This window comes from Proteus genomosp. 4 str. ATCC 51469, from assembly GCF_003144375.1.
Lineage (GTDB): Bacteria > Pseudomonadota > Gammaproteobacteria > Enterobacterales > Enterobacteriaceae > Proteus.
Map to the genome: position 1 here is coordinate 115343 of NZ_PENV01000002.1, position 115343 is coordinate 230685.

Below are 115343 nucleotides of genomic sequence, written 5' to 3' on the forward strand. Positions count from 1 at the left end.
GCGACAACAAAACTCGGTATTACAACCCCCGTCATGGCAAAAGTCATGACGGTATAATCCCATTTGGTGTTCTGATTCAGTGCCGCTATCACGCCTGCCCCCACACCTAAAATTACGGCAAAAATAAATGCCGACAGCCCTAATTTAGCTGAAACAGGGAATGCTTTACCGACTAAGGTGTTTACACTGTAGTCTTTATATTTAAAAGAAGGCCCTAAATCCCCTTTCGATAACTGAATTAAATAATCGAAATATTGCTTATAAATGGGATCGTTTAAATGGTATTTCGCTTCAATATTTGCCATTACCTCAGGCGGGAGTTTTCTTTCACCCGTAAAAGGGCTACCCGGCGCTAAGCGCATCATAAAGAACGAAATCGTTATTAGAATAAATAGAGTCGGTATCGCTTCCAGAAAGCGACGAAAAATAAATTTGAGCATTGCCCGTTCCTATAACACAAACCTATTCAGGCGTGACGATAAAAAGACCTTGCCTTAAAAAGACAAGGCCTCGCCCGATTACTTAGCAATAATATACAAGTCTTTAGTATGTAAATTATCTAATGGATCTTTACCTGAATAACCCCCAACATAAGGTTTCACTAAGCGGGTGTTTACATAGTAGTAAAGTGGAACGATAGCCGAATCTTTATCTAATACACCTTCAGCTTTTTGATAAATAGCGGCACGTTCATCATCAGATTTCACGCGTAAAGACTCTTTGATCAATGCGTCAAACTCTGTGTTTTTATAGTGAACAGTGTTGTTACTGCTGTAAGACAGCATCATGTTCAGGAATGAAGAAGGTTCATTATAATCTGCACACCAACCGGCACGAGCAACATCATAAGTTCCTTGGTGACGAGTATCTAAGAACGTCTTCCACTCTTGGTTTTCAAGAGAAACATCAGCACCTAAGTTTTTCTTCCAAATTGAAGAGGCAGCAATGGCCACTTTTTTGTGAAGATCAGAAGTGTTGTACAGCAGTTTAAATTTCAGTGGATTGGCTTTGTTATAGCCCGCCTCTTCTAACAATTGGCGTGCTTTTTCATTACGTTGTTCTTGAGTCCAAGTCGCAAACCACTCTGGTTTACTCTCTTTAATGCCGTCAGTGAATGGAGGGGTAAAGCCGTAAGCCGGAATATCACCTTGGTTTTTCACTTTATAAGTGATGATATCTCTATCCATTGAAAGCTTAAGTGCTTCACGAACACGCGGATCGTTAAACGGTGCTTTCTCATTATTAATTTCATAATAATAAGTACATAAATATGGACTTATGCGCAATTCATCTGGGATCTCTTTTTTCAGTTTTTGGAAAAGTTCGATCGGTAAATTGCTATATGTCATGTCGATTTCACCCGCACGATAGCGGTTTACGTCGGTGACTTCTGATGAGATAGGTAGGAACGTAACTTTATCAATAACGGTACTTTTGTTATCCCAATAAGTTGGGCTACGCTCTAAAACAATACGCTCGTTGACTGTCCAGTCTTTCAAATTATAAGCGCCGTTGCCGACGAAGTTAGCTGGTTGTGTCCATTTTTCGCCAAATTTTTCAATCACTTTTTGGTTAACTGGCGACATGGAGGAGTGAGCTAATAATTTTGGTAGATAAGGCACTGCTTCAGATAAAGTAATTTCTAATGTGTTGTTATCTAATGCCTTAACACCTAATTCTGTGGCTTTTTTCTTACCCGCAATAATATCGTCGATATTCACGATATGTGCATATTGTAGATAGCTCTCATAAGGAGATGCAGTATTAGGATCAGCTAAACGTTGCCAGCTATAAACGAAATCTTGTGCTGTAACAGGCTCACCATTTGACCATTTAGCGCCTTCACGAATTTTGAATGTCCAAACGGTGAAGTCTTTATTTTCCCAGCTAGTTGCTGAACCTGGTAAAATTTCGCCATCTGGGCCAACTATTGTCACACCTTCGAAAAGATCACGAGCTAATGCAGATTCAGGCACACCTTCAATTTTATGAGGATCAAGCGATTGTGGTTCAGAACCATTATTACGTACAAGCACTTGTTTTTCAGCTAATTTCACCCCATCTGGAACAACTGCAGCGTTAGCTGTTAGCGCTGACAATCCAAAGATTGCGCTTATTGCAATCGCCAACGCACTCTTTTTAGTTAAATTACTCATCTTATAAAATACTCCCAGTTAGTGAGTTGGTTGTTAGACAACCATTCTGTGATGTTTAGTTGTGTTTTAGAACGGTTTACACAACTTATTGTTTTTACAAAAAATAAATCAAACTTGCTTAATTGCCATCAGTACTTAATTGCCTGATAACATTATAATTTTTTTATGCCGTTATCTTTTTTTGTGTAGCTTTTTTATTTTTTACTACAGTTAATGTCACTTTTAATCATTTAAATCGTACATAACTATAGAATACCGATAATTTACCAGTTTTAGTTATCTACCTTTATAAAATAGCGCTTTAAGTCCGTATAATCAAAGGGGTCTTTACCTGTAAATCCACCTACTTTTGGACTGACTAATCTAACACTGACGCGATAATAAACAGGTACTATCGCTGAATCCTTATCTAGCAAGGCTTCAGCACGTTGATAGAGTTGATGACGAGCACCATTATCGAGTGCAAGTAGTGCATTATTTAATGTGTCGTCATAGGTTTTATTTTCATAAAAGACCGTATTTAGGCTACTTTTAGAAAGAAATGAGTTTAAAAATGAAGTTGGTTCATTGTAATCTGCACACCATGTTGCTCTCGCAACTTGGTAATTGCCCTGATTACGATTTTCTAGCGCCGTTTTCCATTCTTGATTTTGTAACGTGACATTAGCGCCAATACTTTTCTTCCACATTGATGCGGCTGCAATAGCTTGCTGTTTATTTTGATCTGATGTGTTGTAAAGCAATGTAAAAGTCAGCGGATTTTTACTATCAAACCCGGCTTCTTTTAATAACTCTCGCGCCCTTTCATTACGTTGTTGTTGTGTCCAATATGCCCATTTAGGTGGCTTAAAATTACCATTACCAATAAAAGAGGGTGTAAAAGAATAAGCAGGGATTTGCCCTTGCCCCATTATTTTTTCGGCAATTACTTGCCTATCAAGTGTTAATTTCACAGCTTCCCGAACGCGGGCGTCATCAAAAGGTGCTTTTTTATTATTGAGTTCATAATAAAAGGTACATAGATAAGGTGTAACGTGTAAATTATCAGACTGTTCTTGCTTCATTTTTTTATAAAGAACTGGAGGAATAGCGCTGTTAGTAATATCAATTTCACCACTACGATAACGGTTAATATCGCTGGCTTCTGAGCTAATTGGCAAAAATGTGGCTTGCTCTATAATGGTATTTTTATTATCCCAATAAAGTGGATTACGCTTTAAAGTCACTTTTTCATTCACAACCCAATTTTCAATAACATAAGCACCATTGCCAACAAAGTTTTCTGGGCGAGTCCAATTCACGCCATATTTTTCAACAATCTCTTTTTTAACGGGTTTCAACGGTGTGTGACTGACCATATCGATTAAATAAGGAATTGGTTTGGTTAAGTTGACTTGCAAAGTGTGAGGATCTATCGCTTTCACACCTAATGTTTCAGGGGATTTTTTGCCACTAAGAATATCTGTAATATTTTCAACATAAGCATATTCGAGATAACTGGCATAAGGTGAACCGGTTTTAGGATCTACGACTCGACGCCAGCTATAAACAAAATCTTCAGCAGTAACTGGAGAACCATCACTCCATTTTGCATCTTCTCGCAAATAGAATGTCCACACCTTGTTATCATCTGTTTCCCAGCGTTGTGCAACGCCTGGCATACTTTCACCATTCGGTCCAACATAAGTCAGCCCTTCTAATAAATTTAAAATAATATTAGTTTCTGGTGCGCCTTCTACTTTATGCGGATCAAGAGATGAAACTTCAGTTCCGTTATTAATTACAATATTCTGTTGCTTTGCCAGAATAGTGCCTTCAGGAAGAGTGACGGCATGAGAAAAAAAGGAGGTTAAGACAAGTGACATAATACTGAGTGGAAACACTGTTTTTAACGTAACTTTATTTTTCATGGGTACCTCTCCTAATAAACAATAATTTATAGCGGGGTCGCTCAATTAACGTTAGGTATCGTTGTTAAATTTTGATTGTAATATTTGTGGCTCTTAGATATTTGCTGATATTAACGAGATAAAAAATGATAACAACACCTTTCTTTTTTACACTTATCGTAAATTTTGTCAATTAATGCGGTATTCTTATCACTTAACTTTATTGAGCCCTCTAGCGTTCTATCTTGAGAAAATAAAAAATACATATCGAGAAAGGCAAAACAACAAATAAACATTAAATTAACATCATGCAAGTTTTATAGATAGAAAACCTACTTAGCTCACAAAATTAATATAATTAGGATGGGTTTTAACCGACTTGCAGAACTTTATGGCGCTTCGTTTGTAAAGAGTTTCTCTTTAAAATTAATTATAAATAACAATAAATTCATCTTTAGACTGAATAATAATTCTAATTTAAAAATATTTATAGATTATTAAACATTCACTTTTATTGTTTATTTTTAAAATTTAATCTAAATTTTTAATTGAAATAAAAATAAAAAATTTTTCATTTATATTTCTATGAGTTAGATAAAAAAATCTCTTTAATATACATCTCGAATATTAAAGAGGTTTTTTATTTTTAAATAATAACTTCAATTTTTTTCAGCTAGTTAGCCGATTTTGATTGAAACCATTGTAGCTTCTCATTCAATTTGACGACTTCTCCCACAATAATCAGCGCTGGACTTTCCATTGTTTCTGCCATCTGTGCAAGTTGATGTAATTGCCCAATAATCACTTTTTGTGCTGTTAATGTTCCTTTTTCGATAATAGCAACAGGCATTGTCGCACACATGTTTTGACTGAGTAGCATTTGCTGAATGTAATGAGCTTTACTCAATCCCATGTAAAAAACCAATGTTTGATTCTTTTGCGCAATACATTGCCACTGAGCTTCATTTAACCCTTTACCATGTCCTGTAATAAAACGGACGCTTTGCGCATAATCTCGATGCGTTAAAGGAATACCCGCATAAGTTGTACAGCCTGATGCTGCCGTAATACCGGGGATCACTGAGAATGGAATACGGTGTTCAATTAAAGCTTCTAACTCTTCACTGCCTCGACCAAAAATAAAGGGATCACCTCCTTTTAATCTCACTACTCGTTTTCCTGCGGTAGCTTCTTTGATTAAAATTTGGTTGATCTCATCTTGAGGAACACAGTGAAAACCTGCTTGCTTACCAACATAAATACGTTGTGCATCTCTACGAACAAGAGCCATAATCTCATCAGACACTAATCTATCGTAAACTATGACATCAGCTTGCTGACACTGCTGTAAACCTTTAATCGTCATTAGCCCAGCATCACCCGGCCCTGCGCCGACTAAAACAACACTGCCTTGAGGTTGCTGATTTTCAGATAACAGTGCGCCAATACATTGCTGGATACCGTCGTCTCTTTGCGCTTCTATTTCGGCTTGTAATGATTTATCTGCAAAAAATTGCTCCCAAAAATAACGTCTGGCATTCATCGATGAAAAACGCTGTTTTATTTGCTCACGTAATTTTCCGGCAAGTTGTGCTAACGCACCTAAATAATTAGGGAGAAGTTGCTCAATTTTTTCTCGCAAAATACGAGCGAGTACAGGTGCTTTTCCGCCCGATGAAATTGCCACCATAATAGGAGAGCGATCTATGACAGATGGCATAATAAAGCTGGCTTGCTCTGGTGAATCAACCACATTACAAAATATCTGTTTTTCTGTTGCTATTTGGAAAACCTGTTGATTCACTTGCTCGCTATTTGTCGCTGCAATAATAAGCCATTTACCAGACAGATGATCAGCCGTAAATAGCCCTGTGACACAGTTTAGTTTTTGCTCGGTGTGCCATTGCATAAACTGACTTGTAAACGAAGGAGCGATGACAGAAAGATCAGCGCCTGCCTCCATAAGCAATCTGGCTTTACGTTCAGCAATCTCACCGCCTCCCACTAATAAACAAGGTTTATCTTTAAGCTGACAGAATATTGGAAAGTAATCCATATTCATTCCCCTATTTATTGAGATGATCTATTACGGCTGCGTACGCTAACGGTGTTACCTTCAACCTTGACATCAAAATGAGTGATCGAGAAATTCTTATCTTCAAGGCAAAAACCATCCGTTAAACGAAAATGCTGTTTTTTTAGTGGACTAACGATATACAACTCGTTTTCATGTTCAGCAATTAATCCTCGAGATAGAACACTGGAATGTGCAAAGGGATCGATATTGCTTAACGCATATAAACGCGCATCAGAATAAGGGCGAAAAATGGCAACGTGATCTTGCTCCACCAGCGCACAAACACCCGTTCCCGGTGTAATATCATCTATTTGGCAAACCGCTATCCATTGGCTCATGATTGCGCCTCCTCAGTGACCAATTTGATATCAATACGTTCATGTAAACGAGCTGGACGATGTTGAAATCGTTCTTTTACCGTTTGCACTGTCGGATCAGGCATTGAATTATTAATAAAGTGGGCAAAACGTTTTAATGCTTTTGGAGAATCAACCGTTTCTTTCCATTCACAAGCAACCCGTTCTTGTAAGGCTTTCAGCTCTTTTTCTAACTGTGTGTTTAAGCCTAATTTGTCGTGAATAATGACATCACGTAAATATTCAATACCCCCTTCTAAATTATCTAGCCATACTGACGTTCGTTGTAACTTATCTGCCGTGCGAATATAAAACATCATAAAGCGGTCGATATAATGTACTAAGGTTTCTTCATCAAGATCCGATGCAAAGAGATCTCCGTGGCGTGGTTTCATGCCACCGTTTCCACCGAAATAGAGGTTCCAGCCTTTGTCGGTGGCGATAATACCGACATCTTTGCCTTGTGCTTCAGAACATTCACGGGTACAGCCTGAGACACCAAATTTCATCTTATGAGGTGTTCTAATACCTTTATAACGATGCTCTAACGCAACCCCCAAACCAACACTGTCACCAACACCAAAACGACACCAACTGCTACCTACACACGTTTTTACCATACGCAATGCTTTCGCGTAGGCATGGCCTGTCTCAAAACCGGCTGCAATTAATTTTTCCCAAATGGCAGGTAAATCCTGTTTGTGCGCACCGAACATTGCCATTCGTTGCGAGCCAGTAATTTTGGTATACAAATTGTATTCTTGAGCGATTTGCCCAATAGCGATAATACCAGCGGGGGGAATTTCACCACCAGGAGAGCGAGGAATAATGGAATAAGTCCCATCTTTTTGCATATTCGCGAGAAAGTTATCGTTAGTATCTTGCAAAGAAACTAAATCATCACGCAAGATATACTCATTCCAACATGAGGCAAGCAATGAACCCACTGTAGGTTTACACACTTCACAACCATAACCTTGGCCATGTTTTTTCAGTAGCTCATCAAAACTTTTCAGTCCTTCTACACGAATAAGATGATAAAGCTCTTGGCGAGAATAGTGGAAATGTTCACAAAGATGGTGGTTAACTTCAATACCTTGTTTGGCTAATTCTGCATTTAAGACTTGAGTCACAAGAGGAATACAACCACCACACCCTGTACCTGCTTTAGTTTCCGCTTTAATGGCAGCAACTGTATGACAACCTCGTTCAATTGCTTGAATAATGTCGCCTTTTGTAACGTCAAAACAAGAGCAGATTTGCGCTGTTTCAGGTAAGGAATCAACTCCGATTGCAGGTTTACTTCCTGCATGTGCTGGTAAAATTAAGCTATCTGGGTGTTCTGGTAATTCAATAGTATTGAGTGACAACTGTAGAAGATTGCCATAATCTTCAGTATCTCCCACTAATACCGCCCCTAATAAGTATTTATTATCTTCACTCACGATCAGGCGTTTATAAATTTCTTTGCCTTCGTCCAAATAAATATAGCTACGACACCCTGCTTGTTGCCCATGAGCATCACCAATACCGCCAACATCGACACCGAGAAGTTTTAATTTTGCACTTAAATCGGCTCCTTGAAAGACAGAGTGATGACCTAATAAATTATCAACGGCAACTTGTGCCATTTTGTAGCCCGGCGCTACTAAACCGAAGGTTTTATTTTGCCAAGATGCACATTCACCAATGGCATAAATATCAGGATCTGTTGTTTGGCAGTAATCATTAATAACAATGCCTCCTCTTGGGGCAATGTCTAAATCACATTGACGAGCCAGTTTATCTTTCGGACGAATACCTGTGGAAAACACAATAAAATCAACTTCAAGAGAAGTACCATCTGCAAATTGCAGTGTTTTTCGTGCATTTTCGCCTGTCGATAATATTTCTTGTGTGTTTTTAGAGGTATGCACTTTAACACCCATACGCTCTATTTTTCGCTTAAGTTGCTCTCCACCTAATGTATCAAGTTGTTCCGCCATTAAGGTTGGTGCAAATTCAATAACATGAGTTTCGATACCTAAACTTTTTAGCGCACCAGCGGCTTCTAACCCTAAAAGTCCACCACCAATTACCGCGCCTTTACGACTAATACGAGCACAAGATTCGATAGCATTTAAATCTTCAATAGTTCGATAAACAAAGCAATCTGATGAATTATTTCCCTTTATAGGTGGTATCCACGGATAAGAGCCAGTTGCCATCACTAACTTATCGTAACTAACACAACGCCCTGTATTGGTGTGTACCACTTTTTCTTCACGATTGATGGTTATTACTCGTTCACCAATTAATACTTCTATTTGATGTTTCTCATAATATCCTTGTTTAACTAAAGAGAGTTCTTCAGCAGTGTGATGGGAAAAATAAGAGGAGAGATGGACTCTATCATATGCAACGCGAGGTTCTTCACAAAAGACGACAATATCAAATTCTTCATTGCCACCTTTATCAATCAGCTCTTCGATATAACGGTGTCCCACCATACCATTACCGATGATTGCGAGTGTTTTCTTGCTCATTTTTGCCTCAGATTTAAAGATTTCTAAGGCTAAAATACGAAACTACTCATAAGGAATATTGATGAATATCAAACATAGCTTAATCAATTCAGCTACTACAACTTAATAGTCAATGAGTTACTACTAAAGGAGTATTTAATTCTCATCTTCTTGCGGTTAATTATTCTTCTACCATAATTAATTTTGGTTGCTTATAACCAAACGTTATATGTAAGCGTAATTAAAACTTTGCGCATCGGTCACGTTTTGCCTAAGTTAATTTCACAAAGTAATAATAATTAGAGCGTGTTAACCTTTTTTGCTTATTTTTACAGCAAGAAAACCGAGTAAAGCAAACGACTCAACGAGTATGGACATTGATTGCCATTAACAATGTCCACTTAAGATAAAAACAAGTGTTGAAAGCTGCCTTACAGGTTCGATTAAAAGACGTTTTACTCATTTTATTCTGCGTTGATAAACACTAGCTTAGTTCACTAGGCTAGTGTTTATCGCCTTGCCTAAAATGCTTTTAATTCGAATAAAAATTGACCATAAAAGGCTAACACGCTCTAATAAGTTATTGACATAACGACTTTAGCTACACCGTTTCAGGGAGCGTCTCATGAAAGCAAAATTATTATCATTATTCGTTGTGGGTGCCCTTTCCGTACCAGCATTTGCAGCAACACCCGCGAATACATTAATTGTGGTACAAGGGCTTGATGATATTGTCAGCCTTGATCCCGCCGAAAGTAATGAACTGTCTAGTATTCAAACTGTACCTAGCTTATATCAGCGTATTGTTCAACCTAATCGTGATAATCCTGAGATTAATGAACCGATTTTAGTTGAAAGCTGGCAAGCCAATCCTGAACAAAAATCTATCGTATTTAAAATTAAACCTGATGCAAAATTTGCATCTGGTAACACCGTTCGCCCTGAAGATATTATCTTCTCTTATCAGCGTGCGATCACCATGAATAAATCACCTGCCTTTATTTTAAATGTCTTAGGTTGGAAAACAGATAACATTAATTCACTGCTGAAAAAAGTCAGTGATAATGAATTAGAAGTGCGTTGGACCGCCGATGTTAGCCCTGATGTTGTGCTAAATATCCTCTCAACCCCGATTGCTTCTATCGTTGATGAAAAGCTGGTTTCTGCTCATATTAAAAATAATGACTTTGGAAATAGCTGGCTGAAAATGAACTCAGCAGGAAGTGGCGCATACAAAATGCGTGCTTATCAACCTCGTCAAGCGATTGTGTTAGAAGCCAACCCTCTCTCACCAACTGGCGCGCCTAAAATGGCGAATATCATTATTAAAAACGTACCTGATCCAGCATCACGTCGTTTACTGATTGAGAAAGGTGATGCAGATATCGCACGCGAACTGGGTACTGACCAAACCGCGGCACTGGCTGGTAAAGCCGGTATTCAAATCTTAAATATTCCTTCCGCAGAACAAGTTTATATGGCTTTTAATACCGCCAGCGGAAACCCTGCACTTAGTAACCCCGCATTTTGGGAAGCGTCTCGTTATTTAGTTGACTACAAAGGCATTACTGAAGATCTAATGCGTGGTCAGTATTTTATTCACCAAAGCTTTTTGCCAGTAGGTTTACCGGGTGCATTAAAAGATAATCCATTCACCTTTGATCCCGAAAAAGCGAAGGCAATTTTAGCCAAAGCAGGCATTACCAATGCTCGCTTTACATTGGATGTTGAGAACAAAGTACCTTACATTACGGTGGCGCAATCCATTCAGGCAAGCTTTGCTCAAGCAGGTGTACAAGTTGATTTATTACCAGCAGCAGGTAGCCAAGTGTATAGCCGCGTACGCGCTAAACAACACCAAGCTGCGATCCGTTTTTGGATCCCAGACTATTTTGATGCGCATTCAAATGCGAGTGCCTTTGCTTATAACGATGGACAATCCAATACTGTTGCTTGGTTAAATGGTTGGAAAATCCCTGAACTAAGCCAACAAACATTGACTGCACTAAATGAAGCAGACAAAACAAAACGTCAATCACTCTATACTGAAATGCAAAAAGAGTTACAACGTAGTTCACCTTATGTGTTTATCGACCAAGGTAAAAACCAAATCGTTATGCGCGATAATGTTAAAGGTTATGCCCAAGGCCTAAATGCAGATATGGTTTATTATGACAAAGTAACTAAGTAATATTTTTCCTGAAACCATCCACAGTCATGCTATTGTGGATGGTCTATTTTTTGCCATTTTACTAGGCTATTGCTGTATGAATACTGCTATGACGTTACCTATTCGTCTAAAAGGTCAGTTAATTACTTTTGCTCAAGGAATATTGACATTAGTACTCACGATTTTTGGACTTCTTGTAATTACTTTCACGCTTTCTGCTCTTTCCCCTGTTGATCCTGTTCTGCAAATTGTTGGTGATCATGCGAGCCTCGAAACCTATAACCAAGTCAAACATGAATTGGGGCTGGATTTACCTCTCTATATGCAGTTTTTTCACTATGTAGAAGCGTTATTACAAGGGCATTTGGGAACAGCGACATCAACGGGTCAACCCGTTCTTGATGATTTATTGTCGACTTTCCCCGCCACTTTAGAGTTAGCAACAGTTGCATTGATTATTGGTACCAGTTTAGGCATTTTATTTGGTGTATTATGTGCTCGTTTTGTCGGTACACCTCTCGATTTTGTTTTACGCATTTTGACGCTATTAGGTAGCTCTGTTCCTATTTTCTGGCTAGGTTTAATTTTGTTATTAATTTTCTATGCCACACTGCAATGGACAGCAGGCCCTGGACGATTAGACGATATTTATCAATTTACGATTGAACCTGTAACAGGCTTTGCGTTAATCGATACCTTATTAGCGGGTGATAAAGATGCCTTTTTTAACGCGCTATCACACCTTATTTTGCCCGTTTCTCTGTTAGCTTATTTTGCCCTTGCCTCTATTACTCGTTTAACTCGTTCTGCCTGTTTAAACGAAATGAATAAAGAGTACGTCACCTTAGCAAGAGCAAAAGGTATTGGTGAGTTACGTATTCTTTTTTATCACGTATTACCTAATATTCGTGGTGTATTACTGACCATAATCGCCCTGTCTTATACTGGTATGTTAGAAGGTGCGGTATTAACAGAAACGGTCTTTTCTTGGCCGGGAATTGGTCGATATCTTACAACTGCACTTTTTGCGGGTGATACCACAGCCATTATGGGCGGTACTTTAATTATCGGTTTATGCTTTGTCTTTATTAATAATATGACCGATATCGTTATTCGTTTGACTGATCCGAGGCTCCGCTAATGTCACCTTCATTTTTAAGAAAAATAGCGCGTTCGCCTTCCGCATTTATCGGTTTATCGTTGCTTATTTTACTGTTGATTATTGCTATTTTTGCACCTTGGTTAGCCCCTTACGATCCAAATTGGCAACATGCAGCCCAACGCTTATTAGCACCCAACGCTGAACACTGGTTAGGTACAGATAATTATGGGCGAGATATCCTTTCCCGTATTATTTATGGCACACGCCCAATGCTAGGTTTGGTGGGATTGGTGGCTATTATCACCTTACCATTAGGGTTGTTGATCGGGATTTTATCGGGTTATTACGGTGGATGGACTGAACGTATTTTAATGCGATTCACTGACGTTGTGATGTCAATGCCTTCATTGATCCTAGCTTTTGCCTTTGTTGCAATGTTAGGCCCTGGTCTTCTTAATGGAGCATTAGCACTGGCTTTAACAGCATGGCCTGCTTATGCACGACAATCTCGCAGTGAAATTCAGCATTTACGCAATAGTGATTACCTTGCAGCGGCTGAAATGATGGGTATAAAAGGTGTTCGACTTTTATGGGGACATATTTTACCTCTATGCTTACCATCAGCCATTGTGCGTTTAGCCCTTAATTTGGCAGTGATTATTCTTGCTGCCGCAGGTCTAGGTTTTCTTGGATTAGGTGCTCGCCCTCCTATGGCTGAATGGGGAGCAATGATAGCAGAAGGTATGCCCGTTATTTTTGACCAATGGTGGGTAGCCGCTATTCCGGGTACAGCAATTTTGATCAGTAGTCTCGCCTTTAATTTATTAGGTGATGGGCTTCGAGATATATTGGGAGATACCCATGAATAAAACACCTTTAATTGAAGTAAAAAAACTCTGCATTGATTATCCAACGGCAAGAGTGGTTAATAACGTCTCTTTCACTTTAGGCCAAGAGCGTTTGGCCGTGGTGGGTGAATCAGGCTCTGGAAAATCAATGACAGCCCGCGCATTAATGGGACTTGTACGTCAACCAGGAAAAGTTAGCGCAGTGCAACTCAATTTAATGGGAAATAATCTATTGAATTTTTCATCGCGCCAATGGAATAACACTCGAGGTAATACTATTTCGATGGTATTGCAAGATCCCCGTTACGCATTAAATCCAGTAAAAACCATTTATCAGCAAGTGGAAGAAACAGTAAAACGCCATCAAACACTTTCACGCCAAGATAGGCGTCAATTGATTATCGAAATGCTGTTGTCTGTTGGCTTTCCTGAGCAGAGTATTTACCGCTATCCCGGTGAATTGTCAGGAGGAATGGGACAACGGGCAATGATTGCTATTGCACTAATTAATAACCCAACAATTTTAATTGCCGATGAACCAACATCAGCCCTTGATGCCCAATTACGCCATCAAATTCTTGAACTGATTACCACTCAATGTGAGCAGCGTAAGATGGGTCTACTACTCATTAGCCATGATTTGCCTCTCGTTGCTGAATATTGTGAACGTGTCATGGTGATGTACCAAGGCGAACAAGTGGATGAACTCAATGCGAAAGCATTACCGACAGCCACACATCCTTATACGCGTACACTTTGGACATGTAGACCTAATGCAAGCACTTATGGCACACAATTGCCAGTATTAGATAGGACGCTTAATTTCAAGGGGCAGCATCATGCTAATTAATATTCATGATTTACATGTTCAATTTGAACAAGGCAAACAAGCAAAGCATGTTGTAAAAGGGATCAACTTACATGTCCAACAAGGTGAAACCTTTAGCTTGATAGGTCGTTCTGGTTGTGGAAAATCGACTGTTTTACGTGTCATTGCTGGATTATTGCCCCATTGGCAAGGTGACATGTCACTTTTAGGGCAAACCATTAAACCACAACAACGTTTTCAAGGCGCATTGCGCCGTAATGTGCAGATGGTATTTCAAGATCCCTATGCCTCTTTACATCCCCAACACCGTATTGAACGTGCTTTTTCTGAGCCTTTAAAAATTCATCAAATTTCTTTTGATAACAGCACAATTGAACAGGCATTAGCTCAAGTCGGTTTATCTGCAGATGTGGCAAGTCGTTATCCTCATCAACTCTCTGGCGGGCAACGCCAACGAGTTGCCATTGCAAGAGCCCTTTTGCTACAACCTCAATTGTTATTATTAGATGAACCAACTTCAGCATTGGATATGTCAGTACAAGCCGAGATCTTAAATCTGCTTAATACTCTAAAAAAACAGCATAATATGACTTATTTATTAGTGAGTCATGATGCCGATGTGATTGCTCATATGTCTGATAGAGCCGCATTAATGGAAAATGGCGAATTGACCCAACACTATGATAGAGATGCGTTATCAAAAGGAATTCATCGTCTTGATTAACATAGAAGAGGTGATGCAATAAAAAATCGCAGTATTCAAAGAAATACTGCGATTTTTAAAAATGCGACTGTGTTGACGATATTTAAACTAATAAGCCCGGAAAAATAGAACGCAAACCGGTCACAATAAACTCAATACCTAAGGACATTAATAATAATCCCATTATACGGGTTACCACGTTAATTCCCGTTTGTCCTAAGTATTTCACTAATAGTGTTGCACTACGAAAAAGCAACCAACAGCAAAATGCAAAAAAGATACTGGTTGCAGCTAATCCTAAAAAGTTAGTAAAACCTTCCCAGCGAGAACTCCACACAATACAAGAACTAATTGCCCCAGGCCCTGCCATTAATGGTAACGCAAGAGGCACAACAGCAACACTATTACGTACGGCAGATTCGTTTCGTTCTTGATTATTTTGTTTATCTTCCCCTAAACGCCCATTTATCATGGTCATGGCAATTGTAACAATCAGCATCCCTCCTGCTATACGAAACGAGTCGATAGAAATACCGAAAATACTCAGTATAGAATCACCGATTAACAGAGATGAAACCAAAATAATTGCAACGGAGCCATTTGCAATTAAGTTTGTTCTGTTTCGCCCCGCATCCGTTTGATAACTCGTCATACTAATAAAAACAGGCAAAATACCAATTGGGTTTACAATCGCAAAAAGACCCACAAAAAACTTAATATAACCGGATAAATCCAGCAGTGACCCCATGAAAAGCCCCTTCTTGGCTAATAAACATGCGAATTATTCTATAAAAGATAGAGTAACTCTAAAAAATCCGCGTTACTTTAAATCAATAAACCAGTTAATTCTATTAGTTAACAAGTTTTTACCTAAAATATTCTCTTGCAAACTGATAAAAACCTAGTGGTTTAATTTTATATCGAAATATTGGGTACGACAAAAAAATCGTTGATGATTTTTTACATATGATTCTTATTCTCATTTAATACCTTGCTGAAAGGTGTCAGCTTATCAATTTTGTGATATAAATCACGTTAATTAATTAGAAAGATGGTAAGCTGTTATCATTCGAAAAAAGAGAGTAACAATAAAAATATATTTATGTTTATTGTTGTTTTTTTTAAGTTTTTTAAGCAAATTAGGGCCTCTAATTATTATTACTGAAATAAGTACGATGTCATCTATCTAGACTATTCTTATTAATGATGATCAAAACGGCTAATTTGCTTAAAAAATTTAACATTTTATCAGGAGTCTCTTTATGTCTGTAACTAACGTTACTGAACTCAATGATTTGGTTGCTCGTGTAAAAAAAGCTCAACGTGAATTTGCTAACTTCTCTCAAGAACAAGTTGATGCAATTTTCCGCGCTGCTGCATTAGCTGCCGCTGACGCCCGTATTCCTCTGGCAAAATTGGCTGTGAAAGAATCTGGCATGGGTATCGTTGAAGATAAAGTAATTAAAAACCACTTTGCTTCCGAATATATCTACAATGCATATAAAGATGAAAAAACCTGTGGGATCTTATCTGAAGATCTGACTTACGGCACAATGACTATCGCTGAACCGATTGGTATCATTTGCGGTATCGTACCGACCACTAACCCAACTTCTACTGCGATTTTTAAAGCATTAATTAGCTTAAAAACACGTAACGGTATTATTTTCTCGCCACACCCACGCGCTAAAGAAGCAACAAATCGCGCTGCAGAAATCGTTTTAAATGCAGCTATCGCTGCGGGTGCGCCAAAAGACATTATTGGTTGGATTGATGAGCCATCAGTCGCCCTCTCTAACGCATTAATGCACCATGAAGATATCAACCTGATCTTAGCAACAGGTGGTCCAGGCATGGTTAAAGCAGCATATAGTTCAGGTAAACCTGCTATCGGTGTCGGTGCGGGTAATACACCAGTTGTTATTGATGACTCAGCAGATATCAAACGTGCTGTAGCATCAATCTTAATGTCTAAAACCTTCGATAACGGCGTAATTTGTGCGTCAGAACAATCTGTTATCGTTGTTGATAGCATCTATAAACAAGTTCGTGAGCGTTTCTCAACTCACGGCGGTTATATGCTAACAGGCAAAGAATTAAAAGCTGTTCAAGATATCATCTTAAAAGACGGTAACTTAAATGCGGCTATCGTAGGTCAGCCAGCAACAAAAATTGCTGAAATGGCTGGCATTGAAGTGCCTGTAAACACCAAAATTTTAATTGGTGAAGTAAAAGAAACAACTGAAGCAGAACCATTTGCTCACGAGAAATTATCTCCACTATTAGCAATGTACCACGCTCAAACTTTTGAAGATGCGGTACATAAAGCAGAAAAATTAGTTGAAATGGGTGGTATCGGTCATACATCTTGCTTATATACAGACCAAGATAATTGCCCTGAACATGTTGCCTATTTTGGCGATAAAATGAAAACATCTCGTATCTTAATCAATACTCCAGCATCTCAAGGTGGTATTGGTGACTTATACAACTTTAAACTTGCTCCTTCTCTAACCTTAGGTTGTGGTTCATGGGGTGGTAACTCCATTTCAGAAAACGTAGGGCCAAAACACCTTATCAACACTAAAACCGTGGCGAAAAGAGCAGAAAATATGTTGTGGCATAAACTTCCTAAATCTATTTACTTCCGCCGTGGCTGTTTACCTATCGCACTGGAAGAAATTGCGAGTGACGGTAAAAAACGCGCCTTTATCGTAACCGACGGTTTCTTATTCAATAACGGTTATGTCGATGAAGTAACTCGTGTACTGAAAAAATTTGGTGTTGAAACAGAAGTCTTCTTTGAAGTTGAAGCCGATCCAACATTGAGTGTTGTGCGTAAAGGCGCAGAACAAATGAACAGCTTTAAACCTGACGTGATCATCGCATTAGGTGGTGGTTCACCAATGGATGCTGCAAAAATCATGTGGGTTATGTATGAGCACCCAGAAACTCATTTCGAAGAATTAGCACTACGCTTTATGGATATCCGTAAACGTATTTACAAATTCCCAAAAATGGGTGTGAAAGCACAAATGGTTGCTATCACCACAACATCGGGTACTGGCTCTGAAGTAACACCTTTTGCGGTAGTAACTGATGACGAAACTGGTCAAAAATACCCATTAGCAGACTATGCATTAACACCTGATATGGCTATTGTTGATGCAAACCTTGTTATGAATATGCCTAAATCACTGTGTGCATTTGGTGGTTTAGACGCCGTGACTCACGCATTAGAAGCTTATGTTTCTGTATTAGCGAACGAATATTCTGATGGGCAAGCACTGCAAGCATTGAAACTGCTGAAAGAATATCTGCCAGCAAGTTATCATGAAGGTGCTAAAAACCCAGTTGCTCGTGAACGTGTTCATAATGCGGCAACTATTGCTGGTATTGCTTTTGCAAACGCATTCTTGGGTGTTTGTCACTCAATGGCGCATAAATTAGGCTCTGAATTCCATATTCCTCATGGTTTAGCTAATGCGTTATTAATTTCAAACGTTATTCGTTATAACGCAAATGACAACCCAACAAAACAGACTGCATTTAGCCAATACGACCGCCCTCAAGCTCGTCGTCGCTATGCAGAAATTGCTGACCACTTAGAGCTTTCAGCACCGGGTGATCGTACTGCAGCTAAGATTGAAAAATTATTAGCATGGTTAGAAGAAATGAAATCTTCATTAGGTATTCCATCTTCTATTCGTGAAGCAGGCGTCCAAGAAAGTGATTTCTTAGCAAGAATTGATAAGTTATCTGAAGATGCATTTGATGATCAGTGTACTGGTGCTAACCCACGTTACCCACTGATCTCTGAACTGAAACAACTATTATTAGATTCTTACTACGGTCGTGAATTTAATGAACATCCTGTTGTGGAAGTAAAGGAAGAATCAAAACCAGCTAAAAAAAGCAGTAAAAAATAATCGAAACACTCTGTGTTAGTCAGATCCTCAAATTCGATTATTTATTGTTAATAAAAATCTGCTAATGAAGTGCCCTTATAAATTTGGGCACTTTTAATAAAACGGCTTGTAGGGCCTGATTTCGATATTCAATCGGGATCAGGCCTTTTAATTTTGTTTCACCACTGATCGTGGCTTAGCGATTTTTTAACCACAAAATATAAGTAGTTACCCTTACCCAACATCTATTATTTTTTTATTAAGAATGAGGTTTTGAATGTTTAAGCCTATATGGCTTTAAATGAAGTGCTAAGCCATTTTCTTTTTCATCCACCCCTTTGCATTAGCCATCCGAAAAAAAGCCGCCTGTGTAGATTACAGCGCTTGTCTAACTCCTCACCTTCTCCATTAGTTAGCATAATAATTTTATTTTAAACTAATTATCTTTATCGGATGGATCTAAAAAGATATTTTAAAACCAAGACCACCATTTTTTCGTCTACTGTGAGTTTTATTCTCATTAGACAAAAGAAGAAAGATGAACATTTCGATCCATTTAGCTTTTAAATAACGTTCAAAATATATTGATATAAAATATTCCCACATCAACGTTATTAATAACATTCACTTTATAAAGCACATAATTTCAATAAAATATTATCAAAATACTGTATGCGTATTGATAAAGTAATAACCTGACAAAAGGTCGCTATTTGTACACTTAACGGTTTGACTTACTCCTTTAGGAGTATAAAAAATGCAGTTCCTTTCTTGTATTAAAATCCATAGAGTGAGATCTTTTATTTATTAGATAATGATTCAGATGAACCAATAAGTGCCATCAATGAGATTCGATATAAATGTTTCATTATGTTAGGTATAGATAATAGAAATAGATTTATAGCCCATTATGACTAACTTTATTCAATTTTATTAAACTATGAATAATATTAGTATATCAAATGTTTTTACGTCTTATCATTTGTAAAAAACAATGTCAGCATCACAAAATAGACACCCTACGTATATTTGATTATGTTTTTTTTGATTAATGATAATGAAATCTATGAAATGAATAAATTTTCTCTTAAAAAAAGAATGTTTCTTTACATAAGGACACCAGAATGGCCAATTTTTGATATAAAAAAAGCCAATAAATTGGCTAAATTTAAAAAATAGATAAACATTTTTTAGTATTAAGTAATATAAGCTTTTATTTGGATACTTATTTTAATCCCTCTTTCATCATTATAAATACGCAAAAGAGGGAAAAGAAAAAGGTTACTCTTGTTCGATACTCCCTTTTAGCGTTGCCTGAGTATAATGCTTACGGCAAACTGAAACATATTTTTCATTTCCGCCAATTTCAACTTGAGCACCATCGCTCAGCACATTTCCTTTATCATCTAAGCGTAATACTTTATTTGCTTTTCTACCGCAGTAACACACTGTTTTAAGCTCTACTAACTTATCTGCCCACGCTAATAAATAAGCACTACCTGTAAATAACTCACCTCTAAAATCTGTTCTTAAACCATAAGTAAGAACTGGAATATCATAGGTGTCCGTTATTTCGCAAAGTTGTTCTACATGAGCCTTACTTAAAAATTGGCATTCATCAATTAATACACAATGAATAGGTTGTTTGTTATGCTCAGCAACAATAACATCACGAATATTCATATCATCACTGAAGAGCAATGCATCAGCACTTAAGCCAATTCTTGAACTAATTTTTCCCTTTGCAAAGCGTGTATCAATAGCCGCTGTAAAAATCAATGTACGCATTCCTCGCTCATTATAGTTATAAGAGGATTGCAATAAAGATGTTGATTTTCCAGCATTCATAGCTGAATAATAAAAGTAAAGCTGAGCCATCAGCTCTCTCCTTAAATAGTGTTTATTTTCACGGGCGACAGTCTAACATAAACAGTCTGCAAGTTATCAATAACAAGTATTTATTACCTTTATTTCTATTCTAGATATACCATTCAAAGATGAGAGTCATTGTTAATGCTAATTTTTGCCTAAAAAATAAATAGCTTTAATAAGTACTTAACAAATTAAAACACGCCTTGATATACGTTTATTAAAGTATGAAAGTTAACCCCAACTCATTTTTAGAAAAAAGTCCGTTATTATAAAAAAATGAACAAAGCTTTCTATTCTTTTACATTAGCGCTATCATCAGTTAAAAGATGCATTTCCTTACTCATATTTCCTTTATTGACTAAAGATACCTCAACATTTATTATTTTTTTCGTTGAGATAATAGTTTAAAAAAAAGAAATTTTACGTAAGGTTTGTATTTAGGTATTGCAGAAATTTAAATAGCAATCTATTATTAGTATTACATCAGCCAACAACATTTATTTGAGACCAGGAAAATGAGCGAATCTTTAAAAATATTAAATAACATCCGTACTCTCCGCGCACAAGCAAGAGAAACTTCTTTAGAAACTTTAGAAGAAATGCTGGAAAAGCTCGAAGTTGTCGTTAATGAGCGTCGTGAAGAATTCTCATTAGAAAAAGCAGCTGAAGAAGAGCGTGTTCAGAAATTACAAAAATACCGTGAAATGTTAGAAGAAGCCGGTATTGACCCAACAGACTTACTTGAAGCAAGTGCTGTTAATAAAACTGGCCGTGCTAAACGTGCAGCTCGCCCAGCTAAATATTCTTACGTTGATGAAAATGGTGAAACTAAAACTTGGACAGGCCAAGGTCGTACACCAGCTGTAATCAAACGTGCAATTGACGAAGAAGGCAAATCATTAGAAGATTTCCTTATCTAATTTAAGTCAATATTCTATTTGAAATACCCTTTTAATTATTTAAAAGGGTATTTTCTTGTTTACCCCTGATATTAAACAAGCGTTTAATTTTAATATGTGCTGATGTTGTTTGTATATAAGGTTGGGAAACAAAAATAGAGAATGTGAAAATCACATTATTGACTTTTATTTATAATAGAAAAGGAGCTTTTATAGCTCCTTTTTTTATTCGTTTCTATTAGGCCAACAACTTTAGTTTTTATAATAACTTAAATACCAATCAACAAACTGTTTTACACCGTATTCTACATTTGTATTTGGTGAGAAGCCGGTAGTCTGAGATAAATCTTGGCAATCGGCGCAGGTAGAAAGGACATCACCATCTTGCATCGGCATTAAATTTAGTTTCGCTTTAATATTTAATGATTTTTCAATTGCTTTAATAAAATCCATTAGTTTTGTTGGTTGCCCATTACCTACATTATAGATTTTATAAGGTGCAGAACTAGACGATGTCTCGCCCTTTTCTACTGTCCAGCTTTCATCCGCTTTAGGAACAATATCAATTAAACGAACAACTGACTCTACGATATCAGCGACATAAGTGAAATCGCGTGTCATATTTCCGCCGTTATAAACATCAATAGGTTCACCAGCAAGCATTGCTTTTGTGAATTTAAATAATGCCATATCTGGGCGACCCCAAGGACCATATACAGTAAAGAATCGTAATCCAGTTGTGGGTAATTGATATAAATGCGAATAACTATGAGACATTAGCTCATTGGCTTTTTTAGTTGCTGCATATAATGAAACTGGATGATCAACACTATCTTCCGTTGAGAACGGTTGCTTTTGATTTAAACCATATACAGAGCTTGAAGAGGAATAGATAAGATGCCCTACTTTATTGTGGCGACATCCTTCTAATATATTAATATGACCGACAATATTTGCATCAATATAGGCCATTGGATTTTCAATTGAATAGCGTACTCCAGGCTGAGCCGCTAGATGAATAACACGATCAAACTGATGAGTTACAAATAATTGAGCCACTTTTGCTGAATCAACGATATCAACTTTCTCAAATTGAAACTTTTCTAACTGTTGTAATTTAGCTAATCGAGCTTCTTTTAAGCGTACATCATAATAATCATTAAGATTATCTATTCCAACAACATGATAGCCCATTTCAATTAAACGCTGACTTAAATGAGAGCCAATAAACCCCGCAGCACCTGTTACTAATATTTTCATATTATCACTCAAATAACCCAATTAATTATTATTCACGTCAACGTTATCATGCTTAATATCACCTTGATTAAACATCATAACGCTTAACATTATCATACTTTACAAAAATCAGTATGGCTCAATACATGATTGCATTGAGCCATACCTTAATCTCTTGTGATCACTTTATCTAGCATTTCTCACAAAATCATCTGTCTATAAAATACAATGTATTCGCAAGAACCATACAATAAAAGCTACCATACAAAATGATTATCATTCAGAGTCATTTCACTCTACTTTTAATGATTTTAACCATTGTGCGAAATCTTCACCAAACTCTTCGTGCTGTATACCATATTCTACGAATGCTTTCATATACCCTAATTTATTACCACAATCGTGGCTTTTCCCTTGTAGGTGATAAGCCTCAACGGCTTCTTTTTCAATCAGCATCGCAATCGCATCAGTTAACTGAATTTCATCACCCGCACCTGGCGCTGTTTTTGCCAATAATGGCCAAATACTTTCAGATAACACATAACGGCCCACGATAGATAAATTTGAAGGTGCTTCTTCTTTCTTCGGTTTTTCGACAACACGAGTAATTGGTTTGCTATCACCTGGGCATAATTGTTCTCCCATGCAATCAACAATACCATAGTTAGAAACTTCATCTTCGGGTACTGGTTCAACTAAAATTTGGCTTGCCCCAGAGCGCTCAAAATGGGAAAGCATCTCTTTCAGGTTAACTTTGGTTAAATCTGCGCTGTATCTATCTAAAATAACATCGGGCAAAATAACAGCAAAAGGCTCATCACCAATTAAAGGTTTTGCACATAAAATAGCGTGACCTAATCCTTTTGCGATCCCTTGACGAGTTTGCATGATAGTGACATGGCTTGGGCAAATACCTTGTACTTCTTCTAATAGCTGACGTTTAACTCGTTTTTCTAAAATAGCTTCTAATTCAAAGCTGGTATCAAAATGGTTTTCAATGGAGTTTTTAGAAGAATGTGTGACAAGGACAATTTCATTAATACCTGCTGCAATACATTCATTAACCACATATTGAATAAGTGGTTTATCAACCACAGGCAACATCTCTTTCGGAATTGCCTTAGTTGCAGGTAACATTCTTGTACCTAATCCAGCAACAGGGATCACCGCTTTTCTAACTTTACGCACTGCTGATGACATTATACTTCTCCTGCAATTCGTACCGTTCTATTTTCAAATATGAATGGGTACATAAAAAAATAATCGCCAGAGTATACCAGCTAATATCTAAGGATAAACAGAGCCCTACCGCTTAATTGAGATAGTTCTTCATTTATGTTTAATATATGCACGATATTCTGTATTTATTTAATCTAAATTTAACTTTTATAGATAGGGGAAAACATTAATTTAATCTGATTCGTATTATCCCAAATTTTACATTGCCAATTTGTTCCTTCACATTTTATTTGGTTAATATATAAAAGTTGCAAAGTACCTAAAGGAACACCGCTATTCAATTCGAATTTTTTACTCTCTGTTTTTATTTCAGCTCGTAATCCAGCTGATGCCAATAATATATTTTTTTTCTGTGTATGATAATACCCTAAAGTGATAGGAAACTGCCCTTTTACACCTATTTCATTTAGCATTTTATTAAGTTTATTCAACATGTTATACATGCTTGGAAGGGAGCGATTTTTTTCTGACGATTTTAATACATCATTAAATACAACTCGTAAGAGTAAAGCGACCAAAAGCCCATTTTCGTCATCCCGTGATATATCAACACAATAAAAAATAATTTGATCTTCTGATAAGGCGGCAATATCAAATAACAATCCCATTTTAGCAATATCATTTAACTGACGATAATTAACACAATATCCCGCTACAACTTGTTTAACCTGAGGTTGCATCTGTTTTATGAACGACTGAATATAATGAGTATCTTTTCGCAAGCTATTCCAAAGAGGTTCTAAATGTATACCTTCTATTAATACTGATTCAAAAAAACCTGGGCATAATACTTCAATAACTTTTTGTTTTAATTTATCGAGATGTGTTATTGGCTTAAGAAAAATTTCTTGTGCCCCTAAGCGCAACATATCATCTACTTCAGACATATTATCTGTACATGAAATAGCAATAACAGGAATAGCAAGTTTACGTTGTTCAAGGTGACATAAAAACGTAGGGCCATTCATAACCGGCATACGAATATCACATAAAATAAGATCTGGTAATAATCCCTTATCTAATAAAGATAATGCTTGGCTACCATTATCGGTTGTATAGACACACGCTTTTTCATGTGAGAAATATTCCGTCAGCATAGTGCGAAAAACAACCTCATCATCAATTATCAAGATTTTTTTACCCACTAAGGCTTTATTCATTGGTTACTCCAGTAACTATCGTTTCACATGCTGATAAATTAGCGATACATTACTAGTTTAGTTCAACATTGACGTTAATTATTCTCAATCATTACTTTTTTCAATCTATGGGAAATCGTCATACTAATAACGTGAGTTAGGACATTATTTTGTCGAATTTATGCCCCTGTAATAGCCAATTATTCTACTCTGATTGCTGTGAGCCTTACCATTCGGGGCAAAAAAACGCCCCAACAGCAGAAGCATTAATGCGTTCGCGTTATAGCGCGTTCGTTAAACATAATGCTGATTACTTAATAAAGACGTGGCACCCCTCTTGCCGTGTTGCATCCTTGCACGATGAATTAACTTCAGGCTTTCCAAATACGCAATGGCTTGGACTCAATATTATCTCATTGCAAGCGAGCACAAATAAAAATGAGGCATACGTTGAATTCTCGGCTTGCTTTATTGAAAGAAATGCCGATGATAAACAGTACTTACATGAACGCTCTCGTTTTCTAAAAATAGATGGCTGTTGGTTTTATATTGACGGTGTGAAACCGAAAGTGGGACGAAACGATCCCTGCCCTTGTGGTTCAGGGCGTAAATACAAAAAATGTTGTGAAAATAACATCAAATAATTGCAAACACAGAAGTAAAAGAAAGGATTTATCCATACATGCAACACCAAAATACTCAAAAAAAAATACTGCGTACTATTTGCCCTGATGCAAAAGGACTTATCGCTAAAATCACCAATATTTGCTACAAGCATCAATTAAATATTGTTCAAAATAGTGAATTTGTTGATCATCGTACTGGTCGCTTTTTTATGCGTACTGAGCTTGAAGGTATCTTTAATGATGAAACTTTTCTTGCTGATTTAGATGATGCATTACCGCAAGGTTCTCAACGTGAATTGAATACCGCAGGTCGTCGTCGCATTGTGGTTATGGTGACCAAAGAAGCACATTGCCTTGGCGATTTATTAATGAAGAGCGCATTTGGCGATCTGGATGTGGAAATTGCCGCTGTTATTGGTAATCATGACACGTTAAAACATTTAGTAGAGCAATTTGATATTCCTTTCCATCTTGTTAGTCATGAAGGATTAACCCGTGATCAACATGATGAAAAGTTAATTGCACAAATTAATCAATACAAACCTGATTATGTTGTACTCGCAAAATACATGCGTGTATTAACACCTGCATTTGTACAAAACTTCCCAAATCAAATTATCAATATTCACCACTCCTTCTTGCCAGCCTTTATTGGTGCTCGCCCATACCATCAGGCATACGAGCGCGGAGTCAAGATCATTGGTGCTACAGCTCACTACGTAAATGATAACTTAGATGAAGGCCCAATCATCACACAGAACGTAATTAACGTTGACCACACATTTTCTGCAGAAGATATGATGAGAGCTGGTCGTGATGTTGAGAAAAATGTACTTAGCCATGCTTTATATTGGGTACTTTCACAACGTGTCTTCGTTTATGGTAACAGAACAATTATTTTATAAGTTCTCAAACCATGAATATTGAATACATTGTAGTTATCTAAAAATAAACCGCGATACAAAACATATCGCGGTTTATTTTATCTTCTATTAATTTTCACGTTTTTGCTTAAAATCAATACGATAGAGCGCAAAAGCTGAACAATACGCACATTTTTACAGCAAACGATCTACTTTTAGTAAAATAGCGCTTTACAGATCTTCGGTATTTGGTATTATTGCGCCCGCTGTCACGGACAGCAGAACAATTTAATGTTGGTGGGATACCCAAGCGGCCAAAGGGAGCAGACTGTAAATCTGCCGTCACAGACTTCGAAGGTTCGAATCCTTCTCCCACCACCATATCTTCTTAGCTTCATCCTAATAAACTTCTTTATCCCATTTTTCCAATCAAATCAATAAAACGATTCAACACGCTTGAATGATACTTAGATTTATAAATATAACAGTTGTACAGTATTGTAGGTTGAGTTAAAGGAATAAAACAGAGCTCTCCGTCATACTCATCTTTCAATGGGTTTTCATCTGTAAATAAAAGAGAATGGTGCGTTTGAATAAAACGTAAACAACAATTAAGATCATCCATCATTCTAACGCAAACAGATTTTCCCCCATCTCTTATTTCATTCTCTAATTTTTTTATTTTAGCTGTTTTGTATAATGCGGGATCACATAACCAAATATTTTCACTTAAGAGTTTATCAATATTCTTATTAGCACTATTAGCAATTTCTTTCTGACAACAAATCCCCAGATATTTATTGTCTATTTTATGAATAAGACTAAATCTTTCACTAATAATTTTCTCTGAACTTAATATTAATGTATTTCCATCATAGTCGGGTATTTCATCAAAGTTTTCTTTTGAGAATCGCATTATATTTATATGAGAATAATTTTTATTAGCCGCCTGATAAAACTGCGTTAAATACTGGCTTTTCCCCCAATCATAATAAACATGAATACTATTATTAATAATACCTGTGGTATGTTTTTTTGTTATCTCTTTTTCCTGAAGATAAAGTGATTTTAAATCATTATAAAGCTCAAGCCCTTCTTGCGTTAAGCTCATACCAAACTTCTCTCGCTTAAATAGACGCTTTCCCAATACTGCCTCAAAGTCCTTTATAGACTTAGCAACTGGAGGTGTCGTTCGATTCATGACACGAGCAGCTTTACTTAATGAACCATTTTCAACTACGGCCATAAAGGCTTCTAATTTACGAGAAAAAAACATAATTCACCATTCCTTTGCTGTGTTGAACAAATAATTTCATTAATTCATTTAATGTAAATATAGATTAATTAATTTAAAAACTAATTTTATATAAATATAGTTTTATATAAATATTTCCTTACCTCCTTTTAATGAATACAATTTATAACCGCAATGCTATTTTTATTATGTCATTATTCTTTACATATAAAGAATAATAATACTTATATTCTTCTATCAAAGATTAGTTTATGTTTCTACTTTGTTTAATTAATAATTTTTATTATGCAATTAACTATTTTTATTAATTTATCGTACTTTCTTTGATTGCTCTTTATTTTATCTGATTTTATCTGATTTTATTTTCCTATTGATAAGCCGTACTATGATTTAAGTGATTTACTTACATTCATTTTATGATCCTGATAGTATAAGGCATCCTATTATTCAATATATAAATGGTTACAGTCACATGAAATTTGTCTCTTTCAATATTAATGGTTTACGTGCTCGCCCTCACCAACTTGAAGCTATCATAGAAAAACACCAACCTGACGTTATCGGGCTTCAAGAAACGAAAGTTCATGATGATATGTTCCCATTAGAAAGTGTGGGATCTTTGGGCTACCATGTTTTTTATCATGGTCAAAAAGGACATTATGGCGTTGCCTTATTAACAAAAGCAAAACCTGTTGCAGTACGTAAAGGCTTTCCTGGCGATGACGATGATGCTCAACGTCGAATGATCATGGCAGATATTGAAACACCCGCAGGATTACTCACTGTAATGAATGGGTACTTTCCTCAAGGTGAAAGTCGTGATCATGAAACTAAATTTCCAGCAAAAGAAAAATTCTATGCTGATTTACAAAATTACCTAACTACCAGTTTAAAACCAACCTCCCCAGTGCTTATTATGGGTGATTTAAATATTAGCCCAACAGATAAAGATATTGGTATTGGCGAAAATAATATGAAACGCTGGTTAAAAACAGGGAAATGTTCTTTCCTACCTGAAGAGCGTGAATGGCTGGCAACATTGATGGGCTGGGGATTAACAGATACTTTCCGCCAACAACATCCTGAAACAGATGATAAATTCTCGTGGTTTGATTATCGTTCTAAAGGATTTGATGACAACCGTGGACTACGTATCGATTTACTCTTAGCCAGTCGTTGTTTAGCGGATAATTGTATTTCAACAGGAATTGATTACGATATTCGTGGAATGGAAAAACCATCCGATCATGCCCCTGTATGGGCTGAATTTAAAATCTAATCGTCTTTAATCATTATTCAAAAAAGCACTTCCTTATTATTTAAGGAAGTGCTTTTTATTTATGGCTTAATTATCAGTCGTTGCTTCTTTACTCTGCGCTTTATTTTTTGTGCTGCTTGCCTTGTTACTTGCTTTAGTTGCTGTCTTGCGCCTTTTATTATGTGCTGGCGCAGGAAGATTTCTGAAAGCTTGAATATTCGGGCGACGTTTCGCTTGAGTAATCAATTCTATCAAGGTGTTATTTAATGGCATCATAAAATCTTGATATTTAAATTGTTTCTCACTAATTTGTGTGAGTATCGACTCCCAATGTGCAGTCATATCCGGTAAGGTTGCCATATCTGGCAATACATGAATTAATGCTCTACCCGCTGGCGTTGAATTAATGGCTCGTCCTTTCTTTTGCAAAAAACCACGTTTAAACAGTAATTCAATGATGCCCGCCCTTGTCGCTTCAGTACCTAATCCATCCGTCGCTCTTAGGATTTTCTTAAGTTCTTTATCTTGAACAAAGCGCGCAATACCTGTCATGGCTGAAAGTAATGTTGCATCTGTGAAAGGCCTTGGAGGTTGTGTTTGTTTTTCAACAATCTCACCTTTTTCACACAGCAGTTCATCACCTTTTTTTACTATAGGTAATGCAGAACCATCATTTTCCGAATCTTGCTCTTTGGCACCTAATAACACACGCCAACCTGCTTGAGCTAAAAATCGAGCTTTAGCAATAAATTTACCGTTTTCAATATCAAGTTCAATCACGCATTTGCGATAAACCGCATCAGGCATAAATTGCATTAAATATTGGCGAGCAACAAGATAGTAAATATTTTTTTCGTTTTCATTTAACGAAATATTACCTGTTTTTGCCGTTGGAATGATGGCGTGGTGCGCATCCACTTTTTTGTCATCCCAACAACGATTCTTTTTATCAATATCTAAGGTTTCTTGCGGTAATAAACTTCCGTCATGCACGCTAATAGCATTAATCACCGCATGACGACCTGCAAAATGTTCATCTGGAAGATAACGACTGTCAGAACGGGGATATGTGATTAATTTATGTGTTTCATATAATCGCTGACAGGTATCTAAGACTTGTTGTGCGCTTAAACCAAAGCGTTTTGCCGCTTCAATTTGTAATGCTGAGAGCGAGAATGGTAACGGTGCAATTTCAGATTCTTGTTTATCTTGATAATCCGTAACATTGGCTGGCTTGTCTTTAATTCTATCGACAACGTGCTCTGCCAGTTTCCGGTTTAATAATCGCCCTTCCTCATCTTGCCAAGGTTCACAATGCTCACTAGGCTGCCAAATTGCAGTAAAACGCTCATCTGCAGGTGTCACAACGTGCGCTCTTACTTCAAAGAAATCTTTGGGCACAAAATTTTCAATTTCTTCATCACGACGAACCACTAAGCCTAATACTGGTGTTTGTACTCGCCCTACAGATAATACGCCTTGATAACCATTGCGCTGGCCTAAGAGCGTATATGCTCGAGTCATATTTATTCCATAAAGCCAGTCAGCCCTTGCTCTTGCTAAAGCCGATACACATAATGGAATAAATTCATGGTTATAACGTAATTTATCAATGGCCCGCGTCACTGCGGCTGGGTTTAAGTCATTAATTAAACAACGACGTGCCTGCTTTCTTTGGTCTTCGCTGATATTTAAATAGTTAAGCACTTCATCGACTAACAACTGGCCTTCGCGATCGGGGTCACCAGCGTGGATCACTTCTTTTGCCTGCTTAAGTAGTGTCTTGATTGTTTCTAACTGCTTTTTTACATCAGCTCGGGGCTTGAGTTGCCATTTTTCTGGAATAATAGGCAAATCATCTAACGACCAGCGGGCGTACCGCGGGTCGTATGCATCCGGCTCAGCTTGTTCAAGCAAGTGACCAACACACCATGTCACATACTGGTTATCACCACAAAGAATAAAGCCATCACCCCGTTTATGGGGTTTTGGCAATACATCAGCAATAGCACGAGCAAGGCTGGGTTTTTCTGCAATAAATAATCTCATTACGTTAGTTAATCACTTCAATCAACGCTTTTCCTGCCACTGGCTCAGTTAACTCACCGATAGAGGTTAGTTCAATATCAAAACGAGCCGCAACGTCTTTAACTTGTTCCACAGCTTCAGGTAATACTGCTAATAATAAGCCACCTGAAGTTTGTGGGTCGCAAAGTAATTTGCGTTGCATTTCAGTAATTTCACCAATCAAGTGACCATAACTTTCGAAATTGCGCCCAGTACCTCCTGGTACACAACCTTTTTCGATATACGATTCAACTTCTGGCAATCTTGGTACTTGTGAAAAATGAATAGTAGCTTGCACACCAGAACCATCACAAATCTCACTCAAGTGACCTAATAAACCGAACCCTGTAACGTCGGTCATTGCAGTAACACCTTCTATATCAGAAAAATCAGCACCAGCTTTGTTCATACGGCACATAATTTCTGTTGCTAAACCTTGGTGTTCTGGTTTTAACAAACCTTTTTTCTCAGCCGTTGTTAACACACCAATGCCTAAAGGTTTTGTTAAAAATAACTGGCATCCGGCTTTCGCTTCACTGTTTTTCTTTACTTTGCTCACAGGAACGACACCCGTTACAGCAAGTCCGAAAATAGGCTCTGGTGCATCAATAGAATGTCCACCAGCCAGTGAAATTCCAGCTTCTTGGCAAGCGGCTCGCCCACCTTCAATCACTTCACGTGCAATTTCAGGTGCCAATTTATCAATAGGCCATCCCAAAATAGCAATTGCCATGATGGGTTTTCCACCCATGGCAAAGATATCACTGATAGCATTCGTTGCAGCGATGCGCCCGAAATCATAAGGGTTATCAACGATAGGCATAAAGAAATCTGTGGTACTAATAATACCGGTGCCATTTCCTAAATCATAAACAGCAGCATCATCTTTGGTTTCATTACCCACGAGTAAATGAGGATCATGAAATTTAGCTTGCTCACTGTGCAAAATAGTTTCTAAAACTTTTGGCGAGATCTTACAACCACAGCCTGCACCATGACTGTATTGTGTTAAACGAATTGCTTCAGACATAACATGCCATCCTTTTTAAAAATAAGTCACAAAATCAGTTAAGTCGGCAGGAGAAACCGTGTTTGGCGCTTTTAAGGCTGGTGTACCTAAATATAGAAAGCCAATAATTTGGTCATGTTCACCACAGCCAAGTCCTTCTCTTACGACTGCATCATGAGTCCAAGAGCCTGAACGCCAAATCCCCCCAAATCCTTGTGCAACAGCGGCCATTTGCATTGCTTGTACACTGCAACCAGCAGCAACCACTTGTTCCCATTCAGGCACTTTCGGATGATCTTTCACTTTTGCAATAACTGTGATGATCAAAGGGGCACGAAAAGGTGCATTTTTTGCTTTTTCTTCAACTTCTGGCCCTAAATTCCCCACAACAGCCGCTTTATGCAGTAATTGGCTAAAACGCTCAATGCCTTCGTTTTGCATCACAATAAAGTGCCAAGGCTTAAGTGCACCATGATCAGGCGCGCGCATACCCGCTTGTAAAATAGTATTAAGGGCTTCACTATCGGGGGCTGGAGTAGTCAGTCGAGAAGCTGAACGGCGGTTCAAAAGCAGTGTTAATGCATCCATTTTTATTCTCCTGTCAGCATTTTATTTTAGCAAGATCCCATTCTTATGGGGATGGACAGTTCTTATCAATTCGCAGTATAACAAACTGTTATATTACCACCATCCACAGATTTAGGCGGGAATTTTTCTAAAAATCAGTTGTATGATTATTTAATCGTAATTTATTGTTCACAAAATGATTAATCTTAACTTACCTAAGTTAATTTAAACTTATTTTGAACCTACTTTCCTTTGTAATTCGACTATTTCCTATATTACTTTGATGCCTTTTTATGTGACATTTTTTAGATGTTTTCACGTAAGATAAATGTTTGCTTAATAACACCTTAAACAAAAGGTTATCATTAATGGTTTCCTAAAAATCAATGACAGACATTCAATAAGAGCTATATTAGAATATTCCTTCATTGTTATTGCTATTCCCTCTATTGCTAACAACATATTTTGTTTTAATAGTATGAGATTATGTGGATGTAGCCTGCTTACCAATAATTCTAGCATGACTGTTTAGGATTAAAATTTAGCTTTACATGATGTGGAGATAATATGAATAAAATTATGGAGTTAATCGGCGCAATATTAAAATTTAGTTGGCAAGCCATTAACTTTATCAGGAAATTAATCTTAAACGTTATTTTCTTTTTCCTTCTCTTTATGGTCTTTGGTATTTTCTTAATCACCAAAGAAGCACAAAAACCAGTTGATTATGAAGGTGCCCTTCTTGTTGATCTTAAAGGTGTGATTGTTGACCAAACCGCAACACAAAACCCTTTAGGTGAAGTTGGACGTGAGCTTTTAGGTGTATCAAGTAGCCAACTTCAAGAAAATTCCTTATTTGAAGTTGTTGATACGCTACGCCTAGCTTCTCAAGATCCGAAAATTAAAGGAATGGTATTAAAACTTGATGAATTCGCAGGTGCTGATCAACCGTCACTAAATTATATTGGTAAAGCGCTTAATGAGTTTAAAAAGACAGGTAAACCTATTTTTGCAGTAAGTGGTTATTACAGCCAGTCTCAATATTACCTCGCCTCTTATGCTGATAAAGTCTATCTCACGCCCCAAGGTGGGGTTGGTGTTTACGGTTTTGGTTTTCAAAACCTCTATTACAAAACACTGTTAGAAAACTTAAAGGTCAGTACCCATATTTTCCGCGTAGGCACCTATAAATCTGCGGTTGAGCCATTAATGCGCAATGATATGTCAGCAGAGTCTCGTGAAGCTTCATTACGTTTAGTTAATGCGCTGTGGTCTACATATTTAACCCAAGTTGCAGAAAACCGTAGCATTACCACAGAAGATGTTTTCCCTGGTGCAAAAGAGATGATTGCTCAGCTACGTAGCGCAGATGGGGATAACGCCACTTATGCGCTAAATCGTAAATTAGTGGATTCTGTAAGCTCATACGCTCAATTTGAAGCTGATATGACAGAAACCTTCCAGTGGGATAAAGAGAATAAGCAATTTAACAATATCAGCATTTATGATTATGCCGATACGCTAACCTCTTCATTGCCTGCAAGTGATGAAGGAAATATTGCCGTAGTGGTTGTCCAAGGTGCCATTATTGATGGTGAAAGCATCCCTGGCTCAGCGGGTGGTTCAACTATTGCGAATCAAATTCGCCAAGCACGTTTAGATCCGAACATTAAAGCGCTTGTATTACGTGTAAATAGCCCTGGTGGTAGTGTTTCAGCTTCAGAGCAAATACGCAGTGAAGTTGCTGCTTTTAAACAACAGAAAAAACATGTGGTTGTATCAATGGGTGGCATGGCTGCATCAGGCGGATATTGGATCTCAACCCCTGCAAATAAGATTATTGCTAGCCCTTCAACATTAACAGGCTCTATTGGTATTTTTGGCGTTATTAATACGTTTGAAAACAGCTTAGAGTCTATTGGTGTTCATACTGATGGCGTCACAACTTCACCCTTAGCCGGATTATCTGTCACTAATAAGCTACCGGAAGAGTTTGCAGAGCTTTTACAGCTAAATATCGAAAGTGGTTATAAGACTTTCCTTAATTTAGTAGCTGAATCACGGAAGAAAACACCGGCTCAAATTGATCAGATTGCTCAAGGTCGTGTATGGGTAGGAATAGATGCAAAAAATGTCGGTTTAGTCGATGAGTTTGGTGATTTTGATGATGCTATTGATACAGTTGCTAAAATGGCAAAAATCGATCAACCGGTTGTTGATTGGATGAAACCTGAATTAAGTCTGTCAGAACAGATCATAATGAGTTTATCCTCTAACGCAAAAGCACTTATTCCTGATCCATTACAAGCTTATTTGCCAGCACCTGTTTTAAAAGAAGTTAAAACACAGACTGAGTTTTATCGCAATATGAACGATCCGCTAAATCGCTATGCATACTGTTTATCTTGTGGTGATATTCAATAATCTTTTCAATCTATACACCTGCTCATAGAGAGTAGGTGTATTCCTCTCTTTTTTCTGACTTTTGATAGAATAATATTCTAATGAATGCTTTTTGTTCGTTTGTATTCAAGCAATTTTTAACACAATGATTTAAAGCAGATATTAGATAGTCTCTATTTTCTTTTTTTTAGCACCCTTTCCTTTTTTTATTCTACAAACTCCCTATAATCAGGTATTTCTCACAGCTTAATAAGAGTGCTTTGTCTGATGCAAAAGAAATCAATCTACGTTGTTTATACTGGCGGTACTATTGGTATGCAACATTCTGAACATGGCTATATTCCTGTATCAGGACATTTACAACGCCAATTAGCTAAAATGCCAGAATTCCATCGTGAAGAGATGCCCGATTTTACAATCAAAGAGCACCTTCCTTTAATTGATTCTTCAAATATCACACCTGAAGACTGGCAGTCTATCGCTGATGATATTAATGATAATTATCATAACTATGACGGATTCGTTATTCTTCATGGTACTGATACCATGGCATTTACAGCCTCAGCACTCTCTTTTATGTTCGAGAATCTCAGTAAACCCATTATTGTCACTGGCTCTCAAATTCCTTTAGAAGCTTTGCGTTCTGACGGACAAACGAATCTATTAAATGCGCTCTATTTAGCTGCACATCATCCAATTAATGAAGTCGCACTTTTCTTTAATAACACACTGTATCGCGGTAACCGCACAGTAAAAGCACATGCAGATGGTTTTAATGCGTTTGCATCACCGAATAGTGCCCCTCTTTTAGAAGCAGGGATTAATATTAAGCAATTTAAAATTAATTCATTTCCAAAAGGAAAAGGAGAATTTATTGCACATAATATTACGCCTCAACCCATTGGAGTTGTCACCATTTACCCAGGCCTTTCAGATGAAATAGTTAAAAATATTCTGATGCAGCCCGTGAAAGCATTAATATTACGTTCTTATGGCGTGGGTAATGCGCCGTCTCACCCTGCTTTACTTTCTACACTGCGCGAAGCAACAGAGCGTGGCATTGTGGTTATTAATCTTACACAATGTATTTCTGGTCGAGTGAATATGGAAGGTTATGCAACAGGTCAAGCCTTAGCTGAAGTCGGCGTTATTAGTGGTTATGATATGACATTTGAGGCGACATTAACTAAACTGCATTATCTCCTTAGCCAACAATATGATTACACTGAAATTTGTCGCTTAATGCAACAAAACCTTCGCGGTGAAATGACATTAAACGATAACGACTAAGCTTAATAAAAGGGCAACTTTCGTGAAAAACTCTGCGCTATTACTGGTTGATATACAAAACGATTTTTGTACAGGGGGTGCTTTAGCTGTTAACGAGAGTGAGATGGTTATTCAAACAGCCAATCAGCTCATTAATGGTTTCAAGCAAACTAAAAGCCCGATTATTGCAAGTTTAGATTGGCATCCTGCCGATCATCTTAGTTTTGCTGAAAACTCAGGTACCGTTGTAGGTGAAATAGGGAAACTGAACGGGTTACCTCAAGTTTGGTGGCCAGTGCATTGCGTACAAAATTCTCACGGCGCTGAATTTCACCCTGAGCTCAATCACACACTGATTAACCATATTATTTACAAAGGCCAAAACCGCCTTATTGATAGCTATAGTGCCTTTTTTGATAACGACCATGAATATCAAACAGGCTTACATACCCTTTTGCAAACGCTTAATATAAAACATCTTTATATTCTTGGTATTGCAACTGATTACTGCGTTAAATTTACAGTCATGGATGCTTTACAGTTAGGTTATCAAGTATCTGTTATTACTGACGGTTGCCGTGGTGTCAATATTCAAGATAATGACAGTCAAGTAGCGCTAGAAGAGATGCAAGCAAAGGGAGCGACATTAATAGATTCAGCACATTGGCTTAATCGTAACAATCAATAGGTTTGTTATTTTCTTTATCTTCATAAAATCAGAAAAGGGCTATTTTTAACCAATTTAGTTAATAAATAGCCCTTTTTATATTAATTCTATCCATTCACCATATGTTTTAGTCATCATCCATTGGCGTTAGCGTTGCCAATCGTTCAGATTGAAACTGAGCTTTTAATTCTTGTTTGCTCTTCATGGTAATTTGCCCATTAGTGCCTACTGTCATATGCTCAGGTGTGTGGTTATTTTTTGCTTGCCATAATAAAACAATCTGCATGCAATGTTCTTTTTGTTCATCAGTCAATGCAACGCCGTCAGGCCATTTGCCTAATTCAACTGCGGTGGAAATACGTTGATAAATTTCAGGGGTTACCATCGAAATAAGTTCATTAACTTCCATTGATTGCTCCATAAGCTAAATAATCACTTAAAATGGCTGAATCGTTTTTTCATTTGTTATATTTTTGTTAATTTAACAGCTATCAACCTTTCTGCTCTTCACCTGTCTCACTGTTTGTAAATGACAGTGAAGCTGAATTAACACAATAACGCTCCCCTGTAGGGGCAGGGCCATCATTAAAGACATGACCTAAATGTGCATCACACTGCTGGCAACGTATTTCCGTTCTTTTCATATTATGAGAAAAATCATCAATATAGCGGATCGCATCACTGTTAACAGGTTGGTAAAAACTAGGCCAGCCACATCCTGCATCAAATTTTGTATCTGAATAAAATAAGGGAGCAGAACAACATAAACAGTGATAAATCCCAGTTTGACGGTTATGTAATAACTTACCACTAAACGGAGGCTCTGTGCCGTGTTGTTGCGTCACATAACGTTGCATTTCATTGAGTGTTGATAAATCAAGGTGATTGTTATTGCTTGAAATATTCACTTTCTTTTCATTATCTGCCATATCGACCTCGTGCTCAGAAAAATGCTTTTTAAAACAACAGTGAATAATAACAAAGATTTAACAACAAATCTGAAAAATATAGTCTAAAATCATCAAGAGTAATCTTTAGTTTTTGAAATGTGATGAATTTCACATAACGGAGCAAAGGTAACTTCATTTATCGGCGTTGATCCCGATAATACACAGCGTAACATTTAGCTAAAACGACCAATCTTTAAGCGAAAAGTGTTTTTTTAATTGATTTTTTGCAATTATTGACACGATTCCGCTTGACGATTGGCGCGGTTTTGGTAACTTTAGAAGCAACTTTTTAATTCACTAAATTAAAGCTGGTGGAATACATATGACTATCAAAGTAGGTATTAATGGTTTTGGTCGTATCGGCCGCATCGTTTTCCGTGCTGCTCAAGAACGTTCAGATATCGAAATCGTAGGTATTAACGATCTGTTAGACGCAGACTACATGGCATACATGCTGAAATACGATTCAACTCATGGCCGTTTCAACGGTACTGTTGAAGTAAAAGATGGCCACCTCGTTGTTAATGGTAAAACCATCCGCGTAACTTCAGAAAGAGATCCAGCAAATCTGAAATGGAACGAAGTCGGTGCTGACGTTGTTGCAGAAGCAACTGGTCTGTTCTTAACTGACGAAACTGCTCGTAAACACATCCAAGCTGGCGCGAAAAAAGTTGTTCTGACTGGTCCTTCAAAAGACAGCACTCCTATGTTCGTAATGGGCGTAAACCATAAATCATACGCAGGCCAAGATATCGTTTCTAACGCATCTTGTACTACTAACTGCTTAGCGCCTTTAGCTAAAGTTATCAACGACAACTTCGGTATCGTTGAAGGTCTGATGACTACTGTTCACGCAACAACTGCAACTCAACGTACTGTTGATGGTCCTTCTGCAAAAGACTGGCGTGGTGGTCGTGGTGCTTCTCAAAACATCATCCCATCATCAACTGGTGCTGCTAAAGCTGTAGGTAAAGTTATTCCTGAACTGAACGGCAAACTGACTGGTATGTCTTTCCGTGTTCCTACTCCTAACGTTTCTGTTGTTGACCTGACTGCACGTCTGGAAAAACCAGCTTCTTACGCACAAATCTGTGATGCTATCAAAGCAGCAGCTGAAGGCGAACTGAAAGGCGTTCTGGGTTACACTGAAGATGCAGTTGTTTCAACTGACTTCAATGGCGAAGTTCTGACTTCAGTATTTGATGCTAAAGCAGGTATCGCTCTGAACGACAACTTTGTTAAATTAGTTGCTTGGTACGATAACGAAGTTGGTTATTCAAACAAAGTTCTGGATCTGATTTCTCATATCTCTAAATAATTAGAGCCTAGTAAATCAAGATTTTGCTTAGAGCCACCTTTTAGGTGGCTCTTTTATTTTCCAGCCAGTCAGTTTATTGTATTGAAATAGTCAGTGACAGAAGGCCAAAAGATAATGAACGAGAAAATATTTTCATTGCCGATTATTGAACAAATATCACCTTATTTAAGTCGTCGGCAATTAGGTGAACTTCCTATCCTTGTTATTTCACATCCTAAAGTACGAGCAGCTATTAGCCTTCAAGGTGCACATTTAATTGCTTGGCAACCAGCACAAGAACACCCTGTCTTTTGGCTCAGTGAAGCATCTCTATTCACTCCTGGTGTTGCCATTCGTGGCGGTATCCCTATTTGCTGGCCTTGGTTCGCTTCAGCAGGTACACCTAGTCATGGATTTGCACGTATTCTACCTTGGGAATTTAGCGCCCACACAGAACAAGATGACGGCGTACTTATTACAATGACACTAAAAGAGAGCCAACAAACACAAAAATATTGGCCTCATCCGTTTACTTTAATTGCTCGTTTTAAATTAGGGGCAACTTGTGAAGTAGAATTAGAATCTTACGGTGATTATGAAGCAACAGCTGCCCTTCACTCTTATTTTAATGTGAGTGATATTGATAATGTCTCCGTTACCGGCTTAGGAGGCCACTACATTGACACTGTAGCGGACAAAGAAGTCTATACTGATGAAACCGCATTACGTTTTAATGGACGCACTGACAGGCTTTACACAGAGCCTGACGATTTTAATCTTATTCATGATGATGGTTGGGATCGCACAATTGAAGTTCATCATTATCACCATAGTGATGTGGTGTGCTGGAACCCCGGCGCAGAGCTTGCAAGTTCAATGAAAGATATGAGTGCAGGAGGCTATCGTAAAATGGCTTGTGTAGAGACTGCACGTATCCATAAACCATTAAAACCAGACAATGTGCATCCTGGTCGTTTATCTTTGGTAGTACGTGTTCGTAAAAATATTGCTGAAAAATAAATATTATTCACATATTACAAATAAAAAAGCTTCGAGGTTTAAATCGAAGCTTTTTTGTCATAAATAGCCTATTAAAATATCTATAGCGTCATACAGACATTGATTAGAATGTATAAGTCACACCAGTCCACACAATCGCAGTTACAGACTTATTCACCATTGGGCTGTCTTTAACTTCACTTGGTAAATGGTCAACACGCCCCATAGCAAAGAAGTTCCATTTTTCAGCAAATTTGTAGTTGGCAGAAATCTCGAAATAAGGTCTCCAGCTATCATTTGGTGTGTATTCAGCTAAACCACTACGCTGTGATTCTGCATGAGTAATACCATACGCATAACGATTTTGCTTTTTGTTTTCCCAAACAATACCCGCACCAGGTTGGAAAGACCAATTACCTAATTCGAAAGGATATAAATAGGCAGCATCAGCAATAATACCATTACTTTTACCCAGCATATCACCAGAAACAATCGCTCTTAAGCTACCCCATGATTCATGGTGTTTATAAGTAAAACCCCCCATCATAGTATCACGACGACGATTCAATTTTTTCATTTGCTCGTCATCACTATCACTTGGTTTATAAGCTTGAGGATAATAGTGCAAATCAACAGAAAGTTGATCTTTAGGTGTGTTCCACAAGTAATACCCTGCGGCTAATGTCGCAAAATAGAAATTTTCTGATTGGTAGTTAACTTGTGGCACGGGTAATAAATAATCTTTTGATTTAGCCCCTTTATAAGGAGTGACTTGTGCTAAGACTGAGCCACCAATTGACCATTCTCCAGCAAATGCTGCTGGTGTGCTAAGTCCTGCAATAACGGCTAAAGAAATGATAATCTTCTTATTACTCACGATGATTTTCCATATTGTCATTAATAAAGTAGCAACCAAAAACCAATTTCAGTCACAATTAACTAGAACCGATATTATTTTACCTATAATTATTTTAGTTTTGCATTAAATGTGTAGCAATCAGTGCTTGCCCTAATGCAATACCACCGTCTCCAACGGGCAACATCATAGGGGTTAGTACTTTTTTATTGTTTAATTTTTTCTTAAACATATGTTTGAGTAATGTGTTATTTAACACACCGCCCGTAAGTACAACGGTATCAATCTGATGTTCATCGGCATATTGCAATGCAATATTGCCTAAACTTTCAGCTAATAAATAATGAAATAGCCACGCCTTTTCACTGACATTGAGCTTCACTCTTTCCCATTGCGACCAAAAAACAGACAGTTCAAGCAAGTTATTCTTTATAGGCATTAAATGCCCATATTGCTTGATAATTTCCGTTTGTTTTTCTTTTTGACACGCTAATGCTGCTGTTTGTAAGTAACTGGCAGCTTCACCCTCCCAACTTATTTCTTTAGGAGCTAATCCTAATGATGCTGAAACTGCATCAAATAAACGCCCACAAGAAGAGGCTTTAGGCGAATTTAAACCACGTTCTACTGCCTTACTTAATATTTGCAAATCATTACTAGGTATCAATTGGGTGATAACACTACCTTGCCAATTCTTAGAAAAAGTAGCTAAATGTGCGAACCAGTTTCGCCAAGGTTGAATAGAAGCTAAATTTCCCCCAGGCATAGCAACTGCAGGAAGCCCACCTATTCGTTCTGATTTTTGATAATCCACCCGTAGGCATTCTCCCCCCCATAAAGAGCCATCTTGCCCATAGCCTAAACCATCAAGTGCAATGCCTACTACAGCACCTTGCTGATGGGTATGTCCATGTTCAGCTAGACAAGAAACAATATGCGCATGATGGTGAAAAACTTCAATGAGAGGAATATTTTGCTCTTGAGCAAATTGTTTACCCAGTTGATGACTAATGTAATTAGGATGTGCATCTACCGCAATTGCTTTAGGTGTAAAGCGATAAATTTGCTGAAAAAGATCTAATGATTTCATCAGTTGTTGGCGTACACTTAAATCATCAAGATCCCCTAAATGAGGCCCCATAATGGCTTGATGCTGACGTAATAAGCAAAATACATTTTTGAGATCCCCTCCCATTGCAAGCACTGAGGGTTGTGGTTCAAAGTCGTCAGGTAATGAAATAGCATCAGGAACATAGCCACGAGAACGGCGGATCATAACACTCTGCTTATCTTCAATACGCACTAATGAATCATCAGCTCGCTGTATAATCTCTCTATTATGCATCAAGAATAGATCAGCAATATCGTGAAGCTGCATTAAAGCATCTTCGTTACTTAATGCAGGAGTATGACCAGATGCATTTCCTGATGTCATAACCAGTGGAATATTCGTGCCGCGCGCTAATAAATGTTGTAATGGATTGGCTGGCAACATAACACCAATTTCAGTTAATCCTGGCGCAATAAGCTCCGCAAGTTTAGGCGCAACCGTTTTAGGGACTAGTACAATTGGAGCCGCAGTGCTTTGCAAAGTTTGGATAGCGGTTGGAAGAAAATCAGGATCTTGATTATCTTCTTTAATTTGATCAATTCCAGTGATCATCACAGCTAATGGCTTCGCAGGTCGGTATTTGCGTTTTCGTAATAATGCAACGCTATCATTATTACGTGCATCACATACTAAATGAAAACCACCAATACCTTTAACAGCAACAATTTTTCCAGCAAGTAACGCTTCGCAGGCTTGAATTAATGCAAACTCTTTGATTGCTAACTCTTCCCCCTGCTCATTCGCAAGCCAAATATAAGGTCCACAGACAGGACACGCATTAGGCTGAGCATGGAATCGTCTGTCTGCAGGATCATCATATTCATGTTTACATTCAGGGCAAAATGGAAATTCAGACATCGAGGTAAATGGCCTATCATAAGGCATTTTTTTTATGATAGTAAAACGAGGTCCACAGTGTGTGCAGTTAATAAAAGGATAATGAAAACGACGGTTTTGGGGATCAAACAGTTCATCAATACATGCTTTGCAAGTCGTGGCATCAGGTACCACTTGTGTATCCATTTCACCGCCACCACTTTTTACAATAATAAAGTCTGTCGGTAATTGTTCCCATTGATAGGGTGATTCTTCTATACGTTCAATGCGCGCTAATGGGGGGCATTCAGCTTTTAGTGCTTCGATAAAAAGTGTATTTTTAGGTGAATACGTTAAATGCACCAATACACCTAAACTGTCGTTACTCACTTGCCCGAATAAACCAAAACGATGGGCTAATTGCCAAACAAATGGACGAAAACCCACGCCTTGAACCTTACCTTTCACACGCAATGCAATGCCGTTACTCATAGGATCACCAAATCAAAATAAATTTAAGCTTATTCTAGTTTAGTGATTATCAACAACTTTCATTTAGATCAGAAAAAGTGGAATTAGGTAAATTTATCATCACTTCAACTGTAACTCGAGGAGCTATTGCACACAGTAACTCATAGCCAATAGTGCCACAGGCCGTTGCAACATCATCAACAGGTAGTTGTTCACCCCATAATTCAACTGGGCTACCATAATTGATATCGGGGAAATCCGTAACATCAACGGTTAACATATCCATCGAAATACGCCCTACTAATTGTGTTTTATGCCCATTAACAATGACTGGTGTACCATCTGGCGCATGTCTAGGATAACCATCGGCATAACCACAGGCAACAACCCCTATTCGCATATCACGCTCAGCAATATATCGACTGCCATAGCCTATTGGTTCACCTTTTTTCACTTGTTGAATGGCTAATATCTCACTATTAAATGTCATTACGGGTTGTAAATCGAAATCAGCAATATCTTGCCAAACACCCGAAGGCGAAACACCATATAAAATAATGCCTGGTCGCACCCAATCTTGATATGTTTCAGGGTTAAACAACGTTGCCGCCGAATTTGCTAAGCATCGAGGTAATTCTTTGACCATCGCTTGATTAATTACCGCTTTTTGCGCATCCATATTCAGTCCTGTATCTGCATTAGCAAAATGCGACATTTGAATAATAGAACCAATGTTATTGATACTTTTAGCGCGGGCGATAGCTTGTTGATAAACATCAGAACGATAACCTAATCTATTCATTCCACTATTAAGTTTAAGATAGATATTAATGGGACGTTCTAATTGTGCTTTTTCTATGGCATCAAATTGCCAATCAGAATGTACTGTTGTTGTTAGAGAATAACGTTCTAATAAATAAACATCTTCAGGTTTAAAAAAACCTTCAAGTAAAAGGATGGGGCCAACCCATCCTTGCTCTCTTAGCATAATGGCTTTGTCTAATTCAATTAATGCAAAACCATCCGTATGACTCAATGCTGGCCAAACACAGGATAATCCGTGTCCATAAGCATCTGCTTTCACAACAGACCACACTTTGCTACCTTTTACTCTCTCTTTGATAACAGACAGGTTATGGCTTAATGCATCGAGGTTAATGGTTACTTTTGTGGGTCTGGACATGTTTTTTCCTCAATTAATAAGCAGCATCAAGCTTTTGCCCCGGTAAGAGCAATTTAGTATTAAAGCCATCGATATAACGAAATACAGATAAATCATCAGCAGCAATCGCAGGTTTATTCCCTGAAATTAAATCAGCCAATAATTGCCCAGAGCCACATGCCATCGTCCAACCTAATGTGCCATGCCCCGTATTTAAAGATAAATTACGATAAGCCGTTGGCCCAACGATAGGCGTACCATCTGGTGTCATAGGTCTTAGTCCTGTCCAGAATGTGGCTTTTTCTATATCGCCACCACCTTGATAGAGATCTTGTACAACCATTTTTAATGTTTCACAGCGCGATTTTAAAACATTCAAATTAAAACCAACGACTTCTGCCATTCCACCAACACGAATTCGCTCATCAAAACGAGTTACTGCTATTTTATAGGTTTCATCGAGAATAGTTGATGTTGGTGCTCTTGAAGCATCAATAATCGGCATCGTGAGTGAATAACCTTTAAGCGGATAAACAGGAATGGCGACTTTATTTTTCAGAAATTCCGTTGAATAAGAACCCATTGCGACAACGTAATGATCCGCAGTAAGTAATCCATCATGGCATTGAACGCCCGCTACTTTATCACCATCAAATAACAAATGTTTGATTTCTTTGTTAAATAAGAATGTAACACCCGCTTCTTCTGCCATTTTAGCGAGTTTTTTCGTAAAAATTTGGCAGTCACCTGTTTCATCATTTGGTAAACGCAAACCACCGGTGAGTTTATGACTAACATGCTCTAATGCAGGCTCTGCGAATTTAAGTTGCTCTGCCGTCAATAATTCATAAGCAACGCCTTCTTGCTTTAAGACAGCAATATCATTGGCAGCATTATCAAATTGCTTTTGATCACGGAAAAGTTGAAGAGTTCCCCCTTGGCGCCCTTCATATTCTATTCCCGTATCTTGACGCAACTGACGAATACAATCACGGCTATATTCAGCAATGCGCACCATACGACTTTTATTCATAGTGTAATGTGATGCATCACAATTACGTAACATTTGCCACATCCAGCGTAATTGGAAAAGTGAACCGTCCGGTTTAATGGCTAAGGGTGCATGTTTCTGAAACATCCATTTTACTGCTTTTAATGGAATACCCGGAGCACCCCAAGGGGTTGCATATCCTGGCGATATCTGACCAGCATTACCCGCACTGGTTTCTTCTGCTGCACTATTTTGTCTGTCAACAACAATGACTTCATGCCCTTGCTGCACTAGATACCACGCACTTGTTACACCAATAACGCCGCCACCTAAGATGATCACTTTCATGGCAAGACTCCAATAATTTACATTGATATAACATAAGAATAATATTCCATACACAAAAAGCCAATATAGAATAATCATCTAGGTGAATAAAAAAGCAAATTTTAGAGTTAAGTCACATTTGGCTAATATTGAATAAGCAATTTTCAACGAGAATTGTCAAATTAACAAATAAAATCAACAAGATATTTTTTTATCAAAAAATTACTAGAATATTTATTAATAAATTAATTTACTTTGATGAGAATTTAATCCGTAGAAAAGCAGAGTGTGATTTTTATTAAAAACCAAATATATGAAAAATATTAGATTATAATTTTTAAATTAACTAACTTTGGTAACTCTTTTTACTAAAATTAACCTATTTAAAGCATTGCCTAAAATATGACACTTTGCTTTTTAAAAGCATAAAAAAACCAGTATCACAAATCAATGAGGATACTGGCCTTTTCTATTATGACAAAAACCGTAAAAATTAGCGTTTAATTTCTTCCAAATCACTAGGGAGTGGTGATTGCAAGCTTTGCCAGATAATCCCACTGTCTTTACCATATTGGCGAACGCACTCCATTACATGCTCAACATCTTTCTGTTCACACAATGCAGCTAATTTTTTATAGAATGCTAAAGCAAGCTCTTTGGCTTGAATATTTGAAAAGTAGTAACGACCAACACGCGTATACAGACCTTTCAAACCATTGAGGATAAGCCCATAAATTGGATTGCCTGATGCGAAAGCTAAGCCACGAAAAATGTTGTAATCCAGTTCACTAAACTCATCAGCACTATTTTCAGTGGTAAGCTCATGGTTTAAAACTTCAATACATTTTTCAGGATTGCTTCTAAACGCAGTGCGGATAAAAATAGCTGAAATATTAGTTCTTACCGCCAATAAATTATCAATTAATTGCGGTACACGATCATGATCGAGACGAGCTACAGTTTCAAGAATATTAAGGCCAGATGTTTCCCAGAAATTGTTTACCTTTGTTGGCTTTCCATGTTGGATCGTTAACCATCCATCACGAGCAAGGCGCTGTAATACTTCTCTTAATGTGGTTCTTGTTACACCAATTAATTCAGATAGTTCACGTTCCGCTGGTAGGATAGAACCAGGGGGAAAACGATTATTCCAGATGCTTTCAACAATATACTCTTCCGCGAAACCTGCGGGGCTTTGAGCCTTAATAACCATATTTTTATTTCTTCCGAAGCGATTTTTCTGCTAATAATGAAAAAGATAATATCAGAATGCGGAATTTTGATATAGCTCAACCATCATTAAATAGTGAGTGGCATCATAAAACCTGATGTTGTTTTATCAATTTATTATTACTAACGCGCTTAATTTCACAGCAATTAACGCGTACTATGGTTAGATCGCGCATGATTGCGCTTAAAATCTCTGTTTGGAGGATGAGAAACCTAATGGATATGAGTATAAGACAAGCACTACTGAAGAACTTTATGGGAAACTCTCCCGATTGGTATAAGCTTGCTATTCTTACTTTTTTAATTATCAACCCACTGATTTTTTTCTTTGTTGACCCTTTTGTCGCCGGTTGGCTATTAGTTGTAGAATTTATTTTCACTCTAGCTATGGCGTTAAAGTGTTACCCATTACAACCAGGAGGACTACTTGCCATTGAGGCTGTCATTATTGGAATGACTAGCCCAAAACAAATTGGTCATGAAATTGCCAACAACCTTGAAGTTATTTTACTTTTAGTCTTTATGGTTGCGGGTATCTATTTTATGAAGCAATTATTACTTTTTGCTTTTACTAAATTGCTTTTATCCATTCGTTCTAAACGAATGTTATCTATTGCTTTTTGCTTCGCAAGTGCATTTTTATCTGCCTTTTTAGATGCTTTAACCGTTATCGCTGTTGTGATCAGTGTTTCTCTCGGTTTCTACTCTATTTATCATAATTTCGCCTCTAACCAAGCAGGAACAGAGCTAAATAATGATGGATTTATTGATACCGCAGAGAAAAAACAAACCTTAGAACAATTCCGTGCTTTCTTACGTAGCTTAATGATGCATGCTGGTGTAGGTACTGCATTAGGTGGCGTAATGACCATGGTAGGTGAACCGCAAAACCTGATTATTGCAAAACATTTAGAATGGGATTTTGTGACTTTCTTTATTCGAATGTCACCTGTAACAATTCCTGTTTTCTTTGCAGGCCTTGCTGTGTGCTATTTGGTTGAGCGCTTTAAGCTTTTTGGTTATGGTGCTGAATTACCTGATTTAGTTCGTAAAGTTTTAACTGAATACGATAAGAAAAACAGTGAAAAACGCACTTCTCAAGAAAAAGCACAATTGATGGTTCAAGCATTAATTGGAGTCTGGTTAATTGTTGCTTTAGCTCTTCATTTAGCAGAAGTCGGTATTATTGGTTTATCTGTTATCATTCTTGCGACTACATTTTGTGGTATTACAGAAGAGCATGCGCTCGGTAAAGCATTTGAAGAAGCCTTACCTTTCACTGCATTATTGACCGTTTTCTTCTCAATTGTTGCAGTTATTATTGACCAACAATTATTCGGCCCAATTATTCAGTTTGTTCTCCAAGCTTCAGAGTCCTCACAGCTTTCTCTCTTCTATCTGTTTAATGGTCTATTGTCTGCCATTTCAGATAACGTTTTTGTGGGTACTGTTTATATCAGCGAAGCCTTAACGGCCTTACAAGATGGATTAATTAGTCAATCACAATATGAACATATTGGTGTTGCTATTAATACAGGTACAAACTTACCTTCTGTTGCCACACCTAATGGCCAAGCTGCATTCCTATTCTTATTAACCTCTGCGCTATCTCCACTTATTCGTTTATCGTATGGACGAATGGTAATGATGGCTCTGCCATATACTATTGTAATGACATTATTTGGTTTACTAGCGGTTGAATTCTGGCTAGTTCCTACAACACATTGGTTTTATGAAATAGGCTTAGTTGCTATTCCATAACAATAGTTCTACAGTTACACCACATAAATAGGACTTTTACTTGATAAAAGTCCTATTTTTTTCATTAAAAGAAGGTTGAATGTAAATATTTGTGAAATAACAGGTTTTAACTTTTTTTGCACTTGATTTTTGGGCAAAATAGACACTTATTTTAATATTTAAATGGACATTATTATGCTGACTGCTCTTCGTCACTGGTCACAACGCCGTTTTTCATGGCTATTGCTTGCATTAACAGCAATAGGTCTTGAAGGTGCTGCATTGTATTTTCAGTACGGAATGGAATTAATGCCTTGTGTGATGTGCGTTTATCAACGCATCGCAGTATTAGGAATATTAGTTGCCGCATTTATTGGTGCAAGCGCACCCAAAATGGCACTCATGCGTATGGCAGGTAGTTTTTTATGGCTTTATTCAGCTTACCGAGGCATTGAACTGGCTTGGGAGCATACGCAACTTATTCTTAATCCATCACCTTTTGCAACATGTGACTTCTTTGTCACATTACCTTCTTGGTTTGCATTACAAAATTGGTTCCCTGCTGTATTCCAAGCAACGGGTGACTGCTCTGTCAGTCAATGGCAATTCTTAACATTAGAAATGCCTCAGTGGATGCTAATTATTTTCTCTGCTTATTTTGTTGTGGGTCTATTGGTCTTAATGAGCCAAATCACAAGTTCTTTTAAATCAAAAGAATAAAAAAATAGCCCTTAGTAACACACTAAGGGCTATTTATTGTCGAAAAATAAAACTTCAACATTGACTAAATAATATGCCTTCACTCAGTCCTAACCTGGAATACAAGCACCTTCAATTAAAGCCTGTTCACTACAGCGTTTACCATTAGCAAACTGACACACAGGTGTCTGCCCACCATGTAATTCATAGTTTAAAGAAGGTATCCCTCCTGAAAAAACACATGTTGCCTTAGCCGATTCATCTAAAGGAACACTAAGACTTGTTGTCGGTATTGTTCTGCTTTTATTCACTGCTTGTGTTGATGAATATTCTGTCTGGGTTGAACTACTGCATCCTGCAATAAAACCAAAGCCAACTAACATAAACAGATAACATGCTGTTTTAAATTTTTTTTGCATCAAAGGCACCCTAATGTCTGCTGTTATTCACTATTAGTGTGAAGCACTTTTTGAGAGTAAGTTTATGACTAAAACACCCGCAATAATCAATCCCATACCAATAATGGCAGGTAAATCAAGTTTTTGTTGATAGATAAAAACTGCCGCAACAGAAACTAACACTATCCCTAAACCACTCCATATTGCATAAGCAATACCCAAAGGCATAACTCTTACCACTTGAGAAAGTGCCCAAAAAGAAAAACAATAGCCAATGACAACAACAATTGATGGATATAATCGACTAAAGCCTTCAGAGGCTTTTAACATTGTTGTCGCAATCACTTCCGATATAATCGCCAACATTAGGTAAGTTAATCCATTCATTTTTTCGCCTTAATCTTATACAAAGTCAATTTTGTGAATTCTATCACAAGCCATATTGAGGATATTCATCTACAACAAATAAAAAAGGCATCTTTCATATTGAATAGATGCCTTTTAAAATAAAAATACTTATTTAGTGTTGATGAAGCTGATTCTTTTTACGGGGCTTCCCCCCCATAGAAACGCGATAACGGCTAAAAATAAAACCACACCAAATAACAGCAATAATGCTTAATATCATTCCTGCATAACCCATATTTGGCATACCCGCATGTAAGATAACTTGATTACCAATCAAAGCCCCTGCACCAATGCCAATATTAAAAATGCCAGAGTAAATAGACATCGCGATATCTGTTGCATCAGGAGCTAAGTCAATCACTTTAACTTGCATACCAAGACCGATACACATAAAACCAATCCCCCAAAATATAATCAACACAATGAATGTCGTTAAATTTTGGCTGCTTATCATTAATAAACTTAAGCAAGCAGTAAGTAAAATTAGTGCAAAAAATAAAAATGATGTTGGCATTTTGGCACTATAACGGCTAAATAGCACACTACCAATAATGCCAGCACCACCAAAAATAAGTAAAACTAACGTAGCAAAGTTTTGATCTAATTTTGCAATATCAATAACAAAAGGCTCGATATAGCTATAAGCCGTAAAATGTGCAGTAACGGCAATAACTGTTAACAGGAAAATCCCCATTAATGGCCCACGTTTTAATAATACAGGTACACTTTTTAGTGAACCTGAATGCTCACTGGGTAATAAAGGCAAATAACGCATTAATGCAAACATGGTAATTAAAGCTAAAATACCAATTCCCATAAAGGTTGCACGCCATCCTAACCATTGCCCAACAACACGCCCAATAGGTAAGCCGAGAACCGTAGCTAATGCTGTTCCTGTTGCTAATAAACCTAATGCTTGTGCTCGTTTACCAGGGGGGGCGACTCTAATTGCCAATGAGGCAGTAATAGACCAGAAAACTGCATGAGAAAAAGCAACACCTATACGCCCTGCAATCAACGAGTTAAAATCCCATGCTATACCAGACAAAATATGACTTAAAATAAAAAGAATAAATAAGATAATAAGTAACTTACGGCGTTCAACTTTACTTGTCATTATCATTAATGGTAATGACATTAAAGCAACCACCCAAGCATATATTGTGATCATTAAACCTGTTTGAGCTGGGATCATCCCAAAGCTTTCAGAAATATCACTTAACAGAGCAACAGGAACAAATTCTGTTGTATTAAAAACGAAAGCTGCAAACGACAATATTATTACCCTGATCCACGCTGTTTGGCGGCTTACTTCATTTATGTTTGGTGTTGCAATATTCATAATTAGTCGATGCTTTCTTAAATAATATTGATGTATATATCATTGCTTTATAATATAAGCCTTCATGTAACTCGCTTTGCCCACTTACTCTAAAGAGTTTAGGTTTATTGGTAATAAAAAAATGGCATAAATACAAAAAATGTGTTTTTTAAAAACAAAAAACAAACCAAATTATGACTAAACTTCGTAGCTAAAGCGAATCAGCTATCAATTTTAGCATATTCATCTCATGACTTTAAATCCCTAGTGCAACTTCTTTTTAACGTTAACATATTCTAAGCATACAAAGATTGCAGATATAAATATCTCATTCGCAATCTAATTAAAATAATAAAAACAAACAAATCCGAGTAAAAATACGCAGTATATTCATTGAATTAAGATAAGAAATATTAATTTATTTATTAAAAATATTCTTATATTGATATGAAAAACGAATAAAAATAGGAAGGATATAGTAATTACTGACTTAAATTATCAATAACTTGAATTGCTTGCTCGCAAGCTATGTTTCTTGTGGGCGAAGTTGATTCATCAAAGGCATTTTTAATGGTAGCTATTTGTTCTACAGCCGATCGAGGCAAAATTAAATGCCCATTAGAAAGTGCATGATCAACCTCATTTAGCTTTTGAGCTAATTGCTGGCAACTACCATTATTCTCTTTTGACTTATAGACAGCCATAAGTGTATCGCGTTTTGCTTCTACCGTAGAAATAGTTTCGTTCATTTTTGATGATGAATTTTCAATGACTTCACGGCCTTCATTCCAAAGTTCAGCTGTTGTTTCTTTAAAGACAGACACCATTAAAATGGCAATAAAAATAGCCAACATGATTGTCAGTGATAAAAGCCCCCCTGCAATAATGAGTATCTGTTTCATCTTTAACTCCACATATTAGTTATCTCTGTTTTTAATATATATAGTTTAAATAATTCAGGTTCAATCTGGATTACGATTCTTTTTATTTTTTACATTTTATTACTGAGGTATACAGTTCTAATTATTCTTATTTTATTTTTATAAAAAATAAGCACCTAATTGTAGGTGCTTATAATCAATATATAAATTTTTCTTGATAAAAATCATTTCTTAGAGCAACACGCAATATAATTTAAATTATGGCGGTTTTCTCTAAAAAAACGAAACATGGATAGAAACCTTTCTCTATTCTGTTTGTTTTTCAACCCATTTTTAATTATTTTTGCAGTTCTAAATAAACCTTCATCACGAATTAAACCTGTAGGTGACATTAGGCTCATATTGCCTGATTTCATATTTACTTCTGAAAACCCAATATTAGCAAACAAGTCATGCCACTCTTGCTTAAACATCGGAGCCACGTTCGATTTTACGACCCCAATTAAATTATCTTTATCTACATCATTATTTTTTTTCATAATATCATGTGTTAATAACAAACCACCGGGTTTTAAAACACGATAATATTCTTTTACTAATTTAGCTTTGGCTTTATCCGCATACATTGTCAACATCGCTTCATTTAAAACAATATCAAAGCTATTGTCGGGAAAAGGCAGAGATAAGGCATTGGCTTTTGTTAGCTGAATCAAATGTGATAACTGCGCATTTTCAACATTATGTTGTGCATTAGCTAATGCTTTTTCATCCATATCAATCGCAATAATGTGACAACCATATTTTTGTGCTATTTCAATTGACGTTGTCGCCATATTACAAGCAATCTCTAAAACATAGCTTGAGGATGTAAAATGCCCGTTATTAATTAACCAATCAGATGCCTCCACACCACCCGGTCTTAAGCGTGTTTTTCCTAAACTAGCTAAAAAAGTATGTCCTGCCTTTGACTGTTCTTGAGATATAGATTGTGTTGTTGTTTGAGTTTCCATATTGCCACCCATAAAGTTGCATTAATAATGCAACTTTATAATAAAAAACATTTGATGGGAATAGTTATCATTACTTTTCTCGTTTTTTATAAAGAAAATCTTAAAGTGCACAATAAATAAATTCTTAAATATAAGATGAAATTTATTGAAATAGAATGAGTTAAATAAACTACTCTGTAATTACGTCATTAAAAGTAAAGAATATTAAACTTTGGATAACAACATTGACCTTCCCCTAAGGGGAATCTTTAAAGTGATAACAATTTCACGATAAAGTAAAGGAAACTGTTATGAAAAAGATTTTACCTGCCACTATTATTTTAATGAGTGCTATTTCTTTTGGCGCAATGGCAAACAATACACATATGAATATGGATACATCACATAATAGCTCTCCAATGCAAAAAGAGCTCAATGAATCTATGAATAAAATGCATGCTGATATGGCAAAAGGAATGAACACAGATAATGCAGATGTTGCTTTTGCTGATGGTATGATTGCCCACCATTTAGGCGCTATCGATATGGCTAAAATTGAATTGAAATATGGTACAGATCCTGAAATGCGCAAGCTAGCTCAAGCCATTATTGATGCTCAAGGCCCTGAAATTGAACAAATGCAAAAATGGTTAGAAAAGAATAAAACTAATAAGTAATAGATTTCTATGGGCTATGATCTTTTAGATCATAGCCGGTTTTATTTTTAATATTCCCTGCCAAATTTCCTATTCAAGCTAAATCAAATAATTGTCTAATATTCATCTCATACATTATAATTTTACTATTAGAGTAATATTTTTCGCTTTACCCTGTATGGAGTCCACATGAATAATAGAGAAAACATGGCATTATTAACCCAAAAACTTGCCATGCAAATTGCAAAATGGACTCATAATACACATTATTTTGATAGCCAAATTCCAGGATTAGCATTAACGCACTGGACTTCCCCTACATCTATTACCAGTCATACACATAAGTCAGGTATATGCTTAATTGCTCAAGGTGAAAAAAGAGTGATTTTAGGGGAAGAAAGTTTTATTTATGATGCCAACCATTTTTTAATTTCTTCCATCGATCTTCCCGTTATGGCAAATATTATGAAAGCCAGTGAGGATAAACCTTTTTTAGGGCTTGTAATGGAATTAGATCTACAAGAAATATCTCAACTGATCGTCGATAGTGAATTAATATTTAATTTAAATTCAAGCGCTCAAAAAGGGATTGCAATTGGTGAATTATCAGAGCCTCTATTAAATGCATTTATTCGCTTACTCGATCTTCTTAATACCCCTGATAGTATTAAAATTCTTGCTCCAGGTATAAAACGTGAGATTTTTTATCGTTTGCTGCTAACAGAGCAAGGTGAGCGATTAAATCAAATCGTTACTGCGGGTAGTCATAGCCATCAAATATCAAAAGCCGTTGATTGGTTAAAAAACAATTTTGTAAAACCACTAAATATCAATGAATTAGCCTCATATACAGGAATGAGTAAATCTGCTTTTTATACTCATTTTCGGACAATGACATCAATGACACCACTCCAATTTCAGAAAAAACTTCGCCTCAACGAAGCTCGACGATTAATGTTAACTGAAAATTTAGGGGCAATAACAACAACATTTCGTGTTGGCTATGAAAGCCCTTCTCAATTCAGTCGTGAATATAGCCGATTATTTGGAGCACCTCCTGCAACTGATATTAAAATGCTCAAAGAATCTACTAATGTTTGAATACAATCACTTTTTATAAGCCCAATCGTTTTATCATTATTGTCTATTTATATTATTTATTATCATTTTTTTAGTTTTTTGGAAAAATAGGCAAGAGACTAAGAAGATCGGACATTCATATCTAAATGCGAAAACGATAGCATTTATATCACCCCAAAAAAGACCATATATTTTGATGTTGAAAAATAAACTATACTTCAACGGGATAGCTATCAACTTAATATTGCAATAGGATATCAAAATGCAACTCGATTTCACTTACTACAATCCGACAACCATTCATTTTGGTAAGAACTCTCTTGCTAAATTAAATGATGAATTATCACATTATGGCGAAACCATCATGCTGATGTATGGCCGTAATGCTATCAAATCTAATGGCCTTTATGACGAGGTCATGGAAATACTAAAACATGCAGGAAAAAAAGTAGTTGAGTTATCTGGCGTTATGCCTAATCCAACCTATGCAAAAATGATGGAAGGCGCTCAATTAGTACGTGAACATAATGTCAGCTTGATTTTAGCTGTGGGTGGAGGTTCCGTTATTGATTGTGCCAAAGGCATCTCTGTTTCTGCTTATTGTGAAAATGAAGATCCTTTTCAAAAGTATTGGATTGAATATCAAGAAATTGAAAATAAAATTATTCCTGTCGCGTCAATTCTTACCATGGTAGGAACCGGCTCTGAAATGAATGGCGGTTCAGTCATTACGCATGAAGAAACAAAATATAAGATTGGCCGTGTTTTTCCAGCCAATGTATTTCCTAAATTTTCAATTTTAAATCCAGAATATACCTTTACAGTTTCTCAATATCAGATGGTGAGTGGCGTATATGACACTATGTCCCATCTGATGGAACAATACTTTTCAGATCAAGGCGCAAATACAACCGATTATTTAATTGAAAGTTTATTAAAATCTTCTATTGATAATTTGCGTATCGCACTTAAAAATCCAACTGATTATGAAGCAAGAAGTAATCTGATGTGGAATGCAACTCTGGCATTAAACACTTTGACAGGGCTTTCAAAAACACAAGATTGGCAAGTTCATATGATTGAACATCAATTAGGTGCTTATACCGATTGTGCTCATGGAATGGGGCTTGCTGCAATTTCTCTGCCTTATTATCGTTTTATCTATAAATTCGGCATTGAAAAGTTTGTACGCTTTGCTACTCAAGTATGGGGAATTTCTACTGAAGGTAAAAATCAAGATCAAATTGCACTTGAAGGTATTGATGCACTTGAACGCTTCACAAAAGAGTGCGGTATAGTAACTTCATTAGAAGCACTAGGTGCGACAAAAGAAATGCTACCAAGTATTGCTCAATCCACAACAATTATTGGTAAAGGTTATAAAAAGTTAACAACTAAAGATGTGCTTACTATCTTAGAAGACTGTTTTTAATACGATTTAAATACAAAAAAAAACGGACCTCATTGAGGTCCGCTTTTTTATATGGTGCCCAGGGCGGGACTTGAACCCGCACAGCCTTACAGCCGAGGGATTTTAAATCCCTTGTGTCTACCGATTTCACCACCTGGGCCAAATTGTATTTATCTGTTACAGATAATATTGTTAATAAACAAGGTAACAAATAAATTTAAAGCACTTACTTCTAAAATCACTAACTTTTAATCTTTTACTTTTCTTTCATTAACTTGCTGTTAGTGGAAGAAAAAACGGACCTAAGTTGAGGTCCGCGTTTTATATGGTGCCCAGGGCGGGACTTGAACCCGCACAGCCTTACAGCCGAGGGATTTTAAATCCCTTGTGTCTACCGATTTCACCACCTGGGCTAAATTCTGTGGTGCGTCCGTAAATTCTTATAATTAAGATAAATACTGGTATGGACGACTTAACTGCTACACAATGCCATTCACAATGGACTTTTCTTTTGCACCAAACTCTTTATCTAAAAGAGATGGTGCCCAGGGCGGGACTTGAACCCGCACAGCCTTACAGCCGAGGGATTTTAAATCCCTTGTGTCTACCGATTTCACCACCTGGGCATTAATGGAGGCGCGTCCCGGAATCGAACCGAGGTACACGGATTTGCAATCCGCTGCATGACCACTCTGCCAACGCGCCTCAACTGCTCAATCTCATAAGAGATTGGAGCGGGAAACGAGACTCGAACTCGCGACCCCAACCTTGGCAAGGTTGTGCTCTACCAACTGAGCTATTCCCGCTTTACCGAACTTGCTGATTTACTTATTTATTTCTGTAAACCGTTGTGCCTTTCGATGCGTTGCATTCTACTGATTTCCTGAATCTAGTCAACACTATATTTGCATCTTTTTGACTGTTCGGTGAATTTTCAGTCATTTCGATCAAGCTTCACGCAAATCTGACCATGCAGCGCTCAAATATTGAAACATTGACCAGAAAGTCAACACGGTTGCGATATACAATAATGCAAATCCAAACCATTCAGCTTCAACCGTAGGACGCCATAATAACACAACTAATGATCCCATTTGTGCGGTTGTCTTCACTTTTCCAATCCAAGAAACAGCAACACTGTTGCGTTTCCCTAATTCTGCCATCCACTCTCTTAATGAAGAGATAATTATTTCACGAGCGATCATGGTTGCTGCTGGTAAAGTTATCCACCACTCATGATAATACTCTGTAATTAAAACAAGTGCTGTTGCAACCATTACTTTATCTGCCACAGGGTCAAGAAAAGCCCCAAAGCGAGTAGTTTGTTTCAATCTACGTGCTAAAAACCCATCAAACCAATCAGTTGCAGCTGCTACCATAAAAATAATAGCACATACTAATGGAGCATCTTTGAATGGTAAATAGAACACCAAAACAAAGAATGGGATTAAAGCGACACGAAATAGAGTTAGCCAAGTTGGGATATTTAGTTGCATAGCGTTCTACACGACCTAGAAAAGTGAGAGTTATTAATATGGTGCATCAATACACTTAGTGTTTCAACGCATTAAATATTTTTTCTGCTAATGCTGTCGAAATTGTGGGGACTTTCGCAATTTCTTCTACACTTGCATCTCGTAAAGCTTGTAGCCCTCCCATATATTTCAATAACATTTGACGACGTTTAGGCCCCACACCTTCAATAGACTCTAATGAGCTAGTATTTTTCACTTTCGCTCTACGTTGACGATGCCCAGTTATTGCATGGCGATGCGATTCATCACGTATATGTTGAATCAAATGCAATGCAGGTGAATCAGAAGGTAATGCCATTCCTTCACCTTCGGGGACAAAAAACAAGGTTTCAAGCCCTGCTTTACGATCACTCCCTTTTGCAACGCCAATTAATTTAGGGTGTGACTTATCCCAATCAACATCCAGAGAAGCAAATACTTCTATTGCTTGTGCTAATTGCCCTTTACCACCATCAATAAAGATAATATCAGGAACTTTATTTTCTTCTAATGATTTACCATAACGTCGAGTGAGTACTTGATTCATCGCCGCATAATCATCACCAGGAGTAATACCACTAATATTATAACGTCTATATTCCGATTTTAATGGGCCATTCATATCAAATACTACACATGAAGCCACAGTTTGTTCCCCCATGGTGTGACTAATATCAAAACATTCCATTCGTTTTATCTCTTTCATATCAAGAAGAGACATCAATGAGGCATAGCGTTGTGAAATTGTCGATTGTTCGACTTGTTTTGAGGCCAATGCTGTTGCTGCATTTGTTCTAGCTAATTTCAAGTAACGCGCTCTATCACCACGAGGTTTAGTTTGAATTTGAATTTTTCGCCCTGCAATGGATGAGATAGATTCAGAAAGGATCGCTTTATCTTCCAAATTAAAATCGAGCAGAATTTCTGTCGGTAATGTTCTAATAGCACTTCCTTGTAAATAAAATTGACCAATAAAAGTTTGAACAACCTCATCAAGTGAAGTATTTGCTGGGATTTTAGGAAAATAACTTCGGCTTCCCAACACTTTACCCTGTCGAAAAAAGAGAACATACACACAAGCAATCGCGCCATTAAAAGCAACACTAATCACATCAAGATCATCACCAATATTGGCAACAAATTGTTTTTCCGTCACTTGTCTTACAGCTTGAATCTGATCACGAATACGTGCGGCTTCTTCAAAACGTAAATCTTGGCTTGCTTCTTCCATTCGTGCCACAAGGCCTTCAATCACTTGTGTATCATCACCAGAAAGAAAAAGCCGTACATAATTAACTTGTTGAGCGTATTCTTCATCTGAAACATAACCTTTCACACAAGGTGCTAGACAGCGACCAATTTGATACTGTAAACATGGCCTTGAACGATTGCGATACACACTGTCTTCACATTGACGAATCGGAAATAATTTTTGCATCAATGCCAAGGTTTCTCTTACTGCAAAAGAGTTAGGAAAAGGCCCAAAATATTCCCCTTTTGCATGCTTTGCGCCACGGTAGCTAGCAAGTCTTGGGTGTTTATCTCCACTTAAATAAATATAAGGATAAGATTTATCATCTCGTAATAACACATTATAACGAGGTTGATAGCGCTGAATGTAACTATGCTCTAACAACAATGCTTCTGTTTCTGTATGTGTAATAGTCACATCAATATTTGCAATACACTTAACCAATGCCTCGGTTTTACGGCTATTTACTTGCACACGAAAATAACTCGAAAGCCTCTTTTTCAGATCTTTGGCTTTACCGACATAAATTACAGTATCTGTTGCGTCGTACATTCGATAAACACCTGGTTTATCAGTGACTCGGCTTAAGAATGCTTTGGCGTCAAATTTGTCTTCCACTTTGTAAATGACTCTCTATCTCAATTAACCCATAACGTATTGCTATATGAGTTAATTCTACATCACCTGAGATTTTAAGTTTACTAAACATTCGATAACGGTAACTATTTACTGTTTTTGTATTGAGATTTAGTTCATCTGCGATTTGTGTAATTTTTTTTCCTCTAATTATCATAGACATCACTTGCAACTCTCTTTCAGATAAATGATGTAATGGATTCAAATCTTTTTGTAATTTAGCCAGTGCTATATCCATAGCAAGCTCTTGGCTTAAATAACGCTGGCCAATGCACACTTGTCGAATGGCTTGAAGAATATTTTCACACGAAGCATCTATGACCACAAAACCTTCAATTCCTAATTGAAGAAGCGGTATAGATAAAATGGAATCAGTATTAGGTGAAATAACAATAATTTTAATTGATAAGAATGAACGTTTAATCCTTTTTATTGAATCAATTAATGAAACTGAAGGAGGTGAGTAGATAATAATAAGGTTAACAGAAAACTGACGACAATAGCGGAATGCTTCTGTTTCATCAGTCATAATATTTCTAATATTGATTTTTTTGATTTGACTAAGAAGTGTTTTGATTCCCAAACTAAATAACTCAACCTGACTTATTATTATTGTATTTATCAATAATTTTTCCTTTTCAGTTAACATGTTAAAAAACATGTATTTATTTAAATACCTAATTATCATATTGCATTGCTCATTAACATTCTAGTTTTTTCCCAACCGTATCTTATTTTTATTAAATCAATCCATTAACTGTTCAGATATAAATAAAGGCTCATATAAATGAACCTTTATTTCAATAAAAATGTAAATGTATACAATTAATAAATAATACCACTATTATTTATTAAACATATCCATAATATCTTTTTCTGTAAGCATCGGCGTTTTTTCTACAAAATTATAATAATGAGGTTTATTATCTATATAAATTTGTAGAGTAAGTTTGCTTTCTTTCGTTTCAGAAAACAATCCTGCTGATACATAATAAATATTGGCTTCTTTCAAATGATAAAAAAGATGAGAACCGCAGTGCTTACAAAATGCCCTTTCACCCCATAATGATGAATCATAGAGTGTGATATTTTCTTCACCTTCGATACTCAAATCTGACTGACAATCAATTGAAAACCCAGGGCCACCATTCCAACGTAAACACATACTGCAATGGCAAACGCTAAGCTCAGAAATATCTCGTGTGGTTGACAATTTAACACCACCACACAAACATTGGCCTTGATGCATCGATACTCTCCTCTTCTTTTTAAATCATGCATAAATTTTTAAGATTATATGCATGATTTAATTTCTAAAATAAGTATTTTTAAGCGTGAATATTTCCTACATTTTTGTCTTCTGACTTTGCTTTTTAGGCGGTAATGGTGAGAAATAACCAATTAACAAAATCAGTATAGCAACACCAATAAAGGCCAATGCTCTAAGTAACCCACTACTTAGTGATGTATCAATTAAGAAGAGTTTAGCGATGACAACTGCTAATAACCCACCACCAATAAACCAACTTGAACGTGATTTTTTGCGTGTTGCCATCATCATTGTCACTAATGCAGTAATTGCCCAAATAATGGCTAATACTGTTTGGATCACTTTAGAGTTAATGATCTCATACATTGTCCAGTCAATATCAGTAGTAAAGACTAATCCTCTTAATAAAACGCCGTTAGCCCACCAGAAAATCATCGCAGGAATAATATAATTGTATAATGGGAAGTTATTTTGTAATAACTGTTGATATTTAGGAGACTGTTTCATTACTGAAATAAATTTATAGCCAACCCATATCCCCACAATTCCCATGAGATCCATCAGATTAAAGAGTGGTATAAATTTAATACCACTTTCAGTACCATTATTCATATTTGCAAAAATTAAAGAAAGAGCGAGTAAAGCTAAAACAGGTACTGTTATTACTAAATAAGTATTTAGATATACTTTAATCCAATTAACTCTCATAACAAGTATAGTGCTTATTGCTATATATAAACTAATGGAAAAAATAACACTGGCAAAATGCAGGCTTACATAAAGATAAGTGGTATCTATTAGCCAAATTATTTCAGTGAATAAGAATAAACCAATAAAAACAAGATGCATAACATGAATTAATGCTTTATTTAACCTTTGTTTAGGCAATAACGTATTAACCTTAAGTAAATAGAAGCCACTCACAAATATTGCTATCCATACAATGGCACTTAACCAATTGTCAATTAATGACCCAGCAAGGAAAATATACACTAACAGAATAAGCGCTGACATTGGCCACAACAAAACAGAACAACTCGCTAATTCAGAAAACTGTGTTTTTTTACCTACGAAATACATTCCCCAGCAACTAATAAGAATAAAAGCAAAAGTGATGGATTTCACACTTGGAGAGAACCAATATTCGCCATACTCTTGTAAAGTGAATACGCAATATCCCCAACTCACCGCAGCAATAAATAGTGTTACATATCCAATAGTACGGTTATCAATATTAATAAATTTAGCTCGATACCACAGTATCGCCACTGCAAATACAACAATCATTTGTGTTATAAACATTAGCCAATCGCTTAACGAAATAACACGCATGTTAAATAGCAAAACAAAGGAAACTGCAACTAAAATAGTCCCGGCAATAGCGGGTTTCTTTTGTTGCTGTAAAACAGAAAACGCAAGGATCATAACTCCTTCAATTGCCCATACCATAGATGTCCATTCAGCAGAGAAAGCAAATGGTACAGCTAAAGTAGCAAATGTGGCTGATAGCATAAAGAAAGCAATAGCCAGTAATTTACCCTCTTCGCGATAGCGTTTAAGGGCAAACCAACTCAACGCAAAATAGGCTAATCCATAAAGAGATGAAGCAATAGCAACGCCGTATTCCCATTCTGACGCTAATCGGTGTTGGAAAATAAAACCAATCAACGGTGTACCAAATAATAATGTGGCATCAAAAGGAATATTGAGCCTCAGCTTATTTTTTAATGTTGAAAGTTCCGTTGCAACACCAAAAATCAACCAATTTGCAATTAAAAATAGCTGGCAAGGTAAATAATCAGCATGAGTGTAATTTGGTATTGCCCATATAAAACCAATACCAAAAGTAAAAGCAAAACCAATAAGATTTAATAAACGCCAAACTTGCCAATGGCTAATAATAAGAATGCCTATGGAAAGAATAAGATAATAGCTAAACAATGCAATATAATTGCCACTGCCCGTAGACAATAAAACAGGTGCTAAATAACCGCCTAATGAAGCTAATACCGCTAAACTAATCGCTCGATGAAGAACCGCTAAAATAACACTGACTATACAAATAAACACCAGAATGGCTAATGCGATACCAATAGGAATAAAATCATAAATTTTAGTAGCTGCAAAAATAGTGATATACAGCCCACCTATTCCGCCTCCTTGCAAAATAAGTGCATACATCAGATTTTTCTTTCTAAGCCACCAGCCGAGGCCTAATAAGACCAAACATCCTGTTCCAGCCATCATTAAACGTGTTGATGCTGAGATAAGTTCATTCTCAATACTGTATTTAAGTAAATAAGATAGACCAAAAAAGAGTAATAACATCCCTATTTTAGCTAACGGATTTCCTGTTACTACCCAATTCCAAATAAGTCCCAAAATTGATTTTTGTTGACGTTTTGGACGAGGATTTAAAGCAGGTCTATATTGTGATGCGGGTCTGGCTTGAGCTGTTGTACCTATATTATCTGTTTGAGATCCAGATTGATTGGCTCTCGCTACATTCACAGTATTCTCTGCAAGTGGAATTGGTGAAATTTCAGTTGGTGTGTTTTTAGGCTCGTTCTGATAATGATGGGCAAAACGGCTCGTTGAAATTTTAGGTTGGTAAGGTTTTTGCTCCTGCTTAGAGAAGGTTGACTTATGGGAGTGTGGATTTTCTACATTAAATTCTTTGCTGATAGAAGTATCTACGATCGAAGGTTGTTCTTTAGGAGAAACTTTATCGAATGTTGTTTCTCTTGATACCTGTGCTTGTTGATAAACTGGTGGCTCTTTATTTTCAACCTTATTTTGTATCTCTTCTGTTTTGTTAATCAATGTGCTTGTTTTAGGCTGATAACTTGATGAAGTTGATTTTGGATCTCCTTTTATTTCACGAGATAAATCGCCTATTTCATTTTTATTATCATCAAGATCTGCACTCTCATTTGCAGAGCTATTTTTATTTAATAACTTAAGTAATTTAGCTTGTTGTTCAGTAAGCTTTTCTTCAAGTTGCTTAATTCGATACAACAATGAGTTAGTATTTGTATAGGAATGATATTGCCAATACAAAGATACCACGACAAATATCGTAACGATGAGTGTCAGAAAATCATCCATCAACCTAATCCTTTTGCATAATACACCGTATATTTTTAATCTCTTAACCTTAGTTATACTTTAATTTTCACAGATTTATCTTAGTTTATTCCTAAATAATCAATTTCAAGAACTCTTGATTTAAACCTAGCACACAATTTCAAAAAAAAGGTATGATCTATCAACTCCCTTAATCTTCCATTTGTATTAAAAAACGCACTCATAATATGAAATTAAATGATGAACTAACTAACGCAATTGCTTCTGTAACAGAAGCTGCGGCCATTGCAGCCATGCCTTGGATCGGAAAACAAAATAAAAATGCAGCGGATGATGCTGCCGTAAGTGCCATGAGAGCACGTTTAAATAGCTTAAATATCAATGGTGAAATCGTTATTGGTGAAGGCGAAATAGATGAAGCACCAATGCTTTATATTGGTGAACAAGTCGGTAATGGCAAAGGTGAAAAAATAGAAATTGCTGTTGACCCTATTGATGGCACTCGCATGGTCGCTACGGGCGAAAACAATTCTCTGGCTATTTTAGCTGCGGGTTTTAAAGGCAGTTTTCTACAAGCTCCTGATATGTACATGGAAAAATTAATTGTCGGTAAGCAAGCTGCAGGTGTCATTGATCTGAACCACTGCCTAGAATATAACCTTGATGCTATTGCACAAACATTAAATAAATCAGTTGAGCAACTCACACTGGCTATTTTAGACAAGCCTCGCCACCACGATATTATTAACGACCTTCGTTCCAAAGGGATAAAGGTCATTACACTACCTGATGGTGATGTTCTTGCTTCTTTATATGCCACAATGCCAAATAATAGTATTGATGTTATGTATGGTATTGGCGGAGCTCCAGAAGGTGTTATTAGTGCAGCAATAGCTAAGGCTCTTGGTGGTGATATGCAAGCTCGTCTGATTACACGTGATATCGCAAAAGGAAATACTGCAGAAAATAGAGAACTTGCTGTCAGTGAAATTGCTCGCTGTCATAAAATGGGAACTGATGTGAATATCAAATTATCACTAGATACATTAGTTCGTAATCAAGATGTGATGTTTGCAGCAACCGCTATTACGGCTGGAGATCTTTTATCTGGTGTTAAGCAACAATCCCAATATCTACAGACACATTCTTTAGTGATTAATGGTTCAACTCATTCACTACGTTATATTGAAAATTACCATTTACGCTAATTTTTCTGTTTGTCTCCTGTTCCTTGTGACATAAAAAAGCGGCACTCGATTGAGGTGCCGCTAAATATTTCAAGGGGTATGTTTATTGTTATTTATTTGAACTCAGATTTAAGCCAATAAATTTGCTGGATTATCAACGCATAACTTTTTAATAATAGAGTTATCAATACCACGCTGAGCTAATAATGAAAGGAATACATTCGGAACAAATCCCCAGCCATTTCCCCCATTTTTTGCCCACATTTGTTTTAAAAACACATCATGGCTTAATACAATTTGGCTACCATAACCTCTTTCAATTAAGGTTGCTACAGCTTCAACAGTATCCATAACACTTGGCGCAGCGCCCTCTTTAGGGAAAGATATATCAAGACCAATCATATCAAACTCAAGCCAAACACCGCGATCTAGCATTTTACATTGATAATCAATATCTTTACCCGATGGATCAGAATGTGCTAATGAAATTTTAGCAGGGTTACAGCCCATTTCAGATAACAGAATATCTAAAACTTCATCACCACGACGTTGCCAGCCTGGCATATGAATATTCATAGAAGCATGAGGATTATTATTTTGAGCAATAGCCGCTGCACGTAAGCTATTTTTCTCACCGTCAGTAAAGAAAGGAGAAACCCCAATCTCACCAATCATTCCTGCACGAATATCTGTACCATCAATGCCTACATTTAATTCGTCATCAATAATCTTTGCCATTGCTTCGATATCATCAGCAAGACGTTGACCTTCAAACTTTTCGATATAAAGCCCTGAAGAAGCAACAACATTGATCCCTGTTATTTCTGCAACTTGTCTTAGCTTTCTAATATCACGACCAATAGATGAAGATCCCGTTGCATCAACAATCGTTCTGCCACCTAATTCTTTAAAGTTATTTAATTCAAAAATAACATCATCAATTGGTTTTTTATCCATATTGTCGCAACAACAATAAGGATCGTATTTAAGTCCCCATTGAATATCTGCACTAACTTTTTTATCAACTAATACATGTGAGAATTCATAAAAAGGTTCATCAACAACACCAGAGAGATCATTAAACAGATGTTCATGAGGTAATGTCAGTCCCATATCTTCTTTTTTAACAGGGCCTGTTACAGTTTGAATATAACCTTTCATCATGTTACTCCTATGCTTTCGCTGGCTTAGTGGCTCTGAACTCTGGGATTGTTGTTACAATCGCGCCCACTAACGCAAATAATGTACCGATAATTGTCACTAAATAAACGGTATTGCCTAATGAAGGTAATAACAGATCAATTAAGACAGAACCTAATAACTGACCCGCTGTGGATGCAACACCTAACATCAGCAAACCTAAGCCGCGAACTAAAATAGCCATTAATGCGATAGACATCAGTCCTAAAGGACCACCTAAATACATCCACCATGTTCCTGGTAATTCAAGTGTGATATGACCTAATGCCATACGAACAATTAAAGCAATCGTTAAAACAGTAAAGCCAACAATAAAGTTCCAAGTGATAGATACCATCATAGAACCCGTTGCTTCTGCGACTTTAGAGTTACCTGCTGGTTGCCAACCGGCTAATAGGCCTGCAAGGAAAGGTAAAATTGCTAAATAAATGAATGAAGTTGAATGCCATTGAGGAGAAACAACAAAGAGAGTTGCAACAACGGCTAACACTGCACCTAATACACGATATGGCGTGAAATATTTTTTCTCATCTACACCCACACCAAAACGGTCACATAATAAGCCAGATAATAACAGTGCTGAAATTAATGCCGTTTGGAATGTAGCAATCCCCAATGCACTTGCTGAAGCACCTTCTGAGAAAACAACCATCGCACCACAAAGACCCGCAAACCAGTTCCATAATGGGATTTTGCGTGTTTTAATTAAACTTGGAATTGATGCAAATTGCTGACGGTACTGTTTTTTCGACATTATGATAAAAAACATTACCACTAAACCACTGGCAAAAGAGATAACTGCACTGGCGTTACCATCTTTTAAAACGTGTCCTAACTGCCCATTCACCGCCGACTGCATTGGTGATAGCATACCTGCTAACACAGTTGCTAACATCAGCAAGGGTGTTGATAAATTTTTTGTACTCATAAGATGTTCCTTTTGGATTATTGGCTATGAGTGATTTCTTTTTTTATTTTTCAAGTAATCGGTTTTTTTATTTGCGCAGAGCTGCAACTCTGCGCTTTTTACTTTTTATAACAGTGATCCTTAATTCAAATTAACGTGCAATTTGTTTAAGAATGTTGACCCACATATCGGCATAATGAGGCCATGCTAAAAATTCTTTGCTGCCCCAGTGAGGAGAACAGTCACTCATAAAGCAACCTGTTTTTCCTTTTTCGAATTGACCAAATACCAGTAATGGATCTTCACCAATATTTAATACAGTTTCTGTATTCTCTTTAGCTGAAACTTTGTTATAGCCAAGGAACATCGGCCATTCACCGAAACCTTTCACTGATACATGTTCAGCATTTACGGCACTTGCAAATACACCTTCCGGCGCTTCAACACGATCGTCACCATCTAGCATTTCGACAGGTAGAACTTCTGCAAGTAATGTATTTTTGTAGTTTGCTTTAGCTTCAATCCCCATAAATGACAGGTAACCACCAATCATTAATAAGCCACCGCCATTCGCTACAAACTCTTTAATTAATCCCAATGCATTAGGAATAACTTTCATATTGTAGAAAGTATCGTTTTGCAGAAGGAACGTATTTGCACCAATATCACTGATGACAATGACATCGTATTTAGCCAATGCTTCTGCTGTTTGTGGAAAAGCAACCTGAACGGTATGAGCAGGCATATAATCGACTTCAACACCTTTCTCTCTTAAGCAATTTAATAAGAACGTTGAACCTTCTTCATATTTGCTGGAAGTGAAACTGTCGTAGCCTTTAGAGTGGATCATATGAATATGCCATGACTCACCAATAAATAAGATTTTCATTTTTATTCCTCTTTCAAAAAAGATTATTTATTCAGGGGATTGGGTGACAATCTGTGAATATGTTGTTTGATTGATGCGATGCATGACATTAATATCTTCAGGCATTTCTGAAGCATTACTCGTCTCAACAGCTAATGATGAAAAAGCTGATGCATAGCGTAACGCATAAGAAAACTGCTTTCCTTTTGCCAATGAGGCAGCGAGCGCGCCATTAAAAGCGTCACCTGCCCCTGCGGTATTTTTTACCACTGCCGGATATGCCGGAGAGTAAATATACTTATATCCGTCATAAGCTAACGAACCTTTACTACCTAGCGTAATAACCACCTTATTTACGCCTTGTTGATAAATAGAAACTGCTGCATTTTTTGCAGATCCTAAATCAAGAACTTCTATTCCAGATAATAAACTCGCTTCCGTTTCATTAGGTGTTAATACATCAATCATAGGAAGTAATTCATTAACTATTTTGTTATAAGGCGCTGGGTTAAGAATAATAGGAATATTATTTTCATTTCCAATAGCAATAATTTCTTTTAACGCTTCTATGTTCGTTTCTAACTGTAATAAGATAATGTCTGCATCAATAATTTTATCTTTCTGTATTTTTACTTCATCTGCAGAGATATCCATGTTAGCACCAGAGTAAATAGAAATAATATTCTCTCCACTCTCTTCCGAAACAAAAATAGACGCTGTCCCTGTTTGGTAATTTTCAGTTTGATATATCGTTGATGTTTTTATTCTTGATGACGATATAAAATTAACTGCATAATCACTAAATTGATCAGTACCAATCTTCGTAATAAAATGTACTTGCGCATCGGCATAACTCGCTGCCAATGCTTGGTTACAGCCTTTACCTCCTGGTGAGAAGATAAATTTATTTGATAATAAGGATTCCCCGGCTTCTGGCAATCTAGGCAAATAGCTAATCATATCAACATTAAAGGAACCCAGTACGCACACCTTATTTATTGCTGTTTTGTTTGCTAAATCGTTTTTATCAATTTGATCATTACATTCTAGAAATTGTATAATTTCTTTCTTGGCAACTTTATCTAATGTTTCAAATTCTATAAAAGCACCACCATGGCATCTTTTTATAATTCCTTTTTCGGCTAATGTATTTAAATCTGATCGAATTGTTTCTTTGGTAACATCAAGTTCTTTAGCCAAAACAGAAACTTTTACTGCACCATTACCTTTTATCAGATTAATTATTTTTTTATGACGTTCTGCTTTCATTTAATGTTACCTCTATGGCAACAACTTTAGTTTATTAGTTGTTATGGGATTGTGATTACAATCATATGTTATTTATTAAAAGCAAAAAAAAGCAGAAATACAAAAATAAAAAGCAAAAAGAAACAGAAATAAATAACGTTAAATGTAAGATTATTTAATAAATAAATTAATATCTTATTTCTTTTCAAGGAAAAACAAATGCGATAAATAATTTATTTTCAATTTATTTATCATAAGGAAATTTAATGCTATATTTTTCTTATTGACAATTGGGAGTAATATAAATTAAAAGGGGAAAATAAAAATTACTTTTTAAGATAAGTAGTTACGAAAAATTCATTTTATCTTTATACAAAAAAATAGTAATAATGCTTAAATTAAATACAATTTAATTGAATCGAGCAATGCATTAATTATTTTTATCATCATTATTTTCACTATGTTCTTATAATAAAGAAAGTTTAATCATTTCATTGACTGAAAAACAGAACTCTCTCTATAAATTAACGTCATTTAGTTAAGGAATACAAAAGCAATGACCAAAACACACTCGATTTCCATCTTTCATTTTTGTGATCTTGATAACGTTAAGTCAGATAGCGAAGCTCTTTTTTAGGTGAAATAAAACTTATTTTTTGAATTTATCTTTTTTTCTAGCGATTTTTATCAAAAAAATCCATTATGCTTTGTCTATTTAATACATCATTTAGTCAAACTTTAATTTTGTTTTGTAAATCAAACAGGAATTTTATTTTTTTTACTTGCCATTAATGAAGACTATTCGTTTTTTACACGCTCTGTTTGAAGTAATTATCACTAGGATAAGAATAAAAGCAGAGAATAAGATTGAAAAAAGCCACATGACCGATATTTATTGCTAATTATTTTTGTCAGTTAACCTTTTTATTAGAAACATTTTGTCATACTTCTTTCCTCGCACTTCATCCATTTTATGCCTAAATTTATACATACCGTCAGACACAACATAAATTCCTGACAAAAAGTACAACGTAAAATAAGGATATATAAATGAAAATAAAATCACTTATCGCAATCTCATTATTAAGCGCTAGCTTTTCTCTTTTTGCCGCTGAGAATTCAACATCATCCACTAATATGCAAGCTCAAGGTGTTATTCAAGCTCAAAAAGAACTAAATAACTATGAGAAACTCATGATAGAAAAAGTCTGGGTAACGACCGAGGCGATTGATGAAAAAGGCAATAAAACAGACGCAGATAATGCCCAAGTGAGTAATTATTTTGGCCTTGCTGAATATTATCCTAATGGCACATTTATTATGTTTACACCAGAAGGTAAACAGAAAATGCAAGGCGATTGGTCTATGTCAGATGATGGTAAAATACGTACCTTAGTTGCTAAAGACACTAATGGTAAGACGTTGTTTACCCGTGATGTAGAAAATATCACGATTAAAAATGATGAATATACTTATCGTATTTATCCAAACGCTGAAGATCGCAACACCTATTTCGATATTGTGCATCATATTAAAAAATAAATTTAATACGTTGTTTTATCTGCCAATAAATCCCTCATAAACAAGAAAAAGGGCTATTTTGTAGAAACAAAATAGCCCTTGCTTTATGGTTATAGCGTACTTCTCATGTAACTATTTGAATGATGCTAAACACCAAAATTAACCCACTAAATTAAATCAAGGCTTGTGATTTTCCTTCAATCCAATAAATTACTTTATGTGCTTCTTCTGGTGTTGGAACTTCCAATTTACTTAACATACGATCCATTACTTTAATAGGTACCACTTCGTTTCTTGCATCATTTTGCTTTTGCCATTGAGCATAAGGCACTTCAATGTAAACCAGCGTTATTTTTGCATTATAACGATAAAACAAAGAAATCAGCTGATCTCGCATTTTTCTTGTAATATTAGTAGCATTCCAAACAAAAGGTTTATGCTCTCGTAAATAAACTCTTGCTTGCTCTTTTGCTTGTTGTGCTATCCAACCATTAGCATCTCGATTATCAGGTTTAATATTATGTTGGTGGCGTAGCTCATCTAAACTCACGATAGGAATATCTGCACAATATTGGCGAATATAGGTATCTTTTCCCATCCCAGGTAACCCACAAAGCACCGTGACGTCACTTCCTTTTTCAGGATAAGGCTCATAATTACAATCAGTACTATTCTCTGTATGAAAATAGTGAAAACAGGCTTTATTTGAAGAAAATGGAGCAGGTTTACGCCAACAATTTAACTCTTCACAATAAAGTGTAAATAACGTAATTTTGTCAAAAAGTCCTTGTTTATCATCACAATCGCGTCCTAAAACATCTGCCTTAGCCAATAAGGCCAACAAATAACAATCCACTCTTAACGATGCTGCAAGTAATGCTTTTTTAGGATCAGGCTTATCCATTACCCACAAAGGTAATCCATGAAAGCGAACTAAAGCTGCAATTTGCTCTCTATCAGCAAAATTTAAAGGTACTTTTTCGTAGAGAAAACAACGTGTTGTTAATTCACCTTTACGCGCATGACCCGGAGAAATAATACGCCCCTCTTCTTTCCGTGTTGTAGAACGTTTTTCTACATCATGAAGAAGTGCCGAGATCCATAAAATTTGTTGCTCTCTTTCTGTCAGGGTTCCATATTCAGGTAATGATTTAACTGAATTGATTACTCTTTGTGTATGTATCGCCACATCACCTTCTGCATGATGAATAGGGTCCTGCATAACACCTGCCATATCACTAATTTCATCGTATAATTCACAGAGGTGTTCCCATGACATCTCAGTGTGTAATTTCTTATGAAGCATCATGAAGTCCCTGTGTTTTTTCCCAGATTAACGGAGCACGTCGCCAGTTTTTTTTCCAATGAACATCCGTTTTTACATGATCTTTTCTAACATATTTAAAAACGCGATGAGAAAAATCATTTAAAGAAAATGACTGAGCATCTCGTGTCACAATACCTTCCATTGGGCTTGGTTTTTGTGTTAAAACATCTTGAGATTGAAAAAAACTCGCCTGTTTGGCTTGTGAAACAATCATATTTTCAAACTCTGCTTTATCCCGACATTCCGGCAATTTAATTTCTGGCACTGTAGGAAGATCAAACAGAGAAGCATAAAACTGCACTTCTTCCCAACCTAGCCATTTATCTTTATAACGAACCGCAAACACATAAAAATATTCTTCTAAGTGTGCATATTCAATAGAATGAATGGCGTATAGATTTTCACCAAAAATATCTAGCTCACCTAAATCGTTTTTCATCATTTGCCAACGTTGACGCAGTTGAGAAGTCCATGCGGATTGCGTTGGTGTAGCATGAGAGCGAGCAAAAACTCCCATTTTATTTAGGCAATTATTTTCTCCATCCAACTTTTCTGTATGGATAAGATGTTTTATTTGGCAAATATCCTGCCACCATTGCGCATTTATACGATCGTCGTTTGTTGTGCCTGGTGAAAAAGGATAGTGATAGGTTCTATCATATTTTTGTGATTGATTATTCATTATCTTGTACTCATTAAGTAACAGAGGTTCTACCAAATTTAACTAGTTATTCGGTAAGTGAATTTTCTGTTTCTGCACCGTGACTTCAGTGCCTTAATGCGTATTACATAACTACAACCTAAATAATCAAAAGGGAAATGAAATAAATCTGGAGGGATATTACATGTAAGTTTCAAAAAGAGCTAGATATTTAATCTTCAAATTTATTTGTCTCTTTGTATTTGTAGAGATTTGAAAAGAAGCTAATCATAGCGTTTATTGAGGATAAAGAATTACATTTTCAGAATTAATTAAATTTTCAGGAAAAATAAGAGGAATATCTGAAATAAACGGCATATCTAATGTTTGAGTTCCTGTTGAAATAGATACCCCCGCTTTTAGCCATGCATCAGCAACTAATTCTGTACAATAAACCCCTTGCTTGGAATAAATGCTAAAGTTTTCTCCCACGCGCTTTAATACGATCTTTACGGCATTATTTCTAGCTTCCTCGCTTCCTTTTACTTGATAAAAACGAACAGTATTGGGTTTTGCTCGACTAATAAAGAAGTCTATATTATCAATGGTAACACCATCTTTAATACCTATATGCTCACTTGGTGTTGAATGGATCACTTTAATACCATTATCTGAAATCCACACCATTCCTACGTGACTAAATCCACTTCTATCAACTTGCTTAATTATTTCACTAATAACTTCATCACCTTCACGAAAAACTAAATCTCCATTTTTTAAATCAAGAGGTAAAGCGAGCGCATAAAATGCACCCGCTAAGAATAAAATTAAAATAGTAAAGGCACGAGTAATCACTTAAAATTAACTTTCCATTTACCATCAACATTAATCATCTCTTGTGCTTGAGTTTTTTCCACACCATCTTTTAATTTAGTTTTTAATATCACAATCGCACTATTTTTATCTTCACTATATTCAACGCTGATAACTTCAACTTTACTCAAGCCACCTTGCTTTTTAACTTGCTTACCCGTTTCCTCTACAATCATTTTAAATTTATTTTTAAATTGTTCAGTATTTGGATCTCCTTGCATTTCGCTTAAGTAACTTAATGAAATAACTTTATCACTATTCCCTGCAGCAATCGCTTCAACAAATGCAACTGCAGCCTGTCCCGGATCATCTGTTTTATCACCACACGCTGATAGTGTTATTATTGCCAATACAAAAAATAGGGCTCCCATGACTTTTTTTAACATAATTTATCCTTACCTTAGCATGATATTTTTGGCCGATGAAACTTATAAAAAGATGTCCTATATTAAGATATAAGATAATTAATACATTATTTAATAATTAACTCAATAAAGAACACTACTTTAACTTTTCTCTATTAAATTATACGTGATAAAAATAAATTTCGGCATATTTTTATATCATTATTTATTTTTGAAAAGAAATTACTTTAAAATAGCCTTTCAGTATTCATAAAAAGAACATTTTAAATACTCAACAGATAACACCATAAAATAACTATTTTTATTCTTATAAATCAATATATTAAAAAGCTCACTCTATCGACTTATCTAACTTTTTCGTTTTTTAATAACCTATTAAAGATAAAGATTAAGAATACTAAGCACCAATATTTTAAAAAGATCTTTAAAATAAAATTATTCTCTATTTATTATAGTAATTACTTTAATTTAGACTAAATATAATGTAATGAGTCCTAATTTATCTACTTAACCAGCATTATTTATATTAATATTTTATGAGATGTATCAACCCAATACATTAATAACAATATTACAACATTAAATCATGTTAAAAAACAATTCTATTTGTTTTCACAATATATTTTCTCGTATTCACCCCTATTATTTGAGCTACTTGCCTATAACACATCACTGACAAATACAAACAAACACTAGAAAAATTGTGATCACATACACCTTTTTGCATCATTAATCCTATTTAAGACAAATAGAAACTGCTTTTTTATCAACAAATAGGTAATCTAGCTGTCTGATTTTGATGACCAAACATGAATAGTTAAAAGGATATTTTATGTTTACTTCACAGCTCATGCTGGTCGGTTACGTGTTATTGGTAAGTCCTTGTGGAAATGATTCTTGCGATGCAGTTCCTGTTACAGAAACTATTTATACTAAAGATGAATGCACAACTCGACTTAACTACTTAAAACAAAAAAGACCTGACCTTATTATTTTCTGTGGAGAAGTCTTAAGAGATCCTGATGTTACTGATGAAAATCCTTATCTCACGCCACCAAACAGTGCAGATGATGTTTTCCAAATTAAGTAGTTAACCTACCCTTAATTTTATTATTAAGATAAAATACAATTTAATTTGTTTTCTTTTTACGATATACTCTTTGTACTTGAATATGTAAGGACACGTATTAGGAGTCACTAATGTCTATTGCGAAACGAACCAAAGACAAGCGCATTGCGTTAGGTTTAACACAGTCAGAACTTGCTACTTTAGCAAATACCACACAGCAATCTATTGAACAGCTAGAAAGTGGTAAAACTAAACGTCCTCGTTTTTTACCTGAATTAGCAAAAGCATTAAATTGTGATTTAGCTTGGCTATTAGAAGGTGAAGAGCAACCTAATGTTGCTTCTGAAATTCCACCTGAAAATGAATGGCAACCTGTTAGTGAATGGGATAGCAATACCCCTTTAGGTGCTGATGAAGTAGAAATCCCCTACTTTAAAAGTATTGAACTTGCGGCTGGTGATGGTTGTTGTACTAACGAAGATCATAACGGATATAAATTGAGATTTTCTAAAAGCACATTACGTCGTTATGGCGCTTCCTCACAAAATGTCATTTGTTTTTCTGTTTATGGTGATAGTATGTCTCCCGTTATCCCAAATGGATCAACGGTTACTGTTGATACAGGCAACACACGCATTGTAGATGGTGGCATTTATGCTATCGAACAAGATGCCTTATTCAGAATAAAACTGCTTTATCGTCAACCAGGCGGCAAATTAATTATACGTAGCTATAATAAAGACGAATTCCCTGACGAATCAGCAGAAACTGATTCTGTAAAAATTATGGGCCGTATCATTCATTGGTCAGTAATGGCTTGGTAATCAATAATCAAAGCAATAATTTCAACGTATTGAATTTTCAGTAACAACTTGTCCTTTAGACAATAAAACCGTTTTATCTGCTAGCGCTCTGATTTCACGAGGTTCATGAGTAACCATGATCATCGTTATTTCCTTAGATTTTAAGGAATCAATTAAATCCCAAAGCTGATAACGTGTTTCCCAATCCAAACTCGAAAAAGGTTCATCCAGTAGTAAAAGTTTGGGTTGGCTAATAAGAGCTCTTGCCAAAGCCACGCGTTGTTGTTCCCCTCCTGAAATTTGATGAGGATAACGTGTAGCAAGATGTTCAATTCCCATCTGCTCTAATATCGCCCTTTCTCTCTCCTTGCTTCGTTTCTGTTTTGCACCATATTGTGCTAACCATAAGTTTTGAGTCACCGTCATAAATGGAAATAAATAAAGCCGTTGATTTAAATATCGACAGGAACGTAACCACACTGGCTGTTCATTTATATTTTTATTTGCAAGGTAGATATCTCCAGAGTACGAAGTATATCCAGCAATCGCATTTAAAAGTGTAGTTTTACCGCTTCCTGATGTACCACTTATTCCTAAACAAGTTCCTTTCTCTACCTTTAACGAGACATCTTTTAATATACCCGATGTTAATGAATGAATTTCTAACATGATGCCTTCCTTTCTCGCTGTAAACGATGCAACGCAAATAATAAAGTAATCGCGATAGCGATAAGAACAAGCGCACAACCTATTGCCAAAGTGAAGTCTCCACTGGCGATATTTAGATAAATTGCCATCGGTAACGTTTCTGTTTTTAATCTTGTTGCACCAGCTAACATTAATGTAGCGCCAAACTCACCTAAAGCTCTAGAAAATGCAATAATGCTTCCACTCATTAAAGCTGGCCAACACAATGGTATTTCAATCAAGAAAAATGTTTTTGTTGGTGTTAATCCTAAATTTTGCGCAGTTTGAATATAAGCGGGATCAACAGACTTGAAGGCAGAGAGGCTATTTCTCATAATAATCGCACTAGCGACATAAGTTTGAGCAATAATAATACCTAACGGTGAAAAAAGAGAGCGAGATAATTCAGGAAAAACACCCGTCAAAGGTCCCTGATTTCCTAACAATAATAATAAGCCGATACCGATAACTAATGGAGGAGTAACCAAAGGTAAGTCTAATAACGCATCAATAAAGCGATGTCCTTTAAAAGGAATTCTTGCCATTGCCCATGCGGCAGGTACACCTAAGATAATTGCCAAACATAAAGAAGTTAATGCCGTACTAAGTGACATACCAATAGCAAAATGAAATTCAGGATCAGTAATGACTTGTCTAAGTTCAACATATGAAAGTTGGCATATTAATGCAATTAGTGATCCTAAGATCAGAAATAACAATAAAAAAAGTGGAATTAATGCCCAACGAAACACGTTATTTCCTTTTCTAAAAATAAAATTTATTTTGCTGTAATAATGAAAAAAGCCACCAGTGAGTTGGTGGCGAAAAAACACAATTTATGTGAGAAAAAAAATCTATGGTTTCGAAATTACAGGAAGAAAACCATAATCAGTAAAAGCTTTTATACCCTCTGCACGTGTAAAATAATCAGCAAGTAATTGTGCTTCTTTGGGATTTGCTGATGTTTTTAAAACTGCCAGAGTTGCCACTTCTTCAGGACTACCTTCAGGTACTGGAAGTAAAACCAATTTATCTTGGTTTTTCATTGCATCTGCATATCCAATAATAGCGGCATCCACTTCGCCATTAAGTAAATACATAAGCAATTGTTTAATCGTTGCTGTACGTACAACTACTTTGTCGCGTAATTTATCACCTTGACCTGATGCATCAATAAGTTGTTCGCCACTTTTTCCTAATGCTATAGCTTTAGCATCACCCATACCTAGCTTTAATGAACTGTTCGCAAGATCTTCTAACGTTTTAATATCGCCCACTTTATCTTTGCGTACAGCAATCACGGGAATATGGCGAACAATAGAATATTGGTTAACAACCTGCCCTTCTTTATCTAACTTTTCCACATAATCTTGTGAGCCAGGAAAAAATAGATCTCCCTGCTTAGTTAAATTAAAGCGTGTTAATATTTGACCTGAACCGCCATACTCAATAGTGACTTTATTTCCAGTTTCTTTTTCAAATACAGTAACAACTTGTTCTACTGGTTGTTTTAAACCAGCGCCAGCATAAAGATGAAGCTCAGCTGCCAGTGTATTATGACAAATTAATCCTAGTGCTAGCCCTAAGCCAGCGAGTAATTGGCGTTTCATAAAATAGGTAACCCTAACTATCGTTATATAATTTTTTATATAATGAATGATATAAGAGTTTAAGGCAAGAGGCTCATATAAAAAAAGAGAAAAATGTTAACAACTTATCATTTTTACCCTTTTATTTATCTATGAGTTTTACAAAAGAAGCTGATTAAAATAAACACTTCAATATGTTCATTTCTATCAGAAATAAGTAGATTATAAAAATAGTAGCTCGCCAACAAATCCCCGTCTTCACGAGGATTTTATTATTAGCTTTCTAATTCTAATAATGCCAAGGCCGTCACTTCATCAATAACAATATCAGTAGCGTAACCTCCTTTTATCACCCCTATTGTTGCTTGAATATTTTCCACACCTCCGGCGATAAAAAGTCGCTGAGGTATTTGCCTTAACTGAGCTAAGCTTATTCCCATTATCCTAAGGTCAATATCAGAAACCAGAGGATTGCCTTGCAAATCATAAAAGCGTCCGCAAATCACCCCTACAGCACCCAAATCGCGGTATTGCGCCATTTCACTGCTGGTTAACACGCCGGTTGTCACTAGAGGATTATCATCCAATGTATTACCCACAACAAAAAGTGCTTTATTACATTGATTCAGCGCTGAAAAATTACGTCTAATAATAGGCTCAGCTTGAAGCTCCATTGCTAAACGTGCACTCGAAACGACAGCAGGCACATGTAAATTAATACTGCATCCTGATAATTTATTTGCAATTAATGCAGCCGCTTCTGCCGTTTTAAAATCAGGTTGTGGTGCAACAGCACCTATCATTTGTAGTACGGTGACATTCTTTAGTGATTTGGGTGGAAGATAATTACCTAACTTATAAATTGTTCGTCCCCAAGCGACACCTAAAATGTCATCATCACCCATAATTTGAGAAAGATACATCGCTCCTGCTTTCGCTAGTCTTTCTCTGTTCATATTTAATGTATGTTGCGATTTATTTTTTTCTTCATCAGGTAAAATAAGCACATTATTAAGATCGAATTTTGCTTTTATTCTGATTGCATAATCAATCGTAGAAAATACTGATGAATCTAAACTAATATTTACGAATCCTTTTTCTCTAGCTAAATGCAAATATTTCACGACTGTGACTCGGGAAACACCCATAATATTTGCAACTTCACTTTGACTGAGTCCGTCCTGATAGTAAAGCCACGCAGCATAGAGAACGGGATCATTATCAAATAAACTCGCGTTCTTTAGCGAATTATTATCCATTTTAAACCCCACAAATTTTTATAAATCTTTTGACTAATTAATTTATTTTATATTAGAGATATTATTGAAGATGAAAATATCCTTGCTTAAATTAAGCCTTATAACACAAATAGATACATTCTATTAATCTACTAATAATATCGGCACCCTGATATTTTTCTTTACTACAAGAGCCTAATAATACGTAAAAAGCCCTTAATAATGCCGTAAACGGTTCATAACGAGAAAGTTTTTTTTGAAAATACCGTTTTATTTCGATAAAAATAAAAATATTAGCTTTAAGTTTTAAAAAGTTTTATTTTGGTAAAATTAAAATCACCAAAATCTAGTCACCAATGTTAATAAATAGATTAATATCAAAAGGAAAAACAATGATAATTGCATACTCAACTGCACCAAATGAAATGATTGCTAATGAAATCGCTCACTATCTCATCAATGCAAAACTGGCTGCCTGTGTAAATCTGATACCCCATGTAAAATCTATTTATCATTGGAATAATGAAGTTATTGAAGATAATGAAGTACTTATGATGATTAAATCCGAAAAAAGCAAGCAACACGTTTTAATTGATGCAATTATCGAAATACATCCTTATGACACTCCTGAGGTTATTATAATACCGATTGAAAATGGTTTTAAAGGTTATCTTAATTGGATACACCAATCGTTGAATTAAAATAACATTCGATTTTATAGAAAGCTTTTTTAATTATTTTTATGAAGATGATAATAGTTTGCTAATAAGAAATATTTCAATATCTCAATTATTAGACAAGTATAGTCACGTTAATATTAAATATATTTTCTTATTATCAATGAGTCCGCTTTAATATTTACATGTATATAATCATAAGTATTCAATTTTTTATAGAAATAATCTTGAATATTAGCTTGTTTATGAAAAATCATAAAAAGTAATTATTTTATATTTTCATTCTCTATTTTTTAAAAATAGAAGATAAACAGTTTTAAATTCTAATTTAATGGATTTACCAACATCTTATTCTCGTTATTATCTGCTATACTCAATACGCTTTCTCTAAATTACACATGAAAAGGAGTGAGTTGTGAAAACAAACAGAGTCGCAAGACGTATTTTAGGTTTACCTTATAATTTAAGTCGGTCTAAAAAGAAAGTGCGTTTTTCCATTATTGCCTCTACTGATGCTGAGAACTTACCTGCTGAGCTAAAAAGTATGGCTCAAGTCTGTTTAAAGCAAGATTTTAGAAAAAAAGCAGAGAATAAACGTATATATATGAAGCTGACAGATGCTTTCCCAGAGTATCTTGCGACTAATTAAATTTTTATACGTTAACGCTATTTTATAAATAGTTATCATATCAATTTATAACTAAATTATTAATAAATAGCATATCCCTTACGTTATGTAAGGGATATTAAATTCTAAATTAATTTATTCATCTATAGTTTATAAAGTTCTTTTCTGATATTTATCAGCGCTAATTCTGCTGATTGGTAATTAATTTCTTCTGGTAAACAACTTAATTTAAATGCGTTTTGAATATCTCTTATCAGAATTTTGCTACGCAGTAATAATTCATCATAACTAAATTGACCTGCTTTAATTGCTAATAGTTCATCTCTATTATCACGCCAAACTTTTACTTTACTTTCTTGTGCAATCCCTAATGCAACATACAACAATCTAAATGTATGCATCATATTTTTGCTATCGTAACTTCGCCCGTGATCAATATTTTGCTGGTAACGTGCATCATTACGTTGTTCAACCCACTGCCAGTAATCATGATATTGCTTACGGTATGCGCTATACCCTTCCTTATTAAAACTCAGGTAACCTTGCACTTTAGCTTCTTTAGGAATACTGCTTAACAATACATCATTGGCATTCTCTTTTTTAATGATCCCCTGAAAAAGAGAAGTATCATCATAATACATCGCATATAAATCTTGAGCATGAGCTAATTTAGCTAACCCTAGTTGCTCTTGTTTCCAGTGGCGACTATCTAACCAAGAATTAACTTGTATCGTTTTTCCATCTTCAATCACATAACAAAAATCTAGAATAGTCTTTAATTGCTTTTCGACTGGATTGACGATCTTTTTATTTAATCCTTGAGATTTCTTGATTTGTCCTTCCGCGTAATGAACAAATGTTTGAATGCAGGTTTTAGATAAAAACCACTCCGGCTTTATTAATGACATTAATGGGTGTCGATAAATAACGACTTGTTCTGGTGAATTCAATAATTCTAAAATATTTGGATTCGAAGCACATAACAATTCAATAAATCGGCCAAGCTCATAATAAACTATATCATTGGTTTTATTGCTAACTTGTGGTGTGTACTCCAATCCGTAGAAAAGATCTTTAGGGAGATAAAACACACCTTTAATATCTGTATCAGATGTTTCTGTCGCAAGATTATGTGAACGGCTTCCCGCAATGCTTTCAAATAAAAGGTAAGGCTTTATATCTTCAATTGTCAGTTTCATCTAATTTTTTCCTAAACCAATTATTTAAAACATCATTATCTGGTATTTCTCGCTTTGCTAATTGCACATCTGTTTCTTGCCATAAAAAAAAGATTAGATGTTGCATTGTTTCCGTTGGTACCCAAGTAAAATACTCATCTTTATCTGATTTAAATTCTACTAATTCGTGGATAATTTTTTGTTCTTCAACAGATAAGATTTTTATCAATTTATTTAGCTCCATAGGTGGGATATCACCTGTTTTTACTGTCCAATAAGCCGACAGCAGAGAGCGTAATAGATAGAACCATTTTTTTAATTTTATAGGTTTTGCATCAGCTTCATTTCTTGTTTTATCTTCTGGAAAATAGTCACTCACAACTTTAGCTATCCCTCTATAATGATGAACAATTACTTTTGGCTGGTAATAGAGCTTTGCCAGTTCAAACAACTCTTTTTGAACATTAGGATATTGTTGATAAATTATTGGTGATTGAAGCCATTCTAATAATATACAGTTCGATTTCCGTAATAAGTGTAGTGCTTTGGTAATATCCCAAGCGCCTACATCAAACCAGCTATTTTCTATCCATTCGAAAGTCTCTTTAGGTTTATCGATAGAAAGATAAGCATTACGCGGCCGTATAAAAATACCTCGTACATCGTAATCACTATTTGTTGAGGCAAATCCCCAAGCTCGACTTCCACTTTCTGCAACATAAAGTAATTTAACTTGATGCTCTTGTTCTATTTGCGGTAATTTTTTTAATATCTCATTATGCATGATGTCCTTATCTCCTTATTTTTGACTTTTTTCACTAATTTACATCTCAACGCTAATATTCTATGGTTATAACACAGACATAAGCCAATACAAAAATAGCTAACCCTGAGCGTTTAAATGCTATGTCAGGTGATAATCTCATAGATGAGTATTTTTATTATTATCTTAGTGACAAAACAATAGATTACGCTCAATCACTTACATGTTTTGAGCATATCCAAAATACATTTTCTGAGTCAATTATCGTTGATGAAAAAACATGTGAGGAAATAATTAGTATTGTTGATAATATGACAAATGCAGGAGTTTTTTTAGGGCCTAATGATATAGATAAAATACGCAATATTGCTAGAAAAATGGTTGACTCAAGACTTACTGATAATAAAAAAAGAATGTTAGCTCTAAAAATGTATGGTTTTAGCCAATATGAGATAGCTCAAAATATGATGAAACACATAGGAAAAGAGATGACCCATCAAGCAGTGTCTAAAGCTCTGAGCACAGTTTCCTCTGAGTTTAGTCTTAAAAGAAAATCAATAAACTAACTCATTAATATACTATATCTCCAATGTATTAAAAAACTAAGAACTGATACAAAGATGGCGAGAACAACTAAAAATAATCATTATATTCCTCAATGGCATCAAAAAGGTTTCATGAGTGAACGTGATAACCAACTATGCCATTTGGCACGCAAAGAAATTCCCTTGCCAAATGGTAAGTCTAAAGTTACTCAAAATGTTAAGTGGTATACTGCTGCTCAGCAATTTTATGAAGCACATCTATATTCAACATTTTTAGGTAACCTTGCAAATGATGAAATAGAAAAGAAACTTTTTGGCCCTATTGATGATAATGGCTCCAAAGCTGTTCGAGCCTTTCTAACTGACAGTCAAGAAAAGTGGCACCAAAATTTTAAAGCTTTTTTTACTTATTTAGACGCTCAGAAACTTCGCACACCTAAAGGCTTAGATTGGATTCGAAGTAAATATCCTGAACTCGATCAGCTCCAGCTAATGATTGAAATGCAGTCATTACGTACCATGCATTTCACCTTATGGGCTGAAGGAGTTCGAGAGCTCGTATCAGCTGAAAATTCAGACATTAAATTTATAGTTTCAGACCATCCTGTAACTGTTTACAATTATGCCTGCCCTCCTGACTCTGAGCTTTGTAAATACCCTAATGATCCCGATATTGCCCTAAAAGGGTCTCAAACGATCTTTCCTTTAGATAAAAATCGATGCTTAATTTTGTCAAATATTGAGTACGCCTTAAATCCAGAAAATACGAACCCACTTGAACAACGAACAAATGCTACCCGTATGCGCCGAAGCATGGTTAATACAATTGAGTTTATCAATAATCGTATCTTAACAGAGGATGATGTTAATAAAATCAACTATATAATTAAGAGTAGAGCTAAAGCTACAGTTGCTGCTGGCAAAGAGGAGTGGTTATTTCCTGAAAATGATGTGGATTGTAATTGGGAAGAGTTAAGACATGTCTTATTACCTCAACCAAATATGTTATACCGGTACAGTGGAGAAATATATGCGCGATTTGAAGACGGCACTATCCACTATCAGGACATGCTTGGGCGCACAACTCCTCCTGCTAAATATCTTAATAAGGATATAAATGAAACTAGATTAGGTCGAAACGAACCATGCGGCTGCGGTAGCGCTATGAAATACAAGAACTGTTGCCGAGATATTCCTCTTGATTTGCGTACAACATGGAGTGTTATGAGTATCCGGGAAAGAAATATAGCATTCTGTAATTGTATTCGTGATGTTCTTGGACTTAACAGAGACAAAACTTGGTTGGACGTCAGGAGAGAATTATCTAAAGAGCATATAACAGAAATTTATGGTTTCTATTCAACCTTATGGCCACGTGAAACAGATATTTACGCACTTTTGCCTAAGCCAGATGGAAAGTTTCGAGGTCTGTATACAGGCCCAATAGATGCTAGGACAATTAGCGCTAATGCGCTACCAATGGCTTCCCTATTTGATGATTTTTTAATTGAAACTCCAATCATCAATCCAAATAACATTAATCCAGAATTTAGCCCTCTTGAGTCGCCGTCAAGATATAAGTACCAAGCTCTAAAAGATTTCATGTTTATGCTACAAATGGAGCCATTTATTAGGCTTGGTTTGATTAACTTAATCCCAGACCCTAGTGAATTTGATATGCCTCTTATGAGAGGCATGATGGAAATGGCAAAAGAACGTAGCTTGAAACAACAAATTCTTACTAATCAAGATCAACATTTACTGACCTCTATATCTATTGAGGATTTACTAAATTCCACTGCAATAATGCCAAGAGAGGCTAGAATTCAGTTACTAATACATGAATTTGGTTTAGATGAGGTGGAAGCCACTAACACAATCGATGAGCTAGAAAGCCAAGCTGAAATATCTCCACTGATGTTATTACAGAAAACGGGATACAAAGATAGCGGCCAGTTCCTACAGTTTAGAATGGCACCAAATTATGAAATGTCGTTACTAATAGCTCAGGCGACTGGATCTGTATTAGTCACGGACAGTAGCTCAAGATGGCAAGAGTTAATGTCTGCACAGCATAGAGTACATGGAATTGCTTCTTTCCCATGGAGTGAAGTATTTGATACCTATAAAGTTTTTCCAATTGATGAACGCTTTTTAGAAACATTTCAAAAATCCCAAAGCTATTTTGCTAATGCTAGAAATTATTTAAAAGCTGCTGATAAAATGGTAATAAGCAACAACCGCAATATTTATCAACGTTCTCAATTAACCGAACAAATTTCTAACTTTATGCAATTACTGAAGCAAACAAGTAAACCGTTGAGACTTGAATCTTTGAAAATTGCGAGCCCTGAAGGTGGTTTTTATGATGTCAACGTACAGCGCTTACTTGCCCTCTCGAGTTGCTTAAAATATGAACATCAAGTTAGGTCGGTTTATGGAATAGCCCTCCACTATTAAATGTGAACAATCAACAATGCATTCTATTTATTGCCTCCGTAAAACGCCATACAAGCAAATTCGAACTATTTGTAAGTCTAGCAATTGTTCAAATTACTCTACAACGGTTAAATTACCTAGAGTTATAGCTGGCAATCCATCACTTATTATAATCGTCTTTTTAACACACCTATAAATGGTTATTTTCGAATATCTAAAGTGCACCCATCTATCATATCAGCCCAATCCTGCAACATAGCGGTGCGCTGCTCACGGTACTCTGCCTTATTGTACACTGCCCTAACCCCTTTCTGTTCATGCGCCAGACACTTCTCTATCCAATCTGTGTTATAGTCAGCTTCATGCAACAATGTACTCGCTGTTCTGCGTAAATCGTGAGGTCCAAATTTAGCAAGGTCGTGCCCGTCTTTTTGTGCGGCTTTATAGGTGAGATCCAGTACCCGATTCATTGTTGCGCTACTCATTGGCGCATCTGAATCATAGCGCGATGGTAGAATAAAATCAGAACCGCCTGCAAAGGTTTTTAAGGCAACTAAAATATCCATCACCTGACGTGACAGGAAAACCAAATGCGGATTACGACGTTTCATTCGCTCTTTTGGGATTGTCCAAATTGCTTCACTGAAATTAATTTCACTCCAGGTGGCATTCGTTAACTCACTTTTACGTACCATTGTTAACAATAACAGTTTTACAGCTACCCGAATTGAGGGCGTTGTCCCAACCTTCTCAAGATTGCGGTACATCAAACCAATTTCACCTGCCGTTAACGAGCGATCTCTGGGTTCAAATTTAGCAATACTTGCAGGCCTCACTAAATCTGCTGGATTTTCTACCTTCTGGCCTCGTTCAATCGCCCAGCGATAAACCTGAAGTACGATTTCTCGTGCATGAACCCCAGTCGCTGGTGCACCACGTTCAACAATAGTGTCAGTGATCGCCCGTAAGTCTTCGTGTGTGATTTCATTTAACTTTTGGTTGCCAAATTTTCCCTTGAGTTCTCTGGTATAAACTGATCGCCGCATATCCCGTGTAGAATCTGCCATCTGATAGCCACGAAGCCACTTTTCAGCCCATGCACCAAATGTTTCAGCACCTTTAATTCTCGCTTTATCTCTGGCTTTTTCTTTAGCTGGGGACTTACCATCTGTCACCATTCTTTTAGCTTCCCCTAGCCGCTCTCTGGCTTCAGCTAAAGTAATCCCTCCAATACCATAACGACCAAAAGTTACCGTTTCCTGTCTGCCATTAATAGCGTAATTATAACGAAAAGAGACAGAGCCAGCAGGCATTACAGCGACATACAGCCCATCTCTGTCATTCACTTTATAGAGCTTTTCTTTCGGTTTTAAATTTCTCAGTTTGGTATCAGTCAGCATTCATTTTCATCCTTTTTTAACGTTTCGATACCATATAAAACAACCGTAGGAAACTATGATTCAATTCCTTTAAAAACAAACAATTACTTATTTTTAATACCATGAGAGGATCAAAAACTATCGCATGGTATCAGTCAGTGTTCATGGCATCTGCATGCGATAATACCAACTTTAATACCCCATTCAACTTGTGCTTGACGCTGCTAATCAGTGCCAGATACAACAAGCCATAAAAACAAAAAAGCCCACTTTTACATGGGCTTAAGTCATTATTTTGCCAGTCAGTGCCAGCTGATTCTTATTGGGGGATTATTCCCACTCAATTGTTGCTGGTGGCTTACCGCTAATATCATAAACAACACGGGAAATTCCGCCTACTTCATTGATAATGCGGTTAGAAACACGACCTAAGAAGTCATACGGCAAATGTGCCCAATGCGCAGTCATAAAGTCCACAGTTTCAACTGCACGTAATGAAACAACCCAGTCATATTTACGACCATCACCCATAACACCGACTGAACGCACAGGTAAGAATACGGTAAATGCTTGGCTTACTTTGTTATATAAGTCAGCTTTATGTAGTTCTTCAATAAAGATAGCATCAGCACGGCGTAATAAATCACAGTACTCTTTTTTGATCTCACCTAAAACACGAACCCCTAAACCAGGGCCTGGGAATGGATGACGATAAAGCATATCGTAAGGTAAACCTAACTCTAGGCCAATTTTACGCACTTCATCTTTAAACAGCTCTTTTAATGGTTCAACTAAACCCAGTTTCATGTCATCAGGTAAACCACCCACATTATGGTGTGATTTAATCACATGGGCTTTACCTGTTGCTGATGCGGCTGATTCAATTACATCTGGGTAAATAGTGCCTTGTGCTAACCATTTAACTTGTGGCTGTTTAAGTGCTTCTTCATCGAAAATTTCAATAAAAGAATGACCAATGATTTTACGTTTTTTCTCTGGATCGTTTTCGCCTTTCAGTGCAGTTAAGAAACGTTCTTCCGCTTCAACATGGATAATATTTAGGTCAAATTTACCTTTAAACATTTCCATGACTTGCTCTGCTTCATTTAGACGCAATAAGCCGTTATCAACAAATACGCAGGTTAAACGCTTACCAATTGCACGGTTTAACAATAATGCAGTTACTGATGAGTCAACACCGCCTGATAACGCTAAAATAACGTGATCATCACCAATTTGCTCTTTTAAACGAGCAACTGTGTCTTCAATAATTGCGGCAGAAGTCCACAACGCATCACAACCACAGATATCCAAAACAAAACGTTTTAAAATCGCTAAACCTTGGTGAGTATGTGTTACTTCTGGATGGAATTGAACGCCATAGAAGCGTTTTTCTTCATTGGCCATAATAGCAAACGGGCAGGTTTCAGTGCTTGCTACTGTGATAAAATCTGAAGGGATAGCGGTTACTTTGTCGCCATGGCTCATCCATACATCTAATAATGGTTTGCCATCTTCACTTACTGAATCTTGAATATCGCGGAATAACGCACAAGTCTCACGAATTTCAACTTGTGAATAACCAAATTCACGCTCACCAGAAACTTCGACATCGCCACCTAATTGCATCGACATCGTTTGCATGCCATAGCAAATACCTAATACAGGAACGCCGGCATTAAATACGTATTCTGGTGCACGAGGGCTGTTATCTTCTGTCGTACTTTCAGGACCACCAGACAAAATAATACCATTAGGATTAAATTCACGAATTTGCTCTTCGGTTACATCCCATGCCCAGAGTTCACAATAAACACCGATTTCACGAATACGACGAGCAATAAGCTGCGTATACTGTGAACCGAAATCAAGGATAAGAATGCGATGATTATGGATATTTGCTGTCATTTGTGGTGAATTCCAAAACAGATAAAGTCATAAAGTTGAAAGGCTTGCTCTGTATTATTACCACAAGCCTTTCTCGGAATAAATTACATACCTAAGCGATAATTAGGTGATTCTTTTGTGATAGTAACATCATGAACATGGCTTTCCTGAATACCCGCACCACTGATGCGAACAAATTCAGCTTTAGTATTTAATTCTTTAATAGTTGCGCAACCTGTTAAGCCCATGCATGAACGTAAACCACCCATTTGTTGGTGAACGATGGTTTTCAATAAGCCTTTATAAGCAACACGGCCTTCAATACCTTCTGGTACTAATTTGTCTGCGGCATTATCAGTTTGGAAATAACGGTCTGATGAACCTTTAGACATTGCACCTAATGAACCCATACCACGGTATGATTTATAAGAGCGACCTTGGAACAGTTCAATTTCACCTGGGGATTCTTCCGTACCTGCAAACATTGAACCAACCATAACGCAAGCCGCGCCCGCTGCTAATGCTTTCGCAATATCACCAGAGAAACGAATACCGCCATCAGCAATAACAGGAATATTGCGATCTTTTAGTGCTTCTACCGCATCTGCAATAGCGGTAATTTGCGGTACACCAACGCCTGTTACGATACGTGTTGTACAAATTGAGCCTGGGCCGATACCTACTTTAACCGCGCTTACACCAGCATCCGCTAATGCTAAAGCACCTTCTGCGGTTGCAACATTACCACCAATAATAGGTAAGTTAGGATATAAAGCACGAGTATCACGAATACGTTGTAGTACGCCTTCAGAATGACCGTGAGAAGAGTCAATAAGTAAAACATCAACGCCAGCAGCAACTAATGCAGCCACGCGCTCTTCATTACCAGCACCCGCACCAACAGCAGCACCAACACGTAAACGACCATGTTCGTCTTTACAAGCATTAGGTTTGCGTTCTGCTTTTTTGAAGTCTTTTACTGTGATCATACCTTTCAGGTGGAAGTGGTTATCAACCACTAGCGCTTTTTCTACACGTTTTTCATGCATTTTTTGCATAACGATATCGCGTGCTTCACCTTCTTGTACTGTCACTAAGCGTTCTTTAGGTGTCATTACCGCAGTAACAGGTTGGTCTAAATCAGTCACAAAACGAACATCACGGCCGGTAATAATACCAACTAATTCGTTATCATTAGTCACAACAGGATAACCCGCAAAGCCATTGCGTTCAGTCATTGCTTGAACTTCACGTAAAGAAGTTTCTGGTGTTACGGTGATAGGATCAGTGACAACACCACTTTCATGTTTTTTCACGCGGCGAACTTCTTCAGCTTGGCGTTCAATAGACATGTTTTTGTGGATAAAACCAATTCCACCTTCTTGAGCTAATGCGATAGCTAAAGGCGCTTCAGTCACAGTATCCATTGCAGCAGAAAGCATAGGAACATTTAGGCGGATTGTTTCAGTCAGTTGAGTAGACAAGTCGGCAGTATTAGGAAGAACAGTGGAGTGTGCAGGAACTAACAAAACATCATCAAATGTAAGTGCTTCTTTTTTAATTCGTAACATAGCAATATCTCACCAAGGCGGCTTTTAGGAAATAGAAAATATTGCCGCGGAATTATACACACCGTAATCGGTTGCTTCTAGCTTTTTTTCAAAATTTTTATTGATCCTGCCGCAAACTTAGGTAGTATCAATCAATTAAGTCTTTGTTTTAAAATTTGATCTGGCTCACATGACACTACCAATAAACAATAATATTTTTACTGTTAGCCGTCTAAATAAGACCGTTCGCCAATTATTAGAAATGGAAATGGGTCGCATTTGGATCAGCGCTGAAATTTCCAATTTTACTCAACCCTCTTCTGGTCACTGGTATTTTACGTTAAAAGATACTAACGCCCAAATCAGAGCTGCGATGTTTCGTGGACAAAATAGCAAAGTCACTTTCCGTCCTCAACACGGTCAGCAAGTCTTAGTGCGAGCAACAATCACATTGTATGAGCCACGAGGTGATTACCAATTGATTGTTGAGAGTATGCAACCTGCTGGTGACGGGCTTTTACAACAACAGTTTGAGCTATTAAAACAAAAACTCAGTGCAGAAGGTTTATTTGATGCTATTCATAAAAATCCCCTGCCATCACCTGCAAAACAAATTGGTGTTATCACTTCATCAACAGGCGCTGCACTACACGACATTTTAAATATTCTTCGTCGTCGTGATCCCTCTTTACCCGTACTTATCTATCCAACTGCCGTTCAAGGCGCTGAAGCACCTATGCAAATTGTTCGTGCTATTGAACTTGCTAACCGCCGTAAAGAGTGTGACGTCTTAATTGTTGGCCGTGGCGGTGGTTCATTAGAAGATCTCTGGGCTTTTAATGATGAACGCGTTGCCCGTGCTATTTTTGCCAGTGAAATTCCTATTGTAAGTGCGGTTGGTCATGAAACTGATGTAACCATAGCTGATTTTATTGCTGACCTTAGGGCGCCAACACCTTCTGCAGCAGCAGAACTAATCAGCCGTAACAAGCTTGAGCTATTGCGCCAATTGCAATCACAACAACAACGCCTTGAAATGGCAATGGATTACTACTTAGCAAAAAAATTACGCTCAATAACACAACTTCATCACCGTTTACAGCAACAGCATCCTCATTTACGCCTTGCTCGTCAGCAAAATGCATTGGCTTCAACACAACAGCGTTTAGTTTCTAGTTTTCAGCGATTATTACAAGCCAAACAACATCAACAAACACAACTACAAAAACGCCTTAATTACCAAGAACCTAGTTCCCAAATTCAAACATTACTTCGTCAACAACAGCTGCTGATTTACCGTATGCGAGAAAGTATTGCACAACAGCTATCTCGTCAACGTGAACAGTTCGCTATTAGTTGTTCTCGTTTAGAAAGTGTGAGTCCTCTCGCAACACTTTCTCGCGGTTACAGTATTAGCGAAACAGAGTCTGGAGAAGTTCTGAAAAACACCAAACAAGTGAAAGTGGGCGATCCATTAAAAACACGTGTTGAAGATGGTTGGATCACCAGTGAAGTGGTAAAAACACAAAAGATAAGAGCAAAACGCAAAGCAACTGCTAAAAATAACGATTAGGTCAGATCAAGTAATTTAAGATTTATATAAATACAAAAGAAAACGGCATCAAAATAATATTGGTGCCGTTTTTTTATTATTTATATTTTAAAATAATCATTACGTTATATTAAAAACGCACCTCTCCTGCAAAAAGGTAGCTTCGTCCTCGAGCAGTTTGAGTATTACTTCCTGGATCTTGCATCATTGGTGCTGAATTACTTCTATCAAGCGCATTAGAATAGTTTTTATTCATTAAATTATGCACCGCAAATTTCAAAGAAATATTTTTATTAATTTTATAGTTACTATAAAGATCAATAACCGTTGGGATATTATCTTGTTGCACCATAGGGACTTTGCCCGTATCAGAATCAACACCTTCAGGTGAAGATTTACGCGATTTTCCTGTGATTTGGATCACAGTACCTAATTCTAATGACTGGTCATCAAAGAAGCGAACACCTGTATCAATAGAGGCATAATATTTAGGTAACTCAGAGGCAGGTGTTTGCCCAAAATCAGTACTGGCAATCGAAGTCGGTTGAGATGTGCGCTGATCGCTATAAGAAAGGTTTGTGTAAAATACCCCTGCATCATAATTTGCTTGAAGTTCATAACCACGTAAAGTTACAGGCTCAAGGCTATTGGTATAGAGGAAAATATTGCCATCATATTCAATTCCCGCGTAATCCTCAGTCGTTAAAGAGCCGTCATTTTTACAACGCACACCACCTTTACAAACAAAATAAGAATCACTAGAGATGTAATCTTTAATTTTTGTGTGATACCACAATCCTTTAAATCGTAAACTGTCACCTTCAATAATTAAATCTGGGCGATAGCTATTAAAACCAATTTGAACGGTATCGGCCTTTTCACTTTTCAAAAATGGATTCATTGAAGCACCACCTTCATTAGCAAAGAAGATCTCTTGTGAGGTAGGTGCTCTCATTGTTTGTGCATAGCTAACAAACGGCTGAAATTCAGGAATAATTTCAGCGGAAAGTAGCATTCCCGGCTCCCAATTTCTATCATGACGATTAACATTCATTTCACCTTCAGGGAAGCAAGCAGCGGTTGGATCACAAGCAGGTTTACGCCCTTTAATATGATAATCCACATAATTTAAATTTAGATCGAGAGTATAAATATCGTATTCAAATTTCATTTGTGAAAAGAAACTGGTTAAATCATTTTTTCCTTGAGGTGCAAAGGAGTTATATTCAACCATATTTTGTGATTGCCTCGGATCAGTAGAAGGCGCGATAACACTACGTTTGTATTCTGTTGACATTAATTTAGAGCCAAGCGTTAATGCCATATCTAATTCACCATAATTAAAGCGACTGGTATTTTTCGCCACTAATGAATCAGATATATTTTTGGCATTTGCTTCTCGTAAACTCACAAGAGAATCACCCTCAAATTTTTGTGATGCTTGGCTGTGACTAAGCAGAACTTCACTATCAAATAAATCATTTAATGGTGTATAGCGATATTTTGCATAATAATCTTTGGCATCAATTTTGCGACGATTAAAATCGTTGTTATAAAAACGACCACTTAATTCTAGTTCATGAGAATCATTGGGTTTAATATTTATTTTAGTCAGTTCTGAGTGGGGTCTTTGATTAAATTCTTTACTTGTCGCAAATTCTTCACTATTAAAACCTGCGCCATTTTTATAAGACGACTCTATTTTATGCCCGCTTAACGCAAGCATTGCACCAACAGTACCATTATCATTAAATAATGAGCGTTGTCCGGCAAAGGCAACCATGCCGTTATAACCTAAACCATTTGTACCACCAGCGGCTTTACTTCTTACTCCCCATGAATTCCCTTCAAATAAAATATCCTCGACACCAATTGTTTTAAAATTAGCGCTACCTGCTAAAGCATTGATGCTATTTTCACCATCTTGTTGACCGCGAGAAATATCAATTTTAATAATAAAATTCGGATCAATCATCGTATTAAATTGATTATAAGGTTGTGCACCATGAGCATATTGACTAGGTGATGTGCTATACATCGTTTGTGTGACACCATCCACCATCATATTAACGCGACCAAAACCACTAAGCCCGCGAATATTGACACTAACACCAGGTTGGCTTACATCCATTTGAGTATACGTACCTGGCGTTGAGCGTAATGTTTGTTCAACTGATTCGAGATTATTAATTTCACCAATAGAGCTATAAGCACCCGGTTTTCCCAATGCTTTTTGTTCTGGTGTTTCTTTTTGTGCTGATGAGACTTTTAAACTACTAAATTGAACTGCTTTATCTGTTTCAGATGCGATGACAAGATGATTAACACCCGAAAATAATATAAGAGTGCTAAGTATTTTCCTTGTAAATTTCATAATAAACCTATTCTTTATTTTTATTTAAATAGGCTCACTTTGCTTTATATAAAAAACAAAAAATAAGAAATAATATTATTATTGTTATATCAACTTAAATAATAGCACTGTCTCTCTTAAAGAGAGACAGGCTAATTTTATTAAATTTATTTGTTATTACATACTAATCTAGTTAATATTTTGAGCTTTAAAATAAACTTTCGGTTGTTCTAACATCAGAATAAAAGCATATTCTTTTGCAGTATCACGTAAACGATTAAAACGTCCTGATTTACCGCCGTGTCCTGCACTCATATTAGTATCAAGTAATAATAGATTATTATCTGTTTTTAATTCACGTAATTTAGCAACCCACTTTGCAGGCTCCCAATATTGTACTTGTGAATCATGTAATCCTGTAGTGACTAATAAATGAGGATAAGCCTTAGCAACAACATTATCGTATGGGCTATATGATTTTAAGCGGAAATAAACGTCTTTATCGGCAGGATTTCCCCACTCTTCATATTCCCCTGTCGTTAATGGAATTGAAGCATCGAGCATTGTTGTCACAACGTCAACAAATGGAACTTGAGATACAACACCACGGTATAATTCTGGTGCCATATTCACAACAGCGCCCATTAATAAACCGCCGGCACTGCCACCCATTGCGTAAACATGTTTAGGTGCTCCATAACCTTCGGCAATTAGATATTTAGTGGCATCAATAAAGTCAGTAAAAGTATTAACTTTATGTTCCATTTTGCCTTGGTTGTACCAACGTTTACCTAATTCACCACCACCACGTACGTGAACAATCGCATAGACAAAACCTCTATCTAACAAACTTAAACGAGGTGAGCTAAATGATGGATCAATACTACTACCGTAAGAGCCATAACCATAAATTAAGATAGGATTTTCGCCTTTCTTAAATAAGTCTTTGCGATAAACCAATGATGCGGGAACTTCAACACCATCTTGTGCTTTTACCCAAATGCGCTCACTTTCATACAAATCACGTTCAAAGCCTTTCACTTCTTGTTGTTTAAGCAGTTGCTTTTGATGTGTTTGCATATTCCATTGATAAGTTGAAGATGGTGTTGTCATGGATGTATAACCAAAGCGAAGCTCTTCACTATCTGCTTGAGGGTTAAATCCTAACCATGCCATATAAACGGGATCGTCAAACGTGACATTAGTTGATTGACCTGTTTTCCAATCAATTTGGCGTAATGATACTAAGCCTTGTTTTCTTTCTTCCACAACCAACCAGCGATTAAACAGATCAAAACCTTCTAAATCGACATCTTTTTGTGGCGCAATGACGGTTTTCCAAGGTTTATCGATTGATGCTGTTTTATAAAGACCAAACAATTCACTCTCATGATTCGAACGAATATAAAATTCACCATTAAAATGGTCGATATCATATTCGCGCCCTTCTTGACGTGCAGAGAAAATAACCATCGGTTTTTCTGGTGCATTTGCATCAATTAAGCGAGACTCTGAGGTTGTTGAGCTTTCAATAGAGACAAGAATGTAATCTTCAGATTTGCTTTTACCCATCCATGTATAAAAGCGATCGTCGTTTTCTTCAAAGATTTTGACGTCTTGTTTGCGATCAGTGCCATATTGATGGCGATAAATTTGATAAGGTAGTAGCGTTTGCGGATCTTTATCAACATAAAATAGTGTTTTGCTATCATTTGCCCACACTAAGTTTGCTGAGATATTAGTCAACACATTCTCTTTCCATGTGTTATCTGACAAATCTTTATAGGCAACATTATAGTTTCTGCGCCCTTCTTTATCTTCAGCAATCGCTATACGTTTGTTATCTGGGCTGATAGTCAGATCACCTAATTGATAAAACTCATGCCCTTTAGCACGTTCGTTTCCATCAACCAGAACTTCCCATTCACTCTCGCTATTAACTGGCTTACGCTGATAAATAGGGAAATCTTTACCTTCTTGGTAAATAGTACGATAAGTATAGCCATTATAAATGTAAGGCACTGACTCATCATTTTGAGCCATGCGGCTCACCATTTCATTAAAGAGTGTTTCTTCTAATGCCTTACCTTCTTTCATTACAGATTCGGTATAGGCGTTTTCAGCATTAAGATAATCAAGCACTTTAGGATCTTTGCGTGAATCATCTCTTAGCCAATAATAATTATCGGTACGTGCATCGCCATGTTCTGTCATCACATGAGGCACTTTATTCGCTTTTGGTGGCATCACTAGGGAGTCCTTTTGATTTTGAGCCAATGCAGGTGTTGTTGAAATTAACAAAGCCATGATCGCACTCGTTAATTGCAACGTCATCCGTTTTTTTGTTGCGACTAGCATAACGTTTTATTTCCTTTTTAACCTGTCGTTAGAACGTTAGTGTAGAAAACTCAATTGGCATTTCAACCATTATTTTACCTTTCGACAATAACTCCATTGGCGGTATCGGTAAGGGCTCAGCACGTTTGAGTACTCTTTGTGCTTCTCTATCTAAAGAACGCACGCCACTACTGAGAATTAATTCACTCGATATGACATAACCTTGTTCATCAACAATAAAGCGCACTTTAGAAATCCCCGTTCTGCCTTTGCTTTTTGCTTCTTCAGGATAGGCTTTATAGCGATTAAGGTGTCCTTTTGTTTTAGCTTGCCATAATGCTAATGCGCTTTCTGAACTATCCGAATCACTGTCATAATTTGCACTAACATCATTAGATTGCTGTCTCGCTGCGGAACGACTACTTGAAGGTGCTGATTGGCTAGACACATTTTCACTCATAATCGGTGCCGGTTTTACAGGAGAGGTAACAGGAGTTACTTTAGCAGTTTGCTCTACATTAACCCTTTTTTTGGGTTTTTCGATCAAAATATCAGCATTTTCATTCACAATAAGATCAGGCTGCTTTTCAGCAATATCTTGCTCTACCTTTTTTTGGCTTGCCACTGCCAGTTGTTGATCGACCCCTACAATCTGTTTTTCATCACTGAGCGCTTGTACATTTTCACTTAAGCTCATCATTACAGCTAATTCAGGCTCTTGTATTAATACCGTATTTTCTTTATTGAGAAAAAAATAAGCCATGACAAAAACAGCGTGTACACCGATAGCCAAAATTAACGCTTTAGAACTGCAAAGCTGAAATTTTGGCATTTGATCCATACAAGAGGAAATAAGCATAATCGTGTTATCAATAAATTAAGGTAATGCAGCAGGTGTTATCCAAAGATAATCGGCATGAACTGGAGTGATATCACTTCCCTCTTCTGTCATTATCACGACTGTCACGTTTTCATTCGGCGCTAAATCAGCAACGTGTAAAGGTACACCCATTATTTTTGTGGCATGAAAAGAGCCAGCAATTAAAAGTGCAGGCGTAGGAGCATCCAATAAACTTTTCGCCATTGCACGATCTCGCAATTGCTGAATAACCGTCATTTTTTCTGCTTGTGTTTTATCAAGCGCACCGCCATGAGAAAGTTCGATTGTTTTTTGAATAAGTTGACGAACAGATGCATCAGTTGAATGTACACCTTCAATAATAGGCGGATTTTTATACGCACTAGATATTTCACTGCGATCAATATTGGCAGCTAATAAAGGATAATCAGCGCTTAGCCCGGCTTTAACAATATTGCCATACCATTTCCAAGGCCAGCCTGAATTCCATTTTAATGCCGCCATTAGGCGTTCATCCCGTAGATATTCAGAACCTGAATAACGTTTCTTTGTATTATCAACTAAGGATTGCTGGCTTGGTGTTAACATCTCGAGTAAAACAGCGCCTTGAGGGCGCTTTTTAGGTAGTTCTGTCATTAACCAATATTCAATATCATGATGATAAGCATTGTCATGTTTTTCACCAATGATCACACGTGATTGGCTTGCTAACCGTGTTAGCAATGTATCTGCCGTGATAGATTGCCCAGTTTGAGTATCAATAATGTTTGCCGACTGAATAATTGTCAGATCTACAGTTGATACAGGTTGCTTTTCTATTGAATGACAAGCTGAAAGACTTATTAATGAAACTAATAGTAAGATCCTTTTTGATATTGAGAAAAACATAATCGTCCTATAGTTATATATACCTATTTTAGTTGAGCGCATAGGTTAATGTCATTAATAACAATTATCAATATCATTCTTATATTTATTTGCATTTAGTGCTTTTATATCCATTTCAATGGCATAAAAAAAGCGCCTGATAAAAGGCGCTTTATGTGTAAAACAATTTGATTATTAACAATTAATTTTATGATTGTGCTTGCGCTTCGACAACAGCTAATGCCACCATATTTACGATACGACGTACTGATGCAATTGGCGTTAAAATATGAGCTGGTTTAGCGACCCCCATTAAAACAGGCCCCACAGTCACACCATCAGAACTAGTTACTCGTAATAAGTTATAACTAATACGTGCTGCTTCCATTGTTGGCATAATAAGTAAATTCGCAGAGCCTTTTAATGGGCTATCAGGCATCACATCACGGCGAATAGACTCTACTAATGCCGCATCAGCATGCATTTCACCATCAATTTCTAATTCAGGTGCGCGTTGTTTGATAATTTCTAACGCTTTTCTGAGTTTAATTGATGATGGACTATCAAAAGAACCAAAACTTGAGCGAGAAACTAGCGCGGCTTTTGGTTCAATACCAAAGCGACGAATGGTGTCCGCTGCCATCAGAGTAATATCCGCCAGTTGTTCGGCTGTTGGATCTTCATTAACGTAAGTATCTGTAATGAAAGTATTACCGCTTGGCAATAACAGTGCATTCATTGCTCCTGCCGTTTCCATACCTTCACGTAAACCAAATACATTTTTATAGATTTCGAAGTGCTCTGCATAGCTCCCTACTGTACCGCAAATCAAGCCATCCGCTTCACCTCTACGCACCATAATGGCACCTATAAGCGTTGGATTACCAATCATTGCGCGACGAGCTTGTTCTTGAGAAACACCACGACGTTTCATAATTTGGTGATATTCTTGCCAATATTCTTTGAAACGTGGGTCATTTTCATTGTTCACTACTTCAAAATCTTTGCCCGCTTGAATATGTAAGCCTAGTTTTTGAATACGCATCTCAATTACACTAGGGCGACCAATTAAGATTGGAGTTGCTAAACCTAATGTAACGAGTTCTTGTGTGGCATGTAATACGCGGTTTTCTTCACCTTCAGCTAACACAATGCGTTTTTTCTCTTTTTTTGCTTGAGAGAAAATAGGTTTCATAAATAAGTTAGTTTTATAAACAAACTCATTAAGATGTTCGATATAAACCGAGAAATCTTCAATTGGGCGTGTTGCGACACCCGAATCCATTGCCGCTTTTGCAACTGCTGGTGCAATTTTTACAATTAAGCGTGGATCAAACGGTTTTGGAATAATGTACTCTGGACCAAAAGAGAGCTCTTGATCACCATACGCTGAAGCGACTTCTTCGTTTTGCTCTGCCAGTGCAAGCTCTGCAATAGCATGTACACACGCGAGTTTCATCTCTTCATTAATCGCAGTCGCACCAACGTCTAAGGCGCCACGGAAAATGAATGGGAAACACAATACGTTATTAACCTGATTTGGGTAGTCCGAACGACCTGTACAGATGATTGCATCAGAACGTACCGCTTTTGCTAGTGGTGGTAAAATTTCAGGCTCTGGATTTGCAAGCGCAAGAATAAGTGGATCACGCGCCATTTTTTTAACCATTTCTTGTGTTAATACACCAGGCCCTGAACAACCTAAGAAGATATCAGCATTGTTAATAACATCATCTAATGTGCGCGTACCATTGTCTTCAATCGCATAGGCTGCTTTGGTTTCTGCCATATTAGCTTCACGACCACGGTAGATAACTCCTTTTGAGTCACATACGGTGATATTTTCACGTGTTAGCCCTAAAGCGACTAATAGATTCATACAAGCGATAGAAGCTGCACCTGCCCCTGATACCACTAATTTTACTTTACTGATATCTTTTCGAATAATACGTAGACCATTGAGGATCGCCGCGGTTGAGATAATTGCTGTACCATGTTGATCATCATGGAAAACAGGGATATTCATTCTCTCGCGCAATTTTTTCTCAATGTAGAAACACTCTGGTGCTTTAATATCTTCGAGGTTAATACCACCAAAAGTAGGTTCTAATGAAGCAATAATATCAACAAGTTTATCAGGGTCCGTTTCATTAACTTCAATGTCAAAAACATCAACACCAGAAAACTTCTTAAACAAAACGCCTTTACCTTCCATTACAGGCTTACCGGCTAAGGCCCCAATATTTCCAAGTCCAAGCACTGCTGTACCATTTGAAATCACCCCAACAAGGTTACCTTTAGCGGTATAGCGATAAGCAGCAAGAGGATCAGCTGCAATTTCTAAACAAGGTGCTGCAACACCCGGCGAATAAGCTAATGCTAAGTCACGTTGGGTAATTAACGGTTTTGTAGGTGTTACTGTGATTTTGCCTGGTACGGGAAATTCATGAAAATCTAGAGCGCTTTGTTTTAATTTGTCTTCCATCTTCATATCCTTTGTATCAATAGGGTAAGGGCTTCGTTAGTATAATGGTAATGGAGCGTTAAATCATGACGGCTCCGACACTTTTTTCAATTTAGTAAGCAAGAACGCACTGATCTTTTTTGCTGATTTTTATCGCTACAAAAGCTTATAAAACAACCCACTCAGCCCTTTTAGGCATTAAATGATATTAATAGTGATCACTTAAAATAAAAACAACCATAAAAAACAGCCCTTTGGGTTCGATTAAAAGGCGTTTTACTCATTTTAATGCGAATAAAAACTGACTATCAAAGGTCAACACACTCTAAATTTGTTATATACAATTAATACCTAGTTGTAGGTATATTATTAACGTCGTTTAATTTTCCCCACTGTAATAAACTCGAACAGAAAAAAGACAATATTTGTTTATTATTTATCAGATATTAAATTAACATTTAAAATAATTAAATTTTTTATATTGTTTAAAAAAACAATAACTATTTTCGCTTGTTGATTATTTTTTAAATAGGCTCATTTCTACACAACTCATTGTAACTATAAAGATTTTATAGAATTAGATTTTTTGTTAGGCGTTTTGGTTATTTTCTTTTTTACCCGTAACAATAATTGGTGTAATATTGCCAACCGTCAATTTTATTTTCTTATTGTTTTAATAAGATGTCTGATTCTAATTTTTATTCCTCATTTGGAATTTACTTTTTTATTTTCTACTTTTGGAAAGATTACGCACATTATTATTTTTTTTTAGGGAGAGGGGTTATGCCTAGCTACTCAATTATGATAGTGGATGATCACCCTATCATGAGATATGGATTACGGCTATTGTTAGAAAAAGACAAGGATTTTGTCGTAGTAAGCGAAAGTGGCAATGCTCAAGAGGCTGTAACCGCTGCAAAACAATTAAATCCAGATTTAATTATGATGGATTTAAACCTACAAGGGCGTTCAGGTATTGATACTATTCGGACACTTCGACGTTCTGGTTTAACATCTTACGTTCTTGTTTTATCCGTTTCTGATTCACGCAACGATGTTTATGCTGCGTTGGATGCAGGCGCAAACGGTTATCTTTTAAAAGAATGTGAATTAGATATGCTGTTACTAAGCTTGCGTAAAGCGGCTGTTGGGCATCCTGTTTATAGCGAGCGAGTTTGGCAATATATCCAACTTAGACAAAACTATTCTGATCCACTTTCAGCTCTTACAAAAAGAGAACTTGATGTCCTTCATGAAGTGTCAGTTGGTATGAAAAACAAGCAGATTGCTGAAAACTTATTTATTTCTGAAGAAACAGTAAAAGTTCACATTCGTAACATTTTAAAGAAACTGCAAGTTACTTCTCGTTTAGCTGCTAGTCTTATTCTTATTAAGCACCAGTATTAAACGTTTACCCCGACACTGGGTCGGGGTAATCAGAGTTATTATTGAATATTTTGCTTAAAAATGTATTAAGTCATTCATTACTCAATAGGAACAGGGTAACTTAATACTTTAAAATGGTTATCTGGCATTTTTTCAATATTTAACTGATAGAGCTCCCGATTAATTCCATTTATGACAATATCAAGTTCACTAAAAGCGGATTGTATTTCCTCATTAGTTGCCCATGAAGGAATGCCTTTTACACCATAATAGAAATAAATTTTACTTTTACCTGATCCTATCGGTTGGATCTCTTTTATTTGGCTAATAAACAGATGACCATAGCAGAAGTCTTGGTAAGGTTGCCACGCTGTGCGTCCTTTTTCACTGAGATTGAACACCCATTCTTCTCCATTTGCTGTTTGTTCAATTAATCCAGCCTCAACTAATGCATGCATTCTTTCTAACACCCAAGGTGCATCATCTTCATTGCTATATACAGGCCATTTCCCTTCGCCCAAACACAATAAATAATCACTGTTAAAAAAAGCTTCTAAGGCTATTTTATACTCATCAACTTTTTGACTGTCATTTTCTTCATCTGCCCAGCTAAAAGAAGAAAGTAAAAGTAATATAAGACTCAGTGAAATACTTTTCATATTCTCTTTTACCAACGGAAATCTTTATTCGTATTTGTATTACTCTACGCTACACAATTCGTTACACTAACGTGACAGTTTAATATCCGATATATTTTATAATGTAAATAGGATTTTTCACTACAACAAAAGCTGTTATTTTGAAATTGTATAACACTCATTCTCATCAATACTAATATTACGTATTGTCATATAAGGAAAATATCATGTCCACGACAAACCTGACATATACCATGTACGGCATAAAAAATTGCGATACAATCAAAAAAGCACGTAAATGGCTAGATGATAATCATGTTCCTTACGCGTTTCATGATTACCGCAAAGAGGGTTTGACGGAAGCATTATTACGCACCTTTACAGAAAACTTAGATTGGCAGACACTTGTGAATAAAAGAGGAACAACTTGGCGCCAATTATCTGATGAAGAAAAAAATGCAATCACGGATGTTACCTCCGCTATTTCACTGATGTTAGATAAACCCGCTATCATTAAGCGCCCTATTCTTGTCTCATCAGATAACCGCTTTATTGTCGGTTTTAATACCAATGACTATTTGACCTTTACAGGAGCCTAATATTTATGTCCTGTCCTGTTATTGAACTTGCACAACAATTAATTTCACGTCCTTCGATAAGCCCTGACGATCAAGGTTGTCAACAATTGATTATTGATAGGCTAGCTCCTCTTGGTTTTACTATTGAAAGAATGCCTTTTGGTGAAACAGAGAATTTATGGGCTTGTCGTGGTGGTGAGGGCGAGACTCTGGCCTTTGCTGGTCATACAGATGTAGTTCCTACTGGTGATCCTGCATTATGGGAACAACCACCGTTTGAACCGTCAATACGTGATGGCATGCTTTATGGGCGCGGTGCTGCTGATATGAAAGGTTCTCTTGCCGCAATGATTGTTGCCGCAGAACGTTTTGTTCGTTCTTATCCTGATCATCGTGGACGGCTGGCTTTTTTAATTACCTCCGATGAAGAAGCAAAAGCAGCAGATGGCACAGTGAAAGTTGTGCAATCTTTGATGTCACGAGGCGAACGTCTCGATTATTGCCTTGTCGGTGAACCTTCAAGCCAACATCAATTAGGTGATATGGTAAAAAATGGCCGTCGTGGCTCAATAACAGCGAATTTATTAATTCAGGGTGTACAAGGGCATGTCGCTTACCCTCACCTTGCAGAAAATCCTATTCATACTGCATCCCCTTTTATTCAAGAATTAGTCAATACGGTTTGGGATGAAGGCAACGAATTTTTCCCAGCAACAACCATGCAAATTGCCAATATTCATGCAGGTACTGGCAGTAATAATGTTATTCCTGGTGAATTGTTTATCCAATTTAATTTCCGTTTTAGCACCGCAATTACTGATGAAGAAATTCGTCAACGTACAGAAGCTTTATTGCAAAAACACCAACTTAGTTATCATTTAGAATGGTCTTTATCAGGTCAACCTTTTATTACTGGTCAAGGTAAATTGCTTGAAGCGGTTCGCTATTCTGTTAAACATTATACCAATTTAGAACCAGAGCTCTCCACCAGCGGAGGCACTTCTGATGGGCGATTTATAGCTCAAATGGGAGCACAAGTTGTTGAGTTAGGCCCTGTAAATGCAACTATTCACAAAGTGAATGAATGTGTCAATGCGGCAGACTTACAGCAACTTAGTCGAATTTATCAGCGAGTGATGGAGCAACTTATTTTATGATAACGCCTCTAATGTTAACGGGTCGTTCTACTGACCATTTGGTCACTTTATCAGGCCAACACCGTTTACAATTTAATGCCACTAAAGCGTTTTTAGCATTACAACAACAAGCAACAAAAGCAGGTTTTAAATTAATGCCAGCCAGCTCTTTTCGCGATTTTAATCGCCAACTGGCAATATGGAATGGCAAATTTGAAGGAACGCGCCCTGTCTTAGATGCACAAAGCCAACCAATAGATATTTATTCACTATCAGAAGGTGAGCGTTGTACTGCCATTTTAAAATGGTCAGCATTGCCGGGAGCAAGTCGCCACCATTGGGGAACTGAAATTGATATTTATGATCCTTTTCGCTTACCTGAAGGACAATCATTACAGTTAGAGCCTTGGGAGTATGAAGACGGAGGCTATTTTGCAGAGCTTAATGAGTGGTTAACGGAAAATATGTCAGCATATGATTTTTATCGCCCATTTACTCATAAAGAGAGCGATATTGCTTACGAACCTTGGCATATCAGTTATTGGCCTCTATCTCATGAAGCCTCACTTGCTTACACACCTGAAATTCTTAAATCAGTGTTAGAGGAAGAAGATATTTATGGTAAACAGTGGTTATTAACGAATCTTGACGAGATATTTTCACGTTATATTGTTTTGCCTGAATAAAGTTATTTCTCACATGGGGCTTCTTGTTGATCGTTTACAGGAAGTCTCCACATAAAAATTAATAAACAAACTAGGATCATGAGTAATAATATTCTGACCCATAGCATTGATACTAACCACAGTGAAATCGCAAAAGTAATTAAGATCACTAAGATAGCTTTAGGTTTCGCCCCTTTAGGCATGGCACGATAAGTTTGCCAATAACGTAAATAAGGACCAAACCAAGAACGGTAAAGTAACCAATGATGAAAGCGTGTTGATGAGCGTGAAAAACACCATGCAGCAAGTAATAAAAAAGGTGTTGTGGGTAATACAGGTAAAATAACACCCAGCGTGGCTAATCCAACACATAACCAACCTGCTATAATCAATAATATCCGTTTCATACTGTGCTTTTCCAACTTATGCTGTATTTGGTCATTTTATAGCGTTAAATAAAAAAGATCCTCATTCTCAATAACGATTTTAAAACAGAAGGTTTATTTATGCACTGGTTTGCTGACTATTGGTGGGTTATTTTAATTCTTTTGGTGGGAATTATTATTAACGCAATTAAAGATATGAACAAAATCGATCCTAAACAATTTCTTAAAAATAAGCGGAAATTACCCCCACACCGTGATTTTAATGATAAATGGGATGATGAAGATGATTGGCCTAAACAAAATCAAAACAAGAAGGATGAGAACAAGTAGCTAACCACTGTTGATAATGCGATGTTAATTGAGGATCTCTTTCAGCCATTAATTTTGCGCATTGTTCTCTTAGTTGCTTAGCTAAGACTTTTTTTCCTGATAAAGAAAACTCAGCTACACACTGTTCAACTGTTTTATTTTCTACAAAAAAAGCCACCAATAACGGGTAGTGTTGCTCATAACCTACCAAAAAGTTGGCAACACTCTCATAAACGGTGAGTACCGGACGATGAGCAAATGCGAAACCTGCCATCATTAACCAAGTATCTTGTGGTGTAGCAATATGATGGGGTAGTAATTTCGTTGATAAACAGATGCCTGTTTGCTGTTTTATCTTCTGATATTGCAAAGCAAAAGCGCTTAAAGACGAACGTAATAACTGCTCACCTTTTTCTGTTAGTGGATAAATCGCCATTGCGGCATAACATCCACTACTTGCCTCTTTATGTACCCCTAATCGTACTATTTGAAAGCCACATTGCATCCAAAACTGCGCTAAAACTTCAGTGTAACCAAAGCTCACTGAAAGGTAATCAATAGCCTGTTTTTGGCTCTCTTTTACAATATTAGTTATTAAAGTTGCGGCAATTTTCTGACGTCGATATTGAGGCAAAACGGCAATTCGACTAATACGCAATGAGGTTAAACACACCGCATCTGGCGTTAAACCATAGGTGACTAATGATTGTGCAAGTAGATTACCTCTAGGCCTACGAGTACCCAGCCATACCTCATAAGCAAGTTTGAAAGGTACCCCCCCTTCTTCAATACACCACACAGCACCTACAATTTTTTTATTGATTGTCGCTGACCAATAACGCTGTTTTTGGCCATCAAGTAAACGCCGTAGATCCAATGGTGTTGTTCGATAATGCGCACTAGTAAGAAGTTGATAAAATCCATGTAATTGTGGAATATTATTATGCCAATTTCCTTGAAGCTGCTGGATATCGACTTCACCTTGTTGCTGGCGTTCAAAATCATATTCAGGTTCATCAAGCAATAACAACTGATTAAGCCAATTTTCTAATGGACAATCTTTAGCCCAACGGATTGGTGTTTGTAATTGATAGATGCGTAAATTGGGAATGTTGTCTCCTAATTTAAGCATAAAACCGCGCCCTGTTCCCTCATAACCTTGTACTGTGGTTGTCATTAACACATTAGGAAAATAACCACACAGCACTTCTAATTGTGCAATTGGTAGAGAAGCAGCTTCATCAATGATCAACCAATCACTATGAATTGCATTATTTTTGCACAGTGCTAATAAATTATCAGGAGAGTAAAATGAAATGGCTTTGTTGGTATGGGAAGATAAAACATCAGTGCTATTTTTAGCTGGTGCACAAACTATCACATTATCTTGACATTGCTCGATAAACATACCAGCAAGCGCAGATTTTCCACGTCCTCTTGGTGCAATAACACTCCAAACACCAGATGTCGATATAAGCAAATTATCTAAAATTACTTGCTGCTCTGTGGTTGGTTCACCTTGTGGAAGCACCCAAGGTTTAGTTTTTTCTATCATTGTAGGCAATTTCAATAATGTTGATTGTTGCCACACAATCACTTGACCACCACCCAACGTGATATCTTTTAGCCATCCCATAAAATTTGGTGTTGAAAGTACACCTTGAGCATCATTCCAGCGCTGACTATCGTTATCTATGTAGCTATCCCAATTATCAATATCAGGTAAGCACAGGATCAATAAACTACCAGCTTTTAATGTGCCTGTTAACATCGCTAAAGCATCGGTATTAAATCCCTCATTAGCATCAAAAACAGCATGTAGAAACTCTCGCCCTAACAAACGGATAGCGTGCTCTGGTAAAATAGCATTAGGTTTACTGGAGGAAATCGTTATCCAATCACCTTCGCATAACTGGGTAATTTGCAGGATCTGTTCTGCTTGCCATGTTGGATCGCCCGCTAATAGCAGTAATTGACGCTGCCCAAATCGTGCTAACTTTTGTTGGTATTGATGCAAATGGGAGAATGACACTACTAGGATTTACCAATTAATAACGAAAGAATACCAGCTGCAATTAATGGCCCAACTGGAACACCTCGGAAAAGCGCTACTCCAATCACCGTTCCCACTAATAAGCCAGCAACTGTTGAAGGCTGGTTATTCATTAAAGAAACACCTCTAGCGCCTAACCAAGAAACAGCAATACCAATAGCAATCGCTAATAGTGATTTCCAATTTAAGAATGAATTAAGAACTTCTTGTCCTGATATACGCCCCGTTGCAATAGGTGTCATTACGCCAATGGTAAGAATTAAGATACCTATGGTCATGCCATATTTTTCAACAACAGGAAAATATTGATTTAATGGTGTAATTTTAATAACTAACAAAGCCAGCATAGCTAACGTTACAGTCATATTATGACTAATAATACCGAGCCCAGCGAGGACCAGTAAAATTAATAATGAGGGATCAACATTACTCATGTTTGTTCCTAACCCTTTCTCTTTATAGTGTTAATTGTCTTTTATTTACCAAAGAATGGTATTAGTTCAAAGACGAAGAAGCAAATGTATCGCAAGATTTGATACTACCGCTGTTATAACCACGCATAAACCAAGTTTTTCGCTGTTCTGCGGTGCCATGTGTAAAGCTATCAGGAACTGCATAACCTTGCTGTTGTTGCTGTAATTTATCATCACCAATAGCTTGCGCTGTTTTAATTGCCGTTAATACATCACTTTCATCAATACGGCCTTCACCTGCAATAAAATGCCCCCACATTCCCGCAAAGCAGTCAGCTTGTAGCTCTAATTTTACAGATAAACGATTTGCTTCTGCTTTTGAGCGAGCCATTTGTTGTTTTTCACGCATTTGAGTTGTAATGCCTAATAAATGCTGAACATGATGACCAACTTCATGAGAAATAACATAACCTTGGGCAAATTCGCCACCACCACCTAAGCTATTTTTCATTTCATTATAAAAAGAGAGATCAAGATAGATTTTTCGATCAGCGGGACAATAAAATGGCCCCATTATTTTTGTACCAGTTCCACATTGTGTTGTTGTGCTATTGGTATATAGCACGAGTTTAGGATCACTATATTGTTTTCCTGCTTGTGCAAAAATTGTCCGCCAGAAATCTTCAGTACTGGCTAAAATAACACTACTAAAATCGGCAGCTTCATTATAAAGTGCGGTTTGTTGCTCATTACGTTGTGGGGCTTGATTGTTGCCCCCCGTTAACGTGTTAAAATCAAATCCCATAAAGCTGGCGATAACTAAAACAATAATTATTACAAAACCATATTTAGTACGCAGTAAAAGTGCAATTAATCCTAATGGGAGATTGCCACCACCAGATGCAGAGGAAGGTTGTCCCCTTCGGTCTTCCACATTATTACTTCTTCGGCGATCATTCCAACGCATAACTTATCCCCACTGGTTTAATAGGCTAATTTATCTTTATTATGAGTAAATTTATCACTTGATTTGAGATAATAACAAAAAATTGCCATCTCTATTCCCTATTTTTTAAGAGCAAGGTAATAGAGACTATTAGAGAAAATAACTCAACACACTCTAGTCATTTCATAATAGAATTCTTATTCCTAATCATCGTATTTTTTGTTAACACATTGAGATCTTAATGACTCGGACCCAACGCTTACTCACTTTATTACAAATTTTAAAAGAAAACCGTTATCCGATAACTGCTGAAGCGCTCGCTGATAAATTACACATAAGTGTACGGTCGATTTATCGTGATATTGAATCTCTACGTGATCAAGGTGCTGAAATTACGGGTGAAGCGGGTATGGGTTATCAATTAAAATCAGGATTATTACTTCCTCCATTAACCTTTGATATTAATGAATTGGAGGCCCTTATCTTAGGGTTACGTTGGGTTGAAAATAATACAGATAACGAATTAAGCTACTCGGCATTACGTGCAATTAATAAAATTAATGCCGTGGTCACAACACAGCATCAAACATTACTGGAGAAAAACACGTTATTTGTTCCTACAAACCGAATTATTGAAGTTAACCACACTATTGCTAAAGATTTACGTTTAAGTTTGCGTGAAGAGAAAAAAGCGAAGATTGATTATAAAGACGCTCAAAAACAATTAAGTCATCGTATTATTTGGCCGATTGCGATTGGCTACTTTCAAGACTCACAAGTCATTGCTGCATGGTGTGAATTGCGTCAAAGCTATCGCCATTTTAGACTTGATAGAATTATTTCTTATGATGTATTAAGTGATAATTTACCTTATCCAAAAAGTTATTTGCTCGATAGATGGAAAAAAGAGATCCTCAAAGACACTCCTGACAATAATTGACACTCAACTTCCGTAATATCTTCCTTGCTGTTATTAGTTTAGCAATTTCAGTTTAAACAAACATAATGTCAATCAACACAGTAAGGAAACATCATGAGTGAACTTATCCTTTATACTAATAAAATGTCTCGCGGCAACACGGTTGAGCTCTTTTTAAAAATACTCAATGTGCCATATCAACGTGTTGAATTAGCGTATGGTGAACCAATGCATAGCCCTGAATACCTTGCAATTAATCCGATGGCAAAGGTTCCTGCATTAGTTGATGGCGAATATATTGTTACAGAAACTTCCGCAATTTGTGCTTATTTAGCGGATAAGTTTATTGAGAAAGGATTTGCACCTGCACTAAATTCCCCCGAACGTGCAGCTTATTATCGTTGGTTCTTTTTTACCGCAGGACCCATTGAAGCGGCATTTACAGTCAAAGATCTCGGTATAGAGTTGAATGAAGAACAACAAAAATCCTCTGGTTTTGGTTCATTTGAACGAGCCTTTCATTGTTTAGAAACGGGGCTAGCTAGTGCTAATCCTTATATTTGTGGCAAAAATCTGACTGCCGTTGATGTATATGTAGGTTATTTCCTTATATTTTTGTGCAAGTATGCACTTATCCAGCCTACACCACTGATTAACCAATATATTGATAGCCTTGCACTTAATAATGAAATTAAACAATTATTAGAAAGCTTAGGATTACGATAAATTTTCTTATTATTAAACGTAATTCAATTAAGCTATCACCATAGTTGCTTAGTAGCATTGCTATATTTGTTTAATATATTTCATTTAAAATGCTTCTATTAAGACAAAAGGTCAGTTTTTAAGCTGACCTTTTCTAATTACATCTTGTTTAACTTGACGTAATCGTTTGCGTATTTAGTCTAAAGAAACACCGATTCGACGTGCAACTTCTTCGTATGCTTCAATTAATCCGCCTAAGCTTTGACGGAAACGATCTTTATCCATTTTATCTAAGGTATTTTTATCCCATAGACGGCTACCATCAGGAGAGAATTCATCACCCAATACAACTTTACCGTGGAATAGACCAAATTCGAGTTTAAAATCGACTAAAATAAGCCCTGCTTTATCAAACAATTCACTAAGGACATCGTTTGCTTTATAGCTAAGACGTTTCATTTCTGCGAGGTTTTCTTTAGATACCCAATTAAAGGTTTCACAATAAGATTCATTCACCATAGGATCATGACGTGCATCATCTTTTAAGAATAAATCAAAAATAGGTGGGTTTAAAAGCATACCTTCTTCAACGCCTAAACGTTTAACTAATGAGCCAGCCGCACGATTGCGGATAACACATTCAACAGGCACCATATCGAGTTTTTTGACTAGCACTTCATTATCAGAAAGCAAACGTTCCATCTGCGTTGGGATACCCGCTTCTTCCAGTTTATTCATAATGAAATGGTTAAATTTATTATTTACCATGCCTTTACGATCAAACTGTTCAATACGTTGGCCATCTAACGCTGATGTATCATTTCTGAATTCAAGGATAAGAAAATCAGAAGATTCAGTGGTATAGACTGTCTTGGCCTTTCCACGATACAACTCAGCTTTTTTCTGCATCTGACACACTCCAAAGATGTGATAGGTTTAACAAGAAATTTGCTTCCCATACTCTACTCTAGATTAGATAAAAAAGCTTTTAAAACGTGAGAACTATCACTAAAAAATCTTGAAGATAACGTACTGATAACAACACTGTTTATAGACAATAAAAGCAAATTATTAGCTTTAGCATTAAAAGTAACAATAATTAACCACTAAAAATAATAAAAAGAAGTTCTATAATAAAGTATAGAATATAGATAATATAAAAAATCAAAATAAGAATATTTTTAGTTTATACCACTGTATCATCTCCTTTTTAGAGTTATATTATTTTTAATAATTGATTGATTCATTTTTCATTACACCTATTTTTAGTTATTGTGAATAAAAAAACCAAACTAATTTCTTTTTTATTAGAAACTAATTTGGTTATATCTCTTATTACTAAATTACAATAAGCTATTTTTATTCATTTATCTTTGTATTTTTCAAATATTCCTACGAATACAAATGGCATAAAAATTTTATTACATAATAAAGCAATAAATTTCATAAGCAAACCAACCCAATAAGGCACCTGCTGGCAAATCAATTAAATAGTGTTGTTTAGTAAACATACAAGATAAAGCAATAAATAATGGGAATAAGAAAACCCAAGGCCCTAGTGTTGCATAAGCAAGACAAGCCGTAAGTGTTGCAACTGAAACGTGCATACTAGGGAAGCAGTTTGATGAGTCATCAAAGTGTTGAACAAACTTAAGAAATTTTTCTGATGCCGTTTTTCCTGGATTAATGGTTCGCCAATGTGCAGGGGTTGCAACAGGAAATACTACAAAGAAAAACATTTGCATGACCAACAGAACTATATAACTAAAAACAATCATAATAAATTGTCTTGAGTCTTGAATAATCCAGTTAAGATATAGAATTGCTGGATAATATAAGAAACTATAAATCCATGACCACCAAGGCCAGAAAGGAATTTTTTCATCAACAGGTGAATTAATTACTTTCACTTCTCTCAATGTATATCGTTGAGTAAAAAAATAGAATTGATAAACACCTACAATAAGTATCCCACTTAATATCAAGTGAATAATCATATCACCCGCACTCATAAATACTCCTTCATATAGTCAGAGAATGCTTTGTTATTTTTATTAAGAATAAGAATTGATGCAATATTACATAGATTTAAGATCATTGCATTAAGATTAATATTATTAATAACATCAAATTTAACATTATCATTAAAAGAGCATTCAATTTATGACAGATTTAATAGTGAATCTCTATTTAAATCTCTAGAAATAAAAATAAGAATAGATAACTTTTACCTATTAAAGACATAAAAAAACCGCACAATATCAATTGTGCGGTTTCTCTTTATTTTATAAAGCGGAATACTTATTTCACAGGTTTACTGAAAGCGGCTTTCAATGCTGCAACCATTTGATCATTCTGTGATTGTGTTAATGGCTTACCTTTATCACTAATAAATTGTAGGCTACTACGGTTATTTAAATCACCTACTTGTAATTTATAATCCGCTTCTTCTACAGTTGGTCTATCAACACCTAACGAGCTCCAATTTGCGCTACTCATTCCTTTATAGGTCACTTCAACTGAACCTTTAGAACGTGTGCGGTCGCCCATTTTCATTCCCACGCTTTCTAATGCGATTGGCAATCTATCCCAAACAACATCGAATGGCGCACGTACAATAATCACTGGAAGCCCTGCATTATCACTGCCACTCTGGACATCAATAATACCCTGAAGATTACTTGTAGCTGTATTTTCGCTTAAATTACGCATACGGTTTAAACCATCAACCAGTTCATTAAGCATTAAAATATTATAACGTTTCACTTCAGCTGGATCAGTAACATCTGTTTCGCCTTGGCGTAAACCTTCGTTAGTCACGGTTAATGAAATTACATTACCCGCTTGAGCTATTACTAAACGTTGACGTGTTTGGAAAGGCACGTTTTCATCTGCACGTAACCATGTTATCCAATCAGTATGAATTTCTTTTTGCCCTGCATCACTTTTTACAATAGCAACGCCTTTATCCTTTAAGATAGCCGTTACTTGCTCATATAGTGTTGTATTTTCAGGTGTGCTAGGTAAGAACAGTTTGCTGTTATCTGCATTATTTTCACTACGTGAACCACTTAATAAGTTCAGAGCTTGAGTCGGTGGACGAATATCAAGCGCTAAACCTACTGGCTCAGTTTTTTTAGGGGTTGGAATATCATATTCCCCATTTTGCAAAGGCAACACCATACCCGCCGGAATAGCTAAATTCTTTAGCCCTGCCGTCTCTAAATAAGACTCATCACCACTGACCTGACGTTTATAGCGCTGATCACTTGAACAGGCTGCCAGTAAAACCACCAGCGACAGACCCGCGACTTTCATAATCTTTGATTTATGCAATAGTGTTGCCATTAAAATTCCCTAAGTTTTACAGTATTCCCGCTGTTAACAGCGCTTTCTCGACAATTTGCTGACCTGATGATGTCAACGGAGTCATAGGTAAGCGCAATGTGGCGTCTTCAATCAATCCAATACGTTGACACGCCCATTTAGCTGGGATTGGATTAGGTTCAACAAATAACTGATGATGCAAGTCCATCAGACGTCGATTAAGTTCACGTGCTTTTGCAAACTCACCCGCATTTGCTAATCGACATAATTCTACCATCTCTGACGCAGCAACGTTAGCAGTAACCGAAATAACACCGTGACCACCAAGTTGCATAAAGTCTAATGATGATGCGTCATCTCCACTTAATAAGATAAAACTATCATCATTAACCAACTCTTGGATTTGACTAACCCTA

The 115343-nt window shown here is 36.5% G+C and carries 99 protein-coding genes and 6 tRNA genes (2 of these 105 running past the window's edge); 37 read left to right on the forward strand and 68 right to left on the reverse strand.

Going from position 1 to position 115343, the window contains the following annotated elements; genetic code table 11:
* The 6 genes from oppB to nirB form a co-directional block, all read right to left on the reverse strand.
* On the reverse strand, positions 1–440 hold the beginning of the coding sequence (gene oppB / locus DK866_RS02730; RefSeq protein WP_023581988.1) for an oligopeptide ABC transporter permease OppB. The gene continues 481 nt to the left of window position 1, outside the view; only the first 440 of its 921 coding nucleotides appear in the window; its start codon is at positions 438–440; its stop codon lies off the left edge, out of view.
* A gap of 78 nt (positions 441–518) precedes the next feature.
* A complete protein-coding gene (oppA, locus tag DK866_RS02735) occupies positions 519–2156 on the reverse strand; it encodes an oligopeptide ABC transporter substrate-binding protein OppA (protein ID WP_099075552.1) in 1638 nt (545 codons plus the stop codon).
* A 272-nt stretch (positions 2157–2428) separates the two neighbouring features.
* The gene (locus DK866_RS02740) at positions 2429–4066 is read right to left on the reverse strand and encodes an ABC transporter substrate-binding protein (RefSeq protein ID WP_109407640.1); all 1638 of its coding nucleotides are present in this window, start codon (positions 4064–4066) and stop codon (positions 2429–2431) included.
* Between the two features lie 652 nt (positions 4067–4718).
* Complete coding sequence (cysG, locus tag DK866_RS02745; protein WP_109407641.1) at positions 4719–6101, reverse strand: siroheme synthase CysG; 1383 nt, start codon at positions 6099–6101, stop codon at positions 4719–4721.
* A gap of 14 nt (positions 6102–6115) precedes the next feature.
* Complete coding sequence (nirD, locus tag DK866_RS02750; protein ID WP_109407642.1) at positions 6116–6460, reverse strand: nitrite reductase small subunit NirD; 345 nt, start codon at positions 6458–6460, stop codon at positions 6116–6118.
* Positions 6457–9003, reverse strand: a complete 2547-nt coding sequence (gene nirB / locus DK866_RS02755; protein ID WP_109407643.1) for a nitrite reductase large subunit NirB — start codon at positions 9001–9003, stop codon at positions 6457–6459. Before nirB ends, nirD begins: the two co-directional genes overlap by 4 nt.
* Before the next feature lie 604 nt (positions 9004–9607).
* Between nirB and DK866_RS02760 the strand changes: the two genes are divergently transcribed.
* From DK866_RS02760 to DK866_RS02780, 5 genes are all read left to right on the forward strand, one after another.
* Complete coding sequence (locus DK866_RS02760) at positions 9608–11173, forward strand: ABC transporter substrate-binding protein (protein WP_109407644.1); 1566 nt, start codon at positions 9608–9610, stop codon at positions 11171–11173.
* Positions 11174–11249: 76 nt separating this feature from the next.
* A complete protein-coding gene (locus tag DK866_RS02765) occupies positions 11250–12293 on the forward strand; it encodes an ABC transporter permease (protein WP_109407645.1) in 1044 nt (347 codons plus the stop codon).
* Positions 12293–13123, forward strand: a complete 831-nt coding sequence (locus tag DK866_RS02770; RefSeq protein ID WP_109407646.1) for an ABC transporter permease — start codon at positions 12293–12295, stop codon at positions 13121–13123. The genes DK866_RS02765 and DK866_RS02770 overlap by 1 nt, the downstream gene beginning before the upstream one ends.
* Positions 13116–13952 (forward strand): ABC transporter ATP-binding protein, encoded by an 837-nt coding sequence (locus tag DK866_RS02775; protein ID WP_109407647.1) that lies wholly within the window; start codon positions 13116–13118, stop codon positions 13950–13952. The genes DK866_RS02770 and DK866_RS02775 overlap by 8 nt, the downstream gene beginning before the upstream one ends.
* Positions 13942–14655 (forward strand): ABC transporter ATP-binding protein, encoded by a 714-nt coding sequence (locus tag DK866_RS02780; RefSeq protein ID WP_109407648.1) that lies wholly within the window; start codon positions 13942–13944, stop codon positions 14653–14655. The genes DK866_RS02775 and DK866_RS02780 overlap by 11 nt, the downstream gene beginning before the upstream one ends.
* An 82-nt stretch (positions 14656–14737) precedes the next feature.
* Here DK866_RS02780 and DK866_RS02785 read toward each other — a convergent pair whose 3' ends face one another.
* Positions 14738–15382, reverse strand: coding sequence for a YchE family NAAT transporter (locus DK866_RS02785; protein WP_109407649.1), 645 nt, complete (start codon positions 15380–15382; stop codon positions 14738–14740).
* A 514-nt stretch (positions 15383–15896) separates the two neighbouring features.
* On the opposite strand from DK866_RS02785, the gene adhE reads away from it, so the two are divergent.
* Complete coding sequence (gene adhE, locus DK866_RS02790) at positions 15897–18563, forward strand: bifunctional acetaldehyde-CoA/alcohol dehydrogenase (RefSeq protein WP_109407650.1); 2667 nt, start codon at positions 15897–15899, stop codon at positions 18561–18563.
* Between the two features lie 1260 nt (positions 18564–19823).
* On the opposite strand, the gene DK866_RS02795 is transcribed toward adhE, so the two are convergent.
* On the reverse strand, positions 19824–20420 hold the full coding sequence (locus tag DK866_RS02795; RefSeq protein ID WP_072068301.1) for a thymidine kinase: 597 nt from the start codon (positions 20418–20420) through the stop codon (positions 19824–19826).
* 509 nt (positions 20421–20929) lie between these two features.
* Between DK866_RS02795 and hns the strand changes: the two genes are divergently transcribed.
* Positions 20930–21334, forward strand: coding sequence for a histone-like nucleoid-structuring protein H-NS (gene hns / locus DK866_RS02800; protein ID WP_072068302.1), 405 nt, complete (start codon positions 20930–20932; stop codon positions 21332–21334).
* A gap of 231 nt (positions 21335–21565) precedes the next feature.
* Here hns and DK866_RS02805 read toward each other — a convergent pair whose 3' ends face one another.
* The 3 genes from DK866_RS02805 to rssB form a co-directional block, all read right to left on the reverse strand.
* Positions 21566–22573 (reverse strand): NAD-dependent epimerase, encoded by a 1008-nt coding sequence (locus DK866_RS02805; RefSeq protein ID WP_109407651.1) that lies wholly within the window; start codon positions 22571–22573, stop codon positions 21566–21568.
* Positions 22574–22843: 270 nt separating this feature from the next.
* The gene (gene galU, locus DK866_RS02810; RefSeq protein ID WP_109407652.1) at positions 22844–23752 is read right to left on the reverse strand and encodes a UTP--glucose-1-phosphate uridylyltransferase GalU; all 909 of its coding nucleotides are present in this window, start codon (positions 23750–23752) and stop codon (positions 22844–22846) included.
* 179 nt (positions 23753–23931) lie between these two features.
* Complete coding sequence (gene rssB, locus DK866_RS02815; protein ID WP_109407653.1) at positions 23932–24951, reverse strand: two-component system response regulator RssB; 1020 nt, start codon at positions 24949–24951, stop codon at positions 23932–23934.
* A 149-nt stretch (positions 24952–25100) separates the two neighbouring features.
* Here rssB and DK866_RS02820 point away from each other — a divergent pair, with 149 nt between their 5' ends.
* The 3 genes from DK866_RS02820 (at position 25101) to DK866_RS02830 (ending at position 26800) form a co-directional block, all read left to right on the forward strand.
* Entirely contained in the window at positions 25101–25574 is a 474-nt protein-coding gene (locus DK866_RS02820) for a YchJ family protein (protein WP_109407654.1), read from the forward strand.
* Between the two features lie 38 nt (positions 25575–25612).
* Positions 25613–26461: a formyltetrahydrofolate deformylase gene (purU, locus tag DK866_RS02825; protein ID WP_036936372.1), complete on the forward strand. Its 849-nt coding sequence runs from the start codon at positions 25613–25615 to the stop codon at positions 26459–26461.
* A 254-nt stretch (positions 26462–26715) separates the two neighbouring features.
* Positions 26716–26800, forward strand: a tRNA-Tyr gene (locus DK866_RS02830).
* 31 nt (positions 26801–26831) lie between these two features.
* On the opposite strand, the gene DK866_RS02835 is transcribed toward DK866_RS02830, so the two are convergent.
* A complete protein-coding gene (locus DK866_RS02835; protein WP_109407655.1) occupies positions 26832–27695 on the reverse strand; it encodes a helix-turn-helix domain-containing protein in 864 nt (287 codons plus the stop codon).
* A 451-nt stretch (positions 27696–28146) separates the two neighbouring features.
* Between DK866_RS02835 and xthA the strand changes: the two genes are divergently transcribed.
* Positions 28147–28953: an exodeoxyribonuclease III gene (gene xthA, locus DK866_RS02840; protein ID WP_109407656.1), complete on the forward strand. Its 807-nt coding sequence runs from the start codon at positions 28147–28149 to the stop codon at positions 28951–28953.
* 66 nt (positions 28954–29019) lie between these two features.
* Here the strand turns inward: xthA and DK866_RS02845 are convergent, their stop codons facing one another.
* Genes DK866_RS02845 through DK866_RS02855 form a run of 3 tightly spaced genes read right to left on the reverse strand, consistent with a single transcriptional unit; the run spans position 29020 to position 32596 of the window.
* Positions 29020–30981 carry a DNA topoisomerase III gene (locus DK866_RS02845; RefSeq protein ID WP_109407657.1) on the reverse strand — a complete coding sequence of 654 codons (1962 nt, stop codon included), beginning with the start codon at positions 30979–30981 and terminating at the stop codon, positions 29020–29022.
* A gap of 4 nt (positions 30982–30985) precedes the next feature.
* Positions 30986–32029 (reverse strand): selenide, water dikinase SelD, encoded by a 1044-nt coding sequence (gene selD / locus DK866_RS02850; protein ID WP_109407658.1) that lies wholly within the window; start codon positions 32027–32029, stop codon positions 30986–30988.
* Between the two features lie 15 nt (positions 32030–32044).
* The gene (locus tag DK866_RS02855; RefSeq protein ID WP_109407659.1) at positions 32045–32596 is read right to left on the reverse strand and encodes an NAD(P)H nitroreductase; all 552 of its coding nucleotides are present in this window, start codon (positions 32594–32596) and stop codon (positions 32045–32047) included.
* 546 nt (positions 32597–33142) lie between these two features.
* On the opposite strand from DK866_RS02855, the gene sppA reads away from it, so the two are divergent.
* The 3 genes from sppA (at position 33143) to pncA (ending at position 36935) form a co-directional block, all read left to right on the forward strand.
* On the forward strand, positions 33143–34999 hold the full coding sequence (gene sppA / locus DK866_RS02860) for a signal peptide peptidase SppA (RefSeq protein WP_109407660.1): 1857 nt from the start codon (positions 33143–33145) through the stop codon (positions 34997–34999).
* A 246-nt stretch (positions 35000–35245) separates the two neighbouring features.
* A complete protein-coding gene (gene ansA / locus DK866_RS02865; protein ID WP_109407661.1) occupies positions 35246–36268 on the forward strand; it encodes an asparaginase in 1023 nt (340 codons plus the stop codon).
* A 22-nt stretch (positions 36269–36290) separates the two neighbouring features.
* A complete protein-coding gene (gene pncA, locus DK866_RS02870) occupies positions 36291–36935 on the forward strand; it encodes a bifunctional nicotinamidase/pyrazinamidase (protein WP_109407662.1) in 645 nt (214 codons plus the stop codon).
* A gap of 106 nt (positions 36936–37041) precedes the next feature.
* Here pncA and DK866_RS02875 read toward each other — a convergent pair whose 3' ends face one another.
* Both DK866_RS02875 and msrB read right to left on the reverse strand, forming a co-directional pair.
* Positions 37042–37323, reverse strand: coding sequence for a YeaC family protein (locus DK866_RS02875; protein ID WP_036912841.1), 282 nt, complete (start codon positions 37321–37323; stop codon positions 37042–37044).
* Between the two features lie 82 nt (positions 37324–37405).
* On the reverse strand, positions 37406–37843 hold the full coding sequence (gene msrB / locus DK866_RS02880; protein WP_072068316.1) for a peptide-methionine (R)-S-oxide reductase MsrB: 438 nt from the start codon (positions 37841–37843) through the stop codon (positions 37406–37408).
* A gap of 343 nt (positions 37844–38186) precedes the next feature.
* Between msrB and gapA the strand changes: the two genes are divergently transcribed.
* Positions 38187–39182 carry a glyceraldehyde-3-phosphate dehydrogenase gene (gene gapA / locus DK866_RS02890; RefSeq protein ID WP_036936343.1) on the forward strand — a complete coding sequence of 332 codons (996 nt, stop codon included), beginning with the start codon at positions 38187–38189 and terminating at the stop codon, positions 39180–39182.
* Positions 39183–39296: 114 nt separating this feature from the next.
* Positions 39297–40181: a D-hexose-6-phosphate mutarotase gene (locus DK866_RS02895; RefSeq protein WP_109407663.1), complete on the forward strand. Its 885-nt coding sequence runs from the start codon at positions 39297–39299 to the stop codon at positions 40179–40181.
* Positions 40182–40284: 103 nt separating this feature from the next.
* Here the strand turns inward: DK866_RS02895 and DK866_RS02900 are convergent, their stop codons facing one another.
* From DK866_RS02900 to fadR, 5 genes are all read right to left on the reverse strand, one after another.
* Entirely contained in the window at positions 40285–41037 is a 753-nt protein-coding gene (locus DK866_RS02900) for a MipA/OmpV family protein (protein WP_109407664.1), read from the reverse strand.
* Between the two features lie 94 nt (positions 41038–41131).
* Entirely contained in the window at positions 41132–43435 is a 2304-nt protein-coding gene (hypF, locus tag DK866_RS02905; RefSeq protein WP_109407665.1) for a carbamoyltransferase HypF, read from the reverse strand.
* Positions 43436–43484: 49 nt separating this feature from the next.
* The gene (gene alr, locus DK866_RS02910; RefSeq protein WP_109407666.1) at positions 43485–44597 is read right to left on the reverse strand and encodes an alanine racemase; all 1113 of its coding nucleotides are present in this window, start codon (positions 44595–44597) and stop codon (positions 43485–43487) included.
* A 13-nt stretch (positions 44598–44610) separates the two neighbouring features.
* Complete coding sequence (locus DK866_RS02915; RefSeq protein WP_109407667.1) at positions 44611–45915, reverse strand: D-amino acid dehydrogenase; 1305 nt, start codon at positions 45913–45915, stop codon at positions 44611–44613.
* A gap of 472 nt (positions 45916–46387) precedes the next feature.
* On the reverse strand, positions 46388–47107 hold the full coding sequence (fadR, locus tag DK866_RS02920) for a fatty acid metabolism transcriptional regulator FadR (RefSeq protein ID WP_109407668.1): 720 nt from the start codon (positions 47105–47107) through the stop codon (positions 46388–46390).
* Between the two features lie 233 nt (positions 47108–47340).
* On the opposite strand from fadR, the gene nhaB reads away from it, so the two are divergent.
* Positions 47341–48885: a sodium/proton antiporter NhaB gene (gene nhaB, locus DK866_RS02925; protein ID WP_109407669.1), complete on the forward strand. Its 1545-nt coding sequence runs from the start codon at positions 47341–47343 to the stop codon at positions 48883–48885.
* A 174-nt stretch (positions 48886–49059) separates the two neighbouring features.
* On the forward strand, positions 49060–49584 hold the full coding sequence (dsbB, locus tag DK866_RS02930) for a disulfide bond formation protein DsbB (protein ID WP_109407670.1): 525 nt from the start codon (positions 49060–49062) through the stop codon (positions 49582–49584).
* Positions 49585–49673: 89 nt separating this feature from the next.
* On the opposite strand, the gene DK866_RS02935 is transcribed toward dsbB, so the two are convergent.
* The 5 genes from DK866_RS02935 to DK866_RS02955 all read right to left on the reverse strand — a co-directional run bounded on the left by DK866_RS02935 (position 49674) and on the right by DK866_RS02955 (position 53581).
* A complete protein-coding gene (locus DK866_RS02935; RefSeq protein WP_109407671.1) occupies positions 49674–49982 on the reverse strand; it encodes a putative hemolysin in 309 nt (102 codons plus the stop codon).
* Positions 49983–50015: 33 nt separating this feature from the next.
* Positions 50016–50348: an SMR family transporter gene (locus DK866_RS02940; protein WP_072068325.1), complete on the reverse strand. Its 333-nt coding sequence runs from the start codon at positions 50346–50348 to the stop codon at positions 50016–50018.
* 133 nt (positions 50349–50481) lie between these two features.
* The gene (locus tag DK866_RS02945; RefSeq protein WP_109407672.1) at positions 50482–51711 is read right to left on the reverse strand and encodes a sugar transporter; all 1230 of its coding nucleotides are present in this window, start codon (positions 51709–51711) and stop codon (positions 50482–50484) included.
* A gap of 461 nt (positions 51712–52172) precedes the next feature.
* The gene (locus tag DK866_RS02950; RefSeq protein WP_109407673.1) at positions 52173–52592 is read right to left on the reverse strand and encodes a hypothetical protein; all 420 of its coding nucleotides are present in this window, start codon (positions 52590–52592) and stop codon (positions 52173–52175) included.
* Between the two features lie 203 nt (positions 52593–52795).
* Positions 52796–53581, reverse strand: coding sequence for a class I SAM-dependent methyltransferase (locus DK866_RS02955; protein WP_109407867.1), 786 nt, complete (start codon positions 53579–53581; stop codon positions 52796–52798).
* Between the two features lie 290 nt (positions 53582–53871).
* Between DK866_RS02955 and copM the strand changes: the two genes are divergently transcribed.
* The 3 genes from copM (at position 53872) to DK866_RS02970 (ending at position 56728) form a co-directional block, all read left to right on the forward strand.
* Positions 53872–54237, forward strand: coding sequence for a CopM family metallochaperone (gene copM / locus DK866_RS02960; RefSeq protein ID WP_109407674.1), 366 nt, complete (start codon positions 53872–53874; stop codon positions 54235–54237).
* 168 nt (positions 54238–54405) lie between these two features.
* Positions 54406–55317, forward strand: a complete 912-nt coding sequence (locus tag DK866_RS02965) for an AraC family transcriptional regulator (RefSeq protein WP_109407675.1) — start codon at positions 54406–54408, stop codon at positions 55315–55317.
* Positions 55318–55558: 241 nt separating this feature from the next.
* A complete protein-coding gene (locus tag DK866_RS02970) occupies positions 55559–56728 on the forward strand; it encodes an iron-containing alcohol dehydrogenase (protein ID WP_109407676.1) in 1170 nt (389 codons plus the stop codon).
* Positions 56729–56780: 52 nt separating this feature from the next.
* Here DK866_RS02970 and DK866_RS02975 read toward each other — a convergent pair.
* From DK866_RS02975 to DK866_RS03020, 10 genes are all read right to left on the reverse strand, one after another.
* Positions 56781–56867: transfer RNA gene (locus DK866_RS02975), tRNA-Leu, on the reverse strand.
* A gap of 166 nt (positions 56868–57033) precedes the next feature.
* A tRNA-Leu gene (locus DK866_RS02980) sits at positions 57034–57120 on the reverse strand.
* Between the two features lie 126 nt (positions 57121–57246).
* Positions 57247–57333 (reverse strand) — tRNA-Leu (locus DK866_RS02985).
* A gap of 5 nt (positions 57334–57338) precedes the next feature.
* Positions 57339–57412 (reverse strand) — tRNA-Cys (locus DK866_RS02990).
* A 25-nt stretch (positions 57413–57437) separates the two neighbouring features.
* Positions 57438–57513 (reverse strand) — tRNA-Gly (locus DK866_RS02995).
* A 141-nt stretch (positions 57514–57654) separates the two neighbouring features.
* Positions 57655–58203, reverse strand: a complete 549-nt coding sequence (gene pgsA, locus DK866_RS03000; RefSeq protein WP_109407677.1) for a CDP-diacylglycerol--glycerol-3-phosphate 3-phosphatidyltransferase — start codon at positions 58201–58203, stop codon at positions 57655–57657.
* 55 nt (positions 58204–58258) lie between these two features.
* Positions 58259–60091 carry an excinuclease ABC subunit UvrC gene (gene uvrC / locus DK866_RS03005; RefSeq protein ID WP_109407678.1) on the reverse strand — a complete coding sequence of 611 codons (1833 nt, stop codon included), beginning with the start codon at positions 60089–60091 and terminating at the stop codon, positions 58259–58261.
* Positions 60075–60758, reverse strand: a complete 684-nt coding sequence (locus DK866_RS03010; RefSeq protein ID WP_244179644.1) for a LuxR C-terminal-related transcriptional regulator — start codon at positions 60756–60758, stop codon at positions 60075–60077. Before DK866_RS03010 ends, uvrC begins: the two co-directional genes overlap by 17 nt.
* A gap of 195 nt (positions 60759–60953) precedes the next feature.
* Entirely contained in the window at positions 60954–61358 is a 405-nt protein-coding gene (locus tag DK866_RS03015; protein WP_109407679.1) for a GFA family protein, read from the reverse strand.
* A 96-nt stretch (positions 61359–61454) separates the two neighbouring features.
* Positions 61455–64487, reverse strand: coding sequence for a DUF2339 domain-containing protein (locus tag DK866_RS03020; RefSeq protein ID WP_109407680.1), 3033 nt, complete (start codon positions 64485–64487; stop codon positions 61455–61457).
* A 206-nt stretch (positions 64488–64693) separates the two neighbouring features.
* Between DK866_RS03020 and glpX the strand changes: the two genes are divergently transcribed.
* Entirely contained in the window at positions 64694–65674 is a 981-nt protein-coding gene (gene glpX / locus DK866_RS03025; protein ID WP_109407681.1) for a class II fructose-bisphosphatase, read from the forward strand.
* A gap of 108 nt (positions 65675–65782) precedes the next feature.
* Here the strand turns inward: glpX and DK866_RS03030 are convergent, their stop codons facing one another.
* From DK866_RS03030 to DK866_RS03045, 4 genes are all read right to left on the reverse strand, one after another.
* Positions 65783–66814 carry a methylphosphonate esterase gene (locus DK866_RS03030; RefSeq protein WP_109407682.1) on the reverse strand — a complete coding sequence of 344 codons (1032 nt, stop codon included), beginning with the start codon at positions 66812–66814 and terminating at the stop codon, positions 65783–65785.
* Positions 66815–66824: 10 nt separating this feature from the next.
* Positions 66825–67781, reverse strand: a complete 957-nt coding sequence (locus DK866_RS03035; RefSeq protein ID WP_109407683.1) for a DMT family transporter — start codon at positions 67779–67781, stop codon at positions 66825–66827.
* A gap of 130 nt (positions 67782–67911) precedes the next feature.
* Positions 67912–68649 carry a glutamine amidotransferase gene (locus DK866_RS03040; protein WP_109407684.1) on the reverse strand — a complete coding sequence of 246 codons (738 nt, stop codon included), beginning with the start codon at positions 68647–68649 and terminating at the stop codon, positions 67912–67914.
* 27 nt (positions 68650–68676) lie between these two features.
* Positions 68677–69897, reverse strand: coding sequence for a PfkB family carbohydrate kinase (locus DK866_RS03045; protein WP_072068340.1), 1221 nt, complete (start codon positions 69895–69897; stop codon positions 68677–68679).
* Positions 69898–70926: 1029 nt separating this feature from the next.
* Between DK866_RS03045 and DK866_RS03050 the strand changes: the two genes are divergently transcribed.
* A complete protein-coding gene (locus DK866_RS03050) occupies positions 70927–71418 on the forward strand; it encodes a DUF4822 domain-containing protein (protein WP_109407685.1) in 492 nt (163 codons plus the stop codon).
* Between the two features lie 151 nt (positions 71419–71569).
* On the opposite strand, the gene DK866_RS03055 is transcribed toward DK866_RS03050, so the two are convergent.
* From DK866_RS03055 to DK866_RS03070, 4 genes are all read right to left on the reverse strand, one after another.
* A complete protein-coding gene (locus DK866_RS03055) occupies positions 71570–72706 on the reverse strand; it encodes an AAA family ATPase (protein ID WP_109407686.1) in 1137 nt (378 codons plus the stop codon).
* Positions 72693–73406 carry an RNA ligase family protein gene (locus DK866_RS03060; protein ID WP_109407687.1) on the reverse strand — a complete coding sequence of 238 codons (714 nt, stop codon included), beginning with the start codon at positions 73404–73406 and terminating at the stop codon, positions 72693–72695. The genes DK866_RS03055 and DK866_RS03060 overlap by 14 nt, the downstream gene beginning before the upstream one ends.
* Before the next feature lie 255 nt (positions 73407–73661).
* The gene (locus tag DK866_RS03065) at positions 73662–74219 is read right to left on the reverse strand and encodes a YiiX/YebB-like N1pC/P60 family cysteine hydrolase (protein WP_244179645.1); all 558 of its coding nucleotides are present in this window, start codon (positions 74217–74219) and stop codon (positions 73662–73664) included.
* The gene (locus DK866_RS03070) at positions 74216–74623 is read right to left on the reverse strand and encodes a DUF4878 domain-containing protein (protein WP_109407688.1); all 408 of its coding nucleotides are present in this window, start codon (positions 74621–74623) and stop codon (positions 74216–74218) included. Before DK866_RS03070 ends, DK866_RS03065 begins: the two co-directional genes overlap by 4 nt.
* 811 nt (positions 74624–75434) lie before the next feature.
* Between DK866_RS03070 and DK866_RS03075 the strand changes: the two genes are divergently transcribed.
* Positions 75435–75692: a hypothetical protein gene (locus tag DK866_RS03075; protein WP_109407689.1), complete on the forward strand. Its 258-nt coding sequence runs from the start codon at positions 75435–75437 to the stop codon at positions 75690–75692.
* A gap of 110 nt (positions 75693–75802) precedes the next feature.
* Complete coding sequence (locus tag DK866_RS03080; RefSeq protein ID WP_109407690.1) at positions 75803–76495, forward strand: XRE family transcriptional regulator; 693 nt, start codon at positions 75803–75805, stop codon at positions 76493–76495.
* 21 nt (positions 76496–76516) lie between these two features.
* On the opposite strand, the gene DK866_RS03085 is transcribed toward DK866_RS03080, so the two are convergent.
* The 4 genes from DK866_RS03085 to DK866_RS03100 all read right to left on the reverse strand — a co-directional run bounded on the left by DK866_RS03085 (position 76517) and on the right by DK866_RS03100 (position 80009).
* A complete protein-coding gene (locus DK866_RS03085; RefSeq protein WP_109407691.1) occupies positions 76517–77143 on the reverse strand; it encodes an ABC transporter ATP-binding protein in 627 nt (208 codons plus the stop codon).
* Positions 77137–77913, reverse strand: coding sequence for an ABC transporter permease (locus DK866_RS03090; protein WP_109407692.1), 777 nt, complete (start codon positions 77911–77913; stop codon positions 77137–77139). The genes DK866_RS03085 and DK866_RS03090 overlap by 7 nt, the downstream gene beginning before the upstream one ends.
* Before the next feature lie 102 nt (positions 77914–78015).
* Positions 78016–78771, reverse strand: coding sequence for a molybdate ABC transporter substrate-binding protein (modA, locus tag DK866_RS03095; RefSeq protein WP_109407693.1), 756 nt, complete (start codon positions 78769–78771; stop codon positions 78016–78018).
* Between the two features lie 254 nt (positions 78772–79025).
* Positions 79026–80009, reverse strand: a complete 984-nt coding sequence (locus tag DK866_RS03100; RefSeq protein WP_109407694.1) for a sugar-binding transcriptional regulator — start codon at positions 80007–80009, stop codon at positions 79026–79028.
* A 371-nt stretch (positions 80010–80380) separates the two neighbouring features.
* Here DK866_RS03100 and cutA point away from each other — a divergent pair, with 371 nt between their 5' ends.
* Both cutA and sra read left to right on the forward strand, forming a co-directional pair.
* Positions 80381–80689, forward strand: a complete 309-nt coding sequence (cutA, locus tag DK866_RS03105) for a divalent-cation tolerance protein CutA (protein ID WP_109407695.1) — start codon at positions 80381–80383, stop codon at positions 80687–80689.
* A 391-nt stretch (positions 80690–81080) separates the two neighbouring features.
* Positions 81081–81314: a stationary-phase-induced ribosome-associated protein gene (sra, locus tag DK866_RS03110; RefSeq protein WP_109407696.1), complete on the forward strand. Its 234-nt coding sequence runs from the start codon at positions 81081–81083 to the stop codon at positions 81312–81314.
* A 122-nt stretch (positions 81315–81436) separates the two neighbouring features.
* Here the strand turns inward: sra and DK866_RS03115 are convergent, their stop codons facing one another.
* A complete protein-coding gene (locus tag DK866_RS03115) occupies positions 81437–82492 on the reverse strand; it encodes a DNA polymerase beta superfamily protein (RefSeq protein ID WP_109407697.1) in 1056 nt (351 codons plus the stop codon).
* The gene (locus DK866_RS03120) at positions 82476–83255 is read right to left on the reverse strand and encodes a nucleotidyltransferase domain-containing protein (protein ID WP_109407698.1); all 780 of its coding nucleotides are present in this window, start codon (positions 83253–83255) and stop codon (positions 82476–82478) included. The genes DK866_RS03115 and DK866_RS03120 overlap by 17 nt, the downstream gene beginning before the upstream one ends.
* Before the next feature lie 122 nt (positions 83256–83377).
* Between DK866_RS03120 and DK866_RS03125 the strand changes: the two genes are divergently transcribed.
* A complete protein-coding gene (locus tag DK866_RS03125) occupies positions 83378–83800 on the forward strand; it encodes a hypothetical protein (RefSeq protein ID WP_109407699.1) in 423 nt (140 codons plus the stop codon).
* 54 nt (positions 83801–83854) lie between these two features.
* A complete protein-coding gene (locus DK866_RS03130) occupies positions 83855–86239 on the forward strand; it encodes a DUF4238 domain-containing protein (protein ID WP_109407700.1) in 2385 nt (794 codons plus the stop codon).
* A gap of 179 nt (positions 86240–86418) precedes the next feature.
* On the opposite strand, the gene DK866_RS03135 is transcribed toward DK866_RS03130, so the two are convergent.
* The 3 genes from DK866_RS03135 to guaB form a co-directional block, all read right to left on the reverse strand.
* Complete coding sequence (locus DK866_RS03135) at positions 86419–87618, reverse strand: tyrosine-type recombinase/integrase (protein WP_109407701.1); 1200 nt, start codon at positions 87616–87618, stop codon at positions 86419–86421.
* Between the two features lie 309 nt (positions 87619–87927).
* Entirely contained in the window at positions 87928–89505 is a 1578-nt protein-coding gene (guaA, locus tag DK866_RS03140) for a glutamine-hydrolyzing GMP synthase (protein ID WP_109407702.1), read from the reverse strand.
* 83 nt (positions 89506–89588) lie between these two features.
* A complete protein-coding gene (gene guaB, locus DK866_RS03145; protein ID WP_109398397.1) occupies positions 89589–91055 on the reverse strand; it encodes an IMP dehydrogenase in 1467 nt (488 codons plus the stop codon).
* A 169-nt stretch (positions 91056–91224) separates the two neighbouring features.
* Between guaB and xseA the strand changes: the two genes are divergently transcribed.
* A complete protein-coding gene (gene xseA, locus DK866_RS03150; RefSeq protein WP_109407703.1) occupies positions 91225–92607 on the forward strand; it encodes an exodeoxyribonuclease VII large subunit in 1383 nt (460 codons plus the stop codon).
* Between the two features lie 109 nt (positions 92608–92716).
* On the opposite strand, the gene DK866_RS03155 is transcribed toward xseA, so the two are convergent.
* The 5 genes from DK866_RS03155 to maeB all read right to left on the reverse strand — a co-directional run bounded on the left by DK866_RS03155 (position 92717) and on the right by maeB (position 101487).
* Positions 92717–94960, reverse strand: coding sequence for a TonB-dependent receptor (locus tag DK866_RS03155; protein WP_109407704.1), 2244 nt, complete (start codon positions 94958–94960; stop codon positions 92717–92719).
* Between the two features lie 168 nt (positions 94961–95128).
* Positions 95129–97297, reverse strand: a complete 2169-nt coding sequence (locus tag DK866_RS03160; protein ID WP_109407705.1) for a S9 family peptidase — start codon at positions 97295–97297, stop codon at positions 95129–95131.
* Between the two features lie 28 nt (positions 97298–97325).
* Positions 97326–98108 carry an energy transducer TonB family protein gene (locus tag DK866_RS03165; RefSeq protein WP_244179646.1) on the reverse strand — a complete coding sequence of 261 codons (783 nt, stop codon included), beginning with the start codon at positions 98106–98108 and terminating at the stop codon, positions 97326–97328.
* Between the two features lie 45 nt (positions 98109–98153).
* On the reverse strand, positions 98154–99023 hold the full coding sequence (locus DK866_RS03170) for a ChaN family lipoprotein (RefSeq protein WP_109407707.1): 870 nt from the start codon (positions 99021–99023) through the stop codon (positions 98154–98156).
* Between the two features lie 187 nt (positions 99024–99210).
* Positions 99211–101487 (reverse strand): NADP-dependent oxaloacetate-decarboxylating malate dehydrogenase, encoded by a 2277-nt coding sequence (gene maeB / locus DK866_RS03175; protein ID WP_109407708.1) that lies wholly within the window; start codon positions 101485–101487, stop codon positions 99211–99213.
* 762 nt (positions 101488–102249) lie between these two features.
* Here maeB and DK866_RS03180 point away from each other — a divergent pair.
* Positions 102250–102873 (forward strand): response regulator, encoded by a 624-nt coding sequence (locus DK866_RS03180; protein WP_072068404.1) that lies wholly within the window; start codon positions 102250–102252, stop codon positions 102871–102873.
* A 77-nt stretch (positions 102874–102950) separates the two neighbouring features.
* Here the strand turns inward: DK866_RS03180 and DK866_RS03185 are convergent, their stop codons facing one another.
* The gene (locus DK866_RS03185; RefSeq protein WP_109407709.1) at positions 102951–103511 is read right to left on the reverse strand and encodes a hypothetical protein; all 561 of its coding nucleotides are present in this window, start codon (positions 103509–103511) and stop codon (positions 102951–102953) included.
* Positions 103512–103717: 206 nt separating this feature from the next.
* On the opposite strand from DK866_RS03185, the gene DK866_RS03190 reads away from it, so the two are divergent.
* Genes DK866_RS03190 through DK866_RS03200 form a run of 3 tightly spaced genes read left to right on the forward strand, consistent with a single transcriptional unit; the run spans position 103718 to position 105890 of the window.
* Positions 103718–104089, forward strand: coding sequence for an ArsC family reductase (locus tag DK866_RS03190; RefSeq protein ID WP_072068406.1), 372 nt, complete (start codon positions 103718–103720; stop codon positions 104087–104089).
* A gap of 5 nt (positions 104090–104094) precedes the next feature.
* Complete coding sequence (gene dapE / locus DK866_RS03195; protein WP_109407710.1) at positions 104095–105225, forward strand: succinyl-diaminopimelate desuccinylase; 1131 nt, start codon at positions 104095–104097, stop codon at positions 105223–105225.
* A complete protein-coding gene (locus tag DK866_RS03200) occupies positions 105222–105890 on the forward strand; it encodes a M15 family metallopeptidase (RefSeq protein WP_109407711.1) in 669 nt (222 codons plus the stop codon). Before dapE ends, DK866_RS03200 begins: the two co-directional genes overlap by 4 nt.
* 2 nt (positions 105891–105892) lie before the next feature.
* On the opposite strand, the gene DK866_RS03205 is transcribed toward DK866_RS03200, so the two are convergent.
* Positions 105893–106276: a DUF454 family protein gene (locus tag DK866_RS03205; protein WP_109407712.1), complete on the reverse strand. Its 384-nt coding sequence runs from the start codon at positions 106274–106276 to the stop codon at positions 105893–105895.
* A gap of 99 nt (positions 106277–106375) precedes the next feature.
* On the opposite strand from DK866_RS03205, the gene DK866_RS03210 reads away from it, so the two are divergent.
* Complete coding sequence (locus tag DK866_RS03210; RefSeq protein ID WP_036936107.1) at positions 106376–106585, forward strand: YpfN family protein; 210 nt, start codon at positions 106376–106378, stop codon at positions 106583–106585.
* On the opposite strand, the gene DK866_RS03215 is transcribed toward DK866_RS03210, so the two are convergent.
* The 3 genes from DK866_RS03215 to ypfJ all read right to left on the reverse strand — a co-directional run bounded on the left by DK866_RS03215 (position 106548) and on the right by ypfJ (position 109997).
* Positions 106548–108596 (reverse strand): tRNA(Met) cytidine acetyltransferase TmcA, encoded by a 2049-nt coding sequence (locus DK866_RS03215; protein WP_109407713.1) that lies wholly within the window; start codon positions 108594–108596, stop codon positions 106548–106550. The two genes, DK866_RS03210 and DK866_RS03215, sit on opposite strands and share 38 nt — an antisense overlap.
* A 2-nt stretch (positions 108597–108598) precedes the next feature.
* Positions 108599–109051 (reverse strand): DUF441 domain-containing protein, encoded by a 453-nt coding sequence (locus DK866_RS03220; RefSeq protein ID WP_006533030.1) that lies wholly within the window; start codon positions 109049–109051, stop codon positions 108599–108601.
* 61 nt (positions 109052–109112) lie between these two features.
* Complete coding sequence (ypfJ, locus tag DK866_RS03225) at positions 109113–109997, reverse strand: KPN_02809 family neutral zinc metallopeptidase (RefSeq protein WP_109407714.1); 885 nt, start codon at positions 109995–109997, stop codon at positions 109113–109115.
* Positions 109998–110217: 220 nt separating this feature from the next.
* On the opposite strand from ypfJ, the gene DK866_RS03230 reads away from it, so the two are divergent.
* A complete protein-coding gene (locus DK866_RS03230; RefSeq protein ID WP_109407715.1) occupies positions 110218–110916 on the forward strand; it encodes a helix-turn-helix transcriptional regulator in 699 nt (232 codons plus the stop codon).
* Between the two features lie 93 nt (positions 110917–111009).
* Positions 111010–111621 carry a glutathione S-transferase family protein gene (locus DK866_RS03235; RefSeq protein ID WP_109407716.1) on the forward strand — a complete coding sequence of 204 codons (612 nt, stop codon included), beginning with the start codon at positions 111010–111012 and terminating at the stop codon, positions 111619–111621.
* 174 nt (positions 111622–111795) lie between these two features.
* On the opposite strand, the gene purC is transcribed toward DK866_RS03235, so the two are convergent.
* The 4 genes from purC to dapA form a co-directional block, all read right to left on the reverse strand.
* A complete protein-coding gene (gene purC / locus DK866_RS03240) occupies positions 111796–112509 on the reverse strand; it encodes a phosphoribosylaminoimidazolesuccinocarboxamide synthase (RefSeq protein ID WP_072068417.1) in 714 nt (237 codons plus the stop codon).
* A 512-nt stretch (positions 112510–113021) separates the two neighbouring features.
* Positions 113022–113612, reverse strand: coding sequence for a phosphatase PAP2 family protein (locus DK866_RS03245; RefSeq protein WP_072068419.1), 591 nt, complete (start codon positions 113610–113612; stop codon positions 113022–113024).
* Positions 113613–113901: 289 nt separating this feature from the next.
* Entirely contained in the window at positions 113902–114948 is a 1047-nt protein-coding gene (gene bamC, locus DK866_RS03250; protein ID WP_072068420.1) for an outer membrane protein assembly factor BamC, read from the reverse strand.
* 16 nt (positions 114949–114964) lie between these two features.
* Positions 114965–115343, reverse strand: partial view of a 4-hydroxy-tetrahydrodipicolinate synthase gene (dapA, locus tag DK866_RS03255; protein WP_072068421.1) — the 3' end only. It continues 521 nt past the right edge of the window; the window shows 379 of its 900 coding nt (coding positions 522–900); its start codon lies off the right edge, out of view — the gene reads right to left on this strand; its stop codon occupies positions 114965–114967.

What these genes read in the sequence shown, in the direction of transcription:
- oppA (WP_099075552.1), bottom strand. Translation starts at nt 2,156, where the DNA reads ATGAGTAATTTAACTAAAAAGAGTGCGTTGGCGATTGCAATAAGCGCA.
- DK866_RS02740 (WP_109407640.1), bottom strand. Translation starts at nt 4,066, where the DNA reads ATGAAAAATAAAGTTACGTTAAAAACAGTGTTTCCACTCAGTATTATG.
- cysG (WP_109407641.1), bottom strand. Translation starts at nt 6,101, where the DNA reads ATGGATTACTTTCCAATATTCTGTCAGCTTAAAGATAAACCTTGTTTA.
- nirD (WP_109407642.1), bottom strand. Translation starts at nt 6,460, where the DNA reads ATGAGCCAATGGATAGCGGTTTGCCAAATAGATGATATTACACCGGGA.
- nirB (WP_109407643.1), bottom strand. Translation starts at nt 9,003, where the DNA reads ATGAGCAAGAAAACACTCGCAATCATCGGTAATGGTATGGTGGGACAC.
- DK866_RS02760 (WP_109407644.1), top strand. Translation starts at nt 9,608, where the DNA reads ATGAAAGCAAAATTATTATCATTATTCGTTGTGGGTGCCCTTTCCGTA.
- DK866_RS02765 (WP_109407645.1), top strand. Translation starts at nt 11,250, where the DNA reads ATGAATACTGCTATGACGTTACCTATTCGTCTAAAAGGTCAGTTAATT.
- DK866_RS02770 (WP_109407646.1), top strand. Translation starts at nt 12,293, where the DNA reads ATGTCACCTTCATTTTTAAGAAAAATAGCGCGTTCGCCTTCCGCATTT.
- DK866_RS02775 (WP_109407647.1), top strand. Translation starts at nt 13,116, where the DNA reads ATGAATAAAACACCTTTAATTGAAGTAAAAAAACTCTGCATTGATTAT.
- DK866_RS02780 (WP_109407648.1), top strand. Translation starts at nt 13,942, where the DNA reads ATGCTAATTAATATTCATGATTTACATGTTCAATTTGAACAAGGCAAA.
- DK866_RS02785 (WP_109407649.1), bottom strand. Translation starts at nt 15,382, where the DNA reads ATGGGGTCACTGCTGGATTTATCCGGTTATATTAAGTTTTTTGTGGGT.
- adhE (WP_109407650.1), top strand. Translation starts at nt 15,897, where the DNA reads ATGTCTGTAACTAACGTTACTGAACTCAATGATTTGGTTGCTCGTGTA.
- DK866_RS02795 (WP_072068301.1), bottom strand. Translation starts at nt 20,420, where the DNA reads ATGGCTCAGCTTTACTTTTATTATTCAGCTATGAATGCTGGAAAATCA.
- hns (WP_072068302.1), top strand. Translation starts at nt 20,930, where the DNA reads ATGAGCGAATCTTTAAAAATATTAAATAACATCCGTACTCTCCGCGCA.
- DK866_RS02805 (WP_109407651.1), bottom strand. Translation starts at nt 22,573, where the DNA reads ATGAAAATATTAGTAACAGGTGCTGCGGGGTTTATTGGCTCTCATTTA.
- galU (WP_109407652.1), bottom strand. Translation starts at nt 23,752, where the DNA reads ATGTCATCAGCAGTGCGTAAAGTTAGAAAAGCGGTGATCCCTGTTGCT.
- rssB (WP_109407653.1), bottom strand. Translation starts at nt 24,951, where the DNA reads ATGAATAAAGCCTTAGTGGGTAAAAAAATCTTGATAATTGATGATGAG.
- purU (WP_036936372.1), top strand. Translation starts at nt 25,613, where the DNA reads ATGCAACACCAAAATACTCAAAAAAAAATACTGCGTACTATTTGCCCT.
- DK866_RS02835 (WP_109407655.1), bottom strand. Translation starts at nt 27,695, where the DNA reads ATGTTTTTTTCTCGTAAATTAGAAGCCTTTATGGCCGTAGTTGAAAAT.
- xthA (WP_109407656.1), top strand. Translation starts at nt 28,147, where the DNA reads ATGAAATTTGTCTCTTTCAATATTAATGGTTTACGTGCTCGCCCTCAC.
- DK866_RS02845 (WP_109407657.1), bottom strand. Translation starts at nt 30,981, where the DNA reads ATGAGATTATTTATTGCAGAAAAACCCAGCCTTGCTCGTGCTATTGCT.
- selD (WP_109407658.1), bottom strand. Translation starts at nt 32,029, where the DNA reads ATGTCTGAAGCAATTCGTTTAACACAATACAGTCATGGTGCAGGCTGT.
- DK866_RS02855 (WP_109407659.1), bottom strand. Translation starts at nt 32,596, where the DNA reads ATGGATGCATTAACACTGCTTTTGAACCGCCGTTCAGCTTCTCGACTG.
- sppA (WP_109407660.1), top strand. Translation starts at nt 33,143, where the DNA reads ATGAATAAAATTATGGAGTTAATCGGCGCAATATTAAAATTTAGTTGG.
- ansA (WP_109407661.1), top strand. Translation starts at nt 35,246, where the DNA reads ATGCAAAAGAAATCAATCTACGTTGTTTATACTGGCGGTACTATTGGT.
- DK866_RS02875 (WP_036912841.1), bottom strand. Translation starts at nt 37,323, where the DNA reads ATGGAAGTTAATGAACTTATTTCGATGGTAACCCCTGAAATTTATCAA.
- msrB (WP_072068316.1), bottom strand. Translation starts at nt 37,843, where the DNA reads ATGGCAGATAATGAAAAGAAAGTGAATATTTCAAGCAATAACAATCAC.
- gapA (WP_036936343.1), top strand. Translation starts at nt 38,187, where the DNA reads ATGACTATCAAAGTAGGTATTAATGGTTTTGGTCGTATCGGCCGCATC.
- DK866_RS02895 (WP_109407663.1), top strand. Translation starts at nt 39,297, where the DNA reads ATGAACGAGAAAATATTTTCATTGCCGATTATTGAACAAATATCACCT.
- hypF (WP_109407665.1), bottom strand. Translation starts at nt 43,435, where the DNA reads ATGAGTAACGGCATTGCATTGCGTGTGAAAGGTAAGGTTCAAGGCGTG.
- alr (WP_109407666.1), bottom strand. Translation starts at nt 44,597, where the DNA reads ATGTCCAGACCCACAAAAGTAACCATTAACCTCGATGCATTAAGCCAT.
- DK866_RS02915 (WP_109407667.1), bottom strand. Translation starts at nt 45,915, where the DNA reads ATGAAAGTGATCATCTTAGGTGGCGGCGTTATTGGTGTAACAAGTGCG.
- fadR (WP_109407668.1), bottom strand. Translation starts at nt 47,107, where the DNA reads ATGGTTATTAAGGCTCAAAGCCCCGCAGGTTTCGCGGAAGAGTATATT.
- nhaB (WP_109407669.1), top strand. Translation starts at nt 47,341, where the DNA reads ATGGATATGAGTATAAGACAAGCACTACTGAAGAACTTTATGGGAAAC.
- dsbB (WP_109407670.1), top strand. Translation starts at nt 49,060, where the DNA reads ATGCTGACTGCTCTTCGTCACTGGTCACAACGCCGTTTTTCATGGCTA.
- DK866_RS02935 (WP_109407671.1), bottom strand. Translation starts at nt 49,982, where the DNA reads ATGCAAAAAAAATTTAAAACAGCATGTTATCTGTTTATGTTAGTTGGC.
- DK866_RS02940 (WP_072068325.1), bottom strand. Translation starts at nt 50,348, where the DNA reads ATGAATGGATTAACTTACCTAATGTTGGCGATTATATCGGAAGTGATT.
- DK866_RS02945 (WP_109407672.1), bottom strand. Translation starts at nt 51,711, where the DNA reads ATGAATATTGCAACACCAAACATAAATGAAGTAAGCCGCCAAACAGCG.
- DK866_RS02950 (WP_109407673.1), bottom strand. Translation starts at nt 52,592, where the DNA reads ATGAAACAGATACTCATTATTGCAGGGGGGCTTTTATCACTGACAATC.
- DK866_RS02955 (WP_109407867.1), bottom strand. Translation starts at nt 53,581, where the DNA reads ATGGAAACTCAAACAACAACACAATCTATATCTCAAGAACAGTCAAAG.
- copM (WP_109407674.1), top strand. Translation starts at nt 53,872, where the DNA reads ATGAAAAAGATTTTACCTGCCACTATTATTTTAATGAGTGCTATTTCT.
- DK866_RS02965 (WP_109407675.1), top strand. Translation starts at nt 54,406, where the DNA reads ATGAATAATAGAGAAAACATGGCATTATTAACCCAAAAACTTGCCATG.
- DK866_RS02970 (WP_109407676.1), top strand. Translation starts at nt 55,559, where the DNA reads ATGCAACTCGATTTCACTTACTACAATCCGACAACCATTCATTTTGGT.
- pgsA (WP_109407677.1), bottom strand. Translation starts at nt 58,203, where the DNA reads ATGCAACTAAATATCCCAACTTGGCTAACTCTATTTCGTGTCGCTTTA.
- DK866_RS03010 (WP_244179644.1), bottom strand. Translation starts at nt 60,758, where the DNA reads ATGTTAACTGAAAAGGAAAAATTATTGATAAATACAATAATAATAAGT.
- DK866_RS03015 (WP_109407679.1), bottom strand. Translation starts at nt 61,358, where the DNA reads ATGCATCAAGGCCAATGTTTGTGTGGTGGTGTTAAATTGTCAACCACA.
- DK866_RS03020 (WP_109407680.1), bottom strand. Translation starts at nt 64,487, where the DNA reads ATGGATGATTTTCTGACACTCATCGTTACGATATTTGTCGTGGTATCT.
- glpX (WP_109407681.1), top strand. Translation starts at nt 64,694, where the DNA reads ATGAAATTAAATGATGAACTAACTAACGCAATTGCTTCTGTAACAGAA.
- DK866_RS03030 (WP_109407682.1), bottom strand. Translation starts at nt 66,814, where the DNA reads ATGAAAGGTTATATTCAAACTGTAACAGGCCCTGTTAAAAAAGAAGAT.
- DK866_RS03035 (WP_109407683.1), bottom strand. Translation starts at nt 67,781, where the DNA reads ATGAGTACAAAAAATTTATCAACACCCTTGCTGATGTTAGCAACTGTG.
- DK866_RS03040 (WP_109407684.1), bottom strand. Translation starts at nt 68,649, where the DNA reads ATGAAAATCTTATTTATTGGTGAGTCATGGCATATTCATATGATCCAC.
- DK866_RS03045 (WP_072068340.1), bottom strand. Translation starts at nt 69,897, where the DNA reads ATGAAAGCAGAACGTCATAAAAAAATAATTAATCTGATAAAAGGTAAT.
- DK866_RS03050 (WP_109407685.1), top strand. Translation starts at nt 70,927, where the DNA reads ATGAAAATAAAATCACTTATCGCAATCTCATTATTAAGCGCTAGCTTT.
- DK866_RS03055 (WP_109407686.1), bottom strand. Translation starts at nt 72,706, where the DNA reads ATGATGCTTCATAAGAAATTACACACTGAGATGTCATGGGAACACCTC.
- DK866_RS03060 (WP_109407687.1), bottom strand. Translation starts at nt 73,406, where the DNA reads ATGAATAATCAATCACAAAAATATGATAGAACCTATCACTATCCTTTT.
- DK866_RS03070 (WP_109407688.1), bottom strand. Translation starts at nt 74,623, where the DNA reads ATGTTAAAAAAAGTCATGGGAGCCCTATTTTTTGTATTGGCAATAATA.
- DK866_RS03075 (WP_109407689.1), top strand. Translation starts at nt 75,435, where the DNA reads ATGTTTACTTCACAGCTCATGCTGGTCGGTTACGTGTTATTGGTAAGT.
- DK866_RS03080 (WP_109407690.1), top strand. Translation starts at nt 75,803, where the DNA reads ATGTCTATTGCGAAACGAACCAAAGACAAGCGCATTGCGTTAGGTTTA.
- DK866_RS03085 (WP_109407691.1), bottom strand. Translation starts at nt 77,143, where the DNA reads ATGTTAGAAATTCATTCATTAACATCGGGTATATTAAAAGATGTCTCG.
- modA (WP_109407693.1), bottom strand. Translation starts at nt 78,771, where the DNA reads ATGAAACGCCAATTACTCGCTGGCTTAGGGCTAGCACTAGGATTAATT.
- DK866_RS03100 (WP_109407694.1), bottom strand. Translation starts at nt 80,009, where the DNA reads ATGGATAATAATTCGCTAAAGAACGCGAGTTTATTTGATAATGATCCC.
- cutA (WP_109407695.1), top strand. Translation starts at nt 80,381, where the DNA reads ATGATAATTGCATACTCAACTGCACCAAATGAAATGATTGCTAATGAA.
- DK866_RS03115 (WP_109407697.1), bottom strand. Translation starts at nt 82,492, where the DNA reads ATGAAACTGACAATTGAAGATATAAAGCCTTACCTTTTATTTGAAAGC.
- DK866_RS03120 (WP_109407698.1), bottom strand. Translation starts at nt 83,255, where the DNA reads ATGCATAATGAGATATTAAAAAAATTACCGCAAATAGAACAAGAGCAT.
- DK866_RS03125 (WP_109407699.1), top strand. Translation starts at nt 83,378, where the DNA reads ATGTCAGGTGATAATCTCATAGATGAGTATTTTTATTATTATCTTAGT.
- DK866_RS03130 (WP_109407700.1), top strand. Translation starts at nt 83,855, where the DNA reads ATGGCGAGAACAACTAAAAATAATCATTATATTCCTCAATGGCATCAA.
- DK866_RS03135 (WP_109407701.1), bottom strand. Translation starts at nt 87,618, where the DNA reads ATGCTGACTGATACCAAACTGAGAAATTTAAAACCGAAAGAAAAGCTC.
- guaA (WP_109407702.1), bottom strand. Translation starts at nt 89,505, where the DNA reads ATGACAGCAAATATCCATAATCATCGCATTCTTATCCTTGATTTCGGT.
- guaB (WP_109398397.1), bottom strand. Translation starts at nt 91,055, where the DNA reads ATGTTACGAATTAAAAAAGAAGCACTTACATTTGATGATGTTTTGTTA.
- xseA (WP_109407703.1), top strand. Translation starts at nt 91,225, where the DNA reads ATGACACTACCAATAAACAATAATATTTTTACTGTTAGCCGTCTAAAT.
- DK866_RS03155 (WP_109407704.1), bottom strand. Translation starts at nt 94,960, where the DNA reads ATGAAATTTACAAGGAAAATACTTAGCACTCTTATATTATTTTCGGGT.
- DK866_RS03160 (WP_109407705.1), bottom strand. Translation starts at nt 97,297, where the DNA reads ATGCTAGTCGCAACAAAAAAACGGATGACGTTGCAATTAACGAGTGCG.
- DK866_RS03165 (WP_244179646.1), bottom strand. Translation starts at nt 98,108, where the DNA reads ATGCCAAAATTTCAGCTTTGCAGTTCTAAAGCGTTAATTTTGGCTATC.
- DK866_RS03170 (WP_109407707.1), bottom strand. Translation starts at nt 99,023, where the DNA reads ATGTTTTTCTCAATATCAAAAAGGATCTTACTATTAGTTTCATTAATA.
- maeB (WP_109407708.1), bottom strand. Translation starts at nt 101,487, where the DNA reads ATGGAAGACAAATTAAAACAAAGCGCTCTAGATTTTCATGAATTTCCC.
- DK866_RS03180 (WP_072068404.1), top strand. Translation starts at nt 102,250, where the DNA reads ATGCCTAGCTACTCAATTATGATAGTGGATGATCACCCTATCATGAGA.
- DK866_RS03185 (WP_109407709.1), bottom strand. Translation starts at nt 103,511, where the DNA reads ATGAAAAGTATTTCACTGAGTCTTATATTACTTTTACTTTCTTCTTTT.
- DK866_RS03190 (WP_072068406.1), top strand. Translation starts at nt 103,718, where the DNA reads ATGTCCACGACAAACCTGACATATACCATGTACGGCATAAAAAATTGC.
- dapE (WP_109407710.1), top strand. Translation starts at nt 104,095, where the DNA reads ATGTCCTGTCCTGTTATTGAACTTGCACAACAATTAATTTCACGTCCT.
- DK866_RS03200 (WP_109407711.1), top strand. Translation starts at nt 105,222, where the DNA reads ATGATAACGCCTCTAATGTTAACGGGTCGTTCTACTGACCATTTGGTC.
- DK866_RS03205 (WP_109407712.1), bottom strand. Translation starts at nt 106,276, where the DNA reads ATGAAACGGATATTATTGATTATAGCAGGTTGGTTATGTGTTGGATTA.
- DK866_RS03210 (WP_036936107.1), top strand. Translation starts at nt 106,376, where the DNA reads ATGCACTGGTTTGCTGACTATTGGTGGGTTATTTTAATTCTTTTGGTG.
- DK866_RS03220 (WP_006533030.1), bottom strand. Translation starts at nt 109,051, where the DNA reads ATGAGTAATGTTGATCCCTCATTATTAATTTTACTGGTCCTCGCTGGG.
- ypfJ (WP_109407714.1), bottom strand. Translation starts at nt 109,997, where the DNA reads ATGCGTTGGAATGATCGCCGAAGAAGTAATAATGTGGAAGACCGAAGG.
- DK866_RS03230 (WP_109407715.1), top strand. Translation starts at nt 110,218, where the DNA reads ATGACTCGGACCCAACGCTTACTCACTTTATTACAAATTTTAAAAGAA.
- DK866_RS03235 (WP_109407716.1), top strand. Translation starts at nt 111,010, where the DNA reads ATGAGTGAACTTATCCTTTATACTAATAAAATGTCTCGCGGCAACACG.
- purC (WP_072068417.1), bottom strand. Translation starts at nt 112,509, where the DNA reads ATGCAGAAAAAAGCTGAGTTGTATCGTGGAAAGGCCAAGACAGTCTAT.
- DK866_RS03245 (WP_072068419.1), bottom strand. Translation starts at nt 113,612, where the DNA reads ATGAGTGCGGGTGATATGATTATTCACTTGATATTAAGTGGGATACTT.
- bamC (WP_072068420.1), bottom strand. Translation starts at nt 114,948, where the DNA reads ATGGCAACACTATTGCATAAATCAAAGATTATGAAAGTCGCGGGTCTG.